We start from the raw sequence: 88,640 nt of genomic DNA on the forward strand, positions 1-88,640 counted from the left end.
CCGGCCGCGACTTCCACCAGCGTCCGCAACAGGGGATCAACGACTACTTCTGGATGAACCACGACGGCCAGGGCGCCGGGGTGAAGAACTTTGATATCGGCGGCGTGCAGTTCGACGTGGCGACGGTCTCGCAGGTGAAATCCTGTAGTCCGGAAGTGATGGCCGACGAGACCAACCCGTCGCGTATCACCTGTACCGGCAGCTCCGATACCGGCGACAACGGCCACTACGCGCTGACCACCAAAACCCACAACATCAAGGCCGGGCCGATCGACGTCGAGGTGTACGCCAACTACGGCTTTGACTCGAAGGCGGTGGACAGCGACGCGCGCCTCGAAGCCTGGCAGGGCGGCCTGGTGCTGAGCCACACCAACGACAGCGGGGTGAACAAGGTGATCCTGCGCTACTCCGACAACTCGGATAACAGCGTCTACAACAAAACCGACGACCTGACCACGGTCTACGCCAGCTTCGAGGGCAGCCATAAGTTCACCCAGCAGGCGCAGATCGAATACCTGCTGGCTTTCCATGACTACGACAACGGCAAGGACAACACCGACAACCGTAAAAACTACGGCGCCATCGTACGACCGATGTACTTCTGGAACGACGTGCACTCCACCTGGCTGGAAGCGGGCTACCAGCGCGTGGATTACGACCAGGGCGGGGATAACCACGGCTGGAAGCTGACGCTGTCGCAGAACATCGCCATCGGCATGGGGCCGGAGTTCCGTCCGATGCTGCGCTTCTACGTGACCGGCGGTCAGGTGGACAACGAGCATACCGCGAAGGTTAACGGCACCCAGGACCAGCAGCTGGATTCACTGAACGTCGGTGGAATGTTTGAGGCGTGGTTCTGATGCGATAGCGCTGTCGAAGGAGCGTTCCCGGCTGGCGCTACGCTTAGCCGGGCTACGACTGAGGAGGCCTGCGGGATACCACCCGTAGGCCCGGCAAGCGCAGCGCCGCCGGGCGGTCAGGCGCCGTACCCGCGGTAGTGCCGGCTGGCAAAAGGCGAGCGGCCTTAAGCGGGTGGATTCACCTTCACTTTGGTCGCCACCAGCAACCCGGTAAACAGCATTAATATTCCTGACAACACCAGCGGCGACAGCAGCCCTAAGTGGTCGAGCGCCACGCCGCCGACCGCGGCGCCGCAGGTGTTGGCCAGCTGGATCACCGCCACCTGAATCGACCCGGCTTTTTCCGCCTGATCGGAGAGCGAACGGGTGATCCACGTTGACCACCCCACCGGGATCAGCGCAAACGCGAAGCCCCAGATAATCGCCACCGTCGAGGCGACGATTTTGCTTTCTCCCCACAGCACCAGCGCCACCGCGCAGGCGGTCAGCACCAGCGGCGCGATCGCCAGCGCCGCTTTTACCGAGCGCTTGAGAAGCACCGAGGAGAGCGAGGTGCCGATAAAGCTGGCGATACCAAAGCTCAACAGCACCAGCGTCAGGCCGTCGACGTCAAAACCGGCGAGGGTCATGTAAACCGGGCGAATATAGGTAAAGAAGGCGAACTGCCCGGCAAAGGCCATGAAAATGGCGCACATCCCGGCCATCACCCCCGGACGCTTCAGCAGACCAAACATATTTTGCTGCTGAGAAGCCGATTCACCGGGCAGCGACGGCAGCGCTTTCAGCACCCAGAGCGTACACAGCACGCCCATCACCGCCGCGCCGTTAAAGACGTTGCGCCAGCCGATAAGCCCGCCAAGGAAACTGCCCAATGGGGCGGCGATCACCAGCGCGATTGATACCGCGCCGAAGATAATCGACAGCGCTTTCGGCACCACGCGCATCGGCACCAGCCGCATGGTCAGCGAGGCCGACATCGCCCAGAAACCGCCGAGCGCCAGGCCCAGACAGGCTCGTCCCAGCAGCAGCAGGGTGAAGCTATCGGCAAACGATACCAGCAGGCAGGAAAGGGTCAGCAGCAGCGAAAACAGGATCACCACGTAGCGGCGATCGGTTTTGCCAATGATGGAGGTGATAAACAGGCTGGAGAACATCGCTACGAATGCCGTCGTCGTCACCGACTGCCCGGCCATCCCTTCGGAGATGCCTAAATCCAGCGCCATCGGCGTCAGCAGACTGACCGGTAGAAATTCGACGGTAATCAGGCAGGCAACGCAGAAAGCAACCGCGAAAACCGCCGACCAGTTTGGTCGCGCCAGCTCGCGTGCATGGGGTTTGGCTTCATTTGAATGACTCATGAGTGACCTGCGAAGAAAGTGGCTGAAAGCCGCGCAGTGTAACATTTTGTTTGTGACGAATTTAACGTTTTCACAACTCTCATCGCTTTTCATAAGAGGATGCGTCGCTGTTCGCATGTTTAAAAAAACGATGCTTGCTATCGCTTTTACAAATCTCAGGAGAATTTAATATAGCACCATGTGCTATACTTTTAACGACAGGATGTCAGCAATGCGTATCTTTAAAACCAAATGGTTTGCCAGAGAGGCTAGCTCTCATGGCATTTCCGACAACGAGCTCTATCAGGCAATTCAATCTGCGCTTCAGGGCAAGGTGGTTGATTTAGGAGGGGGGGTTTATAAAAAGCGACTCAACAAGAATCGCGATCGCGCAATCATCCTTACCAAAAGCGCAGGGTATTGGTTTTATACCTTTCTATATGCCAAACAGGATATGGCCAATATCAACCATCGCGAATTAATGGGGTTTCGTGAGTTAGCAAAACACTATGCCAATCTCTCTGAAGAGAAAACGACGGCCTTAGTTAAAAGTAAAGAATTGGTGGAGATTTGCGATGACAGCAAAAAATAAATACAAAAGCCCGGCTTTCGAAGCGATCCATAGCGCTGCGTCGGGGCTATTCAGCGTTGGCGCAATCCCACAGGAAACAATGCGCCATTTTGATGAATCATGTCTCGGTAGCGTAGCCGCACTTCAACCCATTGAAATTAAAGCGCTACGTGAACAACTCAATGTTAGCCAACCCGTGTTCGCTCGTTATCTGAATACCAGTGTGTCTACCGTGCAAAAATGGGAGACTGGCGCTAAACAACCGAGCGGAATGTCATTAAAATTGCTTAGCGTCGTACAAAAACACGGCCTGAAAATCCTACTGTAGTTATTCTGCCGGATGGCGCTTACGCTTATCCGGCCTACAAGGAACGTAAGGGAGATATGGTTTTGAACCACAGGCCGGATAACAATGAGATCAGTGCAGCCAGTGCACGCCGTCTTCCGGGAGAAACAGGTCGTTATAGCGCTGCTGTAGGTTATGCAAATCGCTCACATCCGGGTCCAGCTCGCGCAGAAAACCTTGCGCCAGGCGGATCTGCGCGTCGGTAATTGGCGCCGCTAAACGCGCTTTTTGCATCAGGCGATACCAGTAATGCAGGTTTTTTTCGCTGGCGTCGACAATCGCGACCTGCCAGATGAGCAGCACCTGCGCGGCGTTCTGCAGATGCGCTTCATTCGGCCGCTCCAGGTAGCGCAAATACTCATTACCGGCGGTTTTTCCCAGCTGATCGATCATTGATTCCAGCGGAACAGGCGTAATGCCCAGGCGTTCGCTCAGGCGGCGGATCGCGCGGCGTGAATCAGAGGTAAGCACCCGAAATCCCACAACAAATACCACTACCAGGGTGGCCAGTCCTATCCAGATCATGCATCCTCTCATCCAATCGCGGCCTGACTATCATAATGGGAATTTGCCTGCTGTCGACTGTCGGACCTGGCATATTACGCAAGAAATAAAAAAGCCCGGCGCACTGGCCGGGCAAGGTTACCAAATACCTGTTGAATCAGGCAGTCTGCAAAATACGGTTCTTTTTCTCGCGGCGAATTTTACGCTCTTCGAAGATAGCCACGATGGCCATCAGGCAGATACAGCCGATGGCGGCGGCGTCCAGCGCCGCAAAGGTGCCGGCCCAGCCGGTCAGGCCGAAGACCGGCGTGCCGTCGGCGATCATCCCGAGACCCAGCTTGGCGAAGCTATCGCCAATCAGATAGGCGAAAGTGCCCTTGATCCCATCGGCGGCGCCGATCGCTTTTTTCGGCACAAAGCCGACAGCGGCGACGCCGATCAACAGCTGCGGACCAAACACCAGGAAGCCCAGCGCAAACAACGAGGCCAGATAGACGTACTGGTTGCTGGCATGTTGGTAAACCCCGAGGGTGGCGATAATCAGCGCCAGCGCGATGCAAGCCACCAGCGCGCGGCGGCCGTTGGCCAGATCCGACAACCAGCCCCACAGCAGCGTGCCGACCAGCGCGCCGACCTCAAACAGGGTAAAGCCCTGAATCGCCACCTCTTTAGACAGCTTCAGCTCCTGGAAGGCGTACACGGTGGACCACTGATCGATACCGATACGCACCACGTAGAGGAAGATGTTGGAGAAGCACAGCAGCCAGATCACTTTGTTTTTCAGCACGTACTCAACAAAGATCTGCCACTTGGTCATCGCATTTTCTTCGGTCTCTTTGTCCTCTTCGCTGATCGCTTCACCAAACAGCTCTTCCGCCGTGCCGAGGCCATAGGATTCCGGCGAGTCGCTACCGTAGCGCAGGCCAATAAAGCCGACGATCAGCGCAATAATCGACGGGAAGATAAACATGCCGATCACATGGCCGTCGAACAGATAGTTGGCGCCAAACAGCGCCACGCCCGCCGCGCCCGCGCCGCCGAGGTTGTGGGAGATATTCCAGAAGCCGAGGAAGGTGCCGCGTTTGCGTCTGGGCGTCCACTTGGTGATGGTGGAATAGCTGCACGAGCCGCCGGTGCTCTGGAAGAAGCCGCTCAGCGCATAGAAGGCGATCATCAGGAACAAGCTGGTGGAGCCCGCGCCCATGCTGGCGCTAAAGCCCAGCATACAGATGGCGGAGAGGATCAGCATAAACGGCAGGAACTGCTTGGTGTTTTTACCGTCGGCATAATAAGACACGAGCGTCTTGCCCACGCCGTAGGTGATGGAGAAGCCCAGGCCAATCATCCCCAGCTGCGTCATGCTCAACCCATAGGTGGAGATCATGTCATTCTGCGCGATGTTAAAGTTCTTGCGGATCAGGTACATGGTCAGGTAGCCAATGAAGACCACCAGATAGGACTGCATGAAAGGTTTGAACCACATTTTGCGCCGCACATCGAGCGGCAGATCCAGCGTCGGCTTGCGCACCTGATTCAGAAAGGCCAGCATGGGTATCTCCTGAGCTGATTTTTTATGCCTGCGTCATAACCAGGCATTGTAAAAACCAGCGCGCCGTCTGGCCTGAGACGGCGTCCAGGTGAAACCGGGAAAATTTCTTAGTTTTGCCCCGTTCGCGGCCAAAGGGTGAGCTACATCACGCTTCGCTGGCGGTACGCGGCGCCTGCGCGTTTAAAAACGGCAGCAGCAGCAGCGCGGAAATGCCGGCGGCAATCGCAATCACCACGAAGAATCCGGTCCAGTGCCAGATATCCATCACCTGCGCCAGCGGCCAGCCGGAAAGCGAGGCGCCAAGATAAGCGAACAGGCCGACAAACCCGGTCGCCGCCCCGGCGGCTTCTTTATGCGAACATTCCGCCGCCGCCATGCCGATCAGCATCTGCGGGCCGAAGACGAAGAACCCGGTGGTGAAGAAGCAAGCCGCCTGCATGACGTAGCTGGCAAACGGCATCAGCCACAGCCCGCCAACCGACAACAAAATTCCGGCGGCGAAAATCAGATTCATCGGCCCACGGTTGCCGTTAAACAGCTTATCCGAGCCCCAGCCCGCCACCAGCGCGCCGATAAAACCGCCCAGCTCAAACATGGTCACCGCCGAGTTAGCGGTCACCAGATCGACGCCGAGCGTCTCCGACATATACAGATTACCCCAGTCGTTAATCGCCGCCCGCACCACGTACACCAGCACATAGCACAGCGACAGCAGCCAGATATAGGGATTGGCCAGCACGTAGCGGGTCAGGATCGCTTTGCGCGTCAGCCCGGCCCCCTCCTGCTGCTGGGCGATTTCCAGCGCATCGTGACGCCAGTCGCCCACGGCGGGTAACCCCACCGCCTGCGGGCGATCGCGCAGCCGCCAGCACAGATACAGCCCGGCGAAGATCGCCAGACAGCCGGCAATCGTCATCCCTGCACGCCAGCCGTAGTGCAGCGCCGCCGCCCCCACCACCATCGGGATCAGCGCGCCGCCGACGTTATGCGCGGTATTCCATAGCGCCCACCAGCCGCCGCGTTCGGTCCGCGAATACCAGGCCGTCAGCAGCCGGGCGCAGACCGGAGAGCCCCAGCCCTGGAAGAAGGCATTCAACGCCCACAGCAGCGCAAAAGCCCACAGCGAGGTGGAAAAACCGAACAGAATATTCACCACCCCGGTAGCGATAAGCCCCAGGCCCATAAAATAGCGGGCGTCGGAGCGGTCGCTAACGATACCGGAGAAAAATTTCGACAGCCCGTACGTGATATAGAACAGCGTGGCCAGCAGGCCAATATCGCTACGAGTCAGCACATTGCTGGCAAGAATTTCAGGCACCGCGGCATTAAAGCTTTTGCGGGTGAAATAAAACAGCGCGTAGCCAAGCCAGATAGTGAGCAGAATATGTCGACGCCAGTAACGATAACGCTCGTCCAGCTCGCGTTTATCGCTAACTGGCGCGGCGTCCGGCGGCGCTTTTAAAAAGGCAAACATCGGCGCTCCTCTCAGGCGTAACGCAGCGGTAGATTGACGCACACGCGGGTACCGTGTGTGCAGGAGATAGTTAACGTACCGCCCAGCGCGGTCACACGTTCGCGCATGCCGGTCAGGCCGAACCCCTGCAGATTCGACCCCGGCGGCAGGCCGCAACCGTCATCTTCCAGCACCAGCATTAGTCGCTCATCCTGCTGCCAGCCCTGCAGGGTAACAGCGCTGGCGCTGGCGTGCTTGACGATATTATTCAGCCCCTCCTGGCAAACGCGAAACAGCGTCACACGCTGGTTCTCGCTCAGTCCCGCCTCGTTAATCCGCCAGTCGAGATGGCTGACAATGCCGCGGTCCTCCAGCTCCATCTCGCGCATCAACGAACGTACTGCCTGCTCCAGCGGCAGGTCGTCGAGCTGACGCGGACGCAGACGGCCTAGCAGTCTACGCACCGAGTCGTAAACTCCCAGCGACAGCTGTTCTATCAGCTGGCCGCTCTGGCGCACGCTGGCGTTATTCGGCGCCAGCCGTTGCACGATCCCCGCCTGGGTGCGAATTGCCGTGATAGTCTGGCCAATATCATCATGGAGCTCGCGCGCCACGTCGCGCCGCACGCTCTCTTCGGTCTCCAGCAGACGTTCCGCCAGCCGCCGATTTCGCGCCAGCTCGTTCTGTAGCGACAGGTTAAGCTCGCGCAATCGCTGGATCCCCGCCCCCAGCAGCAGCCCGGTGAGGCTCTGCGCCAGCAGCGAAAGCAATAGATCGACCGGGTGATCGTGCCAGGTCTGGCTGGCAATCAGCGCAATCGCGTTCATCAGGGTGGCGATCAGCGCCCCCTGCCAGCCGTAGTGCCAGGCGAGGGCAATAATCGGCAGCGCGAGGCAAAATGGGGTAAAGCGGGAGAGCTCGGCGGGCAGCCCAAGCTGCAGCCACAGGCTAATGGTGAATAACAGCAGGTACCAGATCAGATGCCGACCGCGCCAGTTAATCGGCTGCGAGACCAGCGCGGGCCCCAGTGGCCTCCAGACGGTACTGGTAAGATAGTGCCAGATAACCAGGCAGGTCGGCGCCAGCGTCAGACCGCCGGTCAACGTCAACAACAGCGCGGTCAGTCCCTCACTGCCTTCTTGCGCCAGCCACGGCAGCGATTGCAGCAGCGAGGCGGCGATCAGCGCCCCGCCCTGGCGCAACAATGTCAGCCAGTCTCGCTGCTGGCGATAGCGTGAAATCAATGCCACCGGCAGCAGAGTCATCAGACTTCCGGTCATCAAAATTATCGGGTGCGCCAGCGCCACCTCCTGCGCCAGCCAGAAGATAAGCAGCCACTCGGCGCCCAGCAGCACCGGCCAGTAGCCACGCGGGCATTGCAGCATCAGCCCTAAACGCAGGCCAAAGGGAAACAGCAACACCGCTAAATCCGCGCGTTCCACCAGATGCAGACTGATGCTCCACAGGCAGAACCAGGCGGCCGCGAAGATAAAGGCGCAGCCGATGACCGACAGCAATCGTGAGACGACAGCCTTCATTGCCAGCTATCGAACATGCGGCGCGCCAGCTCAACGTCGTTGCTGACGCCCAGTTTTTCCAGCAGGTTGGCGCGGTGAACGTGAACGGTTTTCGGCGACAGGCCGAGCTCGGCGGCAATCTCTTTCACCGCCATGCCCTGCGCCAGCTTTTCCGCCACCTGGCGTTCGCGTTTGGTGAGCGGATCCTGGCGCCCGGCGGCCAGCTTCATGGCGATATCCGGCGTGAGATAGCAACCACCCGCCGCCACCGTGCGGACCGCGGCAATCAGTTCATCCGGGCTGCAGCGTTTCGACAGGAAGCCGCGCGCGCCGGCGTTCAGCGCCTGCTCGATCAGCGCCGGGCTGTCGTGTACCGACAGCATGATGGTCGCCATCCCCTTCGGCAGCTGGCTGAGCAGCTCCAGCCCGGAAATATCCGGCATGGAGATATCGCAGATACAGACCTGTACGCCGCGCCCCGGTAGCCCCGTCAGCGCCTCGCGGCCGCTACCAAATTCAGCGACAACCTGAAAATCAGCTTCCAGCCCCAGCAGCTGAGCAAAGCCGGAGCGGACAATCAAATGATCGTCAATAAGGGCGATGGTAGTCATGGTGTTTCCTGGTGCCTGAAAGCGCCGGATGGCGGCGTAAACGCCTTATCCGGCCTACGGATCCACTCCCTGTAGGCCGGATAAGCGCAGCGCCATCCGGCAAAGGCGCTTACCTTAACCATAAGCACCTTACCGTTCAAGCCTTGCGCGATTTACTCGAAGAACACCGCAATTTTGTTAAACATGGTGGGATCGGACTGGTTGCGCGCCACTTTGGTGACATCTTCCAGCTTTTCAATCTGGCTAATCATCTGCCCCAATCGCTGGTCATCATTCACCAGCAGCCAGATACGGCTGTGTTCGCTGCCCTGAATTGGCAGACAGAGAATGCCTTCGACGTTAAACGCCCGACGGGCAAATAGCCCGCAAACGTGGGTCATGACGCCGGGATGGTTGCGGACGGTGAGTTCCAGAATGACGTTATCACATTGTTTTTGCATGGCTTATTCCCCCACCATTTCAGTATTGGCCGCACCCGGCGGTACCATCGGATACACTTTCTGCTGCGCGTCGATACGCACGTGGATCAACGCCGGACCTGGGCGGTCGATAATCGCCTGCAGCGCCGCCTGCGGATCGGCTTCGTTATTTAAATCACAGGTTTGCAGGCCAAAACCGGCGGCAATCTGCATAAAGTTAATCATCCCCGGATAGGTGGCGGCGAACACGCCCTGCTGATAGAACAGGCTCTGCTGCTGGTGCACCAGCCCCAGCGCTTCGTTGTTCAGCAGGATAATTTTGACATCCAGCTGATTTTCGGCGGCGGTGGCCATCTCCTGAATATTCATCATCAGGCTGCCGTCGCCGGAGAAGCAGATAACCTTGCGCTGCGGATTCGCCAGCGCCGCGCCGATGGCCGCCGGCAGGCCGAAGCCCATGGTGCCGAGGCCGCCGGAAGTCAGCCACTGGCGCGGACGGTTGAGCGGGTAGGCCTGCGCTGTCCACATCTGATGCTGACCCACATCGGTGGTGATGATCGCCTCATCGTCAACGCAGGCGGCCACGGCGTTAATCAGGCCGTAATGGGAGAGCGGGTCGCTTTCCTGCGGGATGGCGCAAGGGAATTCACGCTGCAAATCGGCCACCAGCTGGCGCCACTCATCGCGCGGCTGCGCCTCAATCTGCGGGATCAGCTGGGCTAAGACTTCCGCCACATCGCCCTGAATCGCGACGTGCGGTTGCTTAATTTTGCCAAGCTCAGAGCGGTCGATATCGACGTGAATAATCTTCGCGTTCGGGCAGAACTGCTCGGTCTTGCCAATCGCCCGGTCATCAAAACGGGCGCCTAAAACAATCAGTAAATCCGCTTCCTGCAAAATGAAGTTGGTGCTGCGCGCACCATGCATGCCCAGCATCCCCAGCGACAACGGATGCGCCTTCGGCAGCATCCCCAGCGCCATCAAGGTCATGGTGGTCGGCAGGTTGGCTTTTTCCGCCAGGTCCCGAATCGGCTGCGGCGCGTTAATCACCCCGCCGCCCAGATAGAGCACCGGCCGTTTCGCCGCGTTAATCATTGCCGCCGCCTCACGCACGCTTTCAGGCGTGAAGGCCGGTGCCGGGGCGCGCTCGCCCGGCTCTGGCAACGTTTCCAGCTCAATGGTCGCCGCCTGTACGTCCTTAGGAATGTCTATCCACACCGGCCCGGGACGCCCGGACTGGGCAATACGGAAGGCGTCGCTGATCACCTGCGGCAGCTCGGCGATGTCGCGCACCAGGTAGTTATGCTTGGTGATGGGGATAGAGATGCCGTAGGTGTCCACTTCCTGGAAAGCGTCGGTGCCGATCATGGAGGCCGGCACCTGGCCGGTGATGCAGACCAGCGGGATTGAATCGAGGCGGGCATCGGCGATCGCCGTAATCAGGTTGGTGGCGCCAGGGCCGCTACAGGCCATACAGACTGCGGGTTTGCCTTCGGTTCGCGCCATCCCCTGAGCGATAAAACCCGCGCCCTGCTCGTGGCGCGCCAGGATGTGGCGGATCTGCGTGCTTTGGCTTAAGGCATCGTAGATGGGCAGGATAGAACCGCCCGGGATGCCGCTGACCATAGTGATGCCCTGGCGTTCCAGTAAATGAACAACCAGCTGCGCGCCGGTAAAGCGCATTGTGTTTGATGTGGTGCCCGAACTTGCCATGCTCCAGTCCTTTTATTCTGGGCCGACTTTACCGGGGGGCTCGCCAACAAAAAACCCCGCTCGGTTTGCGCCGGCGGGGTTTGGAATTCGTGTTGTTCCGGACCCTACGGCGCGTTGCCGACGACGACCACCACAGACACGACGACCACCGCGGCTGGCGCGGTTTTTAGTAGGGTCGAAGCGATCAGGGTTGCGTTCATTAGGGACCTGTTGTGTCGAAAAATAAGCTGAATTTATACAAACACAGGTTTTGCGATTTCACAATGGATTTATTTTCATCCACGATAATTTGCGCGAAAGATCACAATTCGGCGCAAAAGGGCAGAAAACAAAAAACCCCGCCGGAGCGAGGTTTTTATCAGCATGGTTACAGGTGGTAGCCGCAAGCACACTGTATTACGTCAACGCCAAAAGTATACGCGATCGCTGCAGTTCGCGCAATTTAAGGTCGGTTTTTCTCTGTCATAGAGTATGGATGAGAGGGGCGTATTTGTCCAAAAAATACTGTTCATCCATACAGTATTTATCTATACTGGGTGTGTTCACTTTGTGCCATTCGGGGGCCGCAAGTTTGACCGGCGCAACGAAGTCCTGGCTGAAACGGGTGGTGCCGTCAGTGCCTTAACCCCGAGAGAGCACACTGTGTTACGTCAACAACGTGCAGTCACTGGCCCGCGCGGCAACGCGTGGTTCAGCGCTGCGCACCCCTGTCGTTGCAGGCGGCGGGCCGGGAAGCCGTTCATGGAAAGAACGAACTATCGGCCAGGGCAGACGCCGCCGGCGACAGACAGGGATAAGCTGGCAACGGGCAGCGGAAAGGTACGTCAGCTTATTGTGCTCCTTAACCACAGGAGACGCGCGTATGGGCGGAATGGATATTATTATTTTAATCCTGAAACTCATGGTTGCTGTGTTGCAACTACTTGATGCAGTCCTGAAACAGTTCCGCTGATTCAGGTTCAAGTCGCACCTGAGGGGGGCGGGAAACCGCCCCCCTGCAGGCGCCCGCCGGGCGTCCCGGGATGACTTGATGGAGGAAACTATGCCACCCCTGTTAATTGCCGCCACAACGCCGGACGATCCGGGGTTCGTTGCGCTGCGCACTGAAAGCCTTGAACAGCATTTCAACATGCTGCGCCGCCTGGCGGAAAACTGGCAGAGCGGCAAAAACCGCTTTAACGCGCCGGGCGAAACGCTGCTGGGCGCCTTCGTCAACCATCAGCTGGTAGGGGTATGCGGCATCAATAGCGATCCCTTCAGTCCGCAGCCGCGGGTCGGGCGCATTCGCCATCTCTACATTAGCGAACGTTACCGTCGCCGGGGGATCGGCCAGCAGCTTCTGGTCTCGGTCATTACCCACTCCAGCGCCTGGTTCGATTTTCTTAACACCCATGCCCCGGCGCAGGCCTGGCCCTTTTATGAAAGGCTTGGTTTTCGCCCGGTGTACGATGAACCGCGGGTGACACATCGCCTGTTTTGTTCGCTTTAACCCCCCCGCTGGCAGGCAGCGCGGGCGCGTGTTACATTCCGGTGACCTTCACTGTTGAACCTGTCTGCGATGACCCTCACCGTATTCTGCATTTTGCTGTTCGCCGCCCTGCTGCACGCCAGCTGGAACGCTATCGTCAAAGCCAGCGGCGATAAAATGTACGCGGCGATCGGCGTCAGCGGCTCGGCCGCGCTGATCGCCCTGGTGATGCTGCCCTTTGCCCCGCAGCCCGCGCTTGCCAGCGCCCCCTATCTGCTGGCGTCGTGCGCGTTACAGGTGGTGTATACGGTGCTGGTGGCGAAGACCTATCAGGTGTCGGATATGAGCCAGACCTACCCGCTGATGCGCGGCACCGCGCCGCTGCTGGTCGCGGCGATAAGCGTGCTGTTCCTAGGCGATCGTCTGTCGCCGCTGGCCTGGCTGGGCATCGGCGTTATCTGCCTGGCGATTCTGGCGATGGCCTTTCACGGCAGCGTTAGCTCCCGCAAAGGCATCGTGCTGGCGCTGATCAACGCCTGCTTTATCGCGGGATATACACTGGTGGACGGCACCGGCGTCCGGCTGGCGGGCTCGGCGCTAGGCTACACCCTGTGGACCTTTTTTATGAACGGTTTCTGCCTGCTGTGCTGGGCCATGGTGGCGCGACGGCGAGAGGCCAGTCGTTATTTACGTCAGCACTGGAAAAAGGGCATCCTCGGCGGTGTCGGCACCATGGGCTCCTACGGCCTGGCACTATGGGCGATGACCCAGGCCCCGCTGGCGGTGGTCGCCGCGCTACGTGAAACCTCCATTCTGTTCGGCGCGCTGATCGCCTTTATCGTTCTGAAAGAACAACTGATGCCGCTGCGCATCGTGGCCGCCTGCGGGATTGCCGCCGGGGCGATCCTCCTGCGCCTGGCGTAGCCTGAAATGGCAACATTAGTTGCCGAACCTGTTTACAAAATCTGCCTCGACTCCCCCCAGCAATCGGTACTTTGCAGTTGTTCTGTCATTTTTATATGGTAGATTCCTCCATCGTTTACGGGGTGTGCCAGTCACATATTCTTCACTTCTAATTACTCGCAAAGTATTCATCGACATGAAACGGCATAAGAACTTCAATTTGTTGTTGATGCTGGTACTGCTGGTGGCCGTCGGCCAGATGGCGCAGACCATTTATATTCCGGCTATTGCCGACATGGCGGTCGCGCTGAACGTCCGCGAAGGGGCGGTACAAAGCGTGATGGCGGCCTATCTGCTGACCTACGGTATTTCACAGCTGTTCTACGGCCCGCTCTCCGACCGCGTGGGCCGCCGTCCGGTGATCCTCGTCGGGATGTCGATTTTTATGCTGGCGACGCTGGTAGCTATTACCACCCATAGCCTGCCGGTGCTGATCGCCGCCAGCGCCATGCAGGGGATGGGTACGGGGGTCGGCGGCGTGATGGCGCGCACCCTGCCCCGCGACCTGTACGAAGGCGCGCAGCTGCGTCATGCCAATAGCCTGTTAAATATGGGTATTCTGGTCAGCCCGCTGATTGCGCCGCTGCTCGGCGGCATCCTCGACACCCTGTGGAGCTGGCGCGCCTGCTACGCCTTCTTGCTGGTGCTGTGCGCGGGCGTGACCTTCAGCATGGCGAAGTGGATGCCGGAAACGCGCCCGGAAGGGGCGCCACGCACCAAACTCCTGACCAGCTACAAAACGCTGTTCGGTACCGGGGCGTTTAACTGCTATCTGCTGATGCTGATCGGCGGCCTGGCCGGGATTGCGGTGTTCGAAGCCTGTTCCGGGGTGCTGATGGGCGCGGTGCTCGGCCTGAGCAGCATGGCGGTGAGTATTCTGTTTATTCTGCCGATCCCGGCGGCGTTCTTCGGCGCGTGGTTTGCCGGCCGGCCGAACAAGCGTTTCCCGACGCTGATGTGGCAGTCGGTGATCTGCTGCCTGCTGGCAGGTTTGATGATGTGGATCCCTGGGCTGCTGGGCATCATGACCGTCTGGACCCTGCTGGTGCCGGCGGCGCTGTTCTTCTTCGGCGCCGGGATGTTATTCCCGCTGGCCACCAGCGGCGCGATGGAGCCGTTCCCGTTTCTCGCCGGTACCGCCGGGGCCCTGGTGGGCGGCTTGCAGAATATCGGCTCCGGCGTGCTGGCCTGGCTGTCGGCGATGATGCCGCAAACCGGTCAGGGCAGCCTCGGCCTGCTGATGATGCTGATGGGCCTGTTGATTCTGCTGTGCTGGCTGCCGCTGGCCTCGCGCTTCACCCACCATCAGCAGCCGGTATAAGCGCGGCGTTCGTTCCCCGGATGGCGGCTGACGCCTTATCCGGGCTACCGGACTGTAGGCCCGCGCAAGCGCAGCGCCGCCGGGCGATTATCAGGCACCGAGCCGTTGCTCACCTCTTTTCAGGTCAGGCTATGCAGCCACTCGATAAAGGCGTCGATTTTCGGCCACTGACGGCCCGGCAGGGTCGTCACGTAATAATGCTGATGGCATTTCAGCGTCATGTCGCCAAAAGGCGCAATCAGCTCGCCGCTCTCCAGCCGCTTCTGCACCAGCCGTTTACGCCCCATCGCTACCCCCACATGATTCATCGCCGCAATCACCGCTAAATCAGAACGATCGAAGCCAATGCCCGACGATTGCGGCAATTCAATTCCAAATTGCTGTGCCCAACTGAACCATTCATCGGTGCCGGAATCATTGCTCCATGCCTGGCGATCGTGAAGCAGCGTACAGTGGCGCAGATTGGCAGGATTTGACGTTAACTGCAGCTGGCGGGCGTAATTCGGCGTACATACCGGCACGATCGCCTCATCCATCAGAAAATGATGGCTCAGCTGCGACGACGGCGCATCATCAAAATAGATTGCCAGATCGATACCCGCCCGCTGCAGGTTGACGTTATCGTTGCCGGTCAGCACAGTCAGCGAGATGGCCGGGTAGCGGTGAGTGAAATCCCCCAGCGCCGGCACCAGCCAGCATTGGGCTATCGACGGGCGCGAATAGACCGTCAGGCTGCCAGAGAGCTCCTGGTTTTTGATGTCCAGAATCTCCTGATTGAGGCCATCCAGCGACGACTTCAGCGCCCAGTAAACGCGCTTCCCTTCTCGCGTCAGCTCCACTTTGCGGTGCGAGCGGACAAAGAGCTGGATCCCCAGCTCCTCTTCCAGCTGATTAATCCGGTGACTGACGGCGCTTGGGGTGAGCGCAAGCTCGTCTGCGGCCAGGGCGAACGACTCGTGCCGCGCCGCCACCTCAAACGTCGACAGCCTGGAGAGTTGCCAGCCGTTGAGCAACCGGGTACCTAAGGTTTTGAGTACATCCATTATGCGCTCCTGGCAAAAAAGGGGATCTGGATGATAAAAAAATAACGCCAGAACTTCCGCTAAAGGATGAATTAATTTGACCCATAGCATATTCATAGGTCGCTTTTAGAGCTAAATCACCTTTTTGATTCAATTTGGCTCACCTGAAAGGCCATTTATATCGTTTGTCAGCCCATGCCGAGTTTCTGTTCAATAACCACACGTTACTTACGGCGAGGTGGGGTATGGAATCGCAAATCTGGGTTGTGAGCACGCTGCTGATTAGCATCGTGTTAATCGTCTTAACGATCGTCAAACTGAAGTTTCATCCGTTTCTGGCGCTGCTGCTGGCGAGCTTTTTCGTCGGGGCGATGATGGGGATGGGTCCGCTGGAGATGGTCAACGCCATTGAGAGCGGCATCGGCGGCACGCTGGGCTTCCTGGCGGCGGTGATCGGTCTCGGTACCATCCTCGGCAAGATGATGGAAGTCTCCGGCGCGGCGGAGCGCATCGGCCTGACGCTGCAGCGCTGCCGCTGGCTGTCGGCGGACGTGATTATGGTGCTGGTCGGCCTGATCTGCGGTATTACCCTGTTTGTCGAAGTCGGCGTGGTGCTGCTGATCCCGCTGGCGTTCTCCATCGCTAAAAAAACCAATACCTCGCTGCTGAAGCTGGCTATTCCGCTGTGTACGGCCCTGATGGCGGTGCATTGCGTGGTGCCGCCGCATCCGGCTGCGCTGTTCGTGGCGAATAAACTGGGCGCCGATATCGGGACGGTTATCGTCTATGGCCTGCTGGTCGGTCTGCTCGCCTCGCTGGTCGGCGGCCCGCTGTTCCTCAGGCTGCTCGGCAACCGCCTGCCGTTTAAATCGGTGCCAGCCGAGTTTTCCAACCTCGACGTTCGCGAAGAATCGACGCTGCCCTCGCTCGGCGCTACGCTATTTACCGTGTTGTTACCGATTGGGCTGATGCTGGTGAAAACCGTCGCTGAACTGAATATGGCGCAAGGCGGCACGCTGTATACAGTGCTGGAATTTATCGGCAACCCCATCACCGCGATGTTTATTGCCGTCTTTGTCGCTTATTACATTCTCGGTATTCGTCGGCAGATGGGGATGGGCGTCCTGCTGACTCATACTGAAAACGGCTTTGGGTCGATCGCCAACATTCTGCTGATTATCGGCGCCGGCGGCGCGTTCAACGCGGTTTTGAAATCCAGCGGCCTGGCCGATAGCCTGGCGGTGATCCTCTCGAATCTGCATATGCATCCGATTTTGCTGGCCTGGCTGGTGGCGCTTATCCTGCACGCCGCCGTCGGCTCCGCTACCGTGGCGATGATGGGCGCTACCGCCATCGTTGCGCCGATGCTGCCGCTTTATCCTGGCGTAAGCCCGGAGATCATCGCCATTGCCATCGGTTCCGGCGCCATTGGCTGCACGATCGTCACCGATTCCCTGTTCTGGCTGGTAAAACAGTACTGCGGCGCCAGCCTCAGCGAAACGTTCAAGTACTACACGACAGCGACATTTATCGCGTCACTACTTGCACTCGCCGCCACCTTCCTGCTTTCTTTCATCATCTAAGCGAACGAGACGTAATATGAAAAACGCTGACCTGACCACCTTAACCGCAACCTTCCCGCTTGTGCAGGATCTGATCGCCCTGAAAGAAACCACCTGGTTTAACCCGGCCACCACCACCCTGGCGCAAGGGTTACCTTACGTCGGTCTGACCGCCGACGATGTGCAAGACGCCCATGCCCGCCTTCAGCGCTTCGCGCCCTATCTGGCGGAAGCTTTCCCGGAAACGGCCGCCAGCGGCGGGATTATCGAATCGGAAGTGGTTGCCATTCCGGCAATGAAACGCAGCCTTGAGCAAAAGTTCGGCCAGCCGATTAGCGGCGATCTGCTGCTGAAAAAAGACAGCCACCTGCCGATTTCGGGTTCCATTAAGGCGCGTGGCGGGATTTATGAAGTGCTGACCCATGCGGAAAAGCTGGCGCTGGAGGCCGGACTGCTCACCACCGCAGATGATTATCGCAAATTGCTGACGCCGGAATTTAAACAGTTCTTCAGCCAGTACAGCATCGCTGTCGGCTCCACCGGCAACCTCGGGATGTCGATCGGCATCATGAGCGCGCGCATCGGCTTTAAGGTTACGGTACATATGTCGGCGGATGCCCGGGCGTGGAAAAAAGCCAAACTGCGCAGCCACGGCGTGACGGTCGTTGAGTACGAAGAGGACTACGGCGTCGCCGTCGAACAGGGGCGCAAGGCAGCGGAATCCGACCCGAACTGCTTTTTCATTGATGATGAAAACTCGCGCACGCTGTTCCTCGGCTATGCCGTAGCCGGCGAGCGCCTGAAGGCGCAGTTTGCCAAAGCAGGGCGCGTGGTCGATGCCGATCACCCGCTGTTCGTCTACCTGCCGTGCGGCGTTGGCGGCGGCCCCGGCGGCGTGGCATTCGGCCTGAAGCTGGCCTTCGGCGACCACGTTCACTGCCTGTTCGCCGAACCGACCCACTCGCCCTGCATGCTGCTCGGTGTCTATACCGGGCTCCACGACCAGATAGCGGTGCAGGATTTAGGCATTGATAACCTGACCGCCGCCGACGGTCTGGCAGTCGGCCGGGCGTCCGGGTTCGTTGGCCGGGCGATGGAGCGCCTGCTCGACGGGCTGTATACCCTTGATGATCAGACGATGTACGACATGCTGGGCTGGCTGGCGACAGCGGAAAACATTCGCCTTGAACCGTCCGCGCTGGCCGGAATGGCCGGGCCGCAGCGGGTCTGCGCCAGCCAGGCGTACCATCAGCTGCAGGGGCTGAGTGAGCAACAGCTGCAGCAGGCCACCCACCTGGTGTGGGCCACCGGCGGCGGTATGGTGCCGGAAGAGGAGATGGCGCAGTATCTTGCGAAGGGGCGCTAATCTTCAGCGCAGCAGCGGCATCAGCGCCTCTGGCGGCCGCTGCTGTCGGCGCAGGTCCCGCATCACTCGCATATAGGGCCCGCTAAGATCGTAGAACTGCCGGTAACCCGCGCACAGCGGGTCTTCCTGTTCGCCGCAGCGGCACAGGCGCAGCCATGGGCAGCCGTAGCAGGTGCTGTTGGCCGCTGGCGCGCCTGGCTGGGTCAACGTCTCGCCGCACCAGGCGCTCAGCGTCTCACTAAACAGCAAAATATTGATGCGCCCAATATCTTCCCGCACCCAGCGGTGAAAGACAGCACAGAGAAACTCCCCCCAGAGCGCGGCGTCGCCGGCCGCCAGCTGCGGAATAAAATGGATAGCGGTGAGCCCCTGTTGACGCAGTTGTGCATAGAACGCCTGCGGCTGATGGCAATGATGCGCCTCCACCACGACAGCCTGAAAGGGTGTGTCATGTTGCTGGCCGGGGGCATGAGTGAGAGGCAAATTCGCCGGACATCCTGTCATGACATATCCCTAATGAATGAAACGATCGGTTGAAGGTGAGTAACAGCAAACAGGAATGCCAGAGAAAGTACTGCGAGTGCGATCAAAAATTTGTCACGAACCGCCCGCGGCTGTAAAAAATCGCTATCGTCGACGTCCATCAGATGACGACGGCGGGTATAGCCCCAGAGGATCACCGCCACTATCGCCAACACGCCGATCGACAGCCAGAACGGCAGGCCGGCGCGGTGCCAGCTGTGTTTAATCGCCAGCGCCATCAGCGCGCCATAGCCCAACAGAGTGCGAAACCAGGCCAGAGAGGTGCGCTCTGGCTGTAGTCCCGGATCGCCTTCCCGCCGCGCCCGGCGTTTATCCGCCATACACCACCAGCAGCATCACCGCGGCCACCACCGCCAACAGCAGGATGCTAATCACCAGCAGCGTGCGGGTATAGGGAAGGTCCTGTTTCAGACGCATCGCTTTCTCGTTATTCAGCCAGCGCAGATAGCCATAGATGGCCATGCCGCCGGCAAAGAGACACAGCAGCAGGGCAAGAATTTCACGGATCAGCGGCGTGGCAAAGTCCGGCGCTAACTGGTCAAGGCCGACGCCGGCGGCGAGAAAACCGAGCGCCGTGCGGATCCACGCCAGAAAGGTGCGTTCGTTAGCCAGCGAAAAGCGGTAATCCGGCGCTTCGCCGAGGCGGGAGATTTTCATTACAGTTCCTTGTTCATTGCGCTGCAGGCTTCAGCATAGCGTAAATCAGGAACCGGGGAGAAGAACCGGCGCCCCGCGGGCGCCGGTCAAACAGCGGGGATTAATGCAGCTCAGGCCAGTAATCTTTGTTGGCCGCAATCAGGTCGTCGAGGATCGCTTTCGCCACCGAGGCGCTCGGTACGGTTTTCGACAGGGTAATCGCCTGCCACAGCTTGTGGTAAGAGCGCTGTTCCCAGGCATCGACCACCAGTTTTTCCACTGCTACCTGCTGGCTCATCATCCCTTTCTGGAAGTGCGGGATGTCGCCAACCGTCAGCGGTTCCGGTCCGTTGTGACCCACCAGACAAGGGATCTCCACCATCGCGTCAGCGTCAAAGTTATGGATCGCGCCGTTGTTTGGCACAATCAGCAGCATCCTTTCCTGCGTGTTAAAGGCGATGGCCGTCGCCAGATCGACGATATACGACGCATGCTCGTCAATCTCCAGATCGCCAGCGGTGGATTTCCCGGCGGCAATAATCGCCCGGCAGGCGCTGAAGACGTTTTTCTCCCGATGATCCATCACCTCATTGGCGCGAGTACGCTCCGGGTTGGAGTGAGCCACCACGTAGTCCGGGAACAGGTAATATTTCAGGTAGGTGTTCGGCATGGTCTGCGGATCCAGCGCCTGCACGTCTTTCGCTTTAGCAAAGGTATCGTTCCAGCTGGCCTCGGTGTGCGGATCGTTAGAGGGCGGCACATAGCCATATTTCGCCACATATTCACGCAGTTTCGGCATCAAATCGTTGCCGTCGAGGTCCTCAATCGATGTCCACCAGCCGAAGTGATTGAGGCCGTAGTAGCGCACGCGCATCTGTTTGCGATCTTTGAGGCCGACAATCTGCGCCATCCGCCCTTCAATGCCGATCGGCATATCGCAGATATTGAGGATTTTGGCGTTCGGCCGCAGACGTCGGGTGGCTTCCGCCACAATCGCCGCCGGGTTGGAGTAGTTAAGCATCCAGGCGTTCGGCGAATATTTTTCCATATAATCCACCAGCTCCAGCACGCCGCCGATAGAGCGCATACCGTAGGCGATCCCCCCCGGACCGCAGGTCTCCTGGCCCAGCACGCCGTGGCGCAGCGGGATTTTCTCATCCTGTTCACGCATCGGATATTTACCGACGCGGATATGCGCCATGACGAAATCAACATCGGTAAACGCCGCCTGCGGATCGGTGGTATAGCTGAACTCAATCTCCGGCGCCTGCTCTTTGAGGATCACTTTGCACGCCTCGGCGATGGTCTCCTGACGCGCGCCGTCGTTGTCGTAAAATTTCAGCGACCGCAGCGGAAAACGATCCTGGTTTGCCAGCAGCATCAGAACAATGCCCGGGGTGAAGGTGCTGCCGCCGCCTGCGATAACAACTGAGAATTTTTTCATGATACTGCCTCCGTCATGGTGGTATGTTCGGTCGAAAGAGAATCTTTCATCAGGTTTTCCAGCTGGTCGCGCACCTGTGGAACGTGCAGGCCGACGATGACCTGAATCCCGTTGCCGCGGCGTACTACCCCGTGGGCGCCCAGCGCTTTAAAGACGTCGTCACTTTGCGTTTTCGCCATATCGACCAGCGCGATGCGCAGTCGGGTAGCGCAGTTGTTGATGCTTTCAATGTTGTCGGCGCCGCCGAGGGCCTGCAGGAAGCCAGCGGCCTGACCCAGCCGGGTCTCTGGCGCGGCGGCGGCCGTGGTTTTACCTCGCGCCGCCTGGTAATCGGCCTTGCTGTAGAGCTTGATTTCGCTCTCTTCCCGGCCAGGCGTCTTCAGGTTCAGACGCAGGATCAGGGTGCGGAAGACCACGAAGTAGAGGGCGGTGAAACAGAGGCCGATGCCTATCTGAATGAACATCATCGAGGCGTGGTGATGGAACATCGGGATCCAGTTTTGCGGCAAGAACTGGTCGAGCAGACCGCCGCCGAAATTGCCTACCACGCCGCAGATGTACATCACCGTCGCCATGGTCGCCGCCAGCACCGCGTGAACGGCGAACAGCAGCGGCGAGATGAACAGGAAGGTGAACTCCAGCGGTTCGGTGATCCCGACCAGCATCGCGGTCAGGGTGGCGGGGATCAGCAGGCCGGCGACCTTGACGCGATTTTCCGGCGCGGCAGTGAAGTAGAGCGCCAGCGCAATCCCCACCGAACCAAACACTTTCGAGTTACCGTGCAGAGCAAAGCCGCCCTCCGGGAACAACGTCTTCAGCGGTTCCGTACTCTGACTGAACGCCTGCAGATGCTCCGCCCAGTAGACCTGCAGACCGCCCTCCACCACCGCCGGGCCAAAGATGAACGGGCCATAGACGAAGTGGTGCAGGCCGGTGGGGATCAGAATGCGCTCAAGGAAGATGTAGACCCACACCCCAAGCGCCCCGGCTGAGCGCAGGAAGGCCTGCAGCGATTCAATGCCCAGCTGAACCTTTGGCCAGCCGAGCAGGGTCAACCAGGCACAGGGGATCATCGCGAGGAAAGCGACAATGACCACAAACGATGATCCCTGAAAGATGCCGAGGAACACCGGCAGGGGTTTATCGAAATAGCGATTGTGCAGGGCCGTCACCAGACCGGAGATGACGATGGCGCCGATAATGCTGGTGTCGAGGGTTTTGATCCCGGCAATCATCGTCAGGCCGCTGCCTGCCGTGGGTTCAACGGAAAAGTCGACGCCGAAGAAGTGGCCCCAGGTCATCCCCATGGCGTTAATAAAGTAGTTCCAGGTGAGAAAACTCACCAGCACCGCCAGACAGGCCCGGCCCTGGGCCTGTTTCGCCAGGCCGATCGGCAGACCGACGGCGAAAATCAGCGGCATATTACGAAAGACGGTCCAGCCGCCCTCTTCAATGATGTGAACGATCTGGGCAAACAGGCTGTCGGGTGCGGTCAGCGCTTCGCCGACGAACATCGGGTTGCGCAGCATGATGGCGATACCGACCACGATTCCGGCAAAAGGAAACAACAAAACCGGAGTAAACATGGCGCCGCCAAAGCGTTGTATTTGACTGAGCATTTGAAAATCCTCATGTAACAACTCGTAGGGTGAGTGGCCTTCTTTTTCTTGATTACCGGCCTGACTCGAGAATAGAAATTTGCCCGTCCGACAACATGTCGCGCCGTTGCGATTCGTGATCCCATTCATGGTTTTAATTTGGCCAAAGTTGTCTACTTCAATAACCAAAGTTAGACATCGATAAGTCAAACAGTGGAATTAACGAAATGAATGAGTATTAATTACTTGTAATAAATCTATTTTTTTAACGAAAAGAGAAGACAGCGACATTCCACTTTCCTGCACAAGAGGACTACTGGTGATCTACAAATCCATTGCTGACCGCCTGCGGCTGCGGCTGAATTCCGCCGACTTCGCCATCGGTAGCCCGCTACCGGGAGAGAAAAAACTGGCCGAGGAGTTCGGGGTGGCGCGCATGACTATCCGCAAAGCCATCGACCTGCTGGTGGACTGGGGATTGGTTGTGCGTCGCCACGGCTCGGGGACGTTCGTGGCGCGTAAGGACGTCCATCATGAAACCAGCAATCTCACTGGCCTGGCGGAAGTGCTGCGCAAGCAGGGTAAAGAGGTGGTGAGTCAGGTGCTGGCCTTCGAGGTGATGCCTGCTCCGCCGGCCATCGCCAGCCTGCTGCGGATTAAAATTGATGAACGGATCTACTTCTCACGGCGGGTGCGCTACGTCGATGGCAAGCCGCTGATGCTGGAGGATAGCTATATGCCAGTGAAGCTGTTCCGCAACCTGTCGCTGAGCCATCTGGAGGGTTCGAAATTTGATTATATTGAGAAGGAGTGCGGGATCATCATCAGCGGGAATTATGAAACGCTGACGCCAGTGCTGGCGGACAAGCAGCTGGCGCGCTCAATGAATGTCCCTGAGCAGACGCCGCTGCTGCGTATTACCTCCCTTTCCTACAGCGACAGCGGCGAGTTTCTTAACTATTCCGTCATGTTCCGCAACGCCAGCGAGTATCAGGTGGATTACCACCTGCGCCGCGTCCAGGCGCAAAGCCCGCTAGCTCAGCCCCCAGAACAGCACGGCGAGTAGCTGCGGGGTGATAATCCGCAGGAACATCACCAGCGGATAGACGGTGGCGTAAGAGAGCGCCGCCGCGCCGCTGGTGGCGTGCAGATTGTTGGCGAAGGCCAGCGCCGGTGGGTCAGTCATGGAGCCGGCCAGCATGCCGCACAGCGTCAGATAGTTCATTTTCGCCAGCATGCGCGCGAGAATGCCTACCGTTAGCAGCGGAATGGCGGTGATGAAAATGCCGTAGGCGATCCAGCTCAGGCCCTCGCCCTGGGTCAGAGTGGCGACAAAGTCGCCCCCCGATTTTAGCCCGACCACCGCCAGAAACAGCACGATCCCCAGCTCGCGCAGCGCCAGGTTGGCGCTCGGCGGCATAAACCAGTACAGCTTGCCGATGCTGCCGATACGCCCGAGGATCAGCGCCATAATCAGCGGCCCACCGGCCAGCCCCAGCTTCAGTGCGGCAGGAAAGCCGGGAATAAACAACGGGATAGACCCCAGCAGTACCCCGAGTCCGATGCCGATAAACACCGGCAGCATCTGGACCTGCTGCAGCTTCTGCTGAGCGTTACCCAGTTCGGCGGCCACGGCGTCAATCGCCTCCTGACGACCGACCAGGTTGAGGATGTCACCAAACTGCAGGCTGGCGCTGCTGCTGGCCACCAGCTCGACGCCAGCGCGATTCAGCCGGGAGATCACCACGTCATAGCGCTGTTTGACGTGCAGATCGCGTATTTTCTTCCCCAGCACTTTTTCGTTAGTGACCACCACCCGCTCGACTTTCAGATCGGTGCCGCGCGTCGACAGCGAGGTGGCCACCTCCTGGCCAATCACCAGCTGCGCATTGTGCAGATCCTCAGGTCGCCCCACCAGGTGCAACAGGTCGCCCGCCTGAATAAGGGTGCCCGGCGCAGGTACCATCAACAGCTCACCGCGCTTCAGCCGCGAACAGACGATGTTGTCGCTATTGAGCATCGGCACATCCTGAATCGCCATCTGGTTGAGGTTGGGGTTCTCCACCCGCACGTTAATGGTGTGCAAATTCGCGTGGCCGTTGCCGCTGCTCTCCTCAAACCGCTGGGCCTCTTTCTCCACATTGATGCGGAAGAACAGGCGCACCAGCCACATGGTCAGCAGAATGCCGCAGATGCCGAACGGATACGCCATCGCGTAACTCATCCCCATCTGATCGACCACCTCGAACGGTACGCCGAGATCGCGGAGAATTTGCTGCCCGGCCCCCAGCGCTGGCGTGTTGGTCACCGCACCGGAGAAGATACCGAGCACCACCGGGAGAGGAATATTGAACAGTTTATGCAGCACCGCGGTCACCAGGCCGCCGAGGATAACGATAAGGATAGCGAACAGATTGAGCCGCAGGCCTGAGACCCGCAGCGAGGCGAAAAAGCCCGGCCCCACCTGAATACCGATGGTGTAGACGAACAGGATCAAGCCGAATTCCTGAATAAAATGCAGCATTGGGCTGCTGAGGGCGACACCCGCCTGATCGACAAAGTGGCCGACAATAATCCCGCCAAACAGGACACCGCCAATGCCAAAGCCGACGCCGCGGATTTTGACATTGCCGATCCACAACCCCACTACCGCCACCAGCGCCAGCACGCTAACCGTCAATGCTATCTCACTCATGGTATCGTCCCTGTGAATAACACCATTAACTACAGGGATTATGACCGCTGCCAGGTGGGTTGTATGCCGCCTGGCGCACAATACCAGCAAACAGACCGGCACAAAAAAGCCCCGAAAAACGGGGCCTTATCAGTAGGTTACTTTATTAGCTATTTAGCGCCGGTCGTTCGCTGATGGCGATACGCTGCGGGGCAATCTGCTCAGGCTCATTGCGGGTCAGATCGATATGCAGCAGGCCATTGGTGAAGGTCGCGCCAGAGACCTCCATGTTGTCGGCGAGGGTGAAGCTCAGGCTGAAGGCCTGGCTCACCAGCCCCTGGTGCAGCCATGTGGTCTCTTTTTCCGGCTGCTGCGGCGTGCCTTTCACCACCAGACGGGTGCCTTCCAGTTGAATATCCAGATCTTCCTGACGGAAACCGGCCAGCGCAAGTGTAATGCGATAGTGGTTATCGTCGCTTTTTTCGATGTTATAGGGCGGGAAGCTCTGGCTTTCACCGGCGGTTTGCAGGGCGTTGGCCAGTTTGTCAAAACCGATCCATTGACGCAGCAGGGGGGATAAATCGTAGTTACGCATAGTGTTTTCTCCTTCTAAGAAGCGAGTGAATACCTGCGAATTCTGTAAATTCGCATCTGCTCCCTGACGGCGAGCAGGTTGTTACATCAGGCCGCCACGCGGCCTGAAACGGACAATTAGTTGATTTCGATGCGGCGCGGCTTGTTCGCTTCCGGGATCACGCGTTCCAGATCGATATACAGCAGGCCGTTCACCAGGTTGGCGCCGCGGACGTGAATATTTTCCGCCAGCTGGAATTTGCGCTCGAAGTTGCGCTCGGCGATCCCCTGATACAGGTAGGTCCGCTCTTTCTGCTCGGCGGCGTGGGCGCCTTTGACGATCAGCAGATTGTCCTGGGCCGTGATCTCCAGCTCGCTTTCAGCAAAGCCAGCCACCGCGATAGCGATGCGATAGTGGTTTTCGTCTACCAGCTCGACGTTATACGGAGGGTAGCCGCCGTTGCTCTGGCTTTGATTGTTTTCCAGCAGGTTGAACAGGCGGTCGAAACCAATGGCTGAACGATATAGCGGGGAAAGATCGAAGTTACGCATAGTAAATAGCTCCTGAAAATCAGCGAGAATCAAATGACCTTCCATCGTGGACAGGCCGCGGTAATCCGGAATACCCCTCAGGCGTATTCTCAGTGGGTTACACCTATAAAATGGGTTTCTCCCCGTGCTTTTCAAGGGATTGAGGGCGAATTTTTTTGCAGTTTGCCGATGATTGCTTAGACTGGGGGGAGGAGCACAAAAAGCAAAGTGCGATGCCCGCCACAGTGCGGCGCAATAACGCTATGCATTCACGGGTTGGCCCGATATAACCGCTGGAAGGTTATCTCAACGCCCGAAACGACGATGGAAGAACAATGAAAAGCAGACGACTGTTAAAGCTGGTCCTGTTCAGCGGGATAATAAGCCTGAGCGGTTGCTCCAGCGTAATGTCACATACCGGTGGCAAAGAGGGAACCTATCCGGGCACGCGATCCAGTGCGCAAACGCTGGGAGACAGCGATACCAACTGGGGTGTGAAATCACTGGTGGCGCTGGACATGCCGTTCACCGCCGTCATGGATACCCTGCTGCTGCCGTGGGATATGTTCCGCACCGACAGCTCAATCAAATCACGGGTCGAAAAAAGCGAGAAGGCCACGCTGGCGACCAACTCGGTGATACCGCCAGCGCCGATGCCTGCCCAGTAAGTTATCGTCCGGTCTGTGTGACCCACAGCTGGCGATAACCGTCCACCTCCTCCATCCAGGCAATCTGTTTACCGTCTGGCGAAAAGACGATCGCATCAGCCGAGGGCGCATGCGCATGCACCTTGGTTAAAAAGGTGATATCGCCTGTGCCGGCATGGCAGCAGGCAATCCGATCCTCCAGCACAAAGCCCAGCCACTCTCCTGATGGATGCCAGTTAAACGCCGACTGGATACCCGACGCATGATACGTCAACTGACGCGGCTCGCCCCCCTGCGGTGAAATAAGCCACAGCTGCACCACGCCGGCGTCATCGCGCATCAGAAAGGCTATCGCCGTCGCCTGGGGATTGGCGCGCACCCAGTGGCGCGGGACGTTCACCAGTCCCGGGTAGCGGCGATGGTGGGTGAAGGTCAAACGACGCTGACTGACGCCCGCCGGCGGCGCCGGCATTGTGGTTGCGGTACCGGCCAGCGGCGCCCCGCCAGGCTGCTTCCAGCCGGCTTCATCCTGCGGCAGATCGACAATAAACAGCTCAGGCACTTTATCGCCATTTTCCGCCAGGGTATCGCCAATAAACGCCAGCGCATGGTTCCCGACCCAGCCCTCTTCATAGGCGCGATTAATCTCATCGCTGCCCGGCACGGGAGTCGGTGTCGTGCGGCTTACCAGCACGCACCAGTGGCTGCCGCTATATTCGCGCGGATGCTTTCCCTGCGGCGTCACCGGCCCATATGGCGCCGCCACGCCGACGTTGCGCAAGTCCAGCGCCGGGTCACGCTCGTGCAGTACGTGGTCGTTATAGGTAAAGCTGACGAACTGACCGTTGGGGCTATAGACATGGACGTGGCTGCCGCCGCGCAGCGCGCCGGGCGTGTAAGGGGCGGTAATGTCCATGGCGTCCAGATTCTCGACGGCCCCCTGAAAGGCCACCACCCCGCGGCGATGATGAAAATCATACTGCCACTGCGCATCCGGCTGCTCGGGGCCATGAATAAACACATAGCGCTCCTGGGTTGGATGCACGGTCACCACGCCAACGCGCGCGCCTTGCGTGGCATGATAGACGGTCTCCACAGTACCGCTGTTTACGTTCACTCGCTCAATGGTTTCGCCGGTAAACGACGCGCCGGACGGGCGGACGTCGAACACCAGCCACTGGCTGTCGGGGGTCCAGGTGCGGGTGTTAGTGAGCTGGTGGTTGCGAGGGGCAAAGGTAACTTGTTTCATGGCGTGCTGACCGGGCCGATATAAGAGTGGCGTTAGCATACCGCAATCCGCGCGGGGTTGAATGCCCGACAATGTGCTTAAAACGCTTCTCCAACCTGGAAATAGAACCCGCTGCTGCCTTTGCCGATGCCGTAATCAAGACGGATATTGACCCGCGGCTTGAACTCGAAACGATAGCCAACGCCGCCGGTAGGCAGCCAGCGGCCATTGTTCAGCGATGACAGCGACGGCCCCATGGTTCCCGCCCCGACCCAGGCCACAATCCCGTGCCGCCAGGTGAGCTGCCGACGGTATTCCAGTTGGCTGCTAACGACGTTTTTATCCCGGTAGCGCCCCTGATAGTAGCCGCGCATCCGCTCATCGCTGCCCAGCAGAGGCATCATGCTCCACGGTACATCCCCTTGGGTGAAGGCGCCATCGGCCTCCCAGGCGAGCACGCTTTTCTCGCTCAGGGCATGATAATGGCTATAGTGCAGCTGAAATTCATCAAAACGGGTATCGCTGCCTAACCCGGGGGCGTAATGGGTGTAGCGGAAGTTGGCATACTGGCCCCGGCGCGGGTTGGGGACAAAGTCGCGATCGTCCCAGTTGATATCGATGCTGGCGCCAGAGCTGAATACCGACGGTCCCTGTGGGGTACTTTCTATTTTCGGTAAATCGTCGTGGTCCATCTCATCGGCATTCTGCGCCGCCAGCGACCACCCCGCGCCGAGATAAACATTGTCGATCAGTTGCCGGTAGATTGTCGGGCGCAGGGTCAGCACCTGGGCGGTATATTTTTCCTTCTCGTTGTCTTTATCTCCGGCGTGAAAACCCTGCCCCCAGTAGTAAGTCGGGGTATTGGCCATCGACCCTTCAACAAATACGCGCCACAGATCGTTGTCGAAAAAGGCGTAGTTTTTCACGCTGAGGCCAAACGCGCCGGTGGAGCTGGCGTAGCCGCTGAGCGTCAGGGTGGAATTCTGGCTGGTGGTATCCTGCGGATCGGGGCGATACATGCCGACGACCGCGGTGCCGATGCCCAGCCCCAGCTCCGGCGTATAGAACGGACCGGGCATCACGCCCCAGTCGATGCCTTTGCTGGCGTCGAACTTATCGCTGGCGCCGAGATGCTGCAGCCAGCCGTCGATTTTCTCGCGGCTGAGCGTCTCGGCCTGGCTGCAGATCGGGTAGGTTAACAGCAGCAGAAAAAGGATAAACAGTCGGCTCAAAAGCGATACTCACCGGCGATAAAAAAACTGTTACGTTCGGCAAAGCCAAACTCGGTAGTAATATTGAAATGCTGCGTCAGCTCGTACTGCGCGCCCACCAGTACGTTCCACGGCGACTGTAAATGCTGTTTCACATCGAAGCGGCCGTTATTGTCCTGATTGGCCAGATTGACCATATTTTGCAGCATCGGCGACGGCATTGAGAGATCGTTGAGACTACCCTTAAACTCCTGCTGTACGTCCTGATACATGCTGCCGACCCACAGGTTCAGCTTTCCGGCGGGGAGATGCAGCGTATCGACCGATGGCGTAGTGAAACGATAGCCTACGCGCGGCGAAAAGGTAAACGCGTCGATACTGCCGTCGAGGATATCAAAGCGCGTTTGCGTGTAGTTGGCGTCCAGCACGGTAAACCAGTTGCCGACGCCGCCCACCAGGGTGGTGCCCATCCCGTAGGTGGTGCCTTTAAAATCGAGGCGAAAGTCGAGATCCTGCATCCCCGGCAGGGGGACCACTTTACCATTCGGCCCCTTCAGGCCGACGGCAATCTGCGAAATCGAATGTCCTTCGGTGTGTCCGACGAGGCCATAAACGTTCATAAATGGCAGCAGCCAGGCATCCAGCTTAAGCGTCTCGGTTTTGCTGCTTTCCCGGGTATTACCGACGCCAATCTGGAAGGCGTTATCCAGCGAGACCGGCCCATTAGCGAAAATGTTATTCACGGCGTGTTTGCAGACAGGATCCTTACCGCAATCGATGTTACGGCCATGCAGCGACAGCCCGGTGAAGTTAATGCTGTCGACATTAATATTCTGCCGCATATCCATATAGTTCATGCTGACGCCGAACGGCAGCGGCAGGACGTAGCCGCGTTTTCTGGCCTCATCGCCTAAAAAAGGCAATATCGCGGTTGGTTCCGCTACTGCGGTCTCGGTTTTGACCGGCGCAGACAGATCCGCCGGTTCTGCGCCGTGATAGGCGTATACCGGCTCAAGCGGCGCCGTTGGTTCCGCGGCCACGCAAATCTGTACAGAGGCGAATGGCAGCGCAACCAACATCAAACGGTGGTATATATTCATGAAAATTATGATGTTAGTGAAGCATGGCGAAAAAGAGGGCGGGTAGCTTATAGAATCCCCTGTACGGAATAAGGGATTTAAATGCGGATTAACATCTGTTCATGAAAAAAGAGAAGATCGGCCCGGACAACGCCGGGCCTGAAGAACGCTTACGCTAAAACGTATTTTTCAATGGCGAAGGCGACGCCATCTTCGAGGTTAGATTTGGTGATGAAGTTCGCCGCTTCTTTGACCGCGGGAATGGCGTTATCCATCGCCACGCCGACGCCGGCAAACTCAATCATCGCGATATCATTTTCCTGATCGCCAATCGCCATAATCTCTTCCGGTTTGATACCCAGCGCATCGGCCAGGGACTTCACGCCAGTGCCTTTATTGACGCGTTTATCCAGAATTTCGAGGAAGTACGGCGCACTTTTCAGTACGGTGTACTTCTCTTTCACTTCCGCCGGGATACGGGCGATGGCCTTATCCAGGATCGCCGGCTCATCGATCATCATCACCTTCAGCAGCTGGATCTCAGGGTCCATTTTTTCCGCTTCACAGAACACCAGCGGGATGGTCGCCACGTAGGATTCGTGGACGGTGTAGTAGCTGATATCGCGGTTCGCGGTGTAGAGCGTGTTGCGATCGAGCGCGTGGAAGTGAGAGCCAACCTCGCGGGAGAGCTGCTCGAGGAAACGATAGTCGTCATAGCTTAGTGCGGTTTGCGCAACGGTACTGCCGTCACCGGCCTTCTGCACCAGCGCGCCATTGTAGGTAATGCAGTAATCACCCGGCTGCTCCATATGCAGCTCTTTCAGATAGCTGTGGACGCCAGCGTAAGGGCGACCAGTGGTCAGCACCACGTTGACACCCCGCTCGCGCGCCGCGGCGATGGCGGCTTTCACCGCAGGAGAGATGGTATGGTCTGGCAGCAGCAGCGTGCCGTCCATATCGATTGCAATCAGTTTAATAGCCATAGGATCCCCGGGTAAGATGAGTCTTCCCTCATGCTAACGCGATTCCGCTCAAAAAACAGTAAAAGTGTCGGGCAGAAAGGGGGATGGAAGCCGGAGCGAAGAATCCCCTTTTAGCAGCAAAAAAAAGCCCGGTCACGCAATGCGACCGGGCTTACACATCCTGTTGCCCCGGTAAAACGCGTTACCGGGAAATACGCGGCTTAAATATCGATATTCGCCGCTTTCAGGGCGTTCTCTTCGATAAAGGCGCGACGCGGCTCAACGGCATCGCCCATCAGGGTGGTGAACAGCTGGTCGGCAGCGATCGCATCCTTAACGGTTACGCGCAGCATGCGGCGGCTGTCCGGATCCATGGTGGTTTCCCACAGCTGATCCGGGTTCATCTCGCCCAGACCTTTATAGCGCTGGATGGAGAGACCGCGACGGGACTCCTTCACCAGCCAGTCGAGGGCCTGCTCGAAGCTGGCTACCGGCTGACGGCGTTCGCCGCGCTCGATGTAGGCATCTTCTTCCATCAGGCCGCGCAGTTTCTCGCCCAGGGTGCAGATACGGCGATATTCCGGCCCCATGATGAACTCGTTATCCAGCGGATAGTCGGTATCCACCCCGTGGGTACGGACGCGGATAATCGGCTCAAACTGCTGCAATTCACTGTTCTCGCGGACATCAAATTTCCACTGGCTGCCGTGCTGCTCTTTCTCATTCAGCTCGGAAACCAGGGTGTTCACCCAGCGGGTTACCTTCTGCTCGTCAGCCAGATCGGCCTCGGTCAGGGTCGGCTGATAGATAAGCTCTTTCAGCATCGCTTTCGGGAAGCGGCGCTCCATGCGGCCAATCATTTTCTGGGTGGCGTTGAACTCGGCAACCAGTTTTTCCAGCGGTTCGCCCGCCAGCGCCGGCGCATTGGCGTTGGTATGCAGGGTCGCACCGTCAAGAGCGATAGCGATCTGATACTGATCCATCGCTTCGTCGTCTTTAATGTACTGTTCCTGCTTGCCTTTCTTCACTTTGTACAGCGGCGGCTGGGCAATGTAGACATGGCCGCGTTCGACGATTTCCGGCATCTGACGGTAGAAGAAGGTCAACAGCAGGGTACGAATGTGCGAGCCGTCGACGTCCGCATCGGTCATGATGATGATGCTGTGATAGCGCAGTTTATCCGGGTTGTACTCATCGCGGCCGATGCCGCAGCCAAGGGCGGTGATCAGCGTCGCCACTTCCTGGGAAGAGAGCATTTTATCGAAGCGGGCTTTCTCAACGTTGAGGATTTTACCCTTCAGCGGCAGGATCGCCTGGTTCTTACGGTTACGACCCTGTTTAGCAGAGCCGCCCGCGGAGTCCCCTTCCACGAGGTACAGTTCAGACAGCGCCGGGTCGCGTTCCTGGCAATCCGCCAGTTTGCCCGGCAGGCCTGCCAGATCCAGCGCGCCTTTACGGCGGGTCATTTCACGGGCGCGACGTGCGGCCTCACGGGCGCGCGCGGCGTCAATAATTTTGCCGACCACGATTTTGGCATCGGATGGGTTTTCCAGCAGGTATTCGCTCAGCAGTTCGTTCATCTGCTGTTCTACCGCCGACTTCACCTCAGAGGAAACCAGCTTGTCTTTGGTCTGTGAGGAGAATTTCGGATCCGGCACTTTCACCGATACTACGGCAATCAGACCTTCACGCGCGTCGTCGCCGGTGGCGCTGACTTTCGCTTTTTTGCTGTAGCCTTCTTTATCCATGTAGGCGTTGAGGGTACGGGTCATCGCCGCGCGGAAGCCCGCCAGGTGAGTACCGCCGTCACGCTGTGGAATGTTGTTGGTAAAGCAGTAGATGTTTTCCTGGAAACCGTCGTTCCACTGCAGCGCCACTTCCACGCCGATACCGTCTTTTTCGGTGGAGAAATAGAAGATATTCGGATGGATCGGCGTTTTGTTCTTGTTGAGATACTCAACGAACGCCTTGATGCCGCCTTCGTAGTGGAAATGATCTTCTTTGCCGTCGCGCTTATCGCGCAGGCGGATAGAGACCCCTGAGTTCAGGAACGACAGCTCGCGCAGACGTTTTGCCAGGATGTCATATTCGAATTCAGTAACGTTGGTGAAGGTTTCATGGCTCGGCCAGAAACGCACCATGGTGCCGGTTTTATCGGTCTCGCCGGTCACCGCCAGCGGCGCCTGCGGTACACCGTGCACATAAATCTGTTTGTGGACTTTGTTATCGCGCTGGATAACCAGCTCCAGCTTCTGCGACAGGGCGTTAACCACCGAGACGCCTACGCCGTGCAGACCGCCGGACACTTTATAGGAGTTATCATCAAATTTACCGCCGGCGTGCAGGACGGTCATGATAACTTCCGCTGCGGAGACGCCCTCTTCCGGGTGAATGCCGGTTGGGATGCCGCGACCGTCATCCTGTACGGAGACGGAGTTATCGCTGTGGATGGTGACAACGATATCTTTGCAGTAACCCGCGAGCGCTTCGTCGATAGCGTTATCCACAACCTCGAATACCATGTGGTGCAGACCGGTGCCGTCATCCGTGTCGCCGATATACATACCCGGGCGCTTACGCACCGCATCCAGCCCTTTCAGGACTTTGATACTGGAGGAGTCATAAGAATTCGACATCAACGTTTCTCGCTCATTTAATCTTGGGTTAATCCGTTATTTTACCTTTTTCCACGCGGAACATCTTCGAATTTTTGTCCGACATGTCCATAACGTGTTCAGCGCTGATCGCGCTGACGAAAACCTGCGACTGCGTCGCTTTCAGGCGGCTGGATAACAGACCGCGGCGGGCATCATCAAGTTCCGAGGCAAAATCATCTATCAGGTACAGGCAGCGCCGCCCGCTGACGCGGGTGAGGAACTCTCCTTGCGCCAGACGGAGGGCGCACATCAGCAGCTTAAGCTGCCCGCGCGACAAGGTATCTTCCACCGGCGCCCCGTCGGCGCGAATACGGAAATCCGCTTTATGCGGGCCGTGGGCGGTGTAGGTTAACATTCTGTCGCGCTCGAAATTCCGCTCCAGCACCTCCGCGTAGTCGGTCTCTTTTTCCCAACCGCGCTGGAAAGAGAAGGTGAGCGTGAATTCCGGTAAAAATTGCTGACAAGTATCCGCCATGTCTTCGACGATAGCGGCGCTGTATTCGGCACGCCAGCGGCTGATTTGTTCCGCCAGCGGAATGAGTTCCAGATCCCACGGTCGCAGCTGAGCATAGCGGCTGACCTGACGCAGCGCGGCGTTGCGCTGCTTGACCAGACGCTTCAGGTTGCTCCAGGCGGTGAAGAATCCGGCTTCGTTATGAAAACATCCCCAATCGAGGAATGCTCTTCTGTATTTGGGGCCGCCATTGAGTAAAGTAAACCCCTCCGGCGTAATCAGCTGCATCGGCATCAGGTGCGCCAGCTCCGCCACTTTGTGGCCGTCAGTGCCGTCGATGCGCACCTTGCTGTCACCCTGTTTGTCTTTGGTCAGGCCGATGGCGGTTTCCCGCTCTTCGCCCTGCAGGCGGCCGTGCAGGACAAAAGCCTCCTGCTCGTGGCGGATCACCCGGCCAATTTGCAAACTACGAAACGCCCGGCCATGACCGAGCGTATAGATAGCTTCCAGCACGCTGGTTTTGCCGCTGCCGTTCGCGCCAACCAGGAAGTTAAAGCCGGGAGATAAAGCGAGATCCGCGCTTTCAATATTGCGGAAGTCTTTGATGAGCAAGCGCGTCAGTGACATATCAGCGTTCTTTGGGCCAGGGCGTTATCGGCGCAGCCAGTTTCAACGCGGACTGCGCGCAGACCCTGGAGCGTACACGAAGTACGTGACAGGGGCGAGCACAGCCCAGGTTGAAAATGGCAAGTAAGATAGCCCGATATTTTCCACTACAATCTCATAGGCATGACGACATAGGCTGCGGATTGTGAAGCCGCATCCTCAATCTGCACGCTCGACACCGAATCCGTCAGCAGAATGCGCACATTCTCGCATTTCAGCGCATTGAGCACATCCAGCACGTAGCTAACGTTGAAGCCAATCTCCATCTCCGTTCCGGCGTAGGTCACGTCAAGGATCTCTTCCGCCTCTTCCTGCTCCGGGTTGTTAGCGGTGATTTTCAGCTGATTTTCGCTGACGTACAGCCGCACGCCGCGGAATTTCTCGTTCGAGAGGATTGCCGCGCGGGCGAAGGCCTGCTTGAGAATGTCACAGCCAGCATCGAGATGTTTATCCGGATTTTTCGGCAATACGCGGCGATAATCCGGGAAACGGCCATCAACCAGCTTCGACGTAAAGATAAAATCGCCCACATGAGCGCGGATATTGTTGCTGCCAATCTGCACGCGCAGCGGGGTATCGCCGCCGTCGAGCATCCGCATCAACTCAATCACCCCTTTACGCGGCACGATCACCGAATGGTTCGGCAGCGACGCTTCCAGCGGCATCGAACAGACCGCCAGGCGGTGACCATCGGTGGCCACCGTGCGCAGTTCGCTGCCTTCGGTTTCAAACAGCATGCCGTTTAAGTAGTAACGAACATCCTGGTGCGCCATCGAGAACTGAGTGGCTTCGATCAGACGCTTCATGGTCGCCTGCGGCAGGGTAAATTCCACTTCGCTCTGCCAGTCATCCAGATTCGGGAAATCGGCAGCAGGCAGCGTCGACAGCGAGAAGCGGCTGCGGCCGGAACGCACCAGCATCCGATCGCCTTCCAGCTGAACCGCGATCTCCGCGCCTTCCGGCAGGCCGCGGCAGATATCAAAGAATTTACGCGCCGGAACGGTCGTTGCGCCCGCTTCGTGCGGCTGAACCAGCGCCACGCGCGCCACCATCTCCATTTCAAGATCGGTACCGGTCAGCGACAGTGCGCCGTCCGCGACCTGAAGCAGCAGGTTACCGAGAATGGGCAGCGTCGGACGACCACCTAACGGACCGCTCACCTGTTGCAGCGGTTTTAATAAATGTTCACGTTCTACGGTAAATTTCATAGCGTCACGAGGATAATGTTCTGATTAAATTGGAAAAATCTTCTTTAATGTCGTGGCTTTCTTCACGCAACTGCTCAATCTTACGGCAGGCGTGCAGCACGGTGGTATGGTCGCGGCCGCCAAACGCATCGCCGATTTCCGGCAGGCTGTGGTTGGTCAGCTCTTTGGCCAGCGCCATCGCCATCTGGCGAGGACGCGCCACCGAACGGGAGCGGCGCTTGGACAGCAGATCCGCTACCTTAATCTTGTAGTACTCCGCCACCGTCTTTTGAATATTGTCGATGGTGACCAGTTTTTCCTGCAGCGCCAACAGATCGCGCAGCGCTTCGCGCACGAAATCGATGGTGATCGCCCGGCCGGTGAAGTTGGCGTTGGCGATAACGCGGTTCAGCGCCCCCTCCAGCTCACGCACGTTTGAGCGCAGGCGCTTGGCAATAAAGAACGCCACTTCGCCCGGCAGGCGAATGTCGTTTTCATCGGCTTTTTTCATCAGGATCGCGACGCGGGTTTCCAGCTCCGGCGGCTCGATCGCCACCGTCAGACCCCAGCCGAAGCGGGATTTCAGACGATCTTCTACGCCGTTGATCTCTTTTGGATAACGATCCGACGTCAGGATGATCTGCTGATTACCTTCCAGCAGGGCATTGAAGGTGTGGAAAAACTCTTCCTGGGATCGCTCTTTATTAGCAAAGAACTGAATGTCATCGATCAGCAGGGCGTCAACGGATCGGTAGTAGCGTTTAAACTCTTCGATGGCGTTGTTTTGCAGCGCTTTGACCATGTCCTGGACGAAACGCTCGGAGTGCATATAGACCACTTTGGCGTTCGGCTTACGCGCCACAATGCCGTTACCCACCGCGTGCAACAGGTGGGTTTTCCCCAGACCGGTGCCGCCATAAAGGAACAGTGGGTTGTAGGCCCCGCCCGGGTTATCCGCCACCTGACGCGCCGCCGCGCGGGCCAGCTGGTTAGATTTACCTTCGACGAAGTTATCAAACGTGTGTTTCACGTTAACGTTAGAGCGGTAGGTCGGCTCCGCTGGCGCCGGGACATTATCCCAGCCTGGGCGCACGATCGTCGGCGCCACGCGCGCGGTCTGCACCTGCGCCGCCGGAATGGCCGCCGCAGCCGGGCTTACCGCTCCTTTCTGCAGCGAGCTGGCTGGCTTAGCACCCACCTCAAAACGCAGCTGCGGGGCATCAGCACCGCAAAAGTCATTGAGGAGTCCATTGATATTATTGAGGTATTTGTCCCTTACCCAGTCGAGCACAAAACGGTTTGGCGCATACAGTGCCAGCGTGTTATCGCTCAGTTCCGCCTGCAATGGGCGGATCCACATGCTGAATTCTGTGGCTGGTAACTCATCCTGCAATCGGGCAAGACACTGCTGCCAAAGCGAAAGTGACACGGCGGACTCCACTCGAACATAAAATCGATATCAAAGAAAAACAGAAACAATCATGATTGTTGGCACACGTCGACAAGACCCTGCATTAGCCGAAAAGCCCCTGCACAAAAGGGGTGACGTGCGAACCGCTATCTGCGGTTATTACCCGTTGCGGATCCGTGGATCGCGATCGGGACCGGGGATCATAGCCTAAACTGAGAAAGAGATCTTGTGTTTCTCAACAGATTCTTCCCGATTTATCCACAGGAAGGATCGAAACCGGGTAAGTGTAATCGATCCTGGGGAGAGTGAAGCACGATTTCCGCCGCATATTGGAAAAATTAATGAGCTATGCTGGTTTTGGGCGGAAACGATCTAACAAAGATCCTTCAGGATCCTTGCGCTTTACTGGCCAGGCCGTATAATCCCCCACCCGGCGCGTAATGCCCGTTTTCGTCACGCGTCTCAGCTTATTTTTTGTGCGACGAGGTGCGAGAAATAAGGAAAGAGAATTGACTCCGGAGTGTACAATTATTACAATCCGGCCTCTTTAATCACCCACGCTGAGGCGTAAGTCGTTCGAAGTTCGTTCGGGTCTACGCAAAAGTCAGTGAATTTATTCAAGTTTAGGTAGAAATCGCCATGAAACGCACTTTTCAACCGTCTGTACTGAAGCGCAACCGTTCTCACGGCTTCCGTGCTCGTATGGCTACTAAAAATGGTCGTCAGGTTCTGGCACGTCGTCGTGCTAAAGGCCGCGCTCGTCTGACCGTTTCCAAGTAATAAAGCTAACCCTGCGTGGTTAAGCTCGCATTTCCCAGGGAGTTACGCTTGTTAACTCCCAGTCATTTCACTTTCGTCTTCCAGCAGCCACAACGGGCTGGCACGCCGCAAATCACCATCCTCGGCCGCCTGAATTCGCTGGGGCATCCCCGCATCGGTCTCACCGTCGCCAAGAAAAACGTGAAACGCGCACATGAACGCAATCGGATTAAACGTCTGACGCGTGAAAGTTTTCGTTTGCGTCAACATGAACTCCCGCCAATGGATTTCGTGGTGGTGGCGAAAAGAGGGGTTGCCGACCTCGATAACCGTGCTCTCTCGGAAGCGTTGGAAAAATTATGGCGCCGCCATTGTCGCCTGGCTCGCGGGTCCTGATCGGCCTGATTAGAGTTTATCAGCGCCTGATTAGTCCGCTACTCGGGCCGCATTGTCGTTTCACCCCAACCTGTTCTCAATACGGAATTGAGGCCTTACGCAGGTTTGGTGTGATAAAAGGCAGTTGGTTGACAATGAAACGCGTATTAAAATGCCACCCTTTACACCCTGGTGGTGACGATCCCGTCCCGCCTGGACCATTTGATACCAGAGAACACTAACGATGGATTCGCAACGCAATCTTCTTATCATCGCTTTGTTGTTCGTGTCTTTCATGATCTGGCAAGCCTGGGAGCAGGACAAAAATCCGCAGCCCCAGCAGCAGACCACGCAGACTACGACCACAGCAGCGGGTAGCGCCGCCGACCAGGGCGTACCGGCCAGTGGCCAGGGGAAACTGATTACGGTTAAAACCGACGTGCTTGAACTGACTATCAACACCAACGGTGGCGATATTGAGCAGGCGCTGCTTCTGGCGTATCCAAAAACGCTGAAGTCGACCGAACCGTTCCAGTTACTGGAAACCACGCCGCAGTTTGTCTACCAGGCGCAGAGCGGCTTAACCGGCCGTGACGGTCCGGATAACCCGGCGAATGGCCCGCGTCCGCTGTACAGCGTCGATAAAGAGGCGTTTGTGCTGGCAGATGGCCAGGATGAAATCGTCATTCCGCTGACCTACACCGACAAAGCCGGCAACGTCTTCACCAAAACCTTCACCCTGAAACGTGGCGGCTATGCGGTGAACGTGGGTTATAGCGTGCAGAACGCCAGCGAGAAGCCTCTGGAAGTCTCGACCTTCGGTCAGTTGAAGCAGACCGCGGCGCTGCCGACCAGTCGCGATACGCAGACCGGCGGCCTGTCCACGATGCATACTTTCCGTGGCGCAGCGTTCTCGACTTCAGATACGAAATACGAAAAATATAAATTCGATACCATTCTGGACAACGAAAACCTGAACGTCAGCACCAAGAACGGTTGGGTTGCCATGCTGCAGCAGTACTTCACCACCGCGTGGGTGCCGCAGAATAATGGAACGAATAACTTCTACACCGCTAACCTCGGCAACGGCATTGTGGCTATTGGCTACAAATCGCAGCCGGTACTGGTGCAGCCTGGTCAAACCGACAAACTGCAGAGCGTGCTGTGGGTCGGCCCGGCTATTCAGGACAAAATGGCTGCCGTTGCGCCGCACCTGGATCTGACCGTCGACTACGGCTGGCTGTGGTTCATCTCCCAACCGCTGTTTAAGCTGCTGAAATTCATCCACAGCTTCCTCGGCAACTGGGGCTTCTCGATCATCGTTATCACCTTTATCGTTCGTGGCATCATGTACCCGCTGACCAAAGCGCAGTACACCTCCATGGCGAAGATGCGTATGCTGCAGCCGAAGATTCAGGCCATGCGTGAGCGTCTGGGCGACGATAAACAACGTCAAAGCCAGGAAATGATGGCGCTGTATAAAGCGGAAAAAGTGAACCCACTGGGTGGCTGCTTCCCGCTGATTATTCAGATGCCGATCTTCCTTGCGCTGTACTACATGCTGAGCGCCTCGGTTGAACTGCGTCATGCGCCGTTTATCCTGTGGATCCACGACCTGTCTGCACAAGACCCGTACTACATCCTGCCGATCATCATGGGCGCGACCATGTTCTTCATCCAGAAGATGTCGCCAACCACCGTGACCGACCCGATGCAGCAGAAGATCATGACCTTTATGCCGGTCATCTTCACGGTGTTCTTCCTGTGGTTCCCGTCTGGCCTGGTGGTGTACTACATCGTCAGCAACCTGGTGACCATTATTCAGCAGCAGCTGATTTACCGTGGTCTGGAGAAGCGTGGCCTGCATAGCCGCGAGAAGAAGAAATCCTGATACTCTTCATTCTTCAAGCCAACGCATCTGCGACTTGGATAATTTAGAGTAGTTACGGTAACGTTAATGCCAGAGAAGGCGGTCAATGGACCGCCTTTTTTACATCTACATAGAGAGTCACCATGAGCCATAACGACACTATCGTCGCCCAGGCAACCCCTCCGGGACGCGGTGGGGTGGGCATCCTGCGTATCTCCGGCCTTAAGGCGCGCGATGTCGCGCAGGCGGTACTCGGCAAGCTGCCGAAGCCGCGCTATGCCGACTACCTGCCGTTCAACGACGTTGACGGTACGCCGCTGGATCAGGGAATTGCGCTGTGGTTCCCCGGGCCGAACTCCTTTACCGGGGAGGATGTGCTTGAGCTGCAGGGCCACGGCGGCCCGGTCATTCTCGATCTGCTGCTCAAACGTATTCTGACGTTGCCCGGCGTACGCATCGCCAGGCCGGGCGAGTTTTCCGAGCGCGCGTTCCTCAACGACAAGCTCGACCTGGCGCAGGCAGAAGCCATCGCCGACCTCATCGACGCCAGTTCAGAACAGGCGGCGCGCTCGGCGCTGAATTCGCTGCAGGGGGCGTTCTCCGCGCGGGTGAATCATCTTGTGGAAGCGCTCACTCACCTGCGCATCTATGTGGAAGCGGCTATTGACTTCCCGGATGAAGAAATCGATTTCCTCTCAGACGGCAAAATTGAAGCCCAGCTGAACGGCGTGATGGCCGACCTCGACGCCGTCCGCGCGGAAGCTCGCCAGGGCAGTCTGCTGCGCGAAGGGATGAAAGTGGTGATCGCCGGGCGACCAAATGCCGGTAAATCGAGCCTGCTCAACGCCCTGGCGGGCCGCGAAGCGGCGATCGTCACCGACATTGCGGGCACCACCCGCGACGTGCTGCGCGAGCATATCCATATCGACGGCATGCCGCTGCATATCATCGATACCGCGGGCCTGCGCGACGCCAGTGACGAAGTGGAGCGTATCGGCATCGAGCGCGCCTGGCAGGAGATTGAGCAGGCGGATCGGGTGCTGTTTATGGTCGACGGCACCACCACCAGCGCCGTTGATCCGGCGGAGATCTGGCCAGACTTTATCGAGCGCCTGCCCGCTAAACTGCCGATTACCGTGGTGCGCAATAAAGCCGACGTCACTGGCGAAGCGCTGGGTCTCAGCGAAGTCAATGGCCACTCACTGATCCGCCTGTCGGCGCGAACCGGCGAAGGCGTGGAGGTGCTGCGGAACCACCTTAAGCAGAGCATGGGCTTCGATACCAGCATGGAAGGCGGCTTCCTCGCCCGCCGCCGTCACCTGCAGGCGCTGGAAGAGGCGGCGAACCATCTGCAGCAGGGCAAAGCCCAGCTGCTGGGCGCCTGGGCCGGGGAGCTGCTGGCGGAAGAGCTGCGCCTCGCGCAGCAGGCGCTGAGCGAGATCACCGGGGAGTTCACCTCCGACGACCTGCTGGGCCGCATCTTCTCCAGCTTCTGTATCGGCAAATAACGTTTAGTCCGTAAACGTTCACTCACCCGCATTAACGCCGCGTTAATGCGGGTTTTTTCTTGCCCTTTGCGGCGCAACGTTCTCTACTTTTATCTCCCCTTTTACCACGAGACTAAAGCATGACCGTTGAATATACCGTGATCGAGAAGGTGCCCTCCGCCGAAGCGTTTTGCCACCTGCGGGTGGCGGCAGGCATGTCGCCGCGCCCCCTGGAAGGCGCCAGAGCCGGACTGCCGCGTAGCTGTTACGGCGTACATATCCTCTGGCAGGAGACGCCGATCGCGATGGGACGTATCGTCGGCGACGGCGCGATTAATTTCGATATTGTTGACGTCGCCGTCGATCCGGCTCACCAGGGAAAAGGCCTTGGCCGGCTGGTGATGGAGAAGCTGATCGCCTGGCTGGACGCTAACGCCTTTGACGGGGCCTACGTTACGCTGGTGGCGGATGTGCCGGAGCTGTATGCGAAGTTCGGCTTTGAAAGCGTTCGGCCGGAAAGCGAAGGGATGGCCCGCGTCTGGCGTACCCGGAGTCGTTAACTCGCGTTTCCTGCCAGGAAAAGAGCGTTGTCCAAATGGCAACTCGTCTTGTGCCGCGTTCCTCACTATGCTGAACGCCATTCACATCGCGAGGATCCCATGACACGCTTTCTTCTCTGCAGTTTCGCCCTGGTTCTGCTCTATCCCTCCGGCATCGATATGTATCTGGTCGGCCTGCCGCGTATTGCTCAGGACCTGGGGGCCAGCGAGGCGCAATTACATATCGCCTTTTCAGTCTATCTGGCCGGTATGGCCTCCGCGATGCTGTTTGCTGGTCGCATCGCCGACCGGTCAGGACGTAAGCCTGTCGCCATTGTGGGCGCGGTGATCTTTGTTGTCGCCTCCCTGCTCTGCGCCCAGGCGCACGCCAGCAGCCACTTCCTCGCCGGACGCTTTATCCAGGGGATCGGCGCCGGCAGCTGCTACGTGGTGGCTTTCGCTATCCTGCGCGATACGCTGGACGATCGCCGCCGCGCCAAGGTGCTGTCGTTGCTCAACGGCATTACCTGCATTATCCCCGTCCTGGCGCCAGTGCTTGGCCACCTGATTATGCTGAAATATCCGTGGCAGAGCCTGTTCTACACCATGACCGGCATGGGCGTCATGGTCGGTTTGCTGTCGGTCTTTATCCTGCGCGAGACGCGCCCGACGGCACCTCCGCAGACTGCGACACCGCAGCATGGCGGCAGTGAGTCGCTGCTGAACCGCTTTTTTCTCAGCCGCATTCTCATTACCACCCTCAGCGTGACGGCGATCCTGACCTACGTGAACGTCTCTCCGGTTCTGATGATGGAAGAGATGGGGTTCGATCGGGGAACTTACTCAATGGCGATGGCCCTGATGGCGATGATCAGCATGGCGGTCTCCTTCTCGACGCCGTTCGCCCTGTCGCTGTTTACCCCCCGCACCTTAATGCTGACTTCGCAGGTACTGTTCCTGGCGGCAGGCCTGGCGCTGAGCCTCGCCACCCGCCAGACCCTCACCCTGATCGGGTTGGGCATGATTTGCGCCGGCTTCTCCGTTGGATTCGGCGTCGCAATGAGCCAGGCGCTGGGGCCGTTCACGCTGCGCGCGGGCGTCGCCAGTTCGGTCCTCGGCATCGCGCAGGTGTGCGGTTCATCGCTGTGGATTTGGCTCGCCGCCATCATCGGACTCAGCGCAATGAATATGCTGATCGGGATACTCATTGCCTGTAGCATAGTGAGCCTTGTTTTATTACTGGTCGTCACCCCGCCGCGGGTTGCGCAATACGATGAAGAAGCCGCTGTCGAGTCTTGATCTTAATTTACTCCTCTGCCTGCAGCTCCTGACCCAGGAGCTCAGCGTTACCCGTACGGCGAAGCGGATGAACGTTTCGCCGTCAGCGGTGAGCAAGTCGCTGGCCAAACTGCGCGCCTGGTTTGACGACCCGCTGTTTGTGAAAACCCCGCTGGGTCTGGCGCCTACGCCGCTGGTCAGCAGCATGGAGCAGGATCTGGCGGACTGGATGCAGATGGGCAACCAGATCCTCGATAAACCACACCACACCATGCCCAGCGGCCTCAAATTCGAGCTGGCGGCGGAAACGCCGCTGCTGATGATCCTGTTTAATACCCTCTCCCAGCGCATCTATCAGCGCTATCCGCAGGCATTGATTCGTTTGCGCAACTGGGACTACGACTCGCTGGACGCCATCATTCGCGGTGAGGTGGATATCGGCTTCTGCGGGCGCGAAAGCCATCCGCAGTCGCGGGAGCTGCTGAGCCTGCTGCCGTGGTATATCGATTTTGAGGTACTGTTCACCGACCTGCCGCAGGTCTGGCTGCGCGCCGATCATCCAGCGCTCAGGGAAGAGTGGGATCTGGCGGCATTCTTACGCTATCCGCATATCACTATCTGCTGGGAACAACGCGATACCTGGGCGCTGGACGATGTGCTGCAGGAGCTGGGGTATAAGCGTAACGTGGCGCTGACCGTGCCAGGGTTTGAACAATCGCTTTTTATGGCCGCTCAACCGCAACACACCATGCTGGCTACCGCGCCGCGCTACTGCCAGCACTATAATCAGCAGCACCAGCTGCCGCTAGTCTCCCGGCCGCTACCGCTGGAGGCGCAGCATCTGGAAAAGCTGCGCGTTCCCTTCACCCTGCTATGGCATAAGCGCAACAGCTACAACCCGAAGCTCGTCTGGCTTAGAGATACGCTGAAAGCACTCTATTCCGGTACGCTGTAAGCCTTGTTTCGTGTCTATCGCCCCTTATTTGCGCAAGAATTTGTAAAATTCAAACAAATTCCCTTTTCAAGGGGGGATTTCGGCATTAAAACCTGTTAATACCAGGCGATAATAGCGCCCGCAATTTTATCCAGACCATTACTCACGGAGCGACGTATGGCAACGCATTTTGCAAGAGGGATACTTAGTACCGGGGAGCCGCTATCGACACGTTTGTCAGCGGCCTGTCATCAATCCGCACGCCTACTCCCTGAATACCGTCAGGCTCGCTTTCGCGCTTCGCGTTCGCTACTCGCCGAACTGCTGTTTATGCTTTACGGTATCAGCGAGCTGCCTGAAATTATCAATGAAGCCAATGGCCGACCGGTTTTTAGCGATCGTCATCTTCCTCGCTTCTCTATCTCTTATACTGGCAATATTGTTGGCGTCGCGCTGACCACCGAGGGGGATTGTGGCCTCGACATGGAACTGCAGCGCACGGTGCGTGGTCACGACGCCGACCGGCACAATTTCAGTAACAATGAAAATCTGTGGATTAACATTCAGCATGACCCGGATGAAGCGCGTAGCCAGCTGGTGGCCCTGCGGCGAAGCGTGCTGAAACTGACCGGCGAAGCATCAACGCAGCTGCTGCCGGGTTCTGGCCGCCTGCGCACCGCCGGTAGCCAGCCGATCGAAGCCGTCTGTGATGCCGAATCGCTGCTGGTGTGGTCGATTGCCGCCAGCCCAAATATCGGCTCGCTGAAGGTCTGGGAATATGATGCTAAGGGGGGCGAATGGCGCAGCCTGCCGGATGCTCAGCAGCGCGCACGCGAACCGTCGGCCCGTCTGATGCGTTTTACCAGCTTACCGATGGAAAAAACCTTATCCCTCAATTGACCGGTTTTGCCGGCATCATGATACAAAGGAGCAATCATGTCAGATACCTTAAAAGTGGTTACGTTACTCGGCAGCCTGCGCAAAGGGTCGTTTAATGGAATGGTCGCGCGCACCCTGCCCGGCATCGCGCCAGCGGGCATGGATATCTCCGCGCTGCCGTCGATCGGTGATATCCCGCTGTACGATGCTGATATGCAGGAGGAAGAGGGGTTCCCACAGCGCGTGCAGGATATTGCGCAACAGATCCGCGAAGCGGATGGCGTGGTGATCGTCACTCCCGAGTATAACTATTCCGTGCCTGGCGGCCTGAAAAACGCCATCGACTGGCTGTCACGCCTGCCCGAGCAGCCGCTGTCCGGCAAACCGGTACTGATTCAGACCAGCTCAATGGGCGCCATCGGCGGTGCGCGCTGCCAGTATCATTTGCGCCAGATTCTGGTCTTCCTTGATGCGATGGTAATGAATAAACCGGAATTTATGGGCGGCGTCATCCAGAACAAAGTGGATCCGCAGTCGGGTGAAGTAGTCGATCAGAGCACCCTCGACCATCTGCGTGGCCAGCTGACCGCCTTTGGCGACTATATTCGGCGGGTTAAAGCATAAAAAAAGCCCGGCAGCGATGCCGGGCTTTTTCATCATGCGTGCGGATTAATGTGCATCGATAAAGACAATTTTCAGCACGAACAGCAGCGAAACGATAATCACGCACGGGCTGAGCTCGCGCAGACGGCCGGTACCGATCTTCATCACGCAGTAAGAGATAAAGCCTAAGGCGATACCTTCGGTGATTGAGAAGCTAAACGGCATCATCACCGCGGTGATAAACGCCGGTACCGCTTCCGTCAGGTCATCCCACTTCACGCGCGCGAGGCTGGAGGTCATCAGCACGCCAACGTAAATCAGCGCGCCAGCGGCCGCATAGGCCGGAACCATCCCCGCCAGCGGAGACAGGAAGATAACCAGCAGGAACAGGATCCCAACGACAACGGCGGTCAGGCCGGTGCGCCCGCCCACGGAAACGCCGGAGGAGGATTCGATATAGGCCGTCACCGACGAAGTACCGATGAAGGAACCCGCCACCGACGAGACGCTGTCGACAAACAGCGCTTGCTTCATGCGCGGGAATTTACCCTGAGCATCAGCCAGACCCGCTTTATCGGTGACGCCAATCAGCGTCCCGGAGGAGTCAAACAGGTTGACCAGCATAAACGAGAAGATCACACCGGCCAGGCCCAGGTTCAGGGAGCCCGCCAGATCGACATGACCAATCACCGACGTCACGCTCGGCGGCGCGGAGACGATGCCGGTGTAGTGCACATCGCCCAGCATCCAGCCCAGCAGGGTGGTGACCACAATAGACACCAGGACCGCGGCATGAATGTTACGTGATGCCAGAATCGCGATGATAAAGAAGCCCAGAATGCCCAGCAGCACACTGTGGGAGGTCAGATGACCAATGCTGACCAGCGTTTCCGGGTTAGCGACGATAACCCCGGCATTTTTCAGACCCATCATGCCGATAAACAGGCCGATACCGCTGGTGATACCGACGCGCAGGCTCACCGGAATATTGGCGATCATCCAGTAGCGTACACGGAAAATCGTCAGCAGCAGCAGACCGACGGCGCCCCAGAAAATCGCGCCCATGCCTACCTGCCACGGCAGGCCCATCGCCTGCACCACCACGAAGGCGAAGAAGGCGTTCAGACCCATCGCCGGCGCAAGAGCCACCGGCAGGTTCGCGAACAGCCCCATCAGGATACTGCCGAACGCAGCAATCAGACAGGTGGTCACAAACACGGCGCTGGTATCCATGCCCGCTACGCCAAGAATTTGTGGGTTAACAAAAACGATATACACCATCGTCAGGAACGTGGTGAAACCGGCGATCGCTTCCGTGCGCACTGTGGTGCCGTGCTCGCGCAGTTTAAATACGCGCTCCAGCAGACCCTGGCCAGAAGACTGGCTGGTTTGTTGTTGACTCATTATCGGTTTCCGAACGTAAAGGAGGGAAAATTCGAGGCTATCCTATACCAAAACAGGGCACCCGGCGCAGTTGTATGGTAATTTTTTTCATTTATTTTGCTTATACGGCAACGATTGCGTCGCGGCATTGGGCATGACGAAAACGTTAAACTTGTTAATACGGAAAGACTATGACTCAACCAGAAGCAGTATTTTTTGACTGTGACGGCACACTGGTCGACAGTGAGGTGATTTGCTCCCGCGCCTACGTTCACATGTTCCAGGAATTCGGCATTACGCTGGACCTTGCCGAGATTTTTAAGCGCTTCAAAGGGGTGAAGCTGTACGAAATTATCGACACCATCAACGCTGAGCATGGCGTTAACCTGCAAAAAGCGACGCTGGAGCCAATTTACCGTGCGGAGGTCGCTCGCCTGTTTGATAGCGAACTGGAGGTGATTGCCGGAGCCCAGGCGCTGCTGGATGCGGTAAGCGTCCCGATGTGCGTGGTCTCCAATGGTCCGGTCAGTAAAATGCAGCACTCTCTTGGCCGCACCGGCCTGCTGCACCATTTCGCTGACCGCTTGTACAGCGGCTATGATATTCAGCGCTGGAAGCCTGACCCGGCGCTGATGTTTCATGCGGCAGAGGCCATGCAGGTAAAAGCCGAAAACTGTATCCTGGTGGATGACTCCAGCGCCGGTGCTCAGTCGGGGATTGCCGCCGGCATGGAGGTGTTTTATTTCTGCGCCGATCCGCATAACCAGCCGATCGATCATCCCAAAGTGACGACCTTTACCGATCTGGCAGAGCTGCCGGCATTGTGGCAAGCGCGCGGCTGGGATATCACGCGTTAAGGGCCTGGTGAGCGGCACGTTGGCATCGATGTAGCCCCGCTAAGCGTCTGTGCAAGCGGGGAATAGAATCAGCGACTGGTTATGGCTGCAATTCAGTGACTGCCGCTTTATCGGCAATAATCACCAGTGAAGGGTGTAATTTGAGCACCGACGCCGGCACCTGCTCGCTGACCGGGCCTTCAACCACCTGCTTAAGGGCTTGCGCCTTCGCCGCGCCGCTCACGATCAACAGCAGATTTTTTGCCGCCATCACGCTTCTCGGCCCCATGGTGACATAGCTATCGGGCACGACGGAAAAATCCCCGCCCATCTCGCCGTTAGCGACAATACCAATCATTTCCCCATGAATCGGCACTTCGACCGTCTGATCATGAAAGCGGGTGGTATTCGGCAGGTTGCCGCAAAAATGGCCGTCAGCCCCCAGCCCCAGCACCATCAGATCAAGGCCGCCAGCCTCTTCCAGCTGGCGATCGTGCTGAGCGGCGTTGTCCAGCGTCAGCTTGTGAATGTTCTCTTCTTTGATCTGCGCCGGGGTAAAAAACAGCTGGCGCAGATTAGATATCGTGACGCCTTCTCGCGACTGGCCGCGAAAGGGGATCTCATCGAAGTTGTAATAGTGCACCCGATCATAGAATGCTTTGCCTTTCACTGCGGCGGTTAGATGCTCATACATCCGCTTTGGCGTGCTGCCGGCCGTCACGGCGAGATTCACCCGCCGCGGTGCCGTGATATAGCCCAGAACATGATGGCTGGCGACCAGGCTCATCTCTTCATAATCTTCGGTCACAATCATTTTCATCTTGTCGTCCTTCACAAGCACAAAACGGGGGCTGAAGGCCCCCTAACGGTTATTTAAACAGTTTCTGCACAAACTCGGCGTAGGCCGGGCGCCAGACGTCCATTTCATGGTTCAGGCCAGGATACGAGTGATAGTCGAAGTTGATCTTCTGTTTTTCCAGCTCGCGTTTCAGACCCGCGATATCGTTGCCGGTGACGGAATCTTTTTCCCCGACGACCACGGTAAAGTTGCGCAGCTGCTTATTGATCGCGTCAGGCTGCTTCAGCTGCGCTTCCACGCCGGCATTCGGCACTGTCGTGGTCGTGACGCCGCTAAAGGTGGCGAGCCAGCCAAAGCTATCCAGATGGTTCATTCCGGAAACCAGCGCCTGATAACCGCCCTGTGACAGGCCAGCCAGCGCCCGGCCGTCGGCATCTTTACGCACGTTAAACCGGGTATCGATCAGCGGAATGATATCCTGCATCAACTCGTTATCCGCCGCCTGCGCATTGAGCGGATAGAAGTTTTTGCGCCGCTCCTGCGGCGGAAAGTTTTCCGCTATCGCTTCCGGGGTATCGGTTTCGGTATCCGGGACCACCACCAGCATCGGCTTGATTTTGCCCTCCGCCAGCAGGTTATCCATGATCTGCGGGATACGCCCCTGATCGATGGCCGACAGACCGCTGTCGCCAAAGCCATGATAGAAATAGAGCACCGGCAGCGGATCGCCGGTTCCGCTATAGCCCGGCGGCGTCCAGACATAGAGACGACGTTCGGCGTTCAGTGCCTTCGAGTGATAGGTGAGGGTGCGCAGATCGCCATGCGCGACCGCCCGATCGTCGAGAATACTACCAGGTACCAGAATCAAACTGGTATTCACCTGGCGCTGCGGCTTCTGATAGCGGCTGCCGGTATCCACCGAGCGGAAGCCATCCACATCGAAATAGTATTCATAGATATTGGGTTTCATCGGCTCACTTTTCCATGTCCACACCCCCTGAGCCTCTTTGGTCATGTCGTGTGAGACAAAGGAGTCCGGCGTGGCGCCGGTCACTACCGAGACCCGCCGGGCATCAGGAGCAAACAGGCGATAAGTGATACTCTTATCCGCGTTAACCTGGGTAATAAAGTGGCTCACCGGCAGGGTGGGATCCGGCATCGCGGGTAATGGCGCCGCCTGGAGGGTAAATGCCGCGCCCGCCAGCGCCAGTGCGAAATACATTGCATGTCGTTTCATCGTTAGTCCTCTTCCGTTGTGTCCGTTCTGTTATCGTCTTACCACCAGATTTCCGCCTGCGCCCCCACGGCAAACTGATCGTTTTTACCGTCTTCAAAAATGCTGGTGGTATTATTCGCTGCCTTATCCAGGTCGATATCCTTCGCTTTAATATAGGTGGCATAGAAGCGAATTTCCGGGCGCGAGGTCAGCATACTGGTATTGACTTTGAAGGTATGGAACAGCGTGGTCTTGTAGCCGGACTCGTTATATTTCTTGCCGGTAACATCTTTGTTTTGCTGTTTGAAGTATCCCAGCTCGACACCGGTCTGGTTATATTTATCCCAGATATAAGCCGGTCGCAGGACCGTGCGAATGGATTCAAAATCGGAGTGGGCCCCGGTTTCGTAGCTATAGACATCGTTACCAAAGGAGTAGACGATGGCATTCGCCATAATAACGTCATCGCGTAAATAGGTTTCCCCCTGCGAGGTTAAGCGCACGGCGGTGCCATTGGTATGATCGCCATAATAGCGGCCGTTAAAGGTGGTATAGGGGCTGGATCCGGCATAGCGCGAGAAGCTGCTGGCAATAGAATTATTCGCCAGTAAGAAAGAAAATTCGTTAAAACCGCCGTTAGCCCATTTCTGTGTTAACGAAGTGCCTGCCATCCAGGTATCTTTCCACGGATAATAACCTTCATTGCCCTCTTTATATTTCTCTGAGGAACTTTGATTCGCGGCGACATAGCGTCCGCTGACCATCAGGCTGGCTTTATCCCACAGCGGAATCTCTTTGTAGCGAACGTCCAGAGTATTGGTGTTAATTTGCTGCTTATTGCTCAAAGAACGATCGTAATCATCGACATCTTCGCGGACCAATGCGATATCGAATTTCCCGGCGCCCACCTGCCAGTTTTCCAGCCCCACGCCGGCCGCCGCATCGGTTCTCTGCGTTTTCCAGTCCAGCATCTGGATTTCGATTTTTGGCGCCCCGTGTTTGCCGACCCAGAAATCGGCTTCCGGGGCAAACGGCAGGAACCCTTTGGTGTTAACGTACATATCCGAGAACTGGATGTAGTTTTCGCCGCCGGCATTGTCACCAAACCAGCCTGAGGAGTACTGCTGGCCGACGTTCCCGTCGAGCATCACGATGGCATCAACGCGTTTATCACCTTCCTGAAACACCCGCTGCTTCAGCTGCAGATCGAACCAGCCGGAATATTCATTGCCCAGGCGGCCAAGCGAACCGATCGCCCACGATTTTGGCGAGCCGTGCGAGGCGGTGCCCCAGCCGGAACGGAAGTAGCCGTTATAGCTGAAGCCAATTTCATCTTTCACGAACGTGCTAAAATCTTTCAGCGTCATCGCGCTGTAGGCTGGCGCGCCATCCGTGGCAGGTTGTTGATTTTTAACCAGCACCGCATCCGGTTTAACCGCCGTTTTCGGACCGGCGGCCGCCACCCCGGTCTTGCGCTTCTGACCTTCCGCAGGCGGAGACCATGAGGCCCAAATCTGGTCTCTTTTTCTCTCCTGGTCCTGATATTTTTTGAGCTCTTTTTGCGTGTCTTTGAGCGCTTTCTCCAGCAGCTCAAGTCGTTGCTCCACCGTCAACGGGCTTGCTATCAGAGTGGTGGAATAACAAAGAGGCGCCAGCAAGACTATCGCCGAAGCGATCCTGTTTTTTCTCATCATAATATTCCTTTATATAAGCATTGGCGTAAATAAAACACGACAGCAACAACCATCCCGCGCAGGTTCTAATAGCCCTATCCATACCGTTTGAGGTCGCGGCGGCTGTTATTTTTGCAGTTAGACAAAAGCAAAAAAAAACCTGAAGAAGACCATCTGCCTTAACAGATAATCCTCTTCAGGTTTTGCCCGCACATCGCGGTAGCAACCCTCATTCAGCCATTATTGGCCCGCATAAAACAAAAAAACCTGATACCGCCGCCGTAGGGGCAATATCAGGTTTTGCCTGCTGTCGCAGTCACAATCCGTTTAAACCACCCTGAGCGTTTAAGCTCAGGAGTGGGCGTTGATTGTTACGCGATAAAATGAATAACTCAAACGGGCAGATTGTTAATTGTGACGATAATCTCAGCAATCTCGCTGCCACGAGATAAATCATATCTAATTCTGATAAAGCCATTTACCAGAATTAGACAGAATGATTATTACTCTTTCGGATCTTTGCCGGCGAGCAGTTTATCCAGCTCATCGCCGCCAACGTGACGGAAATCCTGACCTTTGACGAAGTAGAAAATATATTCGCAGATATTCTGGCAGCGGTCGCCAATACGCTCGATGGAGCGCGCGCAGAACAGCGCGGTCAGGACGCTGGGGATAGTGCGCGAGTCTTCCATCATGTAGGTCATCAGCTGGCGTACGATGCCTTCATACTCCTGGTCGACTTTTTTATCTTCGCGATAGATACGTACCGCTTCGTCGAGATCCATACGCGCAAACGCATCCAGTACGTCATGCAGCATCTGCACCGTGTGACGGCCCAGCGATTCGAGGCTCACCAGCAGCGGCTGGTGCTGCTGGGAAAACTTCTCCAGCGCGGTGCGGCAGATTTTATCCGCCACGTCGCCGATGCGTTCCAGCTCAGCGATAGTCTTGATGATCGCCATCACCAGACGCAGGTCGCTGGCGGTCGGCTGGCGCTTGGCGATGATGCGCACGCAGGCCTCGTCGATCGCCACTTCCATCATGTTGACCTGCTTGTCGCCGTCGATGACGCGTTTCGCCAGATCGCTGTCCTGGTTATGCATGGCGGTGATCGCATCAGAAAGCTGTTGCTCCACCAGCCCACCCATGGTCATCACCTGGGTGCGGATATACTCCAGTTCAGCGTTGAACTGGCCGGAAATATGTTTGTTAAGATTTAGGTTGTCCATGGTGTCTCCTGATTGCCCAACTGGTGAGAGCCTGAAAGCACAAGGGCAAATCAACCGTAGCGGCCAGTAATATAATCTTCAGTTTGTTTCTTCGCGGGCTTGGTGAACAGGTCGTCCGTGTTGCTGAACTCAATCAGCTCGCCAAGATACATAAATGCCGTATGGTCGGAGCAACGCGCAGCCTGCTGCATGTTGTGAGTCACGATAACGACGGTGTAGTCCTGTTTCAGCTCGGTGATCAGCTCTTCGATACGCCCGGTGGAGATCGGGTCCAGCGCGGAGCACGGCTCATCAAGCAGCAGCACTTCCGGGCGGATCGCGATACCGCGCGCGATGCACAGGCGCTGTTGCTGGCCACCGGAGAGAGAATACCCGCTCTGGTGCAATTTATCTTTGGTTTCGTTCCATAATGCGGCTTTGGTCAGCGCCCACTGCACGCGCTCGTCCATATCGGCACGGGACAGCTTTTCAAACAGGCGCACGCCGAAGGCGATATTGTCATAAATGGACATCGGGAACGGCGTTGGTTTCTGGAACACCATGCCAACCTTAGCGCGCAGCAGGGCGATATCCTGGGTGTTGGTCAGAATGTTGTCGCCATCCAGCAGGATCTCGCCTTCCGCGCGCTGCTCCGGATACAGTTCGAACATTTTGTTGAACGTGCGCAGCAGGGTGGATTTACCACAGCCTGACGGACCGATAAACGCCGTCACCTGGTTTTTGGTGATATCCAGGTTGATGTTCTTCAGGGCATGGAATTTGCCGTAGTAGAAGTTCAGGTTACGAACTGAAATCTTACCCGGAGCTGTATTCACCATACTCATCTCTATCTCTTCCTCATTCAGCGCAGCATTCGCTGCGCCGCAAAAAATTAACCGTGTTTCTTCTTGGCGAAGATAACGCGCGCCAGGATGTTCAGCAGCAAGACGCACAGGGTGATAATCAATACCCCGGCCCATGCCAGTTGCTGCCACTCCGCAAACGGACTCATGGCAAATTTGAAAATGGTCACCGGCAGGTTAGCAATCGGCTGCATCATGTCGGTGCTCCAGAACTGGTTGGACAGCGCAGTGAACAGCAGCGGCGCCGTTTCCCCGGCGATACGGGCGATAGCCAGCAGGATCCCGGTCATAATCCCTGAGACGGACGCTTTCAGGGTGATCGCCGAGATCATCTTCCACTTCGGCGTCCCCAGCGCATAGGCCGCTTCACGCAGGCTATCCGGCACCAGCTTCAGCATGTTTTCGGTGGTACGAATAACGATAGGCACCTGCAGCAGCGCCAGCGCGATAACGCCCGCCCAGCCCGAGAAGTGCTGCATCTGCGCCACCACGATGGTGTAGACAAACAGGCCGACCACGATAGACGGCGCGGAAAGCAGAATATCGTTGATAAAACGGATGATTTCCGCCAGCACCGATTTGCGGCCATACTCCGCCAGATAAATTCCGGCAAGGATACCCAGCGGCGTACCAAAGACGGTTGCCCACAGGATCAGCAGGCCGCTGCCGGCGAGGGCGTTAGCCAGGCCACCGCCCGCCGTATTCGGCGGCGGCGTCATTTCGGTGAAGAGCGCCAGACTCATGCCATCGAAACCGCGGGTTATCGTCGCCATCAGGATCCAGATAAGCCAGAACAAACCAAACGCCATGGTCGCCATCGACAGCGCCAGAGCGATACGGTTCTTCATACGACGTTTGGCCTGCATCTTGCGACGGGACTCCGCCAGCTCGGTAGAGGTTTGCAATTCAATGGTCGCCATTAGCGTGCCCCCTCATTCTTCGCGAGGCGCATAATCATGAACTTAGACGCGGCCAGAACGATAAAGGTGATAACGAACAGGATCAGGCCCAGCTCCATCAGCGCCGCCACGTGCAGGCCGGTTTCCGCTTCGGCGAACTCATTAGCCAGCGCGGAGGTAATACTATTCCCTGGCATATACAACGAGATGCTGTCGAGCTGGTAGGTGTTGCCGATAATAAAAGTTACCGCCATGGTTTCACCCAGCGCGCGGCCCAGACCGAGCATCACCCCGCCGATCACCCCATTCTTGGTGAACGGTAAGACAATGCGCCAGATCACCTCCCAGGTGGTGCAGCCGATGCCATAGGCCGACTCTTTCATCATCACCGGCGTCTGTTCGAAAACATCACGCATGACCGCGGCGATATAAGGGATGATCATGATGGCCAGAATGACGCCAGCGGCGAGAATACCGATACCAAACGCCGGGCCGGCAAACAGCGCGCCGACGAACGGGATGGTCGACAGGACGTTACCGACCGGCTCCTGGAAGTAAGTCGCAAACAGCGGGGCGAAAATAAACAGGCCCCACATGCCGTACACGATACTCGGGATTGCCGCCAGCAGCTCAATCGCAATGCCCAGCGGACGCTTGAGCCAGGCGGGGGACAGTTCGGTCAGAAACAGCGCGATGCCAAAGCTCACTGGGACGGCGATCAGCAGCGCGATAAAGGAGGTCACCAGGGTTCCGTAAATCGGTACCAGCGCGCCGAAGATTTCGTTGGGCGCATCCCACTCTTTGGTCCACAAAAAAGCAAAGCCAAACTTTTGAATGCTCGGCCAGGAAGAGATGATCAGGGAAACGATGATGCCGCCCAGCATCAATAGCACAATCAGCGCAGCCAGTTTTACCAGCGCACTGAAAATCATGTCACCCTTTTTCCCCGGAGGGGTAAATGCAGGCTTGGTTGCAGCCATAGATTACTCTTTACGTATTAAAACTTGTTCGAATAAATGCCCGGTGGCGTTCGCTTCCGGGCCTACAGTCTGAACCGTAGGGCGGGCAGCGCCTGAACGCCCCCGCCATCTTCGTCAAAAATCTACTGTTAGTACAGCGCTTTACCGCTGCTGTCTTTGACGTTGGTTTTCCATGCCGCGCGAACCTGCTCTACCACGCTTTCCGGCAGCGTCGCGTAATCCAGCGCATTCGCTTCTTTCCCGCCGTTTTTATACGCCCAGTCGAAGAACTTCAGCACTTCAGCGGTCTGTTCCGGCTTGTTGGTCGCCTTATGCACCAGGATGAAGGTGGTTGAGGTGATCGGCCATGCATTTTCGCCTTTCTGGTTGGTCAGGTCCTGAGCGAAAGACTTGCTCCAGTCAACGCCTTTTGCGGCGTTAGCGAAGTTGTCTTCAGTCGGGCTAACCGGCTTGCCGTCGGCAGAGACCAGCTTGGTATACGCGAGGTTGTTTTGCTTGGCGTAAGCGTATTCAACGTAACCAATCGAGCCCGGCAGACGCTGAACAAAGGCGGCGATACCGTCGTTGCCTTTACCGCCCAGGCCGGTTGGCCAGTTAACGGTAGAGCCGGCGCCGATTTTCGATTTCCACTCTTCATTCACTTTGGACAGGTAGCTGGTGAAGACGAAGGAGGTACCGGAACCATCGGCGCGGCGGACCACGGCGATGTTCTGCGACGGCAGCTTCAGGCCCGGGTTGAGTTTAGCGATCGCTGCGTCATCCCATTTTTTAATTTTACCCAGGTAGATATCACCGAGGGTTTTGCCATCCAGCACCAGTTCGCCGGATTTCACGCCAGGCAGGTTAACCGCCAGTACCACGCCGCCAATCACGGTCGGGAACTGGAACAGACCTTCCTGGGTCAGTTTGTCATCAGCCAGCGGAGCATCAGAAGCACCGAAATCAACGGTGTTGGCAATAATCTGCTTAACGCCACCAGAGGAACCAATACCCTGGTAGTTCACTTTATTGCCGGTTTCTTTCTGATAGGTGTCAGCCCATTTGGCATACACCGGCGCAGGGAAAGTTGCGCCTGCGCCAGTCAGGCTTGCTGCTGCGAAGGCAGAGAAAGCGCTCATCGATAAGGTCGCGGCGACAACTGTTGCGACGGTGGTACGCATAACGTTCATAATGTCTCCTGCTGGGATTCGTAAATCATTGTTTCGAGGCTATGGTGAGCAAAATAGGTCAAAGAGGTGACAGTAAAATGTACGAATTATGACAGTTTTATGACAGGCAGAAAGAAGGGATTTTACAGCAAATAATAAATATATAACTCAGATAGTTATCTGTAATCATGACCGTGCAATGACAGAATAATTTTCTTTTTATGACAGCGAAATCGGACCGCAAAACGTTCGTTTGTCACCTACCGCCAGCCAAAATATTTCGCGCAAGTTCGGTAATAAACAGCAGGTGAAAATAAAAAGGGCCGCCGCCGGCAGCCCTTTGCAAGTAATGATGGTTTTACTCAACCGTTACCGATTTCGCCAGGTTACGCGGCTGGTCAACGTCAGTGCCTTTGATCAGCGCGACGTGATAAGCCAACAGCTGCAGCGGTACCGTATAGAAGATAGGGGCGATCGTCTCTTCGACATGCGGCATCTCGATGATGTGCATGTTGTCGCTACCGTTGAAGCCGGCTTCACCGTCGGCGAAGACATACAGCTCACCGCCGCGGGCACGAACCTCTTCGATGTTGGATTTCAGTTTTTCCAGCAACTCGTTGTTCGGCGCCACCACAATCACCGGCATTTCCGCATCAATCAGCGCCAGCGGGCCGTGCTTAAGCTCGCCCGCCGCATAGGCTTCCGCGTGAATGTAGGAGATCTCTTTCAGCTTCAGCGCCCCTTCCATGGCGATCGGGTACTGATCGCCGCGGCCAAGGAACAGCGCATGGTGCTTATCAGAGAAACGCTCCGCCAGCTGCTCAATACGCTTGTCCTGGGAGAGCATCTGCTCGATACGGTTCGGCAGGGCCTGAAGGCCGTGCACGATATCATGCTCGATAGACGCATCCTGACCTTTCAGTCGCGCCAGCTTCGCCACCAGCATCAACAGCACGGTTAGCTGAGTGGTAAAGGCTTTGGTCGAGGCCACGCCGATTTCCGTTCCGGCTTTGGTCATCAGCGCCAGATCGGACTCACGCACCAGTGACGAGCCCGGTACGTTGCAGATAGCCAGCGAGCCGAGATAGCCCAGCTCTTTCGACAGACGCAGCGCCGCCAGGGTATCGGCGGTTTCACCCGACTGGGAGAGGGTGATCATCAGGCTATTGCGACGCACCGCGGACTTGCGATAGCGGAATTCCGAGGCGATTTCTACATCGCATGGGACGCCGGCTAATGCTTCGAACCAGTAACGGGAGACCATCCCGGAGTTATAGGAAGTCCCGCAGGCAACAATCTGAATATGTTCAACCTGAGCCAGCATTTCATTGGCGTTCGGCCCCAGCTCGCTGAGATCCACTTCGCCATGGCTGATGCGCCCGGTCAGGGTGTTCTTAATCGCGTTCGGCTGCTCGAAAATCTCTTTCTGCATATAGTGGCGGTAGATACCTTTATCGCCAGCGTCATACTGCAGATTGGATTCGATCTCCTGGCGTTTCACTTCCGCGCCAGATTTATCGAAAATCACCACCGAGCGGCGAGTGACTTCGGCAATATCGCCCTCTTCGAGGAAGATAAAGCGGCGGGTCACTGGCAGCAATGCCAGCTGGTCGGAAGCGATAAAGTTTTCGCCCATTCCCAGGCCAATCACCAGCGGGCTACCGGAGCGAGCCGCCAGCAGGGTTCCCGGGTCACGGGTATCCATGATCACCGTACCGTAGGCGCCGCGCAGCTGTGGAATAGCGCGCAGCACGGCTTCACGCAAGGTACCACCTTGTTCCAGCTCCCAGTGCACCAGATGGGCGATAACTTCGGTATCGGTCTCGGTGACGAAGACATAGCCGCGAGACTGCAGCAGGGCACGCAGCGGCTCATGGTTCTCAATGATCCCGTTATGGACCACCACAATGTGTTCAGAAACATGCGGATGCGCATTGCTCTCGGACGGTTCGCCGTGCGTCGCCCAGCGAGTATGGGCGATCCCGGTACCACCATGTAACGGCTGCTCTTCTACCGCCTGAGCCAGCATCTGAACTTTACCCAAGCGACGCACGCGGGTCATATGACCTTCGCTGTCGACCACCGCCAGACCGGCAGAGTCATACCCACGGTATTCCAGACGACGTAAACCTTCGAGAAGGATTTCAGCAATATCACGCTGCGCGACTGCGCCAACAATTCCACACATAGTTAAATTTCCTGATAATGGCGATATGCCATGCGTTGTCGCTGACCTGTATTTGCCCGTTTTCCGGGCGCCCCGAGCCTTGTAGAGAGTGGGGTTATTGTTATGGTACTGCCTGCGGACGGGGGTCTATATTGACCCTCTCATCCTGGTTCGCCGGGCATATTTCCCCGGCGATAATCCAAATTATTTCTTCTTCACCGGACGCTGCCAGCCCTGTTTGTGGACCTGCGGTACGCGGCTCAACACCAGTTCGTTATCGGCGATATTGCGCGTGACGGTGGTCCCGGCGGCGATAGTGACGCCGTTGCCTACCGTGACGGGCGCCACCAGCTGGGTATCCGAGCCGACAAAGACATCATCGCCAATAATCGTTTTATGCTTGTTCGCACCATCGTAGTTGCAGGTGATGGTGCCGGCGCCGATATTGACGTTATCACCGATCTCCGCATCGCCCAGATAGGTCAGATGACCCGCCTTGGAGCCTTTCCCGAGACGCGCTTTTTTCATTTCCACGAAGTTACCAACGTGGGCGCCTTCCAGCAGTTCGGCGCCCGGACGCAGACGGGCAAATGGGCCGATGGTGCAGGCAGCCTGCAGCTGGGCATCTTCCACCACGCTGTAGGGGCTAATTTCGCAGTCATCGCCGATGGTGCTGTTTTTGATCACGCAGCCAGCGCCGATTTTCACACGATCGCCCAACACCACGTTGCCTTCCAGAATAACGTTAGTATCGATCTCCACATCACGCCCGTGCTGCAGCGTGCCGCGCAGATCGAAACGTGCCGGATCGCGCAGCATCACGCCCGCCAGCAGTAATTTTTCTGCCTGCTCAGCCTGGTAGACGCGCTCCAGGCGCGCAAGCTGCAGGCGATTGTTGACGCCTTCGACTTCGCTCAGGCGCTGCGGATGCACCGCGACGATCTCGCGCCCTTCCTGATACGCCATGGCGATGATATCGGTGATGTAGTATTCGCCCTGAGCGTTGTTATTGGTGAGCTTCGCCAGCCAGCGCTTGAGGTCTGCTCCGCCGGCGATCAGGATCCCGGTGTTGATTTCCTGGATCTGGCGCTGGGCCTCGCTGGCATCTTTGTGCTCAACGATGCCCGTCACCTGGTCATTTTCACGGGTAATGCGGCCGTAGCCCGTTGGGTCATCCAGCTTCACCGTCAGCAGACCAATGCCACCCAGTGGTTTCGCGGCGCGCAGGCGCTGTAGCGTCTCAACCGAGATCAGCGGCACGTCGCCATAGAGCATCAGGATGTCTTCATCATCATTGAAGAAGGGTGCTGCCTGCTGCATGGCGTGTCCGGTTCCGAGCTGCTCGGCCTGCAGCACCCAGTTCAGGTTGTCTTCATGGAGGGTCTGACGCAGCAGATCGCCACCGTGACCGTACACCAGATGCACCGCACATGCGCCTAAATCGTTAGCGGCATCAATGACATGCTGCACCATTGGCTTCCCGGCCAGGGTATGCAGCACCTTAGGAAGATCGGAATACATGCGGGTCCCTTTGCCTGCGGCAAGGATAACCACGCTCATCGCACTATTTGACATACTCATCCTGACGGTAGTTAGAACGGAAAGTAAAAGCCTTTCACGTTGAAATTTCTACATATTTTTCATCATAAAACGAGACGTGGAGAAAACGCCCAGGCTCGCGGTTATACACCATTTTATGACGCTATTTTTAACCACTGCAAATCAGTTTAACGCTGAAAAAGGGGGGTGGGGAGGGTAATCATTGACTATCTCACTGCTTTTGCTGTTTTTTCGCCACCTGAATAAAGCGGCAGAGCGCGGCCCTATTGGCGGAGATTAACAGGAGATGAGCCGACTGAGTGTAAATCAGCCGCAGGCAGGGGAGAGCTGAAGTGATTGGTGGCATCAATAAAATACAAAAGGCCACCGTCAGGTGACCTTCATTTACCGGTTGCACATCGCCAGTGTTGTCGTTTTGATGGGCGATACGTCGTGCAAGCCGGGGAATAGCGCGTGGCTTAGAAGCTCAGTACGCTGAATTTGGCGATGATTTTATGGAACAGTTTCATGATGATTTCCTGACGCAGGTGCGGTTGATAACGCTCTTTTATGTGACATACATCACAAAAATAGAGTCTACGCCTCATCATTTAACTAATCAATAACAATTAAGGGTGGATCCTGTTTTCACTTTATCCACTCGCCAGCCGCTAGCCATAAAAAAAGCCAGCCTGGAAACCAGACTGGCTTTTTACGTTCAAGCCGGTGTTACATCGCTTTTTTGGTCAACTCGATAACGCGCAGTTTAGCGATCGCTTTGGCCAGTTCCGCAGACGCCTGAGCGTAATCCACATCGCCATGGGAGCTCTTAATGTGCTCTTCGGCTTTGCGTTTCGCTTCCAGCGCTCGCGCTTCGTCGAGGTCCTGACCGCGAATTGCGGTATCCGCCAGAACGGTCACGCTGCCAGGCTGCACTTCAAGAATGCCGCCAGACAGATAGATAAACTCTTCATGACCGTGCTGTTTAACGATGCGAATCATACCAGGCTTAATGGCGGTGAGCAGCGGCGCGTGTCCCGGGTAAATACCCAGTTCACCTTCGCTACCCGTTACCTGGATTTTTTCGACCAGACCAGAGAACATTTGTAACTCTGCGCTGACGACGTCCAGGTGGTAAGTCATTGCCATATCACCCTCCGATTAAGGCGTTAAAGTTTTTTGGCTTTTTCCACGGCTTCGTCGATGGAACCGACCATGTAGAACGCCTGCTCTGGCAGGTGATCGTATTCGCCTTCCATGATGCCTTTAAAGCCACGGATAGTGTCTTTCAGCGCCACGTATTTGCCCGGAGAACCGGTAAAGACTTCTGCTACGAAGAACGGCTGGGACAGGAAGCGCTGGATCTTACGTGCGCGAGCTACCACCAGTTTGTCTTCTTCAGACAGTTCGTCCATACCGAGGATGGCGATGATATCTTTCAGTTCCTGATAACGCTGCAGGATGGACTGAACGCCACGCGCGGTGTCGTAGTGTTCCTGACCAACAACCAGCGGATCCAGCTGACGGCTGGTGGAGTCCAGCGGGTCAACGGCCGGGTAAATACCCAGGGAAGCGATCTGACGGCTCAGTACTACGGTTGCATCTAAGTGAGCAAAGGTAGTGGCTGGGGATGGGTCAGTTAAGTCATCCGCCGGTACGTATACCGCCTGTACGGAGGTGATAGAACCGGTTTTGGTGGAGGTGATACGTTCCTGCAGAACGCCCATCTCTTCCGCCAGAGTCGGCTGATAACCTACCGCTGAAGGCATACGACCCAGCAGTGCGGATACTTCAGTACCGGCCAGGGTGTAACGATAGATGTTATCGACGAACAGCAGAACGTCACGACCTTCGTCACGGAATTTCTCAGCCATGGTCAGGCCGGTCAGCGCAACGCGCAGACGGTTTCCCGGCGGCTCGTTCATCTGGCCGTACACCAGGGATACTTTATCGATAACGTTGGAGTCGGTCATTTCGTGGTAGAAGTCGTTACCCTCACGAGTACGCTCACCGACGCCCGCAAACACAGAGTAACCGGAGTGCTCGATCGCGATGTTACGGATCAGCTCCATCATGTTTACGGTTTTACCTACACCCGCACCACCGAACAGACCAACTTTACCGCCCTTCGCGAACGGACACATCAGGTCGATAACTTTGATACCGGTTTCCAGCAGTTCCTGAGAGCTGGACAGCTCTTCATAGGAAGGTGCTGCGCGGTGGATAGCCCAACGCTCTTCTTCACCGATGTCGCCTTTCATGTCGACCGGCTGACCCAGTACGTTCATGATACGACCCAGTGTTGCTTTACCTACCGGGACTTCGATTGGGTGCTCGAGGTCTTTTACTTCCAGACCGCGGCGAAGACCATCGGAAGAACCCATGGCGATGGTACGAACGATACCGCCGCCGAGCTGCTGCTGAACTTCCAGCACCAGAACTTCTTTACCATTCTGCACCTCAAGAGCTTCGTACACGCGCGGTACGGCATCCTGAGGGAATTCGACGTCAACTACGGCGCCGATTACCTGGACAATTTTTCCAGTAGCCATCTTGAATCCTCTACGAATTAACCTGGTTATACCGCGGATGCACCACCGACGATCTCGGTGAGTTCCTGAGTAATGCTGGCCTGTCGAGCTTTGTTGTATACCAACTGCAGCTCTTTAATCAGGCTGCCGCCATTGTCGGTCGCGGCTTTCATCGCCACCATACGTGCGGCCTGCTCGCTGGCCAGGTTTTCTACCACGCCCTGATAGACCTGAGATTCGACATAACGACGCAGGAGGGTATCCAGCAGCGCTTTCGGATCGGGTTCGTACAGGTAATCCCAGGATTTACGTTTCAGATCAGCGTCTTCTGATGCCGGTAACGGCAGCAGCTGAGTGATCGTCGGAACCTGAGACATGGTGTTAATAAATTTGTTGCTGACAACGTACAGCTTGTCCAGACGGCCTTCATCATAGGCCTGCAACATCACTTTTACCGGGCCGATCAGTTCGGACAGGGAGGGGTTATCCCCCATACCGGTCACCTGTGCAACCACGTTACCGCCAACGGCGTTAAAGAAAGAGACGCCCTTAGAGCCGATCATTGCGAGGTCGCACTGAACGCCTTTATCGGACCATGCTTTCATTTCCGCCAGCAGTTTCTTGAACAGGTTAATGTTCAAGCCGCCGCACAGACCACGGTCGGTCGACACCACCAGGTAGCCCACGCGCTTAACGTCGCGTTCTTCCAGGTAAGGGTGCTTATATTCCAGATTACCGTTCGCAAGGTGACCAATCACTTTGCGCATAGTATCTGCGTAAGGACGGCTGGCCGCCATACGCTCCTGCGATTTACGCATTTTGGAAGCGGCGACCATCTCCATCGCTTTAGTGATCTTTTGCGTGTTCTGGACGCTTGCGATCTTACTACGTATCTCTTTTGCGCCGGCCATGAGCTTCTCCTCAATGCCTTGCGGCCTGCCCTAAGACAGACCGCCAGACGTTACCAGGACTGGGTTGCTTTGAAGGAATCGAGGATGCCTTTCAGCTTGCCTTCGATTTCGTCGTTATAGCCACCGGACTGGTTAATCTCTTGCATCAGCGGAGCGTGATCACGGTCGACGTAAGCCAGCAGAGCGGCTTCGAAGCTACCGATTTTCGCCAGTTCTACATCAGCCAGGTAACCACGTTCTGCTGCGAACAGAACCAGAGACTGCTGCGCAACGGACATCGGCGCATACTGTTTCTGTTTCAGCAGTTCGGTCACTTTCTGACCGTGGTCCAGCTGTTTGCGCGTTGCATCGTCAAGGTCGGATGCAAACTGGGAGAACGCTGCCAGTTCACGATACTGCGCCAGTGCGGTACGGATACCACCGGACAGTTTCTTCATGATCTTGGTCTGCGCTGCACCACCAACACGGGATACGGAGATACCCGGGTTAACCGCAGGACGAATACCGGCGTTGAACAGGTTGGTTTCCAGGAAGATCTGACCATCGGTAATGGAGATTACGTTGGTCGGAACGAATGCGGAAACGTCACCCGCCTGCGTTTCGATAATCGGCAGTGCGGTCAGAGAACCGGTTTTCCCTTTCACTTCACCTTTGGTGAAAGCTTCAACGTATTCGGCGTTAACACGCGCAGCACGCTCCAGCAGACGAGAGTGGAGGTAGAATACGTCGCCCGGGAAGGCTTCACGTCCTGGCGGACGACGGAGCAGCAGGGAGATCTGACGATAAGCAACAGCCTGTTTAGACAGGTCATCGTAAATGATCAGCGCATCTTCACCGCGGTCGCGGAAGTATTCGCCCATTGCGCAACCCGCGTATGGCGCCAGGTATTGCAGTGCAGCAGATTCGGATGCAGTCGCTACCACCACAATGGTGTTAGCCAGCGCGCCGTGCTCTTCCAGTTTACGCACCACGTTAGAGATGGTGGACGCTTTCTGGCCGATAGCAACATAGACGCACTTGATACCGGAATCACGCTGGTTGATGATGGCATCGATAGCCAGCGCAGTTTTACCGGTCTGACGGTCGCCGATGATCAGTTCACGCTGACCACGACCGATTGGGATCATGGCGTCAACGGATTTATAACCGGTCTGTACCGGCTGATCGACGGACTGACGTTCGATGACGCCCGGTGCGATCGCTTCTACGGCGGAGAAACCGTCGTTTTCCAGCGGACCTTTACCATCAATTGGCGCGCCCAGGGTGTTAACCACACGGCCCAGCAGGCCACGGCCAACCGGAACTTCCAGGATACGGCCAGTACATTTAACCTTCATGCCTTCGGCGAGGTCAGCATACGGACCCATCACCACGGCACCAACGGAGTCACGCTCCAGGTTCAATGCGATAGCGTAACGGTTACCCGGCAGGGAGATCATCTCACCCTGCATACATTCGGCAAGGCCGTGGATGCGGATAACACCGTCACTTACAGAAACAATAGTACCTTCGTTATGAGCTTCGCTCACAACATTGAACTGAGCAATGCGCTGCTTGATCAGTTCGCTGATTTCGGTGGAATTCAGTTGCATGCTCCAGTCCCCTTAAGACTGCAAGACGTCTGCAAGGCGATCAAGACGGCCGCGTACGCTGCCATCAATGACCATATCACCCGCACGGATGATAATACCTGCCATAACAGACTTATCGATTTTGCAATTCAGCTTAACTTTGCGTGACAGACGTTTTTCCATCGCGCTGACGATCCTGGCAAGCTGTTCATCACTCAGTTGGTTGGCAGATATTACTTCTACCTCTGCGATGGCCTCACTGGCCGCGCGCAGGTGAATGAATTGCTCAAGAACGTCCGGGAGCACCTTCAGACGATTGTTTTCCGCCATCACCTTAATCAGGTTCTGGCCGTTTTCGTCGAGTTGCTCACCGCAGATAGCGATAAACGCTTCTGAGAGCGTTTCCGGCGCCAAAGCACCGGAGAGAAGCTCTGCCATTTGGTCGTTTTTGGTCACTTCGGCGGCAAACGCCAGCATATCCTGCCAGCGTTCAACACTGTTGTGTTCGACGGCAAAGTCAAAAGCTGCTTTGGCGTAGGGGCGAGCTACCGTTACAAATTCAGACATCAGCCCCTCCCTCCTTACAGTTCAGCGACAAGTTTATCCACGATGTCGCTGTTAGCAGCTTCATCCACGGAACGTTCGATGATCTTCTCGGCGCCAGCAACAGCCAGGATAGCGACCTGCTTACGCAGCTCCTCACGTGCACGTTTACGCTCAGCATCAATTTCAGCCTGCGCTTGTGCAACGATTTTGGTGCGTTCCTGTTCTGCTTCAGCTTTAGCTTCGTCCAGAATCTGAGAGCGACGCTTGTTCGCCTGCTCAATGATTACCTGGGCTTCCGCTTTCGCTTTTTTCAGCTGGTCGGTCGCGTTGGCCTGTGCAAGGTCCAAATCTTTCTTAGCGCGTTCTGCAGAAGCTAAACCGTCAGAAATCTCTTTCTGGCGTTTTTCGATGGCAGCCATTAAAGGCGGCCATACGTACTTCATGCAGAACCATACGAAGATAACAAACGCGATGGCCTGGCCGAGGATTGTTGCGTTCATGTTCACAGCACAATACCTCTTTAATTAACTCTGTGGCTTAGGTTTCTAACAACTTACTACGCGACGGCGAACATCACGTACAGACCCAGACCTACAGCGATCATCGGGATAGCATCCACCAGACCCATAACGATAAAGAACTGAGTACGCAGCAGAGGAATCAGATCCGGTTGACGCGCTGCGCCTTCCAGGAATTTACCTCCGAGGATGCCGATACCGATCGCAGCACCGATTGCCGCCAGACCCATCATCACAGCGGCAGCCATGTACAGCAGATCCATATTCAGGTTTTCCATGACAGTCTCCAGTTTGTTTCAGTTAAAACGTAGTAGTGTTGGTAAAAATCAATGCTCTTCAGACGCCATCGACAGATAGACAATCGTCAGAACCATGAAGATGAAGGCTTGCAGCGTAATAATCAGGATGTGGAAAATGGCCCAAGGCACATTCAGAACCCACTGTGACCACCACGGCAACAGACCAGCAATCAGAATGAAAATCAGCTCACCGGCATACATGTTGCCGAACAGTCGCAGACCGAGAGAAACCGGTTTGGACAGCAGGCTTACCCCTTCAAGGATTAAGTTGACAGGAATGAACGCCCAGTGATTGAACGGCTGCATGGTCAGTTCTTTAACGAACCCACCTACGCCTTTCATTTTGATGCTGTAGAAAATAATCAGGATGAACACGCCAAGCGCCATCGACAGGGTGATGTTCACGTCGGCAGACGGAACCACGCGCAGTGCAGGCAGGCCGAAAATGTGTTCGCCGATATAAGGAATCAGGTCGATTGGCAGCAGGTCCATCAGGTTCATCAGGAAGACCCAGACGAACACGGTCAGCGCCAGCGGCGCGATAACCTTGCTCTTGCCATGGTACATGTCTTTGACGCTGCCATGGACGAAGCCGATGATCATTTCGATGAAGGTCTGGAATTTCCCTGGTACGCCGCTGGTCGCTTTCTTAGCAACGCTACGGAACATGGCCAGGAACAGCAGACCGAGAACCACCGAGAAGAACATGGAGTCAATGTTGAGCGTCCAGAAGGTGGCCGGGGGGTTGTGCGGATCCACCAGCGAGAAAGTACGCAAGTCAATCTGAAGGTTGTTCAGATGGTGACTTATGTATTCCTGCGGCGTCATATTTTCTGAAGCCATGATGCCTTTTACCCTTTGTTGTTGATTACAGCTGGCGCCAGAACTTGTACCACCAGCACCAAAACCCACGTCACGATCAGCGGCATAAATACCACTTTTAAAACAGCCAGCGCCATCGCCAGAAGGGCGAAGGTCAGCAACACCTTGAAGGCTTCACCGAAGGCGAAGGTCCAGGCCACACGGCCTTTTGCTGGTGTATGCGCCTGATGACGCCAGGCAAAAATCATAAACATCAGGTTCGGCAAAACCACCGCCAAACCGCCGCATACTGCGGAAATGCCCCAGAAGGGGTCTTTGAGGCTGAACAGCAGTCCACTTGCTATTACTGCCAGTAACTGAATAAACAGAAGCTTGCGAGCAACGTTTCGACTCAAGAGCGACACTGACATCACGTTTTTACTCCTGCTCCCTTTGAGGTATGTCGCGTGTCGTATAAAACGTCCTTTAAGACGAAGAGTCAAGCATCAAAAAGCGGACAAATTATACGGTGACGCCCCGTGATTTCAAACAATAAGTAGCAAAATAGTGAATAAATGTTTAATTATTTTCCAACGGACAACTTTCCGTGCATTTCAGCGTTCTGTGAGCAGTCATACAAAACTGCAAATAACGTGGAAACACGGCAATTAAAGCGTGCATTAGATCACATAATAAACATTTCAAGCGCCCTTTAATGAATCAAGGACATAAAACACTATTTTTCATGCTTTTGATATTCAAGATAAAAAGTGAGGACATTATCTAAAACAACCTCACATACAATAAAAACCTTTTATTGACATTTATAATAAAAATTTAACATCACTATGCTGTTTATCTGTGTCGATTTTTAGCACACTGATATTTTCAAAGTTGACTATTTTGTCAGTGAATCACTTACGCTAAGTTAACTGCAAGAAAAGCCATAGTAAAAACATGGTTAAATGCAGCCCGATAATATCGCGGAGTGACCTTTATTTTTGTAACATCCGCGGGCGACATTTTTTCCACATTTTTTGATAAAAATTAACGCGATTTTGGTTGAATCACCACCAGGTGTCGCTCCCCTTCCAACTGAGGAACATGCAGCTCAATCACCTCAGCAATGGCATATCCTTCCGGCAGGTTTTCCATTTCGTCTTTTTGCGCTAACCCTTTGAGTGCATAGAAGTGACCGTTCGCTGCCGGCAGATGATGGCACCAGCTCACCATATCATTGAGCGATGCGAAGGCGCGGCTTATCACACCGTCAAACGGCGGTTCGGCCGGGAAGGCTTCCACGCGGCTCTGCACCGGGGTGACATTATCCAGCTTCAGCTCATGCTGCACCTGACGCAGGAAGCGCACGCGCTTGCCGAGACTGTCGAGCAGGGTGAAATGCGACTCCGGACGCACGATGGCCAGTGGAATGCCAGGGAGCCCCGGTCCGGTCCCGACATCGATAAAGCGCGAGCCCTGCAGATAAGGCGCCACGATGATGCTGTCGAGGATATGACGCACCAGCATCTCATTCGGATCGCGAACGGAGGTCAGGTTATAGGCTTTGTTCCACTTATCGAGCAGCCCGACGTAGGCCACCAGCTGGTTTTTCTGGTGATCGGTGAGCGAAATACCCGCTTCATCCAGCAGACGAGAAAGTTTGTTGAGCACAGTCTGTACCTTCAAAAAATAATGAGCCCGGAGGCGCTAACGCTTACCGGGCTATGAATGATAAAGGCGAACGCTGATTATGCAACAGTGAAATCAGCGCAGGCAGGCGGCCGCAATCAGGCGCTGCGGCGCAGCATCCCCTGCTTTTTCAGCCAGACCAGCAAAATAGAGATCGCCGCCGGCGTGATCCCGGAAATGCGTGACGCCTGCCCTATCGACGACGGCTTATGGTCGTTCAGTTTGGCGATCACTTCGTTAGACAGCCCGGTGACCTGGCGGTAATCGAGTGTCGCCGGCAGCACGGTATTCTCATTACGCTGCTGTTTCTCGATCTCATCCTGCTGGCGCGCGATGTAACCTTCATACTTCACCTGGATCTCTACCTGCTCGGCCGCTTGCTGATCTTCCAGTCCCGGTGCGAACGGCGACAGCTGAATCAGTTGTTCGTAGGTCATTTCCGGACGACGCAGTAGATCTTCACCACTCGCTTCACGCGACAGCGGCGCCGTCAGGTGAGCGTTCACTTCGGCGGCGCTCTCTGCCTGCGGGTTCACCCAGGTCGATTTCAGACGCTGACGTTCACGTTCAATGCTTTCCAGCTTTTCGTTGTACCGCGCCCAGCGTTCATCGTCCACCAGACCCAGCTCACGCCCCTGTTCGGTCAGGCGCAGGTCGGCGTTATCTTCGCGCAGCATCAGACGATATTCGGCACGGGAGGTAAACATGCGGTACGGTTCTTTGGTACCCAGAGTGCACAGGTCATCCACCAGCACGCCGAGGTAAGCCTGATCGCGACGCGGCGCCCAGCCCTCTTTTTCCGCAGAGAAGCGGGCAGCGTTAAGACCGGCCAGCAGCCCCTGAGCCGCAGCTTCTTCATAACCGGTGGTACCGTTGATCTGGCCGGCGAAGAACAGACCCTGAATAAATTTGCTCTCAAGCGTTGGCTTCAGATCGCGTGGGTCGAAGAAATCGTACTCAATGGCGTAGCCGGGACGGACGATCCGGGCGTTTTCCATCCCCTGCATTGAGCGGACGATTTGCATTTGCACATCAAACGGCAGGCTGGTGGAGATACCATTCGGATAAATTTCGTTTGAGGTCAGGCCTTCCGGTTCAAGGAAGATCTGGTGCTGATTGCGATCGGCAAAGCGCATGACTTTGTCTTCGATCGACGGACAATAGCGTGGCCCGATCCCTTCGATCACCCCAGCGTACATTGGGCTGCGATCGAGGTTATTACGGATCACGTCATGGGTTTTCTCGTTGGTGTGGGTGATATAGCACGGCACCTGGCGCGGATGCTGATCCGCGGATCCCATGAACGAGAAGACCGGCATTGGGTTATCGCCGTGCTGTTGCGCCAGCACGCTGAAATCGATGGTGCGGGCGTCAATACGCGGTGGGGTTCCGGTTTTCAGGCGGCTTACGCGCAGCGGCAGCTCACGCAGACGACGAGACAGTGGAATTGACGGCGGATCGCCGGCACGCCCGCCGCTGTAGTTGTCCAGACCAATATGGATTTTGCCATCGAGGAAGGTCCCGACGGTCAACACCACCGCTTTAGCGCGGAATTTGAGGCCCATCTGGGTGACGGCGCCCACGACGCGATCGTTTTCAACAATCAGATCTTCCACTGCCTGCTGGAAGATCATCAGGTTCGGCTGGTTCTCCAGCGCGGTGCGTACCGCCTGACGATACAGCACGCGGTCTGCCTGGGCGCGAGTGGCACGTACCGCGGGCCCTTTGCTGGCGTTTAGTATCCTAAACTGAATACCCGCCTGATCGATCGCGGTTGCCATCAATCCGCCGAGTGCGTCCACTTCTTTTACCAGGTGTCCTTTCCCAATGCCGCCAATCGCCGGGTTGCAGCTCATCTGCCCCAGCGTGTCGATATTGTGTGTCAAAAGCAGGGTTTGTTGGCCCATTCGCGCTGCGGCCATCGCGGCCTCAGTGCCTGCATGACCCCCGCCAATGATAATGACGTCAAAAGGATCCTGATAAAACATGGTGATCTGCCTCGCATAACGCGGTTTGAAAATGGATTGAAGCCCGGGCCGTGGATTCTACTCGGCTTTGGTCTTTTGAGAAAGACTCCGGGATCCTGAGTATTAAAAAGAAGATCTTTATATAGAGATCTGTTCTATTGTGATCTCTTATTAGGATCGACTCTCTTTGTGGATAAGTCGGATCCACGATGTAAGATCAAAAGCTTAAGAAGGATCACTATCTGTGAATGATCGGTGATCCTGGTCCGTATAAGCTGGGATCAAAATGAAGGGTTATACACAGCACAAAAACCATACGACGGTTATTCTTTGGATAACTACCGGTTGATCCAAGCTTTTAAGCATGGTTATCCACAGAAGATCCGACGATCTTTACAATTCTCAGAGCAAATTTTTCCAGGATCCCAGCCAGATTTCCGCTGGATCCTCCGGAATTTCATGTTCCAGTACGTTAATTTTCAGCGTTTCGCCGATCTGTTTTGCGCCGCTGGCCTTCAATGCTGCTTCTAATTTATCGATCGCCCCGCAGAAGGTGTCGTATTCGCGGCTGCCGATCCCGATGGCGCCAAAGCGCACGGCGGAAAGATCGGCCTTCTGCTCCAGCAATGCGTCATAGAAGGGAACCAGGTTGTCGGGAATGTCGCCGGCGCCATGCGTTGAAGAGATAACTAACCAGATCCCTTCCGCCTGCAGATCGTCAACCAGCGGACCGTGCTGGATTTCAGTGCTGTAGCCGGCTTCTTCCAGCTTTTCCGCCAGATGCTCTGCTACATATTCCGCACTGCCCAGGGTGCTGCCGCTGATAAGTGTAATGTCTGCCATGATCGCCGATCGCCCGCTCAACTGTTCAGAGTGGCGTATTGTACGCTGTGAGCGAGCTGGGATCTACCTGTGGAAAAATGTGGGATTAAAAAAAGCGATCAGGGCTTGATGGTACGCATGATCGGGTTCTGCAGCACGATCAGCGTCTCGGTGGACTGAATTTCATCAATTGTTTGGATCTTGTTGATAAGTACCTGCTGCAGGGCATCGATGGATTTACACATCACCTTAATAAAGATGCTGTAGTGGCCGGTGGTGTAATAAGCCTCGGTGACCTCCTCCAGGCTTTCCAGGCGGGCAAGGGCGGAAGGGTAGTCCTTGGCGCTCTTGAGAATAATGCCGATAAAGCAGCCGACATCATAGCCCAGCTGCTTGGGGCTGACGTCAATGCGCGCACCGGTAATGATACCCGCCTGTTTCATCTTTTCGACGCGCACATGAATGGTGCCCGGGCTGACGCTGAACTGTTTAGCCAGTTCGGCATAGGCGGTACGGGCGTTGGCCATCAGCGCATCGAGAATGCCGCGGTCCAGATTGTCGATCTGATAATTTTCCATATCTTTTTCTTATGAAGTTTGAGGGTTCTTGCTATTTTAGCGTCATATTTTGATGAATTAAAAGTCGATGCGGCTTTTTATTGATTGATTATTGTATTGCGGCCCTGTTTTGTTGCTTAATCAATGGCAACAGGACGCAGGAGTTATAAAAATGAAAACCGCATATATCGCAAAACAACGCCAGATCAGTTTCGTTAAATCCCACTTTTCCCGTCAGCTGGAAGAGAAGCTTGGCCTGATTGAAGTCCAGGCGCCAATCTTAAGCCGCGTGGGCGATGGGACGCAGGATAACTTGTCCGGCTGCGAGAAAGCGGTTCAGGTAAAAGTGAAAACACTGCCCGACGCCCAGTTCGAAGTGGTTCATTCGCTGGCGAAGTGGAAGCGTCAAACCCTGGGACAACACGACTTCAGCGCGGGCGAAGGGCTGTACACGCACATGAAGGCCCTTCGCCCCGATGAAGACCGTCTGACGCCTATCCATTCCGTTTATGTTGACCAGTGGGACTGGGAGCGCGTGATGGGCGATGAAGAGCGTCACGTCGGCACGCTGAAGGCAACCGTCGAGGCGATCTACGCCGGGATCAAAGCTACCGAGCTGGCGGTCAGCCAGGAATTTGGCCTGAAGCCTTTTCTGCCGGAACAGATCCATTTTGTTCACAGCCAGGAGCTGCTGAGCCGCTATCCCGATCTTGATGCCAAAGGCCGTGAGCGAGCCATTGCCAAAGAGTTGGGGGCCGTCTTCTTAATTGGTATCGGCGGCAAACTGTCTGACGGTAAGCGCCACGACGTGCGTGCGCCGGATTATGATGACTGGAGCACAGAGATTTCTGAAGGCTTTGCCGGTCTGAACGGCGATATCCTGGTTTGGAACCCGGTGCTGGAAGATGCTTTCGAGATCTCCTCAATGGGGATCCGCGTTGACGCCGAAGCGCTGAAGCGCCAGCTGGCCGTGACTGGCGATGAAGATCGCCTACAGCTTGAATGGCACCAGGCGCTGCTGCGCGGCGAGATGCCGCAGACTATCGGCGGCGGCATTGGCCAGTCTCGTCTGACGATGCTGCTGCTGCAGCTTGACCATATCGGCCAGGTGCAGTGCGGCGTATGGCCGGCGCAGGTTCGCGAAAGCGTTTCCGCGCTGCTGTAATGAATTAGCGCCGCCAGCGTCGCAGCAGGCGGCTACGCAGCCCGGTATCAAAGCGCCAGATATGATCGAAGATGCGCATGATGCCGGGTTTGCCGTGTACCGACATCGCCACCGCGTGAAAACGGTGCTGGTGCTTACGCTGTAACTCCCCCACCTGAGCAATCACCTCATCCGGCAACCGCTGGGCGATAAAGTCAGAGATCACGACGGCATCCGCATCCACCCACTGCGGGTTTTGCAGACGTTCAATGATGGCGCGAAAACAGCTGGCCAGATCGGTACCGCCGCGAAAGCGCTGGCTTAAAAAGCGGATCGCCTGCTCCAGCCCGCGCTCGCTGGTCAGTTCGTAATGCACCACTTCGCTGGAGAACAGCATAATAAAGCAGCGACGGTTATCAGCCAGCGCGACGCGCATGAGGGCCAGACAAAAGGCCTTAGCGCACTGCTCGTTAAAACCGCCCATCGACCCTGACGTATCGACGCAGACAATGAACGGCCCGCGCGGTTGCTCATCAAAATCCTGCCGCGTTACCGGGCGTTCGGTGATTTTCTCACGCCAGGCGTCGCCATGCAGCCGGTAGGTGAGCAGCTGCTTCTCCACCAGCTTGCGATAAAATTCAAACTCCAGCTCCGTGATGCCGAGCGTCGCCAGCTCCGGCGGCAGCAGCCGCAGAATGTCGTCACTCTGCTGGAGGCCGTCGACTTGCTCCGGTACTGTCGCCGGCTCGCGCACCAGGCTGCGAAAGGTTTCCATCGGGGCGTCTTTCTTCGGCACCGATTTCGCTTCCCGTGAACGTCCGAGTTGTTCCGCCAGCTGCAGTAGCTCCGGTTGCTGGTTGAGAAAATCGCCATAGCGCACGATCAGCTGATAGTCGCCGCGTTTGAGTTCGCCAGCGCTCATATCCCACAGACGCCCGGCGGCAGTGTCATTTTCCGCCAGTACCGGATCGAGCTGACCGCTGAGCGTCATTCGTTCCTGGACCTCACTGAGTAACTGATCGCGTTCTTCATCCAGCAACTGCTGGTTAAGGCTGGTGGCTTGCACCACCAGGCTCAGGCGCCAGCGCTGTAAAAACAGCGTATGCAACGCCGGGGTAAAGGTGGCATTGTCATCCACCAGCTTCTGCGCCTGAGCGGCAAAAGGAGACTGTAGCTGGTGCAGTTTGCCGAGGATCTGCGGGAGCTGGACGATAAACTGCGAGGTAGAGAGTAGCTGAGCCTGCTGATAGGTTTGCACTTCGGCGTCCAGATCCGGCGGGACGTTAACTTCTTTCAAACGGGCGCGAACGGCTTCACGCCAGCGTGGAATATCCGCCGCGATGATGTTTTTCAGGCGGGGGAATTTCTCAAAGAACACCGCCAGCTGAGGAGAGGCCAGCAGCGCCAGAAGCATCTCCTCGATCATTCCCTCTTCGCTGACTGCCAGCATGACATTCAGCATATCGAGCGTCATGGCTGCTTCGCCTGTTTAATCTGCGCGCCGACGTCCTGCAGGCTGGCTTCGATTCTTCCCAGCCACTCGACCGGGATAAACAGACACTTTTGCTGCTCGCTGAAGCGGTTGTGTTGCTGGTGCCACTCATCATCGAGCGCCTCCAGCTGTTGGCGAATTTCTGCCGGCATGTTCTCCTGCGATGCGCTACCGGGCAGCGCGAGGCGTGAGCCCTGCAGGCTGACGTCGCGGACGACCAGGTGCTGGCTGGTGTCGACATCCATATTGAGCAGTTGGGCAAAGCCGATCCCGTTGAGCTTACCGCGGATCTCACCGCCCTTTTCCAGCCAGTTGGCTAACGCCTCGCGTTCAAAAGTAATGTGGATCACTTCCATATCGTGAAGTTTGAGCGGCTGCTGCAGCAGCAGCGTCAGGGTGGTCCCCTGGATCTCCGCCGGCAATTCATAATGCGGTTTGCGGCTAAACATCCCGCCAAGGCGGGTGACCTTCAACGCCGTTTTGTCGCTTTGCTGCTGTTGGATCTGAATGCGTCTCTGGACAATGGCCCCCAGCCGCGTCAGCATCGCCTGCTGTTGCCAGGCGTGACAGGTCATGAGCGTTTCCAGCTGCTGCGACATCAGGTTCATGCTCTCGACGTTGTGCCACAGACAATCTTTCAGCAGGATCAGATCTATCGGCGCGATGCTGTCGCGCCCGCTGAAGAAGGCGCTGGCCTGCAGCAGGCGAATGGCCTTTTTCCAGCGGCGATCCGAGACGTACGGCGCATTTGGCAGGGCATCCAGCTGCTGGCGGAGCTGGAATATCAGCTCAAACACCGCGTCTGGCAGTTTGATATTGCCGATCTGCTGCTGCCATTGGGTAAACTCTTCGTCGCTAACCTGCAGCGCGCTGGGCACTGGATTGATGTTTTCATCCTGCTGGCTGACCAGCATTGAACGGAAATTACCTTTATCCTGCACTTTATCAAGCCACAGACGGATCAGCATTCGGTCATACAGCGCTTCCAGACTGCTGTCGGCTTCGGGGAGTTCGTTCGACGCGGCCACCAGCAGGCGCATCGGGATTTTCTCTTCGTGCGCCCCATTGCGGAAGTGACGTTCGTTAATCGCCGTCAGCAGGGTGTTGAGGATCGCCGGACCCGCTTTCCATATTTCATCGAGAAAGACGATTTCGGCTTCCGGCAGGTAGCCGGCGGTTAAACGTTCGTAACGGCCTTCATCCTTCAGTGCCTGAATGGACAGTGGCCCAAAAACTTCTTCCGGGGTGGAGAAGCGGGTCATCAGGTATTCAAAAGCGCGCGCCTGCTGGAAGGCGAATTTGAGGCGGCGGGCAATCAGGCTTTTGGCGATCCCCGGTGGGCCGAGCAAAAAAACGCTCTCGCCGCTGAGCGCCGCCAGCAGGCAGAGGCGTATCGCGTGGCTGCGTTCAAAGAGTCCTTTTTCGAGTGCCGCGCTGAGCCGGGAAATTCTTTCAGCCAGTAAATGTGTTTGAGCCATAATTGAGTTGCGTGCTTTGTCATGTATCGTTATTGGGTCGAGTATAGATGTTAGAGCAGGGGCGGTAATAGCCTGAAGAATCGATTTATTTTTTTTGAGCCAGGTTAATATGGTGTCTGTTAGGGGTACGATTTCGCAAATAATCGTGCATACTGTGCGCTTTTTGTGGGCCAAGGGACTAGGCACACATTTGTTTTATAAACGAAAAGACTAGTCTATGAGCACTGATAATAAACAATCGTTGCCGGCATTAACGTTGGCGGCCATCGGCGTGGTGTACGGCGATATCGGTACCAGTCCACTGTATACCTTGCGCGAATGCCTGTCAGGTCAGTTTGGCTTTGGCGTTGAACGCGACGCCGTGTTTGGCTTTTTGTCGCTGATTTTCTGGCTGTTGATCTTTACCGTATCGATTAAATACATCACGTTCGTGATGCGGGCGGATAACGCCGGGGAAGGCGGGATCTTAACGCTGATGTCGCTGGCCGGACGTAATACCTCGGCCCGAATGACCTCCGTACTGGTGATCCTCGGCCTGATCGGCGGTAGCTTCTTCTATGGCGAAGTGGTGATTACGCCGGCGATTTCCGTTATGTCGGCGATAGAGGGGTTAGAAATTATCGCCCCGCAGCTTGATACCTGGATTGTCCCTATTTCCATTATCGTGCTGACTCTGCTGTTTGTGATCCAGAAGCACGGGACCGGCATGGTCGGTAAGCTGTTTGCGCCGATTATGCTGATCTGGTTCCTGTTGCTGGCGGTGCTGGGCGCGCGAAGCATTTACGCTAACCCGGAAGTTCTTCAGGCGCTAAACCCCTACTGGGCGGTGCATTTCTTCCTGCAGTACAAAACGGTTTCCTTTATTGCGCTCGGCGCGGTGGTGCTGTCGATTACCGGGGTGGAAGCGCTGTACGCCGATATGGGTCACTTCGGCAAACTGCCGATCCGCGTGGCCTGGTTCTCCGTCGTGCTGCCCTCGCTGGTGCTGAACTATTTTGGCCAGGGCGCGCTGCTGCTGAAGCACCCGGAAGCGATTAAAAACCCGTTCTTCCTGCTGGCGCCGGAGTGGGCGCTGATCCCGATGCTGATTATCGCCACGCTGGCGACGGTTATCGCCTCGCAGGCGGTGATCTCCGGGGTCTTCTCCCTGACCCGTCAGGCAGTGCGTCTGGGCTATCTGTCGCCGATGCGCATTATCCACACCTCGGAAATGGAGTCCGGACAGATTTACATCCCGTTCATTAACTGGCTGCTGTACGTTTCTGTGGTCATCGTTATTGTCAGCTTTGAGCATTCGTCTAATCTGGCGGCGGCGTATGGTATCGCGGTCACGGGCACCATGGTGCTGACCTCCATTCTGTCGGCAACGGTGGCGCGCAAAAACTGGCACTGGAATAAGCTGTTTGTCGGCCTGATGCTGGTGGCCTTCCTGTGTATCGATATTCCGCTGTTTTCGGCGAACCTCGATAAGATTGTCTCCGGCGGTTGGCTGCCGTTGTCCCTGGGGCTGGTGATGTTCACGGTGATGACCACCTGGAAGAGCGAACGTTTCCGCCTGCTGCGCCGAATGCACGAGCATGGCAATTCGCTGGAAGCGATGATCTCTTCGCTGGAGAAGTCACCGCCGGTGCGTGTGCCGGGTACCGCGGTGTATATGTCCCGCGCCCTGAACGTGATCCCGTTTGCCCTGCTGCATAACCTGAAGCACAACAAGGTGCTGCATGAGCGAGTAATCCTTCTGACTCTGCGCACCGAAGACGCGCCTTACGTGCATAACGTTCGCCGGGTGCAGATTGAGCAGCTGTCGCCGTCGTTCTGGCGGGTGGTGGCCAGCTACGGTTGGCGGGAAACGCCGAACGTTGAAGAGGTGTTCCATCGCTGTGGCCTGGAAGGACTCAGTTGCCGAATGATGGAGACCTCGTTCTTCATGTCGCATGAGTCGCTGATTATCGGCAAACGACCGTGGTATCTGCGCTTGCGCGGCAAGCTTTATCTGCTGCTGCAGCGTAACGCCCTGCGGGCGCCGGATCAGTTTGAAATCCCGCCAAACCGGGTTATCGAGCTCGGTACCCAGGTCGAAATCTGATGTCAAAAAAGCCCTTCCATTGCGAAGGGCTTTTTGTTTCTCACTCCGGCTGTCATCTCCTGTCGCTGTCTTGCGAAACGTTTCGATGGCGATCACATTTCTCTCTTCTGGTGATGGTTTTCTGCTCACACATTGATAATAATTATTTTAGCGAAACGTTTCGCTAGTGGAGCAAAAGAGAAAAATGAAAAAAGGCACCGTACTTAACGCTGATATTTCCGCGGTCATTTCCCGCCTGGGCCACACCGATACGCTGGTGGTCTGCGATGCCGGATTACCGGTTCCCCGCAGCAGCACGCGCATTGATATGGCGCTGACTCAGGGCGTACCTTCCTTTATGCAGGTGCTGGAAGTGGTGACGACGGAAATGCAGGTTGAAGCGGCTGTTATCGCGGAAGAGATTAAAACCCATAATCCGCAGCTCCACGCGACGTTGCTCACTCACCTCGAGCAGCTGCAGCAGCACCAGGGAAATACCATTGAAATTCGTTACACCAGCCATGAGCAGTTCAAAAAACAAACCGCAGACAGTCAGGCGGTAATTCGCAGCGGGGAGTGTTCCCCGTTTGCGAATATCATTCTCTGTGCCGGCGTCACGTTCTGAGGTCGCCGCCATGGAAGCCTTATTGCAACTAAAAGGGATCGATAAAGCGTTCCCTGGCGTCAAGGCGCTCTCCGGCGCGGCGCTGAATGTCTATGCCGGTCGGGTGATGGCGCTGGTAGGGGAAAATGGCGCCGGCAAGTCCACCATGATGAAGGTGCTGACCGGGATCTACACCCGTGATGCCGGCTCTTTGCTGTGGTTAGGCAAAGAGACGACCTTTAACGGCCCCAAATCCTCCCAGGAAGCCGGGATCGGTATCATCCACCAGGAACTGAACCTGATCCCGCAATTGACGATTGCCGAGAACATCTTCCTTGGTCGCGAATTTGTTAACCGTTTTGGCAAAATCGACTGGAAGCAGATGTATGCCGAAGCCGACAAGCTGCTGGCAAAGCTGAATCTCCGCTTTAACAGCCAGAAGCTGGTGGGCGATCTGTCGATTGGCGATCAGCAAATGGTGGAGATCGCCAAAGTGCTGAGCTTTGAATCGAAAGTCATCATTATGGATGAACCGACCGATGCGCTGACCGATACCGAAACCGAATCGCTGTTCCGCGTCATCCGCGAACTGAAGTCGCAGGGGCGCGGCATCGTCTATATCTCCCACCGTATGAAAGAGATCTTCGAGATTTGCGACGACGTGACAGTCTTTCGTGACGGGCAGTTTATCGCCGAGCGCGAAGTGGCTTCGCTGGATGAGGACCGACTGATCGAGATGATGGTCGGCCGTAAGCTGGAAGATCAATATCCACATCTCGATAAGGCGCCGGGCGCGGTGCGCCTGAAGGTCGATAATCTCTGCGGCCCGGGCGTGGAAAACGTGACCTTTACCTTGCGCCAGGGGGAAATCCTGGGTGTCGCCGGGCTGATGGGCGCCGGACGGACCGAACTGATGAAAGTGCTGTACGGCGCGCTGCCGCGCAGCAGCGGCTCTGTGACGCTGGATGGCCATGAAGTGGTGACCCGCTCGCCGCAGGACGGTCTGGCGAACGGCATTGTCTATATCTCCGAAGATCGTAAGCGCGATGGCCTGGTTCTCGGGATGTCGGTAAAAGAAAATATGTCCCTGACGGCGCTACGCTACTTCAGCCGGGCGGGCGGCAGCCTTAAGCATAAAGATGAACAGCAGGCGGTCAGTGATTTCATTCGGTTGTTTAACGTCAAAACGCCGTCCATGGAGCAGGCAATCGGCCTGCTTTCCGGCGGCAACCAGCAAAAGGTCGCCATTGCCCGCGGGCTGATGACCCGGCCAAAGGTGCTGATCCTTGATGAACCGACCCGCGGCGTCGACGTCGGGGCGAAGAAAGAGATCTACCAGCTCATCAATCAGTTCAAAGCCGATGGCCTGAGCATCATTCTGGTCTCCTCTGAGATGCCGGAGGTGTTGGGCATGAGCGATCGCATCATTGTGATGCATGAAGGGCATCTCGGCGGTGAATTCACACGCGAGCAGGCCACCCAGGAAGTATTGATGGCTGCCGCTGTGGGCAAGCTTAACCGTGTGAATCAGGAGTAAGAAAGATGACAACCCAGGCTGTTACTGGTCGCCGTTATTTCACGAAAGCGTGGCTGATGGAGCAAAAATCGCTGATTGCCCTGCTGGTGCTGATCGCGGTGGTATCGACCATGAGCCCCAACTTTTTTACCGTCAATAACCTGTTCAATATCCTGCAACAGACCTCCGTTAACGCCATCATGGCGGTAGGGATGACGCTGGTTATACTGACCTCGGGGATCGACCTGTCCGTCGGCTCCCTGTTGGCGCTCACCGGTGCGGTGGCAGCGTCGATTGTTGGCATTGAGATTAATGCGCTGGTGGCGGTCGCTGCTGCCCTCGCATTGGGTGCCGCGATCGGCGCAGTCACCGGGGTGATTGTGGCGAAAGGCCGCGTGCAGGCCTTCATCGCTACCCTGGTGATGATGCTGCTGCTGCGCGGCGTGACCATGGTGTACACCAACGGCAGTCCGATCAACACCGGCTTTAGCGATAACGCCGATCTGTTTGGCTGGTTTGGCATCGGGCGTCCGCTGGGGATCCCGACGCCGGTATGGATCATGGCGATTGTCTTCCTGGCGGCCTGGTACATGCTGCACCATACTCGCCTGGGCCGTTATATTTACGCGCTGGGCGGTAATGAAGCGGCGACGCGTCTGTCCGGGATTAGCGTCAATAAAGTCAAAATTATCGTCTACGCCTTGTGCGGGATGCTGGCGTCGCTGGCCGGGATCATCGAAGTGGCGCGTCTCTCTTCCGCGCAGCCGACGGCGGGGACGGGCTATGAGCTGGACGCCATTGCGGCGGTGGTGCTCGGTGGCACCAGCCTCGCGGGCGGCAAAGGACGCATTGTCGGCACGCTGATTGGCGCGCTGATCCTTGGCTTCCTGAATAATGGTCTTAATCTTTTAGGCGTTTCTTCCTATTACCAGATGATCGTTAAAGCGGTGGTGATTTTGCTGGCGGTACTGGTAGATAACAAAAAGCAGTAACTGAGAACTCTACAGGACATCTTAACTATGAATATGAAAAAACTGGCGACCCTGGTCTCTGCTGTTGCGCTAAGTGCGACCGTCAGCGCAAACGCGATGGCCAAAGACACCATCGCTCTGGTTATCTCTACCCTGAATAACCCGTTCTTCGTGTCGCTGAAAGACGGCGCGCAAAAAGAAGCTGACAAGCTGGGCTACAACCTGGTGGTGCTGGACTCCCAGAACAACCCGGCGAAAGAGCTGGCGAACGTCCAGGATTTGACGGTGCGCGGCGCCAGGCTGCTGCTGATCAACCCCACCGACTCTGATGCCGTCGGCAACGCCGTGAAGATGGCAAACCAGGCGAAAATCCCGGTCATCACCCTTGACCGTCAGGCCACAAAAGGCGATGTCGTGAGCCACATTGCGTCTGACAACGTGCAGGGCGGAAAAATGGCTGGCGATTACATCGCGAAAAAAGTGGGTGAAAGTGCGAAAGTCATTGAGCTGCAGGGCATTGCCGGGACTTCTGCGGCGCGCGAGCGCGGCGAAGGCTTTAAACAGGCCGTGGCGGCGCACAAGTTTAACGTCCTGGCCAGCCAACCAGCCGATTTCGACCGTACCAAAGGGCTGAACGTGATGCAGAACCTGCTGACCGCGCATCCTGACGTGCAGGCGGTATTCGCGCAAAATGATGAAATGGCGCTGGGCGCCCTGCGCGCGCTGCAGACCGCAGGCAAGTCCGATGTGATGGTGGTTGGATTTGACGGCACTCCGGATGGCGAAAAAGCAGTAAACAGTGGCAAACTGGCGGCGACCGTCGCACAGTTGCCGGAGCAGATCGGCGCGAAAGGCGTTGAGACGGCTGATAAGGTACTGAAGGGCGAAAAAGTGGAAGCTAACTACCCGGTTGAGCTGAAGCTGGTCGTTAAGCAGTAAAATGCGATTCGGACTGGCAACGGTCCGAGGGACAATATAAAAAAAGAAAAGCAGGGCATGCGCCACCGGATCCCGGTGGCGCGCTTTCCCGGGAACAGAAATGATGAAAACTGCAGGCAAACTTGTCGTCCTTGGCAGTATCAATGCCGATCACATTCTTAACCTTGACGCTTTCCCGACGCCGGGCGAAACCGTCACCGGCAACCATTATCAGGTGGCTTTCGGTGGTAAAGGGGCCAACCAGGCGGTCGCCGCCGGGCGCAGCGGAGCGGATATCGCGTTTATCGCCTGCACCGGCGATGACGACATCGGTGAACGCATCCGCCGCCAGCTGGCGAGCGATAAAATCGACGTGGCGCCTGTGCGCGCAGTCGCCGGGGAAGCGACCGGCGTGGCGTTAATCTTCGTTAACGCCGAAGGTGAGAATGTCATCGGTATTCATGCCGGCGCCAATGCGGCGCTTTCCGTCTCCCAGGTTGAGGCGGAAAAGGAACGTATCGCTAGCGCACAGGCGCTGTTAATGCAGCTGGAGTCGCCGCTGGAGAGCGTGTTGGCGGCGGCGAAAATCGCCCATCACCATCAGACCACCGTGGTGCTTAATCCCGCGCCAGCGCGTGAACTGTCCGATGAACTGCTGGCGCTGGTGGATATCATTACCCCCAACGAAACCGAAGCGGAAAAGCTGACCGGTATTCGCGTTGAGAGCGACGAGGATGCGGCAAAAGCCGCCGACGTGCTGCATGCCAAAGGCATTGGTACGGTGATGATCACCCTCGGCAGCCGCGGCGTCTGGCTCAGTGCCGAAGGCGAAAGTCGTCGGATCCCGGGTTTTCGTGTGCAGGCCATTGATACTATCGCTGCCGGCGATACCTTTAACGGCGCGCTGGTAACCGCGTTGCTGGAAGGGACTTCCCTGCCGGAAGCGATCCGTTTTGCGCATGCCGCGGCGGCGATCGCCGTGACCCGCAAAGGCGCGCAGCCATCCGTGCCGTGGCGCACAGAGATTGATGAATTTTTAGCGCAACAGGGGTAATGCTTGGCTACGATGAAAGATGTGGCCCGCGTCGCGGGCGTTTCCACATCGACGGTGTCACACGTCATCAATAAGGACCGCTTTGTCAGTGAGGCGATTACCGCCAAAGTAGACGCTGCGATCAAAAGCCTCAACTACGCCCCCTCTGCGCTGGCGCGTAGCCTTAAGCTTAATCAAACCCGTACCATCGGCATGCTCATCACTGCCAGTACCAATCCGTTTTATTCGGAGCTGGTGCGGGGCGTGGAGCGCAGCTGTTTTGAGCGGGGTTATAGCCTCGTACTCTGTAATACGGAAGGTGATGAGCAGCGAATGAATCGTAATCTGGAGACGCTAATGCAAAAACGCGTCGATGGACTACTGCTGCTGTGCACGGAGACCCATCAGCCCTCTCCGGAAATTATGCAGCGCTATCCATCGGTACCGACGGTCATGATGGACTGGGCTCCCTTTGATGGCGATAGCGATCTGATTCAGGATAACTCGCTGCTTGGTGGCGATATGGCGACCCAGTATCTGATTGACCAGGGGCATTCGCGCATTGCCTGTATTGCCGGCCCGCTGGATAAAACCCCGGCGCGTCTGCGCCTTGAAGGTTACCATGCTGCGATGGCGCGCTGCGGCCTGCCGGTTGCCGACGGATACGTGGTGACCAGTGATTTTGAGTTTGGCGGCGGGTTTAGCGCGATGCAGCAGCTGCTGGCTTTGCCGCAGCGGCCGCAGGCGGTATTTGTCGGCAACGATGCCATGGCGGTTGGCGCTTATCAGGCGTTGTACCAGGCCGGTTTGCACATTCCGCAGGACATGGCGCTGGTGGGCTACGATGATATTGAGCTGGCACGCTATATGACACCGCCGTTGACCACCATTCACCAGCCAAAAGATGAGCTGGGAGAACTGGCCATCGATGTGCTGATCCATCGAATGGCCGATCCGCAGCAAAAGCAGCAACGCGTTCAGTTAACGCCGGAGCTGGTGGTTCGTGGCTCCGCTTAGCGTTTGTGCCGCTCGCTAATCAGATTACGGCCATCTTTCGCTCTTAACAGCATAAACATCAGCGCCGACACGATGGTGATCACGCCCATGGTTATAAAGGTGTAGTGAAACTGCTGTACCGTGCTGGCATTGTCAAAACCTTCATAGAAGCGCAGCACCGCAGCGCTGATGGCCACCCCGAGACTGATTGAAAGCTGCTGGGTCACCGCCAGCAGGCTGTTACCGCTGCTGGCATTGTCATCCGTCAGATCGGCCAGCGTAATGGTATTCATCGAGGTGAACTGCGTGGACATCGCCATCCCCAGCACAAACAGTGGCAGAAGAAGCATCCACAGCGGCATCTCTGGCGACTGCAGCGAGAACTGGGCAATCATGAGGCCAATAAATACCGTGATCCCCACCAGGGTCTTACGATAGCCAAACCAGCGCAGCACCTGGGTAACGGTAGATTTCGCAATAATGGAGCCGATAGCGGTAGGGGCAATCATACAGCCGGCGATAATGGCCGGATAGCCGAAGCCAACCTGCAGCATCAGCGGCATCAGAAATGGCACACAGCCGGTACCCAAACGCGTGGCAAGGTTGCCAGCAATGCCGACTGAGAAAGTATGCGTCTTAAATAAAGAGAGCGAGATAAGCGGCGCCGGATGGCGGCGCGCGTGGCGAACATAGGCCACGAGCAGTAACAGACTGACGGCAATCACGGCCAGCGCCAGCCATGTCGCCACGATTTTTTCTCCAAACAGTTCAATACCGCTGGAAAACAGTACCAGGCTTAAGCCAAATAACAGAAAACCGGTTATATCGAAGCGCCTGCGCGGCGTCGTGAAATTTGGCATGAATTTGCGGGCATACAGAATGCCAATCACCCCGATGGGAATGTTTATCAGGAAAATCCAATGCCAGCTGGCCCAGGTGACAAACACCCCGCCGAGCACCGGGCCCAGTATCGGCCCCACCAGACCTGGCATGGTCACAAAGTTCAGTACCGGAAGCAGCTCGCTGCGAGGATAGGCGCGCAGCAGCGCCAGCCTCGCCACCGGCATCATCATCGCCCCGCCGATCCCCTGAATCACCCGAAAAATGACCAGCTCCATTAATGAGCTGGAGAGCGCGCAGGCGAGAGACCCCAAAGTGAACAAGCTAACAGCGATGATAAAGACCCGGCGCGTGCCGAAGCGATCGGCCAGCCAGCCGCTGACCGGGATCAGCATCGCTACCGTCAGCGTATAGCTGATAATGGCCGACTGCATCGCTAAGGGAGAACGATTAAGACTGTGGGCAATAGCCGGGAGGGCGGTGTTAAGAATGGTGGCATCCAGCGCCTGCATAAAGAAGGCCATCGCCGCGATCCACGGCAGGCCAGCCATACTGCGCCCTTTTTTTCTGCTCATGCCAATTCCTTGTTATTGATTTACGGGGTGAGGGGCGTTCAACAACGCCTGGCAGGCGAGCAAGGCACCTGGCGCATCACTGTTGAGAATGGCATCGACAATCGCCTGGTGGAGATCCAGCTTCACTACTTCATTTTGCGTAATCGACGTGAAGTAGGTGTGGTAGACGGAATGAAATAAAGAAGCGAATGAGCTGAGGAAAGGATTACCGCTCATTTCATAGATATGTTCATGCCAGGCCATATCGACCTCTATCCAGCGATCGCGCTGAAAATGACGTTTCAAGGCAATCATCTCTTCCATTAAAGTATTGAGCTGCGCTTTTTGTTCTGCGGAGCCGTTAGCGGCAGCGAGAAAACAGGCTTGTGGCTCCAGGCTGCTGCGCATGACGAGAAAGTGGCTCACCACTTCTTCGAAGTTATCTTCTGTTAGCCACCAGGACAGGAGTTCCTTATCAAGGAAGTTCCAGCTGCTGCGCGGCATCACCCGGGTGCCAATGCGAGGGCGAGGCAGCAACATGCCTTTTGCCGTTAGCGTCTTCACCGCTTCACGGACGGCGGTACGGCTCACACCGAACTGCTCCCCCAACTCCATCTCGCCGGGAAGAATGCTTTCCGGCTGATATTCGCCAGTCAGTATTTTTTGGGCGAGCTTCTCGGCCAGTACCCAGGAGATGTTCTTTTGTGCCGCCAGTTGCTGTGCGCTTAAAGACATAAATGCCGTTCCTTTCTTTTCTTTACTCTAACAGTATGCCACCGGGCGTCCCGTTTCGTCGGTTAAAACAGCAAAACGGCGGTTTTTTGCGACATTCCTCGCCGCATTGTTGAAAAAAGAGACGGTTGAAAAGTTTTTTTGAATTTCCCCTTGTCACCTCAGAATTACTCCCTATAATGCGCCTCCACTGACACGGAACAACGGCAAACAAGCCGCCGGGTCAGCGGGGTTCCGGTGAGAACCTCGCAGAGAAAAGCAAAAATAAATGCTTGACTCTGAGGCGGGAAAGCGTAATATGCACACCCCGCGCCGCAGCGAAAAACGAAGCGGCACTGCTCTTTAACAATTTATCAGACAATCTGTGTGGGCACTCAAAGTGACATGGATTCTTAACGTCCTCGGACGAAAAATGAATACCAAGTCTCTGAGTGAACATGCGTAATTCATTACGAAGTTTAATTCACGAGCATCAAACTTAAATTGAAGAGTTTGATCATGGCTCAGATTGAACGCTGGCGGCAGGCCTAACACATGCAAGTCGAGCGGTAGCACAGAGAGCTTGCT

Annotated in this window: 85 protein-coding genes, 1 rRNA gene, 1 pseudogene and 1 other annotated feature; of the genes and pseudogenes, 32 read left to right on the forward strand and 55 right to left on the reverse strand. The window is 56.6% G+C overall.

Annotated elements, in window-relative coordinates:
- Positions 1-860 (forward strand): carbohydrate porin (locus CW267_RS08685; RefSeq protein WP_165451084.1); only part of this gene is annotated, 860 nt, incomplete at its 5' end.
- Between the two features lie 164 nt (positions 861-1,024).
- Here CW267_RS08685 and nepI read toward each other — a convergent pair.
- Positions 1,025-2,218, reverse strand: coding sequence for a purine ribonucleoside efflux pump NepI (nepI, locus tag CW267_RS08690; RefSeq protein ID WP_049138705.1), 1,194 nt, complete (start codon positions 2,216-2,218; stop codon positions 1,025-1,027).
- Between the two features lie 211 nt (positions 2,219-2,429).
- On the opposite strand from nepI, the gene CW267_RS08695 reads away from it, so the two are divergent.
- Positions 2,430-2,789 carry a type II toxin-antitoxin system RelE/ParE family toxin gene (locus CW267_RS08695; RefSeq protein WP_022065005.1) on the forward strand — a complete coding sequence of 120 codons (360 nt, stop codon included), beginning with the start codon at positions 2,430-2,432 and terminating at the stop codon, positions 2,787-2,789.
- Entirely contained in the window at positions 2,773-3,096 is a 324-nt protein-coding gene (locus tag CW267_RS08700) for a helix-turn-helix domain-containing protein (RefSeq protein ID WP_071583287.1), read from the forward strand. Before CW267_RS08695 ends, CW267_RS08700 begins: the two co-directional genes overlap by 17 nt.
- A 90-nt stretch (positions 3,097-3,186) precedes the next feature.
- Here CW267_RS08700 and CW267_RS08705 read toward each other — a convergent pair whose 3' ends face one another.
- From CW267_RS08705 to ivbL, 8 genes are all read right to left on the reverse strand, one after another.
- Positions 3,187-3,639 (reverse strand): DUF1198 family protein, encoded by a 453-nt coding sequence (locus CW267_RS08705; protein WP_004901545.1) that lies wholly within the window; start codon positions 3,637-3,639, stop codon positions 3,187-3,189.
- Positions 3,640-3,775: 136 nt separating this feature from the next.
- The gene (uhpT, locus tag CW267_RS08710; RefSeq protein ID WP_004202242.1) at positions 3,776-5,167 is read right to left on the reverse strand and encodes a hexose-6-phosphate:phosphate antiporter; all 1,392 of its coding nucleotides are present in this window, start codon (positions 5,165-5,167) and stop codon (positions 3,776-3,778) included.
- A 145-nt stretch (positions 5,168-5,312) separates the two neighbouring features.
- Positions 5,313-6,641, reverse strand: a complete 1,329-nt coding sequence (locus CW267_RS08715) for an MFS transporter (RefSeq protein WP_100781517.1) — start codon at positions 6,639-6,641, stop codon at positions 5,313-5,315.
- A gap of 11 nt (positions 6,642-6,652) precedes the next feature.
- Positions 6,653-8,137 carry a signal transduction histidine-protein kinase/phosphatase UhpB gene (uhpB, locus tag CW267_RS08720; protein WP_165787426.1) on the reverse strand — a complete coding sequence of 495 codons (1,485 nt, stop codon included), beginning with the start codon at positions 8,135-8,137 and terminating at the stop codon, positions 6,653-6,655.
- 17 nt (positions 8,138-8,154) lie between these two features.
- The gene (gene uhpA / locus CW267_RS08725) at positions 8,155-8,748 is read right to left on the reverse strand and encodes a transcriptional regulator UhpA (RefSeq protein ID WP_002923282.1); all 594 of its coding nucleotides are present in this window, start codon (positions 8,746-8,748) and stop codon (positions 8,155-8,157) included.
- A gap of 152 nt (positions 8,749-8,900) precedes the next feature.
- The gene (gene ilvN / locus CW267_RS08730; protein WP_002923283.1) at positions 8,901-9,188 is read right to left on the reverse strand and encodes an acetolactate synthase small subunit; all 288 of its coding nucleotides are present in this window, start codon (positions 9,186-9,188) and stop codon (positions 8,901-8,903) included.
- Between the two features lie 3 nt (positions 9,189-9,191).
- A complete protein-coding gene (gene ilvB / locus CW267_RS08735) occupies positions 9,192-10,880 on the reverse strand; it encodes an acetolactate synthase large subunit (RefSeq protein ID WP_012540267.1) in 1,689 nt (562 codons plus the stop codon).
- Between the two features lie 104 nt (positions 10,881-10,984).
- A complete protein-coding gene (gene ivbL / locus CW267_RS08740) occupies positions 10,985-11,080 on the reverse strand; it encodes an ilvB operon leader peptide IvbL (RefSeq protein WP_002923286.1) in 96 nt (31 codons plus the stop codon).
- Between the two features lie 12 nt (positions 11,081-11,092).
- On the opposite strand from ivbL, the gene CW267_RS30445 reads away from it, so the two are divergent.
- The 5 genes from CW267_RS30445 (at position 11,093) to emrD (ending at position 14,632) form a co-directional block, all read left to right on the forward strand.
- Positions 11,093-11,260, forward strand: a complete 168-nt coding sequence (locus CW267_RS30445) for a hypothetical protein (RefSeq protein WP_162493225.1) — start codon at positions 11,093-11,095, stop codon at positions 11,258-11,260.
- A gap of 452 nt (positions 11,261-11,712) precedes the next feature.
- Positions 11,713-11,832 carry a type I toxin-antitoxin system toxin TisB gene (tisB, locus tag CW267_RS08745; RefSeq protein ID WP_004145059.1) on the forward strand — a complete coding sequence of 40 codons (120 nt, stop codon included), beginning with the start codon at positions 11,713-11,715 and terminating at the stop codon, positions 11,830-11,832.
- Positions 11,833-11,922: 90 nt separating this feature from the next.
- Entirely contained in the window at positions 11,923-12,369 is a 447-nt protein-coding gene (locus CW267_RS08750; RefSeq protein ID WP_012540266.1) for a GNAT family N-acetyltransferase, read from the forward strand.
- A 69-nt stretch (positions 12,370-12,438) separates the two neighbouring features.
- The gene (locus CW267_RS08755; protein WP_012967016.1) at positions 12,439-13,272 is read left to right on the forward strand and encodes a DMT family transporter; all 834 of its coding nucleotides are present in this window, start codon (positions 12,439-12,441) and stop codon (positions 13,270-13,272) included.
- A gap of 175 nt (positions 13,273-13,447) precedes the next feature.
- Positions 13,448-14,632 carry a multidrug efflux MFS transporter EmrD gene (gene emrD / locus CW267_RS08760; protein ID WP_012540264.1) on the forward strand — a complete coding sequence of 395 codons (1,185 nt, stop codon included), beginning with the start codon at positions 13,448-13,450 and terminating at the stop codon, positions 14,630-14,632.
- Between the two features lie 119 nt (positions 14,633-14,751).
- Here emrD and dsdC read toward each other — a convergent pair whose 3' ends face one another.
- Positions 14,752-15,675, reverse strand: a complete 924-nt coding sequence (gene dsdC / locus CW267_RS08765; protein WP_032736576.1) for a DNA-binding transcriptional regulator DsdC — start codon at positions 15,673-15,675, stop codon at positions 14,752-14,754.
- A gap of 13 nt (positions 15,676-15,688) precedes the next feature.
- A pseudogene (locus CW267_RS30450) lies at positions 15,689-15,808 on the reverse strand (hypothetical protein); the annotation flags it as partial.
- Between the two features lie 91 nt (positions 15,809-15,899).
- Here CW267_RS30450 and dsdX point away from each other — a divergent pair.
- Complete coding sequence (dsdX, locus tag CW267_RS08775) at positions 15,900-17,237, forward strand: D-serine transporter DsdX (RefSeq protein WP_032736577.1); 1,338 nt, start codon at positions 15,900-15,902, stop codon at positions 17,235-17,237.
- A gap of 16 nt (positions 17,238-17,253) precedes the next feature.
- Positions 17,254-18,582, forward strand: a complete 1,329-nt coding sequence (gene dsdA / locus CW267_RS08780) for a D-serine ammonia-lyase (protein ID WP_100781515.1) — start codon at positions 17,254-17,256, stop codon at positions 18,580-18,582.
- Positions 18,583-18,585: 3 nt separating this feature from the next.
- On the opposite strand, the gene CW267_RS08785 is transcribed toward dsdA, so the two are convergent.
- The 5 genes from CW267_RS08785 to CW267_RS08805 all read right to left on the reverse strand — a co-directional run bounded on the left by CW267_RS08785 (position 18,586) and on the right by CW267_RS08805 (position 22,824).
- Positions 18,586-19,008: a hypothetical protein gene (locus tag CW267_RS08785; protein ID WP_032430009.1), complete on the reverse strand. Its 423-nt coding sequence runs from the start codon at positions 19,006-19,008 to the stop codon at positions 18,586-18,588.
- Positions 19,009-19,082: 74 nt separating this feature from the next.
- On the reverse strand, positions 19,083-19,445 hold the full coding sequence (locus CW267_RS08790) for a DUF202 domain-containing protein (RefSeq protein WP_032736579.1): 363 nt from the start codon (positions 19,443-19,445) through the stop codon (positions 19,083-19,085).
- Positions 19,435-19,782 carry a YidH family protein gene (locus CW267_RS08795; RefSeq protein ID WP_002923305.1) on the reverse strand — a complete coding sequence of 116 codons (348 nt, stop codon included), beginning with the start codon at positions 19,780-19,782 and terminating at the stop codon, positions 19,435-19,437. Before CW267_RS08795 ends, CW267_RS08790 begins: the two co-directional genes overlap by 11 nt.
- Positions 19,783-19,882: 100 nt before the next feature.
- Positions 19,883-21,205, reverse strand: coding sequence for a 6-phospho-alpha-glucosidase (locus CW267_RS08800; protein WP_008806754.1), 1,323 nt, complete (start codon positions 21,203-21,205; stop codon positions 19,883-19,885).
- A complete protein-coding gene (locus CW267_RS08805) occupies positions 21,202-22,824 on the reverse strand; it encodes an alpha-glucoside-specific PTS transporter subunit IIBC (RefSeq protein ID WP_008806753.1) in 1,623 nt (540 codons plus the stop codon). The genes CW267_RS08800 and CW267_RS08805 overlap by 4 nt, the downstream gene beginning before the upstream one ends.
- Positions 22,825-23,122: 298 nt before the next feature.
- On the opposite strand from CW267_RS08805, the gene CW267_RS08810 reads away from it, so the two are divergent.
- Positions 23,123-23,869, forward strand: a complete 747-nt coding sequence (locus tag CW267_RS08810; RefSeq protein WP_008806752.1) for a GntR family transcriptional regulator — start codon at positions 23,123-23,125, stop codon at positions 23,867-23,869.
- Here the strand turns inward: CW267_RS08810 and CW267_RS08815 are convergent.
- From CW267_RS08815 to ibpA, 3 genes are all read right to left on the reverse strand, one after another.
- Complete coding sequence (locus CW267_RS08815) at positions 23,837-25,498, reverse strand: putative transporter (RefSeq protein ID WP_008806751.1); 1,662 nt, start codon at positions 25,496-25,498, stop codon at positions 23,837-23,839. The two genes, CW267_RS08810 and CW267_RS08815, sit on opposite strands and share 33 nt — an antisense overlap.
- 145 nt (positions 25,499-25,643) lie before the next feature.
- The gene (gene ibpB / locus CW267_RS08820; protein ID WP_008806750.1) at positions 25,644-26,072 is read right to left on the reverse strand and encodes a small heat shock chaperone IbpB; all 429 of its coding nucleotides are present in this window, start codon (positions 26,070-26,072) and stop codon (positions 25,644-25,646) included.
- Positions 26,073-26,188: 116 nt separating this feature from the next.
- A complete protein-coding gene (gene ibpA, locus CW267_RS08825) occupies positions 26,189-26,602 on the reverse strand; it encodes a small heat shock chaperone IbpA (protein ID WP_004151523.1) in 414 nt (137 codons plus the stop codon).
- Positions 26,596-26,671, reverse strand: a sequence feature (ROSE (Repression Of Heat Shock gene Expression) occurs in the 5'-region of heat shock genes and acts as an RNA thermometer to modulate expression.). (Overlaps the previous gene by 7 nt.)
- 245 nt (positions 26,672-26,916) lie before the next feature.
- On the opposite strand from ibpA, the gene CW267_RS08830 reads away from it, so the two are divergent.
- On the forward strand, positions 26,917-27,249 hold the full coding sequence (locus CW267_RS08830; protein ID WP_004151524.1) for a YceK/YidQ family lipoprotein: 333 nt from the start codon (positions 26,917-26,919) through the stop codon (positions 27,247-27,249).
- A gap of 1 nt (position 27,250) precedes the next feature.
- Here CW267_RS08830 and CW267_RS08835 read toward each other — a convergent pair whose 3' ends face one another.
- From CW267_RS08835 to dnaA, 8 genes are all read right to left on the reverse strand, one after another.
- Positions 27,251-28,477 carry a DUF3748 domain-containing protein gene (locus CW267_RS08835; RefSeq protein WP_008806749.1) on the reverse strand — a complete coding sequence of 409 codons (1,227 nt, stop codon included), beginning with the start codon at positions 28,475-28,477 and terminating at the stop codon, positions 27,251-27,253.
- 77 nt (positions 28,478-28,554) lie between these two features.
- The gene (locus CW267_RS08840) at positions 28,555-29,688 is read right to left on the reverse strand and encodes a BamA/TamA family outer membrane protein (protein ID WP_008806748.1); all 1,134 of its coding nucleotides are present in this window, start codon (positions 29,686-29,688) and stop codon (positions 28,555-28,557) included.
- The gene (locus CW267_RS08845; protein WP_072121754.1) at positions 29,685-30,767 is read right to left on the reverse strand and encodes a hypothetical protein; all 1,083 of its coding nucleotides are present in this window, start codon (positions 30,765-30,767) and stop codon (positions 29,685-29,687) included. Before CW267_RS08845 ends, CW267_RS08840 begins: the two co-directional genes overlap by 4 nt.
- Before the next feature lie 149 nt (positions 30,768-30,916).
- Complete coding sequence (yidA, locus tag CW267_RS08850) at positions 30,917-31,729, reverse strand: sugar-phosphatase (protein WP_008806746.1); 813 nt, start codon at positions 31,727-31,729, stop codon at positions 30,917-30,919.
- A 200-nt stretch (positions 31,730-31,929) separates the two neighbouring features.
- Positions 31,930-34,344 (reverse strand): DNA topoisomerase (ATP-hydrolyzing) subunit B, encoded by a 2,415-nt coding sequence (gene gyrB, locus CW267_RS08855; protein WP_012540255.1) that lies wholly within the window; start codon positions 34,342-34,344, stop codon positions 31,930-31,932.
- 28 nt (positions 34,345-34,372) lie between these two features.
- The gene (recF, locus tag CW267_RS08860; protein ID WP_008806744.1) at positions 34,373-35,446 is read right to left on the reverse strand and encodes a DNA replication/repair protein RecF; all 1,074 of its coding nucleotides are present in this window, start codon (positions 35,444-35,446) and stop codon (positions 34,373-34,375) included.
- A 146-nt stretch (positions 35,447-35,592) separates the two neighbouring features.
- Positions 35,593-36,693: a DNA polymerase III subunit beta gene (gene dnaN / locus CW267_RS08865; RefSeq protein ID WP_008806743.1), complete on the reverse strand. Its 1,101-nt coding sequence runs from the start codon at positions 36,691-36,693 to the stop codon at positions 35,593-35,595.
- A 4-nt stretch (positions 36,694-36,697) separates the two neighbouring features.
- Positions 36,698-38,101: a chromosomal replication initiator protein DnaA gene (gene dnaA, locus CW267_RS08870; protein WP_012540254.1), complete on the reverse strand. Its 1,404-nt coding sequence runs from the start codon at positions 38,099-38,101 to the stop codon at positions 36,698-36,700.
- A 621-nt stretch (positions 38,102-38,722) separates the two neighbouring features.
- Here dnaA and rpmH point away from each other — a divergent pair.
- From rpmH to CW267_RS08920, 10 genes are all read left to right on the forward strand, one after another.
- Entirely contained in the window at positions 38,723-38,863 is a 141-nt protein-coding gene (rpmH, locus tag CW267_RS08875) for a 50S ribosomal protein L34 (RefSeq protein ID WP_000831330.1), read from the forward strand.
- A gap of 15 nt (positions 38,864-38,878) precedes the next feature.
- Positions 38,879-39,238, forward strand: coding sequence for a ribonuclease P protein component (gene rnpA, locus CW267_RS08880; protein ID WP_004151535.1), 360 nt, complete (start codon positions 38,879-38,881; stop codon positions 39,236-39,238).
- Entirely contained in the window at positions 39,202-39,459 is a 258-nt protein-coding gene (gene yidD / locus CW267_RS08885) for a membrane protein insertion efficiency factor YidD (RefSeq protein ID WP_004151536.1), read from the forward strand. Before rnpA ends, yidD begins: the two co-directional genes overlap by 37 nt.
- Positions 39,460-39,461: 2 nt before the next feature.
- Positions 39,462-41,108 (forward strand): membrane protein insertase YidC, encoded by a 1,647-nt coding sequence (yidC, locus tag CW267_RS08890; protein WP_008806741.1) that lies wholly within the window; start codon positions 39,462-39,464, stop codon positions 41,106-41,108.
- A gap of 122 nt (positions 41,109-41,230) precedes the next feature.
- The gene (gene mnmE, locus CW267_RS08895) at positions 41,231-42,595 is read left to right on the forward strand and encodes a tRNA uridine-5-carboxymethylaminomethyl(34) synthesis GTPase MnmE (protein ID WP_008806740.1); all 1,365 of its coding nucleotides are present in this window, start codon (positions 41,231-41,233) and stop codon (positions 42,593-42,595) included.
- Between the two features lie 119 nt (positions 42,596-42,714).
- Positions 42,715-43,134, forward strand: coding sequence for a GNAT family N-acetyltransferase (locus CW267_RS08900; RefSeq protein WP_008806739.1), 420 nt, complete (start codon positions 42,715-42,717; stop codon positions 43,132-43,134).
- A gap of 99 nt (positions 43,135-43,233) precedes the next feature.
- Positions 43,234-44,412 carry an MFS transporter gene (locus tag CW267_RS08905; protein ID WP_008806738.1) on the forward strand — a complete coding sequence of 393 codons (1,179 nt, stop codon included), beginning with the start codon at positions 43,234-43,236 and terminating at the stop codon, positions 44,410-44,412.
- A complete protein-coding gene (yidZ, locus tag CW267_RS08910) occupies positions 44,387-45,346 on the forward strand; it encodes an HTH-type transcriptional regulator YidZ (RefSeq protein ID WP_004151541.1) in 960 nt (319 codons plus the stop codon). Before CW267_RS08905 ends, yidZ begins: the two co-directional genes overlap by 26 nt.
- Positions 45,347-45,655: 309 nt before the next feature.
- The gene (locus tag CW267_RS08915) at positions 45,656-46,225 is read left to right on the forward strand and encodes a 4'-phosphopantetheinyl transferase family protein (RefSeq protein WP_162493349.1); all 570 of its coding nucleotides are present in this window, start codon (positions 45,656-45,658) and stop codon (positions 46,223-46,225) included.
- Between the two features lie 36 nt (positions 46,226-46,261).
- A complete protein-coding gene (locus CW267_RS08920) occupies positions 46,262-46,828 on the forward strand; it encodes an NADPH-dependent FMN reductase (protein WP_008806736.1) in 567 nt (188 codons plus the stop codon).
- Positions 46,829-46,873: 45 nt separating this feature from the next.
- Here the strand turns inward: CW267_RS08920 and CW267_RS08925 are convergent, their stop codons facing one another.
- Complete coding sequence (locus tag CW267_RS08925) at positions 46,874-48,211, reverse strand: NCS2 family permease (RefSeq protein WP_008806735.1); 1,338 nt, start codon at positions 48,209-48,211, stop codon at positions 46,874-46,876.
- A gap of 170 nt (positions 48,212-48,381) precedes the next feature.
- Here CW267_RS08925 and yieH point away from each other — a divergent pair, with 170 nt between their 5' ends.
- The gene (gene yieH / locus CW267_RS08935) at positions 48,382-49,047 is read left to right on the forward strand and encodes a 6-phosphogluconate phosphatase (protein ID WP_008806734.1); all 666 of its coding nucleotides are present in this window, start codon (positions 48,382-48,384) and stop codon (positions 49,045-49,047) included.
- 79 nt (positions 49,048-49,126) lie between these two features.
- On the opposite strand, the gene CW267_RS08940 is transcribed toward yieH, so the two are convergent.
- The 23 genes from CW267_RS08940 to asnC all read right to left on the reverse strand — a co-directional run bounded on the left by CW267_RS08940 (position 49,127) and on the right by asnC (position 73,751).
- Positions 49,127-49,846, reverse strand: coding sequence for a glucosamine-6-phosphate deaminase (locus tag CW267_RS08940; protein ID WP_008806733.1), 720 nt, complete (start codon positions 49,844-49,846; stop codon positions 49,127-49,129).
- A 49-nt stretch (positions 49,847-49,895) separates the two neighbouring features.
- Entirely contained in the window at positions 49,896-51,062 is a 1,167-nt protein-coding gene (locus tag CW267_RS08945; protein WP_064180764.1) for an alpha/beta hydrolase-fold protein, read from the reverse strand.
- A 38-nt stretch (positions 51,063-51,100) separates the two neighbouring features.
- Positions 51,101-52,735 carry a carbohydrate porin gene (locus CW267_RS08950; protein WP_008806731.1) on the reverse strand — a complete coding sequence of 545 codons (1,635 nt, stop codon included), beginning with the start codon at positions 52,733-52,735 and terminating at the stop codon, positions 51,101-51,103.
- Between the two features lie 482 nt (positions 52,736-53,217).
- Complete coding sequence (gene phoU / locus CW267_RS08960) at positions 53,218-53,943, reverse strand: phosphate signaling complex protein PhoU (RefSeq protein ID WP_004145007.1); 726 nt, start codon at positions 53,941-53,943, stop codon at positions 53,218-53,220.
- Between the two features lie 50 nt (positions 53,944-53,993).
- Positions 53,994-54,767: a phosphate ABC transporter ATP-binding protein PstB gene (pstB, locus tag CW267_RS08965; RefSeq protein WP_004145006.1), complete on the reverse strand. Its 774-nt coding sequence runs from the start codon at positions 54,765-54,767 to the stop codon at positions 53,994-53,996.
- Positions 54,768-54,814: 47 nt separating this feature from the next.
- On the reverse strand, positions 54,815-55,705 hold the full coding sequence (gene pstA / locus CW267_RS08970) for a phosphate ABC transporter permease PstA (protein WP_008806730.1): 891 nt from the start codon (positions 55,703-55,705) through the stop codon (positions 54,815-54,817).
- Complete coding sequence (pstC, locus tag CW267_RS08975; RefSeq protein ID WP_004145004.1) at positions 55,705-56,664, reverse strand: phosphate ABC transporter permease PstC; 960 nt, start codon at positions 56,662-56,664, stop codon at positions 55,705-55,707. Before pstC ends, pstA begins: the two co-directional genes overlap by 1 nt.
- 128 nt (positions 56,665-56,792) lie before the next feature.
- Positions 56,793-57,833, reverse strand: a complete 1,041-nt coding sequence (gene pstS, locus CW267_RS08980) for a phosphate ABC transporter substrate-binding protein PstS (RefSeq protein WP_012543307.1) — start codon at positions 57,831-57,833, stop codon at positions 56,793-56,795.
- A gap of 337 nt (positions 57,834-58,170) precedes the next feature.
- Positions 58,171-60,000, reverse strand: coding sequence for a glutamine--fructose-6-phosphate transaminase (isomerizing) (gene glmS / locus CW267_RS08985; RefSeq protein WP_008806727.1), 1,830 nt, complete (start codon positions 59,998-60,000; stop codon positions 58,171-58,173).
- A gap of 183 nt (positions 60,001-60,183) precedes the next feature.
- The gene (gene glmU, locus CW267_RS08990) at positions 60,184-61,554 is read right to left on the reverse strand and encodes a bifunctional UDP-N-acetylglucosamine diphosphorylase/glucosamine-1-phosphate N-acetyltransferase GlmU (RefSeq protein ID WP_016162025.1); all 1,371 of its coding nucleotides are present in this window, start codon (positions 61,552-61,554) and stop codon (positions 60,184-60,186) included.
- A gap of 693 nt (positions 61,555-62,247) precedes the next feature.
- Positions 62,248-62,667, reverse strand: a complete 420-nt coding sequence (locus CW267_RS09005; protein ID WP_008806724.1) for a F0F1 ATP synthase subunit epsilon — start codon at positions 62,665-62,667, stop codon at positions 62,248-62,250.
- A 20-nt stretch (positions 62,668-62,687) separates the two neighbouring features.
- Complete coding sequence (atpD, locus tag CW267_RS09010) at positions 62,688-64,070, reverse strand: F0F1 ATP synthase subunit beta (protein WP_008806723.1); 1,383 nt, start codon at positions 64,068-64,070, stop codon at positions 62,688-62,690.
- 26 nt (positions 64,071-64,096) lie between these two features.
- Entirely contained in the window at positions 64,097-64,960 is an 864-nt protein-coding gene (atpG, locus tag CW267_RS09015) for a F0F1 ATP synthase subunit gamma (RefSeq protein ID WP_008806722.1), read from the reverse strand.
- Positions 64,961-65,010: 50 nt separating this feature from the next.
- Positions 65,011-66,552: a F0F1 ATP synthase subunit alpha gene (gene atpA, locus CW267_RS09020; protein WP_012543303.1), complete on the reverse strand. Its 1,542-nt coding sequence runs from the start codon at positions 66,550-66,552 to the stop codon at positions 65,011-65,013.
- A gap of 12 nt (positions 66,553-66,564) precedes the next feature.
- Positions 66,565-67,098, reverse strand: coding sequence for a F0F1 ATP synthase subunit delta (gene atpH / locus CW267_RS09025; protein ID WP_004202307.1), 534 nt, complete (start codon positions 67,096-67,098; stop codon positions 66,565-66,567).
- A 14-nt stretch (positions 67,099-67,112) separates the two neighbouring features.
- Positions 67,113-67,583, reverse strand: coding sequence for a F0F1 ATP synthase subunit B (atpF, locus tag CW267_RS09030; RefSeq protein ID WP_004107293.1), 471 nt, complete (start codon positions 67,581-67,583; stop codon positions 67,113-67,115).
- A 50-nt stretch (positions 67,584-67,633) separates the two neighbouring features.
- Positions 67,634-67,873: a F0F1 ATP synthase subunit C gene (gene atpE / locus CW267_RS09035; RefSeq protein WP_000429386.1), complete on the reverse strand. Its 240-nt coding sequence runs from the start codon at positions 67,871-67,873 to the stop codon at positions 67,634-67,636.
- A gap of 48 nt (positions 67,874-67,921) precedes the next feature.
- The gene (atpB, locus tag CW267_RS09040; RefSeq protein ID WP_012969241.1) at positions 67,922-68,737 is read right to left on the reverse strand and encodes a F0F1 ATP synthase subunit A; all 816 of its coding nucleotides are present in this window, start codon (positions 68,735-68,737) and stop codon (positions 67,922-67,924) included.
- An 8-nt stretch (positions 68,738-68,745) separates the two neighbouring features.
- Entirely contained in the window at positions 68,746-69,126 is a 381-nt protein-coding gene (atpI, locus tag CW267_RS09045; RefSeq protein WP_008806719.1) for a F0F1 ATP synthase subunit I, read from the reverse strand.
- 616 nt (positions 69,127-69,742) lie between these two features.
- Positions 69,743-70,366, reverse strand: coding sequence for a 16S rRNA (guanine(527)-N(7))-methyltransferase RsmG (gene rsmG, locus CW267_RS09050; RefSeq protein WP_100781514.1), 624 nt, complete (start codon positions 70,364-70,366; stop codon positions 69,743-69,745).
- 116 nt (positions 70,367-70,482) lie between these two features.
- A complete protein-coding gene (mnmG, locus tag CW267_RS09055; protein WP_012543302.1) occupies positions 70,483-72,372 on the reverse strand; it encodes a tRNA uridine-5-carboxymethylaminomethyl(34) synthesis enzyme MnmG in 1,890 nt (629 codons plus the stop codon).
- 381 nt (positions 72,373-72,753) lie between these two features.
- Entirely contained in the window at positions 72,754-73,194 is a 441-nt protein-coding gene (gene mioC, locus CW267_RS09060) for an FMN-binding protein MioC (RefSeq protein ID WP_008806716.1), read from the reverse strand.
- A gap of 98 nt (positions 73,195-73,292) precedes the next feature.
- Complete coding sequence (asnC, locus tag CW267_RS09065; RefSeq protein ID WP_002882510.1) at positions 73,293-73,751, reverse strand: transcriptional regulator AsnC; 459 nt, start codon at positions 73,749-73,751, stop codon at positions 73,293-73,295.
- 151 nt (positions 73,752-73,902) lie between these two features.
- Between asnC and asnA the strand changes: the two genes are divergently transcribed.
- Positions 73,903-74,895, forward strand: coding sequence for an aspartate--ammonia ligase (asnA, locus tag CW267_RS09070; RefSeq protein WP_008806715.1), 993 nt, complete (start codon positions 73,903-73,905; stop codon positions 74,893-74,895).
- 4 nt (positions 74,896-74,899) lie between these two features.
- Here asnA and viaA read toward each other — a convergent pair whose 3' ends face one another.
- Both viaA and ravA read right to left on the reverse strand, forming a co-directional pair.
- Complete coding sequence (gene viaA / locus CW267_RS09075) at positions 74,900-76,348, reverse strand: ATPase RavA stimulator ViaA (RefSeq protein WP_008806714.1); 1,449 nt, start codon at positions 76,346-76,348, stop codon at positions 74,900-74,902.
- Positions 76,345-77,844: an ATPase RavA gene (ravA, locus tag CW267_RS09080; protein WP_016162028.1), complete on the reverse strand. Its 1,500-nt coding sequence runs from the start codon at positions 77,842-77,844 to the stop codon at positions 76,345-76,347. The genes viaA and ravA overlap by 4 nt, the downstream gene beginning before the upstream one ends.
- Positions 77,845-78,061: 217 nt before the next feature.
- Between ravA and kup the strand changes: the two genes are divergently transcribed.
- The 7 genes from kup to rbsR all read left to right on the forward strand — a co-directional run bounded on the left by kup (position 78,062) and on the right by rbsR (position 85,968).
- Complete coding sequence (gene kup / locus CW267_RS09085; protein ID WP_008806712.1) at positions 78,062-79,930, forward strand: low affinity potassium transporter Kup; 1,869 nt, start codon at positions 78,062-78,064, stop codon at positions 79,928-79,930.
- A 184-nt stretch (positions 79,931-80,114) separates the two neighbouring features.
- Complete coding sequence (rbsD, locus tag CW267_RS09090; protein ID WP_002882527.1) at positions 80,115-80,534, forward strand: D-ribose pyranase; 420 nt, start codon at positions 80,115-80,117, stop codon at positions 80,532-80,534.
- 10 nt (positions 80,535-80,544) lie between these two features.
- Positions 80,545-82,050, forward strand: a complete 1,506-nt coding sequence (gene rbsA / locus CW267_RS09095; RefSeq protein ID WP_012543297.1) for a ribose ABC transporter ATP-binding protein RbsA — start codon at positions 80,545-80,547, stop codon at positions 82,048-82,050.
- Positions 82,051-82,055: 5 nt separating this feature from the next.
- Positions 82,056-83,021: a ribose ABC transporter permease gene (gene rbsC, locus CW267_RS09100; protein WP_044614190.1), complete on the forward strand. Its 966-nt coding sequence runs from the start codon at positions 82,056-82,058 to the stop codon at positions 83,019-83,021.
- Positions 83,022-83,048: 27 nt separating this feature from the next.
- Positions 83,049-83,939 carry a ribose ABC transporter substrate-binding protein RbsB gene (gene rbsB, locus CW267_RS09105; RefSeq protein WP_008806708.1) on the forward strand — a complete coding sequence of 297 codons (891 nt, stop codon included), beginning with the start codon at positions 83,049-83,051 and terminating at the stop codon, positions 83,937-83,939.
- 100 nt (positions 83,940-84,039) lie between these two features.
- Complete coding sequence (rbsK, locus tag CW267_RS09110) at positions 84,040-84,972, forward strand: ribokinase (protein WP_023340863.1); 933 nt, start codon at positions 84,040-84,042, stop codon at positions 84,970-84,972.
- Positions 84,973-84,975: 3 nt separating this feature from the next.
- Positions 84,976-85,968 (forward strand): ribose operon transcriptional repressor RbsR, encoded by a 993-nt coding sequence (rbsR, locus tag CW267_RS09115; protein ID WP_012543295.1) that lies wholly within the window; start codon positions 84,976-84,978, stop codon positions 85,966-85,968.
- On the opposite strand, the gene mdtD is transcribed toward rbsR, so the two are convergent.
- Entirely contained in the window at positions 85,965-87,362 is a 1,398-nt protein-coding gene (mdtD, locus tag CW267_RS09120; protein WP_008806705.1) for a multidrug transporter subunit MdtD, read from the reverse strand. The two genes, rbsR and mdtD, sit on opposite strands and share 4 nt — an antisense overlap.
- Positions 87,363-87,374: 12 nt before the next feature.
- Entirely contained in the window at positions 87,375-88,076 is a 702-nt protein-coding gene (locus CW267_RS09125; RefSeq protein ID WP_012543294.1) for a FadR/GntR family transcriptional regulator, read from the reverse strand.
- 477 nt (positions 88,077-88,553) lie between these two features.
- On the opposite strand from CW267_RS09125, the gene CW267_RS09135 reads away from it, so the two are divergent.
- A 16S ribosomal RNA gene (locus tag CW267_RS09135) occupies positions 88,554-88,640 on the forward strand; the annotation flags it as partial.

Source organism: Klebsiella sp. X1-16S-Nf21 (assembly GCF_002837615.1).
In the GTDB taxonomy this organism is placed as follows: Bacteria; Pseudomonadota; Gammaproteobacteria; order Enterobacterales; family Enterobacteriaceae; genus Klebsiella; species Klebsiella variicola.

Excerpts from the sequence above, each read along its gene's own strand:
- nepI (WP_049138705.1), bottom strand. The coding sequence starts at position 2,218 with ATGAGTCATTCAAATGAAGCCAAACCCCATGCACGCGAGCTGGCGCGA.
- CW267_RS08695 (WP_022065005.1), top strand. The coding sequence starts at position 2,430 with ATGCGTATCTTTAAAACCAAATGGTTTGCCAGAGAGGCTAGCTCTCAT.
- CW267_RS08700 (WP_071583287.1), top strand. The coding sequence starts at position 2,773 with ATGACAGCAAAAAATAAATACAAAAGCCCGGCTTTCGAAGCGATCCAT.
- CW267_RS08705 (WP_004901545.1), bottom strand. The coding sequence starts at position 3,639 with ATGATCTGGATAGGACTGGCCACCCTGGTAGTGGTATTTGTTGTGGGA.
- uhpT (WP_004202242.1), bottom strand. The coding sequence starts at position 5,167 with ATGCTGGCCTTTCTGAATCAGGTGCGCAAGCCGACGCTGGATCTGCCG.
- CW267_RS08715 (WP_100781517.1), bottom strand. The coding sequence starts at position 6,641 with ATGTTTGCCTTTTTAAAAGCGCCGCCGGACGCCGCGCCAGTTAGCGAT.
- uhpA (WP_002923282.1), bottom strand. The coding sequence starts at position 8,748 with ATGACTACCATCGCCCTTATTGACGATCATTTGATTGTCCGCTCCGGC.
- ilvN (WP_002923283.1), bottom strand. The coding sequence starts at position 9,188 with ATGCAAAAACAATGTGATAACGTCATTCTGGAACTCACCGTCCGCAAC.
- ilvB (WP_012540267.1), bottom strand. The coding sequence starts at position 10,880 with ATGGCAAGTTCGGGCACCACATCAAACACAATGCGCTTTACCGGCGCG.
- ivbL (WP_002923286.1), bottom strand. The coding sequence starts at position 11,080 with ATGAACGCAACCCTGATCGCTTCGACCCTACTAAAAACCGCGCCAGCC.
- CW267_RS08750 (WP_012540266.1), top strand. The coding sequence starts at position 11,923 with ATGCCACCCCTGTTAATTGCCGCCACAACGCCGGACGATCCGGGGTTC.
- CW267_RS08755 (WP_012967016.1), top strand. The coding sequence starts at position 12,439 with ATGACCCTCACCGTATTCTGCATTTTGCTGTTCGCCGCCCTGCTGCAC.
- emrD (WP_012540264.1), top strand. The coding sequence starts at position 13,448 with ATGAAACGGCATAAGAACTTCAATTTGTTGTTGATGCTGGTACTGCTG.
- dsdC (WP_032736576.1), bottom strand. The coding sequence starts at position 15,675 with ATGGATGTACTCAAAACCTTAGGTACCCGGTTGCTCAACGGCTGGCAA.
- dsdX (WP_032736577.1), top strand. The coding sequence starts at position 15,900 with ATGGAATCGCAAATCTGGGTTGTGAGCACGCTGCTGATTAGCATCGTG.
- dsdA (WP_100781515.1), top strand. The coding sequence starts at position 17,254 with ATGAAAAACGCTGACCTGACCACCTTAACCGCAACCTTCCCGCTTGTG.
- CW267_RS08790 (WP_032736579.1), bottom strand. The coding sequence starts at position 19,445 with ATGGCGGATAAACGCCGGGCGCGGCGGGAAGGCGATCCGGGACTACAG.
- CW267_RS08795 (WP_002923305.1), bottom strand. The coding sequence starts at position 19,782 with ATGAAAATCTCCCGCCTCGGCGAAGCGCCGGATTACCGCTTTTCGCTG.
- CW267_RS08800 (WP_008806754.1), bottom strand. The coding sequence starts at position 21,205 with ATGAAAAAATTCTCAGTTGTTATCGCAGGCGGCGGCAGCACCTTCACC.
- CW267_RS08805 (WP_008806753.1), bottom strand. The coding sequence starts at position 22,824 with ATGCTCAGTCAAATACAACGCTTTGGCGGCGCCATGTTTACTCCGGTT.
- CW267_RS08815 (WP_008806751.1), bottom strand. The coding sequence starts at position 25,498 with ATGAGTGAGATAGCATTGACGGTTAGCGTGCTGGCGCTGGTGGCGGTA.
- ibpB (WP_008806750.1), bottom strand. The coding sequence starts at position 26,072 with ATGCGTAACTACGATTTATCCCCCCTGCTGCGTCAATGGATCGGTTTT.
- ibpA (WP_004151523.1), bottom strand. The coding sequence starts at position 26,602 with ATGCGTAACTTCGATCTTTCCCCGCTATATCGTTCAGCCATTGGTTTC.
- CW267_RS08830 (WP_004151524.1), top strand. The coding sequence starts at position 26,917 with ATGAAAAGCAGACGACTGTTAAAGCTGGTCCTGTTCAGCGGGATAATA.
- CW267_RS08835 (WP_008806749.1), bottom strand. The coding sequence starts at position 28,477 with ATGAAACAAGTTACCTTTGCCCCTCGCAACCACCAGCTCACTAACACC.
- CW267_RS08845 (WP_072121754.1), bottom strand. The coding sequence starts at position 30,767 with ATGAATATATACCACCGTTTGATGTTGGTTGCGCTGCCATTCGCCTCT.
- yidA (WP_008806746.1), bottom strand. The coding sequence starts at position 31,729 with ATGGCTATTAAACTGATTGCAATCGATATGGACGGCACGCTGCTGCTG.
- gyrB (WP_012540255.1), bottom strand. The coding sequence starts at position 34,344 with ATGTCGAATTCTTATGACTCCTCCAGTATCAAAGTCCTGAAAGGGCTG.
- recF (WP_008806744.1), bottom strand. The coding sequence starts at position 35,446 with ATGTCACTGACGCGCTTGCTCATCAAAGACTTCCGCAATATTGAAAGC.
- dnaN (WP_008806743.1), bottom strand. The coding sequence starts at position 36,693 with ATGAAATTTACCGTAGAACGTGAACATTTATTAAAACCGCTGCAACAG.
- rpmH (WP_000831330.1), top strand. The coding sequence starts at position 38,723 with ATGAAACGCACTTTTCAACCGTCTGTACTGAAGCGCAACCGTTCTCAC.
- yidD (WP_004151536.1), top strand. The coding sequence starts at position 39,202 with ATGGCGCCGCCATTGTCGCCTGGCTCGCGGGTCCTGATCGGCCTGATT.
- yidC (WP_008806741.1), top strand. The coding sequence starts at position 39,462 with ATGGATTCGCAACGCAATCTTCTTATCATCGCTTTGTTGTTCGTGTCT.
- mnmE (WP_008806740.1), top strand. The coding sequence starts at position 41,231 with ATGAGCCATAACGACACTATCGTCGCCCAGGCAACCCCTCCGGGACGC.
- CW267_RS08900 (WP_008806739.1), top strand. The coding sequence starts at position 42,715 with ATGACCGTTGAATATACCGTGATCGAGAAGGTGCCCTCCGCCGAAGCG.
- CW267_RS08905 (WP_008806738.1), top strand. The coding sequence starts at position 43,234 with ATGACACGCTTTCTTCTCTGCAGTTTCGCCCTGGTTCTGCTCTATCCC.
- yidZ (WP_004151541.1), top strand. The coding sequence starts at position 44,387 with ATGAAGAAGCCGCTGTCGAGTCTTGATCTTAATTTACTCCTCTGCCTG.
- CW267_RS08915 (WP_162493349.1), top strand. The coding sequence starts at position 45,656 with ATGCTTTACGGTATCAGCGAGCTGCCTGAAATTATCAATGAAGCCAAT.
- CW267_RS08920 (WP_008806736.1), top strand. The coding sequence starts at position 46,262 with ATGTCAGATACCTTAAAAGTGGTTACGTTACTCGGCAGCCTGCGCAAA.
- CW267_RS08925 (WP_008806735.1), bottom strand. The coding sequence starts at position 48,211 with ATGAGTCAACAACAAACCAGCCAGTCTTCTGGCCAGGGTCTGCTGGAG.
- yieH (WP_008806734.1), top strand. The coding sequence starts at position 48,382 with ATGACTCAACCAGAAGCAGTATTTTTTGACTGTGACGGCACACTGGTC.
- CW267_RS08940 (WP_008806733.1), bottom strand. The coding sequence starts at position 49,846 with ATGAAAATGATTGTGACCGAAGATTATGAAGAGATGAGCCTGGTCGCC.
- CW267_RS08945 (WP_064180764.1), bottom strand. The coding sequence starts at position 51,062 with ATGAAACGACATGCAATGTATTTCGCACTGGCGCTGGCGGGCGCGGCA.
- CW267_RS08950 (WP_008806731.1), bottom strand. The coding sequence starts at position 52,735 with ATGATGAGAAAAAACAGGATCGCTTCGGCGATAGTCTTGCTGGCGCCT.
- phoU (WP_004145007.1), bottom strand. The coding sequence starts at position 53,943 with ATGGACAACCTAAATCTTAACAAACATATTTCCGGCCAGTTCAACGCT.
- pstB (WP_004145006.1), bottom strand. The coding sequence starts at position 54,767 with ATGAGTATGGTGAATACAGCTCCGGGTAAGATTTCAGTTCGTAACCTG.
- pstA (WP_008806730.1), bottom strand. The coding sequence starts at position 55,705 with ATGGCGACCATTGAATTGCAAACCTCTACCGAGCTGGCGGAGTCCCGT.
- pstC (WP_004145004.1), bottom strand. The coding sequence starts at position 56,664 with ATGGCTGCAACCAAGCCTGCATTTACCCCTCCGGGGAAAAAGGGTGAC.
- pstS (WP_012543307.1), bottom strand. The coding sequence starts at position 57,833 with ATGAACGTTATGCGTACCACCGTCGCAACAGTTGTCGCCGCGACCTTA.
- glmS (WP_008806727.1), bottom strand. The coding sequence starts at position 60,000 with ATGTGTGGAATTGTTGGCGCAGTCGCGCAGCGTGATATTGCTGAAATC.
- glmU (WP_016162025.1), bottom strand. The coding sequence starts at position 61,554 with ATGTCAAATAGTGCGATGAGCGTGGTTATCCTTGCCGCAGGCAAAGGG.
- CW267_RS09005 (WP_008806724.1), bottom strand. The coding sequence starts at position 62,667 with ATGGCAATGACTTACCACCTGGACGTCGTCAGCGCAGAGTTACAAATG.
- atpD (WP_008806723.1), bottom strand. The coding sequence starts at position 64,070 with ATGGCTACTGGAAAAATTGTCCAGGTAATCGGCGCCGTAGTTGACGTC.
- atpG (WP_008806722.1), bottom strand. The coding sequence starts at position 64,960 with ATGGCCGGCGCAAAAGAGATACGTAGTAAGATCGCAAGCGTCCAGAAC.
- atpA (WP_012543303.1), bottom strand. The coding sequence starts at position 66,552 with ATGCAACTGAATTCCACCGAAATCAGCGAACTGATCAAGCAGCGCATT.
- atpH (WP_004202307.1), bottom strand. The coding sequence starts at position 67,098 with ATGTCTGAATTTGTAACGGTAGCTCGCCCCTACGCCAAAGCAGCTTTT.
- atpE (WP_000429386.1), bottom strand. The coding sequence starts at position 67,873 with ATGGAAAACCTGAATATGGATCTGCTGTACATGGCTGCCGCTGTGATG.
- atpB (WP_012969241.1), bottom strand. The coding sequence starts at position 68,737 with ATGGCTTCAGAAAATATGACGCCGCAGGAATACATAAGTCACCATCTG.
- atpI (WP_008806719.1), bottom strand. The coding sequence starts at position 69,126 with ATGTCAGTGTCGCTCTTGAGTCGAAACGTTGCTCGCAAGCTTCTGTTT.
- mnmG (WP_012543302.1), bottom strand. The coding sequence starts at position 72,372 with ATGTTTTATCAGGATCCTTTTGACGTCATTATCATTGGCGGGGGTCAT.
- mioC (WP_008806716.1), bottom strand. The coding sequence starts at position 73,194 with ATGGCAGACATTACACTTATCAGCGGCAGCACCCTGGGCAGTGCGGAA.
- asnC (WP_002882510.1), bottom strand. The coding sequence starts at position 73,751 with ATGGAAAATTATCAGATCGACAATCTGGACCGCGGCATTCTCGATGCG.
- asnA (WP_008806715.1), top strand. The coding sequence starts at position 73,903 with ATGAAAACCGCATATATCGCAAAACAACGCCAGATCAGTTTCGTTAAA.
- viaA (WP_008806714.1), bottom strand. The coding sequence starts at position 76,348 with ATGACGCTCGATATGCTGAATGTCATGCTGGCAGTCAGCGAAGAGGGA.
- ravA (WP_016162028.1), bottom strand. The coding sequence starts at position 77,844 with ATGGCTCAAACACATTTACTGGCTGAAAGAATTTCCCGGCTCAGCGCG.
- kup (WP_008806712.1), top strand. The coding sequence starts at position 78,062 with ATGAGCACTGATAATAAACAATCGTTGCCGGCATTAACGTTGGCGGCC.
- rbsD (WP_002882527.1), top strand. The coding sequence starts at position 80,115 with ATGAAAAAAGGCACCGTACTTAACGCTGATATTTCCGCGGTCATTTCC.
- rbsA (WP_012543297.1), top strand. The coding sequence starts at position 80,545 with ATGGAAGCCTTATTGCAACTAAAAGGGATCGATAAAGCGTTCCCTGGC.
- rbsC (WP_044614190.1), top strand. The coding sequence starts at position 82,056 with ATGACAACCCAGGCTGTTACTGGTCGCCGTTATTTCACGAAAGCGTGG.
- rbsB (WP_008806708.1), top strand. The coding sequence starts at position 83,049 with ATGAATATGAAAAAACTGGCGACCCTGGTCTCTGCTGTTGCGCTAAGT.
- rbsK (WP_023340863.1), top strand. The coding sequence starts at position 84,040 with ATGATGAAAACTGCAGGCAAACTTGTCGTCCTTGGCAGTATCAATGCC.
- mdtD (WP_008806705.1), bottom strand. The coding sequence starts at position 87,362 with ATGAGCAGAAAAAAAGGGCGCAGTATGGCTGGCCTGCCGTGGATCGCG.
- CW267_RS09125 (WP_012543294.1), bottom strand. The coding sequence starts at position 88,076 with ATGTCTTTAAGCGCACAGCAACTGGCGGCACAAAAGAACATCTCCTGG.